General features: G+C 67.8%; 109 protein-coding genes, 1 tRNA gene and 1 pseudogene (2 of these 111 only partly in view). 55 read left to right on the top strand and 56 right to left on the bottom strand.

Features of this window, described 5'->3' with window-relative positions; translation table 11 throughout:
• The 3 genes in view from QZ814_RS11290 to flgC are tightly spaced (at most 18 nt apart) and all read right to left on the bottom strand, a layout consistent with a single transcriptional unit that may run on beyond the window.
• Window positions 1–205, bottom strand: partial view of a flagellar biosynthetic protein FliQ gene (locus QZ814_RS11290; protein ID WP_294332091.1) — the 5' portion only. The gene continues 59 nt to the left of window position 1, outside the view; only the first 205 of its 264 coding nucleotides appear in the window; the start codon lies at window positions 203–205; its stop codon lies off the left edge, out of view.
• Between the two features lie 18 nt (window positions 206–223).
• Window positions 224–547, bottom strand: coding sequence for a flagellar hook-basal body complex protein FliE (locus QZ814_RS11285; protein ID WP_294332088.1), 324 nt, complete (start codon window positions 545–547; stop codon window positions 224–226).
• Between the two features lie 13 nt (window positions 548–560).
• Window positions 561–968, bottom strand: coding sequence for a flagellar basal body rod protein FlgC (gene flgC, locus QZ814_RS11280; RefSeq protein WP_294332086.1), 408 nt, complete (start codon window positions 966–968; stop codon window positions 561–563).
• 118 nt (window positions 969–1,086) lie between these two features.
• Between flgC and QZ814_RS11275 the strand changes: the two genes are divergently transcribed.
• The 3 genes from QZ814_RS11275 to fliP are packed head-to-tail and all read left to right on the top strand — an operon-like array spanning window position 1,087 to window position 2,754.
• Window positions 1,087–1,323 carry a FliM/FliN family flagellar motor switch protein gene (locus QZ814_RS11275; protein WP_010545357.1) on the top strand — a complete coding sequence of 79 codons (237 nt, stop codon included), beginning with the start codon at window positions 1,087–1,089 and terminating at the stop codon, window positions 1,321–1,323.
• Window positions 1,323–1,997 carry a flagellar biosynthetic protein FliO gene (locus tag QZ814_RS11270; protein ID WP_294332080.1) on the top strand — a complete coding sequence of 225 codons (675 nt, stop codon included), beginning with the start codon at window positions 1,323–1,325 and terminating at the stop codon, window positions 1,995–1,997. The genes QZ814_RS11275 and QZ814_RS11270 overlap by 1 nt, the downstream gene beginning before the upstream one ends.
• Window positions 1,990–2,754, top strand: coding sequence for a flagellar type III secretion system pore protein FliP (gene fliP, locus QZ814_RS11265; protein WP_294332077.1), 765 nt, complete (start codon window positions 1,990–1,992; stop codon window positions 2,752–2,754). The genes QZ814_RS11270 and fliP overlap by 8 nt, the downstream gene beginning before the upstream one ends.
• A 142-nt stretch (window positions 2,755–2,896) precedes the next feature.
• Here fliP and trpS read toward each other — a convergent pair whose 3' ends face one another.
• From trpS to secB, 3 genes are all read right to left on the bottom strand, one after another.
• Window positions 2,897–3,901, bottom strand: coding sequence for a tryptophan--tRNA ligase (gene trpS, locus QZ814_RS11260; protein WP_294332075.1), 1,005 nt, complete (start codon window positions 3,899–3,901; stop codon window positions 2,897–2,899).
• 138 nt (window positions 3,902–4,039) lie between these two features.
• Complete coding sequence (gene murJ / locus QZ814_RS11255; protein WP_294332072.1) at window positions 4,040–5,608, bottom strand: murein biosynthesis integral membrane protein MurJ; 1,569 nt, start codon at window positions 5,606–5,608, stop codon at window positions 4,040–4,042.
• Window positions 5,609–5,690: 82 nt separating this feature from the next.
• On the bottom strand, window positions 5,691–6,200 hold the full coding sequence (secB, locus tag QZ814_RS11250; protein ID WP_294332071.1) for a protein-export chaperone SecB: 510 nt from the start codon (window positions 6,198–6,200) through the stop codon (window positions 5,691–5,693).
• Window positions 6,201–6,362: 162 nt separating this feature from the next.
• Here secB and QZ814_RS11245 point away from each other — a divergent pair, with 162 nt between their 5' ends.
• From QZ814_RS11245 to QZ814_RS11230, 4 genes are all read left to right on the top strand, one after another.
• Complete coding sequence (locus QZ814_RS11245; RefSeq protein ID WP_294332070.1) at window positions 6,363–7,007, top strand: Tim44/TimA family putative adaptor protein; 645 nt, start codon at window positions 6,363–6,365, stop codon at window positions 7,005–7,007.
• A gap of 8 nt (window positions 7,008–7,015) precedes the next feature.
• Window positions 7,016–8,353: a murein transglycosylase A gene (locus QZ814_RS11240; RefSeq protein WP_294332067.1), complete on the top strand. Its 1,338-nt coding sequence runs from the start codon at window positions 7,016–7,018 to the stop codon at window positions 8,351–8,353.
• Window positions 8,350–8,952 carry a Smr/MutS family protein gene (locus QZ814_RS11235; protein WP_294332064.1) on the top strand — a complete coding sequence of 201 codons (603 nt, stop codon included), beginning with the start codon at window positions 8,350–8,352 and terminating at the stop codon, window positions 8,950–8,952. The genes QZ814_RS11240 and QZ814_RS11235 overlap by 4 nt, the downstream gene beginning before the upstream one ends.
• A 159-nt stretch (window positions 8,953–9,111) precedes the next feature.
• Window positions 9,112–10,713: an EAL domain-containing protein gene (locus QZ814_RS11230; protein ID WP_294332062.1), complete on the top strand. Its 1,602-nt coding sequence runs from the start codon at window positions 9,112–9,114 to the stop codon at window positions 10,711–10,713.
• A gap of 4 nt (window positions 10,714–10,717) precedes the next feature.
• Here QZ814_RS11230 and dapE read toward each other — a convergent pair whose 3' ends face one another.
• Window positions 10,718–11,830: a succinyl-diaminopimelate desuccinylase gene (dapE, locus tag QZ814_RS11225; protein ID WP_294332059.1), complete on the bottom strand. Its 1,113-nt coding sequence runs from the start codon at window positions 11,828–11,830 to the stop codon at window positions 10,718–10,720.
• 28 nt (window positions 11,831–11,858) lie between these two features.
• Here dapE and QZ814_RS11220 point away from each other — a divergent pair, with 28 nt between their 5' ends.
• Window positions 11,859–12,320: a cupin domain-containing protein gene (locus QZ814_RS11220; protein ID WP_294332057.1), complete on the top strand. Its 462-nt coding sequence runs from the start codon at window positions 11,859–11,861 to the stop codon at window positions 12,318–12,320.
• A gap of 132 nt (window positions 12,321–12,452) precedes the next feature.
• On the opposite strand, the gene QZ814_RS11215 is transcribed toward QZ814_RS11220, so the two are convergent.
• Window positions 12,453–13,115 carry a glutathione S-transferase family protein gene (locus QZ814_RS11215; protein WP_294332055.1) on the bottom strand — a complete coding sequence of 221 codons (663 nt, stop codon included), beginning with the start codon at window positions 13,113–13,115 and terminating at the stop codon, window positions 12,453–12,455.
• A 139-nt stretch (window positions 13,116–13,254) separates the two neighbouring features.
• Here QZ814_RS11215 and QZ814_RS11210 point away from each other — a divergent pair, with 139 nt between their 5' ends.
• A complete protein-coding gene (locus QZ814_RS11210; RefSeq protein WP_294332052.1) occupies window positions 13,255–15,210 on the top strand; it encodes a S9 family peptidase in 1,956 nt (651 codons plus the stop codon).
• 120 nt (window positions 15,211–15,330) lie between these two features.
• Here the strand turns inward: QZ814_RS11210 and QZ814_RS11205 are convergent, their stop codons facing one another.
• The 7 genes from QZ814_RS11205 to QZ814_RS11175 form a co-directional block, all read right to left on the bottom strand.
• On the bottom strand, window positions 15,331–15,657 hold the full coding sequence (locus tag QZ814_RS11205) for a gamma-glutamylcyclotransferase family protein (protein ID WP_294332051.1): 327 nt from the start codon (window positions 15,655–15,657) through the stop codon (window positions 15,331–15,333).
• Window positions 15,658–15,665: 8 nt separating this feature from the next.
• Window positions 15,666–16,301 (bottom strand): ribosome biogenesis GTP-binding protein YihA/YsxC, encoded by a 636-nt coding sequence (yihA, locus tag QZ814_RS11200; protein WP_294332048.1) that lies wholly within the window; start codon window positions 16,299–16,301, stop codon window positions 15,666–15,668.
• A gap of 212 nt (window positions 16,302–16,513) precedes the next feature.
• Window positions 16,514–18,232 (bottom strand): membrane protein insertase YidC, encoded by a 1,719-nt coding sequence (gene yidC / locus QZ814_RS11195; protein WP_294332046.1) that lies wholly within the window; start codon window positions 18,230–18,232, stop codon window positions 16,514–16,516.
• A 22-nt stretch (window positions 18,233–18,254) separates the two neighbouring features.
• Window positions 18,255–18,467, bottom strand: a complete 213-nt coding sequence (gene yidD / locus QZ814_RS11190) for a membrane protein insertion efficiency factor YidD (RefSeq protein ID WP_294332044.1) — start codon at window positions 18,465–18,467, stop codon at window positions 18,255–18,257.
• Window positions 18,464–18,823, bottom strand: a complete 360-nt coding sequence (gene rnpA / locus QZ814_RS11185; protein WP_294332042.1) for a ribonuclease P protein component — start codon at window positions 18,821–18,823, stop codon at window positions 18,464–18,466. Before rnpA ends, yidD begins: the two co-directional genes overlap by 4 nt.
• 14 nt (window positions 18,824–18,837) lie before the next feature.
• A complete protein-coding gene (gene rpmH / locus QZ814_RS11180) occupies window positions 18,838–18,972 on the bottom strand; it encodes a 50S ribosomal protein L34 (protein ID WP_010545931.1) in 135 nt (44 codons plus the stop codon).
• Between the two features lie 369 nt (window positions 18,973–19,341).
• A complete protein-coding gene (locus QZ814_RS11175) occupies window positions 19,342–19,773 on the bottom strand; it encodes a hypothetical protein (RefSeq protein WP_294332039.1) in 432 nt (143 codons plus the stop codon).
• Between the two features lie 403 nt (window positions 19,774–20,176).
• Between QZ814_RS11175 and QZ814_RS11170 the strand changes: the two genes are divergently transcribed.
• The 6 genes from QZ814_RS11170 (at window position 20,177) to QZ814_RS11145 (ending at window position 25,373) form a co-directional block, all read left to right on the top strand.
• Complete coding sequence (locus QZ814_RS11170; RefSeq protein WP_294332036.1) at window positions 20,177–21,685, top strand: YifB family Mg chelatase-like AAA ATPase; 1,509 nt, start codon at window positions 20,177–20,179, stop codon at window positions 21,683–21,685.
• 7 nt (window positions 21,686–21,692) lie between these two features.
• Window positions 21,693–21,821: a hypothetical protein gene (locus QZ814_RS11165; RefSeq protein WP_294332034.1), complete on the top strand. Its 129-nt coding sequence runs from the start codon at window positions 21,693–21,695 to the stop codon at window positions 21,819–21,821.
• 525 nt (window positions 21,822–22,346) lie between these two features.
• Window positions 22,347–23,186, top strand: a complete 840-nt coding sequence (locus tag QZ814_RS11160; protein ID WP_294332031.1) for a formate/nitrite transporter family protein — start codon at window positions 22,347–22,349, stop codon at window positions 23,184–23,186.
• A 50-nt stretch (window positions 23,187–23,236) separates the two neighbouring features.
• A tRNA-Leu gene (locus QZ814_RS11155) sits at window positions 23,237–23,321 on the top strand.
• Between the two features lie 625 nt (window positions 23,322–23,946).
• Window positions 23,947–24,777 carry a HAMP domain-containing sensor histidine kinase gene (locus QZ814_RS11150; protein ID WP_294332028.1) on the top strand — a complete coding sequence of 277 codons (831 nt, stop codon included), beginning with the start codon at window positions 23,947–23,949 and terminating at the stop codon, window positions 24,775–24,777.
• The gene (locus tag QZ814_RS11145; protein ID WP_294332025.1) at window positions 24,774–25,373 is read left to right on the top strand and encodes a response regulator; all 600 of its coding nucleotides are present in this window, start codon (window positions 24,774–24,776) and stop codon (window positions 25,371–25,373) included. The genes QZ814_RS11150 and QZ814_RS11145 overlap by 4 nt, the downstream gene beginning before the upstream one ends.
• Before the next feature lie 853 nt (window positions 25,374–26,226).
• On the opposite strand, the gene QZ814_RS11140 is transcribed toward QZ814_RS11145, so the two are convergent.
• On the bottom strand, window positions 26,227–26,844 hold the full coding sequence (locus QZ814_RS11140; RefSeq protein ID WP_294332022.1) for a tyrosine-type recombinase/integrase: 618 nt from the start codon (window positions 26,842–26,844) through the stop codon (window positions 26,227–26,229).
• A gap of 121 nt (window positions 26,845–26,965) precedes the next feature.
• On the opposite strand from QZ814_RS11140, the gene QZ814_RS11135 reads away from it, so the two are divergent.
• The 4 genes and pseudogenes from QZ814_RS11135 to QZ814_RS19210 form a co-directional block, all read left to right on the top strand.
• Window positions 26,966–28,333 carry an EAL domain-containing protein gene (locus tag QZ814_RS11135; RefSeq protein WP_294332019.1) on the top strand — a complete coding sequence of 456 codons (1,368 nt, stop codon included), beginning with the start codon at window positions 26,966–26,968 and terminating at the stop codon, window positions 28,331–28,333.
• The gene (locus QZ814_RS11130; protein WP_294332017.1) at window positions 28,330–28,485 is read left to right on the top strand and encodes a hypothetical protein; all 156 of its coding nucleotides are present in this window, start codon (window positions 28,330–28,332) and stop codon (window positions 28,483–28,485) included. Before QZ814_RS11135 ends, QZ814_RS11130 begins: the two co-directional genes overlap by 4 nt.
• Before the next feature lie 29 nt (window positions 28,486–28,514).
• Complete coding sequence (locus tag QZ814_RS11125; protein ID WP_365898545.1) at window positions 28,515–29,093, top strand: DUF4019 domain-containing protein; 579 nt, start codon at window positions 28,515–28,517, stop codon at window positions 29,091–29,093.
• Window positions 29,094–29,267: 174 nt separating this feature from the next.
• A pseudogene (locus QZ814_RS19210) lies at window positions 29,268–29,900 on the top strand (hypothetical protein); the annotation flags it as partial.
• On the opposite strand, the gene QZ814_RS11120 reads toward QZ814_RS19210, so the two are convergent.
• Both QZ814_RS11120 and QZ814_RS11115 read right to left on the bottom strand, forming a co-directional pair.
• Window positions 29,834–30,994: a hypothetical protein gene (locus QZ814_RS11120; RefSeq protein ID WP_294332015.1), complete on the bottom strand. Its 1,161-nt coding sequence runs from the start codon at window positions 30,992–30,994 to the stop codon at window positions 29,834–29,836. The pseudogene QZ814_RS19210 and the gene QZ814_RS11120 overlap by 67 nt on opposite strands.
• A gap of 21 nt (window positions 30,995–31,015) precedes the next feature.
• Window positions 31,016–32,002: a hypothetical protein gene (locus tag QZ814_RS11115; protein ID WP_294332012.1), complete on the bottom strand. Its 987-nt coding sequence runs from the start codon at window positions 32,000–32,002 to the stop codon at window positions 31,016–31,018.
• On the opposite strand from QZ814_RS11115, the gene QZ814_RS11110 reads away from it, so the two are divergent.
• The 6 genes from QZ814_RS11110 to QZ814_RS11085 all read left to right on the top strand — a co-directional run bounded on the left by QZ814_RS11110 (window position 31,986) and on the right by QZ814_RS11085 (window position 38,480).
• The gene (locus QZ814_RS11110) at window positions 31,986–33,020 is read left to right on the top strand and encodes a YadA-like family protein (RefSeq protein ID WP_294332008.1); all 1,035 of its coding nucleotides are present in this window, start codon (window positions 31,986–31,988) and stop codon (window positions 33,018–33,020) included. The two genes, QZ814_RS11115 and QZ814_RS11110, sit on opposite strands and share 17 nt — an antisense overlap.
• A gap of 117 nt (window positions 33,021–33,137) precedes the next feature.
• Window positions 33,138–34,259 (top strand): DUF2827 family protein, encoded by a 1,122-nt coding sequence (locus QZ814_RS11105; RefSeq protein ID WP_294332007.1) that lies wholly within the window; start codon window positions 33,138–33,140, stop codon window positions 34,257–34,259.
• Complete coding sequence (locus tag QZ814_RS11100; RefSeq protein WP_294332004.1) at window positions 34,256–35,413, top strand: DUF2827 domain-containing protein; 1,158 nt, start codon at window positions 34,256–34,258, stop codon at window positions 35,411–35,413. The genes QZ814_RS11105 and QZ814_RS11100 overlap by 4 nt, the downstream gene beginning before the upstream one ends.
• Window positions 35,410–35,964, top strand: a complete 555-nt coding sequence (locus tag QZ814_RS11095) for a hypothetical protein (RefSeq protein ID WP_294332001.1) — start codon at window positions 35,410–35,412, stop codon at window positions 35,962–35,964. The genes QZ814_RS11100 and QZ814_RS11095 overlap by 4 nt, the downstream gene beginning before the upstream one ends.
• Before the next feature lie 3 nt (window positions 35,965–35,967).
• Window positions 35,968–37,113 carry a DUF2827 domain-containing protein gene (locus tag QZ814_RS11090; RefSeq protein ID WP_294331998.1) on the top strand — a complete coding sequence of 382 codons (1,146 nt, stop codon included), beginning with the start codon at window positions 35,968–35,970 and terminating at the stop codon, window positions 37,111–37,113.
• Window positions 37,114–37,283: 170 nt separating this feature from the next.
• The gene (locus tag QZ814_RS11085; protein ID WP_294331995.1) at window positions 37,284–38,480 is read left to right on the top strand and encodes a TetR family transcriptional regulator; all 1,197 of its coding nucleotides are present in this window, start codon (window positions 37,284–37,286) and stop codon (window positions 38,478–38,480) included.
• Here the strand turns inward: QZ814_RS11085 and QZ814_RS11080 are convergent.
• From QZ814_RS11080 to QZ814_RS11055, 6 genes are all read right to left on the bottom strand, one after another.
• Window positions 38,457–39,719, bottom strand: coding sequence for an MFS transporter (locus QZ814_RS11080; protein ID WP_294331992.1), 1,263 nt, complete (start codon window positions 39,717–39,719; stop codon window positions 38,457–38,459). The genes QZ814_RS11085 and QZ814_RS11080 overlap by 24 nt on opposite strands.
• Before the next feature lie 43 nt (window positions 39,720–39,762).
• Window positions 39,763–40,917, bottom strand: a complete 1,155-nt coding sequence (locus QZ814_RS11075) for a Ca2+-dependent phosphoinositide-specific phospholipase C (RefSeq protein WP_294331990.1) — start codon at window positions 40,915–40,917, stop codon at window positions 39,763–39,765.
• 71 nt (window positions 40,918–40,988) lie between these two features.
• On the bottom strand, window positions 40,989–43,151 hold the full coding sequence (locus tag QZ814_RS11070) for a TonB-dependent receptor (RefSeq protein WP_294331987.1): 2,163 nt from the start codon (window positions 43,149–43,151) through the stop codon (window positions 40,989–40,991).
• 607 nt (window positions 43,152–43,758) lie between these two features.
• Window positions 43,759–45,105 (bottom strand): Nramp family divalent metal transporter, encoded by a 1,347-nt coding sequence (locus QZ814_RS11065; RefSeq protein ID WP_294331984.1) that lies wholly within the window; start codon window positions 45,103–45,105, stop codon window positions 43,759–43,761.
• The gene (locus QZ814_RS11060; protein WP_294331981.1) at window positions 45,105–46,103 is read right to left on the bottom strand and encodes a ferritin-like domain-containing protein; all 999 of its coding nucleotides are present in this window, start codon (window positions 46,101–46,103) and stop codon (window positions 45,105–45,107) included. Before QZ814_RS11060 ends, QZ814_RS11065 begins: the two co-directional genes overlap by 1 nt.
• Before the next feature lie 27 nt (window positions 46,104–46,130).
• Entirely contained in the window at window positions 46,131–47,081 is a 951-nt protein-coding gene (locus QZ814_RS11055) for a ferritin-like domain-containing protein (protein WP_294331979.1), read from the bottom strand.
• Window positions 47,082–47,173: 92 nt separating this feature from the next.
• Between QZ814_RS11055 and QZ814_RS11050 the strand changes: the two genes are divergently transcribed.
• Window positions 47,174–48,052, top strand: a complete 879-nt coding sequence (locus tag QZ814_RS11050; RefSeq protein ID WP_294331976.1) for a Crp/Fnr family transcriptional regulator — start codon at window positions 47,174–47,176, stop codon at window positions 48,050–48,052.
• 147 nt (window positions 48,053–48,199) lie between these two features.
• On the opposite strand, the gene QZ814_RS11045 is transcribed toward QZ814_RS11050, so the two are convergent.
• Window positions 48,200–48,646, bottom strand: coding sequence for an Rrf2 family transcriptional regulator (locus QZ814_RS11045; RefSeq protein ID WP_294331974.1), 447 nt, complete (start codon window positions 48,644–48,646; stop codon window positions 48,200–48,202).
• A gap of 132 nt (window positions 48,647–48,778) precedes the next feature.
• On the opposite strand from QZ814_RS11045, the gene hcp reads away from it, so the two are divergent.
• Complete coding sequence (hcp, locus tag QZ814_RS11040) at window positions 48,779–50,419, top strand: hydroxylamine reductase (RefSeq protein ID WP_294331972.1); 1,641 nt, start codon at window positions 48,779–48,781, stop codon at window positions 50,417–50,419.
• Window positions 50,420–50,495: 76 nt separating this feature from the next.
• On the opposite strand, the gene QZ814_RS11035 is transcribed toward hcp, so the two are convergent.
• Window positions 50,496–51,398 carry a hypothetical protein gene (locus tag QZ814_RS11035; protein WP_294331971.1) on the bottom strand — a complete coding sequence of 301 codons (903 nt, stop codon included), beginning with the start codon at window positions 51,396–51,398 and terminating at the stop codon, window positions 50,496–50,498.
• Window positions 51,399–51,508: 110 nt separating this feature from the next.
• On the bottom strand, window positions 51,509–52,744 hold the full coding sequence (locus QZ814_RS11030; protein ID WP_294331969.1) for a S8 family serine peptidase: 1,236 nt from the start codon (window positions 52,742–52,744) through the stop codon (window positions 51,509–51,511).
• Between the two features lie 87 nt (window positions 52,745–52,831).
• Here QZ814_RS11030 and QZ814_RS11025 point away from each other — a divergent pair, with 87 nt between their 5' ends.
• Both QZ814_RS11025 and QZ814_RS11020 read left to right on the top strand, forming a co-directional pair.
• Window positions 52,832–53,317, top strand: coding sequence for a sigma-70 family RNA polymerase sigma factor (locus QZ814_RS11025; RefSeq protein ID WP_294331968.1), 486 nt, complete (start codon window positions 52,832–52,834; stop codon window positions 53,315–53,317).
• Window positions 53,314–54,000, top strand: a complete 687-nt coding sequence (locus QZ814_RS11020) for an anti-sigma factor (protein ID WP_294331966.1) — start codon at window positions 53,314–53,316, stop codon at window positions 53,998–54,000. The genes QZ814_RS11025 and QZ814_RS11020 overlap by 4 nt, the downstream gene beginning before the upstream one ends.
• 41 nt (window positions 54,001–54,041) lie before the next feature.
• Here QZ814_RS11020 and QZ814_RS11015 read toward each other — a convergent pair whose 3' ends face one another.
• A complete protein-coding gene (locus QZ814_RS11015; protein ID WP_294331965.1) occupies window positions 54,042–55,244 on the bottom strand; it encodes an MFS transporter in 1,203 nt (400 codons plus the stop codon).
• A gap of 149 nt (window positions 55,245–55,393) precedes the next feature.
• Between QZ814_RS11015 and QZ814_RS11010 the strand changes: the two genes are divergently transcribed.
• Window positions 55,394–56,299 carry a LysR family transcriptional regulator gene (locus QZ814_RS11010; protein ID WP_294331963.1) on the top strand — a complete coding sequence of 302 codons (906 nt, stop codon included), beginning with the start codon at window positions 55,394–55,396 and terminating at the stop codon, window positions 56,297–56,299.
• Window positions 56,300–56,314: 15 nt separating this feature from the next.
• On the opposite strand, the gene QZ814_RS11005 is transcribed toward QZ814_RS11010, so the two are convergent.
• The 12 genes from QZ814_RS11005 to QZ814_RS10950 all read right to left on the bottom strand — a co-directional run bounded on the left by QZ814_RS11005 (window position 56,315) and on the right by QZ814_RS10950 (window position 66,174).
• Complete coding sequence (locus tag QZ814_RS11005) at window positions 56,315–57,226, bottom strand: hypothetical protein (RefSeq protein ID WP_294331961.1); 912 nt, start codon at window positions 57,224–57,226, stop codon at window positions 56,315–56,317.
• A gap of 24 nt (window positions 57,227–57,250) precedes the next feature.
• Entirely contained in the window at window positions 57,251–58,981 is a 1,731-nt protein-coding gene (locus tag QZ814_RS11000; protein ID WP_294331959.1) for a LysM peptidoglycan-binding domain-containing protein, read from the bottom strand.
• An 86-nt stretch (window positions 58,982–59,067) separates the two neighbouring features.
• Entirely contained in the window at window positions 59,068–59,829 is a 762-nt protein-coding gene (locus tag QZ814_RS10995; protein WP_294331958.1) for a DUF6683 family protein, read from the bottom strand.
• 20 nt (window positions 59,830–59,849) lie between these two features.
• Window positions 59,850–60,680: a DUF6683 family protein gene (locus QZ814_RS10990; RefSeq protein ID WP_294331956.1), complete on the bottom strand. Its 831-nt coding sequence runs from the start codon at window positions 60,678–60,680 to the stop codon at window positions 59,850–59,852.
• A gap of 111 nt (window positions 60,681–60,791) precedes the next feature.
• A complete protein-coding gene (locus QZ814_RS10985) occupies window positions 60,792–61,427 on the bottom strand; it encodes a hypothetical protein (protein WP_294331954.1) in 636 nt (211 codons plus the stop codon).
• Between the two features lie 152 nt (window positions 61,428–61,579).
• Window positions 61,580–61,960 carry a helix-turn-helix transcriptional regulator gene (locus tag QZ814_RS10980; RefSeq protein WP_294331951.1) on the bottom strand — a complete coding sequence of 127 codons (381 nt, stop codon included), beginning with the start codon at window positions 61,958–61,960 and terminating at the stop codon, window positions 61,580–61,582.
• The gene (gene sctT, locus QZ814_RS10975) at window positions 61,957–62,784 is read right to left on the bottom strand and encodes a type III secretion system export apparatus subunit SctT (protein ID WP_294331946.1); all 828 of its coding nucleotides are present in this window, start codon (window positions 62,782–62,784) and stop codon (window positions 61,957–61,959) included. Before sctT ends, QZ814_RS10980 begins: the two co-directional genes overlap by 4 nt.
• Window positions 62,781–63,047, bottom strand: a complete 267-nt coding sequence (gene sctS / locus QZ814_RS10970) for a type III secretion system export apparatus subunit SctS (RefSeq protein WP_019368943.1) — start codon at window positions 63,045–63,047, stop codon at window positions 62,781–62,783. Before sctS ends, sctT begins: the two co-directional genes overlap by 4 nt.
• 12 nt (window positions 63,048–63,059) lie before the next feature.
• The gene (sctR, locus tag QZ814_RS10965) at window positions 63,060–63,758 is read right to left on the bottom strand and encodes a type III secretion system export apparatus subunit SctR (RefSeq protein ID WP_294331942.1); all 699 of its coding nucleotides are present in this window, start codon (window positions 63,756–63,758) and stop codon (window positions 63,060–63,062) included.
• A complete protein-coding gene (locus QZ814_RS10960; RefSeq protein WP_294331939.1) occupies window positions 63,755–64,672 on the bottom strand; it encodes a FliM/FliN family flagellar motor switch protein in 918 nt (305 codons plus the stop codon). The genes sctR and QZ814_RS10960 overlap by 4 nt, the downstream gene beginning before the upstream one ends.
• On the bottom strand, window positions 64,672–64,992 hold the full coding sequence (fliO, locus tag QZ814_RS10955; protein ID WP_294331936.1) for a flagellar biosynthetic protein FliO: 321 nt from the start codon (window positions 64,990–64,992) through the stop codon (window positions 64,672–64,674). The genes QZ814_RS10960 and fliO overlap by 1 nt, the downstream gene beginning before the upstream one ends.
• 24 nt (window positions 64,993–65,016) lie before the next feature.
• Window positions 65,017–66,174 (bottom strand): EscU/YscU/HrcU family type III secretion system export apparatus switch protein, encoded by a 1,158-nt coding sequence (locus QZ814_RS10950; protein WP_294331933.1) that lies wholly within the window; start codon window positions 66,172–66,174, stop codon window positions 65,017–65,019.
• A 475-nt stretch (window positions 66,175–66,649) separates the two neighbouring features.
• Between QZ814_RS10950 and QZ814_RS10945 the strand changes: the two genes are divergently transcribed.
• From QZ814_RS10945 to QZ814_RS10890, 12 genes are read left to right on the top strand one after another with little or no spacing between them, the layout of a single operon-like run.
• A complete protein-coding gene (locus tag QZ814_RS10945) occupies window positions 66,650–67,492 on the top strand; it encodes a lytic transglycosylase domain-containing protein (protein ID WP_294331928.1) in 843 nt (280 codons plus the stop codon).
• 2 nt (window positions 67,493–67,494) lie between these two features.
• Window positions 67,495–69,456 carry a flagellar biosynthesis protein FlhA gene (locus tag QZ814_RS10940; protein ID WP_294331924.1) on the top strand — a complete coding sequence of 654 codons (1,962 nt, stop codon included), beginning with the start codon at window positions 67,495–67,497 and terminating at the stop codon, window positions 69,454–69,456.
• Entirely contained in the window at window positions 69,453–71,291 is a 1,839-nt protein-coding gene (gene sctC / locus QZ814_RS10935; protein WP_294331919.1) for a type III secretion system outer membrane ring subunit SctC, read from the top strand. The genes QZ814_RS10940 and sctC overlap by 4 nt, the downstream gene beginning before the upstream one ends.
• Window positions 71,288–72,508: a hypothetical protein gene (locus QZ814_RS10930; RefSeq protein WP_294331916.1), complete on the top strand. Its 1,221-nt coding sequence runs from the start codon at window positions 71,288–71,290 to the stop codon at window positions 72,506–72,508. The genes sctC and QZ814_RS10930 overlap by 4 nt, the downstream gene beginning before the upstream one ends.
• On the top strand, window positions 72,505–72,813 hold the full coding sequence (locus QZ814_RS10925) for a hypothetical protein (RefSeq protein ID WP_294331913.1): 309 nt from the start codon (window positions 72,505–72,507) through the stop codon (window positions 72,811–72,813). The genes QZ814_RS10930 and QZ814_RS10925 overlap by 4 nt, the downstream gene beginning before the upstream one ends.
• A 2-nt stretch (window positions 72,814–72,815) precedes the next feature.
• Window positions 72,816–73,238: a hypothetical protein gene (locus QZ814_RS10920; protein WP_294331910.1), complete on the top strand. Its 423-nt coding sequence runs from the start codon at window positions 72,816–72,818 to the stop codon at window positions 73,236–73,238.
• The gene (gene sctJ, locus QZ814_RS10915) at window positions 73,235–73,999 is read left to right on the top strand and encodes a type III secretion system inner membrane ring lipoprotein SctJ (protein WP_294331908.1); all 765 of its coding nucleotides are present in this window, start codon (window positions 73,235–73,237) and stop codon (window positions 73,997–73,999) included. Before QZ814_RS10920 ends, sctJ begins: the two co-directional genes overlap by 4 nt.
• On the top strand, window positions 73,996–74,472 hold the full coding sequence (locus tag QZ814_RS10910) for a hypothetical protein (RefSeq protein ID WP_294331905.1): 477 nt from the start codon (window positions 73,996–73,998) through the stop codon (window positions 74,470–74,472). The genes sctJ and QZ814_RS10910 overlap by 4 nt, the downstream gene beginning before the upstream one ends.
• Entirely contained in the window at window positions 74,469–75,056 is a 588-nt protein-coding gene (locus QZ814_RS10905; RefSeq protein ID WP_294331903.1) for a FliH/SctL family protein, read from the top strand. The genes QZ814_RS10910 and QZ814_RS10905 overlap by 4 nt, the downstream gene beginning before the upstream one ends.
• A complete protein-coding gene (locus QZ814_RS10900; RefSeq protein WP_294331902.1) occupies window positions 75,053–76,372 on the top strand; it encodes a FliI/YscN family ATPase in 1,320 nt (439 codons plus the stop codon). The genes QZ814_RS10905 and QZ814_RS10900 overlap by 4 nt, the downstream gene beginning before the upstream one ends.
• The gene (locus tag QZ814_RS10895) at window positions 76,362–76,817 is read left to right on the top strand and encodes a hypothetical protein (protein ID WP_294331899.1); all 456 of its coding nucleotides are present in this window, start codon (window positions 76,362–76,364) and stop codon (window positions 76,815–76,817) included. The genes QZ814_RS10900 and QZ814_RS10895 overlap by 11 nt, the downstream gene beginning before the upstream one ends.
• A complete protein-coding gene (locus tag QZ814_RS10890; RefSeq protein ID WP_294331896.1) occupies window positions 76,814–77,368 on the top strand; it encodes a hypothetical protein in 555 nt (184 codons plus the stop codon). Before QZ814_RS10895 ends, QZ814_RS10890 begins: the two co-directional genes overlap by 4 nt.
• Before the next feature lie 11 nt (window positions 77,369–77,379).
• Here QZ814_RS10890 and QZ814_RS10885 read toward each other — a convergent pair whose 3' ends face one another.
• Window positions 77,380–77,835 carry a hypothetical protein gene (locus QZ814_RS10885; RefSeq protein WP_294331894.1) on the bottom strand — a complete coding sequence of 152 codons (456 nt, stop codon included), beginning with the start codon at window positions 77,833–77,835 and terminating at the stop codon, window positions 77,380–77,382.
• 474 nt (window positions 77,836–78,309) lie between these two features.
• Between QZ814_RS10885 and QZ814_RS10880 the strand changes: the two genes are divergently transcribed.
• A complete protein-coding gene (locus QZ814_RS10880) occupies window positions 78,310–78,930 on the top strand; it encodes a GAF domain-containing protein (RefSeq protein ID WP_294331892.1) in 621 nt (206 codons plus the stop codon).
• Between the two features lie 33 nt (window positions 78,931–78,963).
• On the opposite strand, the gene QZ814_RS10875 is transcribed toward QZ814_RS10880, so the two are convergent.
• On the bottom strand, window positions 78,964–79,884 hold the full coding sequence (locus QZ814_RS10875; RefSeq protein ID WP_294331889.1) for a hypothetical protein: 921 nt from the start codon (window positions 79,882–79,884) through the stop codon (window positions 78,964–78,966).
• Window positions 79,885–79,918: 34 nt separating this feature from the next.
• On the bottom strand, window positions 79,919–80,842 hold the full coding sequence (locus QZ814_RS10870; protein WP_294331886.1) for an Mbeg1-like protein: 924 nt from the start codon (window positions 80,840–80,842) through the stop codon (window positions 79,919–79,921).
• A 262-nt stretch (window positions 80,843–81,104) separates the two neighbouring features.
• On the opposite strand from QZ814_RS10870, the gene QZ814_RS10865 reads away from it, so the two are divergent.
• Both QZ814_RS10865 and QZ814_RS10860 read left to right on the top strand, forming a co-directional pair.
• Window positions 81,105–82,166: a DUF47 family protein gene (locus tag QZ814_RS10865; protein ID WP_294332596.1), complete on the top strand. Its 1,062-nt coding sequence runs from the start codon at window positions 81,105–81,107 to the stop codon at window positions 82,164–82,166.
• Window positions 82,167–82,172: 6 nt separating this feature from the next.
• Complete coding sequence (locus QZ814_RS10860) at window positions 82,173–83,186, top strand: inorganic phosphate transporter (RefSeq protein ID WP_294331884.1); 1,014 nt, start codon at window positions 82,173–82,175, stop codon at window positions 83,184–83,186.
• A gap of 212 nt (window positions 83,187–83,398) precedes the next feature.
• Here QZ814_RS10860 and QZ814_RS10855 read toward each other — a convergent pair whose 3' ends face one another.
• The 5 genes from QZ814_RS10855 to QZ814_RS10835 all read right to left on the bottom strand — a co-directional run bounded on the left by QZ814_RS10855 (window position 83,399) and on the right by QZ814_RS10835 (window position 92,543).
• Complete coding sequence (locus tag QZ814_RS10855; RefSeq protein ID WP_294331882.1) at window positions 83,399–85,561, bottom strand: M3 family metallopeptidase; 2,163 nt, start codon at window positions 85,559–85,561, stop codon at window positions 83,399–83,401.
• A gap of 81 nt (window positions 85,562–85,642) precedes the next feature.
• A complete protein-coding gene (locus QZ814_RS10850; protein ID WP_294331880.1) occupies window positions 85,643–88,051 on the bottom strand; it encodes an ABC transporter permease in 2,409 nt (802 codons plus the stop codon).
• Between the two features lie 12 nt (window positions 88,052–88,063).
• Window positions 88,064–90,475, bottom strand: coding sequence for an FtsX-like permease family protein (locus QZ814_RS10845; RefSeq protein WP_294331877.1), 2,412 nt, complete (start codon window positions 90,473–90,475; stop codon window positions 88,064–88,066).
• 94 nt (window positions 90,476–90,569) lie between these two features.
• The gene (locus tag QZ814_RS10840; RefSeq protein ID WP_294331874.1) at window positions 90,570–91,250 is read right to left on the bottom strand and encodes an ABC transporter ATP-binding protein; all 681 of its coding nucleotides are present in this window, start codon (window positions 91,248–91,250) and stop codon (window positions 90,570–90,572) included.
• A gap of 9 nt (window positions 91,251–91,259) precedes the next feature.
• Complete coding sequence (locus QZ814_RS10835; RefSeq protein ID WP_294331871.1) at window positions 91,260–92,543, bottom strand: HlyD family efflux transporter periplasmic adaptor subunit; 1,284 nt, start codon at window positions 92,541–92,543, stop codon at window positions 91,260–91,262.
• A 139-nt stretch (window positions 92,544–92,682) separates the two neighbouring features.
• Between QZ814_RS10835 and QZ814_RS10830 the strand changes: the two genes are divergently transcribed.
• Both QZ814_RS10830 and QZ814_RS10825 read left to right on the top strand, forming a co-directional pair.
• The gene (locus QZ814_RS10830; RefSeq protein ID WP_294331868.1) at window positions 92,683–93,927 is read left to right on the top strand and encodes a response regulator; all 1,245 of its coding nucleotides are present in this window, start codon (window positions 92,683–92,685) and stop codon (window positions 93,925–93,927) included.
• Window positions 93,917–95,095: a PAS domain-containing sensor histidine kinase gene (locus QZ814_RS10825; RefSeq protein WP_294331865.1), complete on the top strand. Its 1,179-nt coding sequence runs from the start codon at window positions 93,917–93,919 to the stop codon at window positions 95,093–95,095. Before QZ814_RS10830 ends, QZ814_RS10825 begins: the two co-directional genes overlap by 11 nt.
• Window positions 95,096–95,268: 173 nt before the next feature.
• On the opposite strand, the gene QZ814_RS10820 is transcribed toward QZ814_RS10825, so the two are convergent.
• The 6 genes from QZ814_RS10820 to QZ814_RS10795 form a co-directional block, all read right to left on the bottom strand.
• Window positions 95,269–96,438 (bottom strand): pyridoxal phosphate-dependent aminotransferase, encoded by a 1,170-nt coding sequence (locus QZ814_RS10820; protein WP_294331862.1) that lies wholly within the window; start codon window positions 96,436–96,438, stop codon window positions 95,269–95,271.
• A gap of 35 nt (window positions 96,439–96,473) precedes the next feature.
• The gene (locus tag QZ814_RS10815) at window positions 96,474–97,289 is read right to left on the bottom strand and encodes a sulfite exporter TauE/SafE family protein (protein WP_294331859.1); all 816 of its coding nucleotides are present in this window, start codon (window positions 97,287–97,289) and stop codon (window positions 96,474–96,476) included.
• Window positions 97,290–97,376: 87 nt separating this feature from the next.
• Window positions 97,377–99,989 (bottom strand): TonB-dependent receptor, encoded by a 2,613-nt coding sequence (locus QZ814_RS10810; RefSeq protein ID WP_294331856.1) that lies wholly within the window; start codon window positions 99,987–99,989, stop codon window positions 97,377–97,379.
• 727 nt (window positions 99,990–100,716) lie between these two features.
• Complete coding sequence (locus tag QZ814_RS10805) at window positions 100,717–102,246, bottom strand: DHA2 family efflux MFS transporter permease subunit (RefSeq protein WP_294331853.1); 1,530 nt, start codon at window positions 102,244–102,246, stop codon at window positions 100,717–100,719.
• 12 nt (window positions 102,247–102,258) lie between these two features.
• Complete coding sequence (locus QZ814_RS10800; RefSeq protein WP_294332595.1) at window positions 102,259–103,329, bottom strand: HlyD family efflux transporter periplasmic adaptor subunit; 1,071 nt, start codon at window positions 103,327–103,329, stop codon at window positions 102,259–102,261.
• 115 nt (window positions 103,330–103,444) lie between these two features.
• On the bottom strand, window positions 103,445–104,911 hold the full coding sequence (locus QZ814_RS10795) for an efflux transporter outer membrane subunit (RefSeq protein WP_294331851.1): 1,467 nt from the start codon (window positions 104,909–104,911) through the stop codon (window positions 103,445–103,447).
• Between the two features lie 90 nt (window positions 104,912–105,001).
• Here QZ814_RS10795 and QZ814_RS10790 point away from each other — a divergent pair, with 90 nt between their 5' ends.
• From QZ814_RS10790 to QZ814_RS10755, 8 genes are all read left to right on the top strand, one after another.
• Window positions 105,002–105,643 carry a TetR/AcrR family transcriptional regulator gene (locus QZ814_RS10790; protein ID WP_294331848.1) on the top strand — a complete coding sequence of 214 codons (642 nt, stop codon included), beginning with the start codon at window positions 105,002–105,004 and terminating at the stop codon, window positions 105,641–105,643.
• A 50-nt stretch (window positions 105,644–105,693) separates the two neighbouring features.
• Window positions 105,694–106,152, top strand: a complete 459-nt coding sequence (locus QZ814_RS10785) for a hypothetical protein (protein ID WP_294331845.1) — start codon at window positions 105,694–105,696, stop codon at window positions 106,150–106,152.
• A 119-nt stretch (window positions 106,153–106,271) separates the two neighbouring features.
• A complete protein-coding gene (locus QZ814_RS10780; RefSeq protein ID WP_294331842.1) occupies window positions 106,272–106,538 on the top strand; it encodes a hypothetical protein in 267 nt (88 codons plus the stop codon).
• 11 nt (window positions 106,539–106,549) lie between these two features.
• Complete coding sequence (locus tag QZ814_RS10775) at window positions 106,550–107,062, top strand: SAM-dependent methyltransferase (RefSeq protein ID WP_294331839.1); 513 nt, start codon at window positions 106,550–106,552, stop codon at window positions 107,060–107,062.
• A complete protein-coding gene (locus QZ814_RS10770) occupies window positions 107,059–107,322 on the top strand; it encodes a hypothetical protein (protein WP_294331836.1) in 264 nt (87 codons plus the stop codon). The genes QZ814_RS10775 and QZ814_RS10770 overlap by 4 nt, the downstream gene beginning before the upstream one ends.
• Window positions 107,323–107,355: 33 nt before the next feature.
• Window positions 107,356–108,651 carry a diaminopimelate decarboxylase gene (lysA, locus tag QZ814_RS10765; protein ID WP_294331833.1) on the top strand — a complete coding sequence of 432 codons (1,296 nt, stop codon included), beginning with the start codon at window positions 107,356–107,358 and terminating at the stop codon, window positions 108,649–108,651.
• A gap of 69 nt (window positions 108,652–108,720) precedes the next feature.
• Window positions 108,721–109,314, top strand: coding sequence for a hypothetical protein (locus QZ814_RS10760; RefSeq protein ID WP_294331831.1), 594 nt, complete (start codon window positions 108,721–108,723; stop codon window positions 109,312–109,314).
• Window positions 109,311–109,634, top strand: a complete 324-nt coding sequence (locus tag QZ814_RS10755; protein ID WP_294331828.1) for a hypothetical protein — start codon at window positions 109,311–109,313, stop codon at window positions 109,632–109,634. The genes QZ814_RS10760 and QZ814_RS10755 overlap by 4 nt, the downstream gene beginning before the upstream one ends.
• Window positions 109,635–109,758: 124 nt before the next feature.
• Here QZ814_RS10755 and QZ814_RS10750 read toward each other — a convergent pair whose 3' ends face one another.
• Window positions 109,759–111,282: a fumarate hydratase gene (locus QZ814_RS10750; RefSeq protein WP_294331827.1), complete on the bottom strand. Its 1,524-nt coding sequence runs from the start codon at window positions 111,280–111,282 to the stop codon at window positions 109,759–109,761.
• 81 nt (window positions 111,283–111,363) lie between these two features.
• Window positions 111,364–111,911: the 3' portion of an EAL domain-containing protein gene (locus QZ814_RS10745; RefSeq protein ID WP_294331824.1), read on the bottom strand. Its footprint extends 211 nt past the window's final position; 548 of the gene's 759 nt are visible here — the last part of the coding sequence; the start codon falls outside the window, past its right edge — the gene reads right to left on this strand; its stop codon occupies window positions 111,364–111,366.

Below are 111,911 nucleotides of genomic sequence, written 5' to 3'. Positions count from 1 at the left end.
TCGTGGGCAGCATCAGCAGGAATACCAGCCCCATCGCGACCAGCTTGGGCACGAAGGTGAGGGTGGTTTCCTGAATCTGGGTAAGCGCCTGAAGCAGACCGATGAAGACGCCCACGATCAGCGAGGTCAGCAGCAGCGGTCCGGCGACGGTAAGAATGAGCATCAACGCGGATTCGGTGAGGCTGATCAGCTGCGCGGGCGTCATGGGGTCAGGCTCCGGCCGTCAGATCTGCATGCGCATGATTTCGCTGTACGCGCCGACGACGCGGTCGCGCACCGCCACCATGGTGTCGAGCGCGGTCTCGGCGGCGCCGATCGCGGTGACGACGTCGATCAGATCGCCCTTGCCGGCGACTTGCTTCGCCGAGGCGGTCTCGGCCGAGCGCAGCTTGTCGGCAGTGCCGCCGACCAGGTTCTCGACCATCGCGCCGAAGCCCGAATTCTCGCCGTCGCCGATTTCGCCGCTGCCGGCAGCCTTGCCCAGCGTGTTGCCGAGCGAGGCGACGCGGCCATAGGCCTTGGTGGCGTCCAATGCTCCGATAGACATGGTTCGCTATCCCTTACTTGAGCAGATCAATGGTGCGCATCGTCAGGCTCTTGGCCGCTTCGATGGCGTTGAGATTGGCTTCGTAGCTGCGCTGCGCCGCTTTCATGTCGGCGCTCTCGATGAGGCCGTTGACGTTGGGCTTGAGCACATAGCCCTGCGCATCGGCTGCCGGATGGCCGGGCTGATAGACCTTGACGAAATCGGTCTGGTCGCCCTGGATCGACTTCACCTTCACGCCGGTAGCGCCGCTCGCGCGGTCGACTGCCGCCTGGAAGCTGACGACCTTGCGCCGATAGGGATTGCCGCCGGGGGTGTCGGCGACCGAATCCTGGTTCGCGAGATTTTCCGCAATCGTCCGCATCCGCAGCGATTGCGCGCGCAGACCCGAGGCGGAAACGCCCAGCGAAGCATCCAAATCCATCGTTGATCCTCCACGGGCCAGACAAGCGGCCCACGCCAACATTGTAGGCAATTTTTGCCGGGCCGGGCGCCGGGGGCGGAAAAAAGGTTCCTATAAGTCTGGAGGGAAAGGGAGACGCATGTCCGTACTCGATGGAATCATGATCGAAATGTCGGTGGTGCTCGGTTCGACCGAAGTGCCCGTCCGGCAGATCCTGCAGATGAGCCGCGGCGCGATGATCCCGCTCGACTGCGGGCAGGACGATCCGAGCATGGTCTATGTCAATGGCGAGCTCGTCGCCCTGGGCCGCATCCTCGTCGACGGCGAGGTGATGTCGCTCGAAATTTCCGAACTCGTGAAGAAGTCGCGTAACTGATGGACCTCTTGTCGATGTTGCGTACGCTGGGCGCGCTGGGCCTGGTGTTGGGGATGCTGGCAACGGCCCTGTGGGTCGTGCGCCGCTATGACCTGAAGCTGCCGGGCCGCGTGACCGGGGGCGGGCGCAAGCGCGTGGAGTTGGTCGAGCGGCTGGCGGTGGACGCCAAGCGCTCGGTGGCGCTGATCCGCCGCGACGGGTGCGAGCATCTGATCCTGATCGGCCCGGAGGGGCACGCGACGATCGAAACCGGCATCACCCCGCCGCCGGCTCCGGTGGCGGAAGCGGCGGCCGAGCCCGACGCACCGGCGAAGATCGAGGACGATCTGGCGGTATTCAAGGCCGGCGTGGCGAAGCTGGCCGGCAAGCTCGATTTCAAGGGGATGGTCGACAAGCTGCGGCCGGACGCCGCAGCCGAGACCAAGGATGTCGTGCCGGAAGCGCCGTTCGCAGCGGCGCTGGTCGAAGCGACGCCGGCGGAGGCCCCTGTCGTCGTTGCCGAAGCGGTGCCGACGCTGCCGCAGGCCGCCAACGATGCCGAGCCTGCCCCGATCGAAGAGGCTGCCAAGCCCGCACCGCGTACCCGCGCCCGCAAGGCGCCCACCCGCACCCGCATCGCTCGCGACACCACGCGCTGGAACAAGCGCGCGGTGCGCGAGGCGCTGAATGCGTAAACTTCTCGCCGCGGCCGCACTGCTGATCGTGCTGCCGGTCGCGGCGCACGCGCAAGCAGTTGCGCCTGCTGCCCAGGCGGCACAGGCGGCCGCCCAGGGCGCGACCATCTCCATCGGCGGCGAAGGCCCGATGTCGGCCAAGGCCATCCAGCTGGTGCTGATGCTTACCGTGCTCAGCCTGGCCCCGGGCCTGCTGATGACGGTGACCAGCTTCACCCGCATGGTGGTCGCGCTCTCGCTGCTGCGCACCGGCATCGGAACGCCCGGCGTGCCGCCCAACCCGGTGATCATCAGCCTCGCGCTGTTCCTCAGCTTCTTCGTGATGGCGCCCACCTTCGAGAAGGCGTGGAACGAGGGCGTGGAGCCCTATACCAAGGGCAAGCTGACCGAAGTCGCGGCGTTCGAGAAGACGACGGAGCCGTTTCGCCAGTTCATGCTCGGCCAGGTGCGTGACAGCGATCTCAAGCTGTTCGCCGACCTTGCCAACAAGAAGATCGCGACGCGCGCGGACACGCCGCTGACCACGCTGGCGCCGGCGTTCATGATCTCCGAACTGCGCCGCGCCTTCGAGATCGGCTTTCTCCTGCTGCTGCCGTTCCTGGTGATCGACCTGGCAGTCTCTGCCGTGCTGATGGCGATGGGCATGATGATGCTGCCGCCACCGACGATCTCGTTGCCGATGAAGATCATCTTCTTCGTGCTGGTCGACGGCTGGGCGCTGGTCGCGGGCTCGCTGGTGAAGAGCTTCACGCATTGACGCGCGGGGCGAAGGGTCGCCCCGACGCCCCGCCAGGCCGTCACCCCAGCGAACGCTGGGGTCTCCAGAAGAAGCGCGATGCGGCCGAACAGCGCTGCTGTGGTAGATCCCAGCGTTCGCTGGGATGACGGCCTATTGTGGCCTAAACCTGCAGCCCAACCGCCGCTTGCGCCGCCTTGAGCGTGGGCGCGGCGAGCGCGCTGGCGCGCGCCGCGCCCGAAGCGAGCTTGGCGCCTACCTCGGCGCGATCGTCCAGCAGCGCGGTCAGCCGCTCGCGGATTGGACCGAGGACAGCTATCGTCAGGTCCGCCAGCGCAGGCTTGAAGGCGCCGAAGCCTTGCCCCGCATATTCCTCGACCACCGATTGCGGCGTGCGATCGGCCAGCGCGGCGAAGATCGTCACCAGATTGCGCGCCTCGGGCCGTTCGGCGAGCGCATCGAACGAATCCGGCAGCGGCTCGGGATCGGTCTTGGCCTTGCGGCACTTGGCGGCGATCGTGTCGTTGTCGTCGATCAGGTTGATGCGGCTCAGATCCGAGGGATCGGACTTGGACATCTTCGCATTGCCGTCGCGCAGGGACATGATCCGCGGCGCCGCCTTGCTGATCAGCGGCTCGGGCAGCGGGAACAGCTCGACGCCGAAGTCCTGGTTGAACTTGGTGGCGATGTCGCGGGTAAGCTCCAGGTGCTGCTTCTGGTCCTCGCCCACCGGCACGTGCGTCGCCTGATAGACGAGAATGTCAGCAGCCTGGAGAACCGGATAGGTGAAAAGGCCGACGCTGGCGCCGTCGCGGTTCTTGCCCGCCTTGTCCTTCCACTGGGTCATGCGGTTGAGCCAGCCCATGCGGGCGGTACCCTGGAGGATCCAGCACAATTCGGCATGGGCGGGGACGCGCGCCTGATTGAACAGGATCGAGCGATCGTCGATGCCGGCGGCGAACAGCGTGGCCGCCATCTCGACCGTCGAGTTGGCGAGCTCCTGCGGGGTCACCGTGCCGGTGAGCGCGTGGAGATCGGCGAGGAAGAACAGGCACTCGCCCCCATTTTCTTCCAGGGAGTCCTGCATCGCGACCCACTGCTTGATGGCGCCCAGATAGTTGCCGAGGTGAAGATTGCCGGTGGTCTGGATGCCCGAGACGACGCGCATGGGATATTCACTCCGCACCCGGTTGACCGTTCGGCCGTTGGACCGGCCGCGGGTCCGTGGCGGCGGGGGTGCATGAGGCCGCGCGAATTGCCAGGACGCCGCGGCTCTAGAGCAGCTTGGGGCGAAGGGGAACCGGGCTCAGCGCGCGGCGCGGCGGCGGACCAGCGCCTTGAGGTCCGAAAGCAGGAAGGCGCGGGTGGCGAAGCAGGCGGCGACATAGATCGCGCAGCCGGCACCGACGAGGATCACCAGCCCGGCATAACGCTCCCAGATCCGGCCGTTGAGCCACGGATCGAGCAGCCCGTCGCCCGCCCAGAGCGCCGCGCCCATCACGATCGCCGCCAGCGCAAGCCGGGGCAGGCGGCGGGCAAGCTGGGCGTCGACCTCGAAATGGCCACGCTTGCGCAGCGTAAGGTACAGCATCGTCACGTTGACGGTGGAGGAGAGCGCGGTGGCAAGCGGCGGCCCGAGATGGGCGATCAGCGGAATCAGCGCGAGATTGGCGGCGATGTTCACCGCGACCGAGATCATTGCCAGCCGCACCGGCGTCTTCGTGTCCTGCCGCGCGTAGAAGCCGGGGGTCAGCACCTTGACGAGGATGTAGGAGGGCAGGCCGATCGAGAAGCCGGCCAGTGCCCAGGCGCACTTCACCGTGTCCTCCGGCGTGAAGTGGCCGTACTGGAACAGCCCGCGGACGATCGGCTCGGCGGCGACGATCAGCGCGACCATCGCGGGCAGGGTGAGGAACAGCGCCAGCTCCATGCCGCGGTTCTGCGTCTCCATCGCCTCGGCTTCCTTGCCGGCGCCGAGCAGGCGGGAGATGGTGGGGAGCAGGATGGTGCCGAGGCCGATGCCGATCATGCCCAGCGGCAGCTGGTTCAGCCGATCGGCATAATAGATGTACGAGATCGAGCCCTCGCCGAGCAGCTTGCCCGATAGCGAGGTGGAAATGACGAGGTTGAGCTGCACCGCGCCCGCACCCACGGCGGCCGGCAGGATCAGCTTCATCAGCCGCCGCACGTCATCGTCGATCCGCGGCAGGCGCGGGCGCAGCGACACGCCCGAGGCGCGGCAGGCGAGCGCCAGCCAGCCGAGCTGGAGAAGCCCGCCCAGCGGCACGCTGATCGCCTGCACCCGCGCGGTCTGCTCGGGTGTGCCGTGGAAGAAGAACAGTCCGGTCACCATGGCGATGTTGAGCAGGATCGGCGCTGCGGCGTTGACCCAGAACTTGTCGAGCGAATTGAGGATGCCACCGAGCAGCGAGGCAAGGCAGATCAGCATCAGATAGGGGAGGGTGATCCGCGACAGCTGTACCGCGAAGGCGAACTGCTCTGGCGTCGGGTGTTGCTTCTCGAAACCGCCGGAGAGCACTGCCGTCAGCGGCCAGGCGGCGGCCAGCGCCACCAGCGTCAATGCCAGCAGGATCGCGAACAGCACGGAAAGCGTGCGCTCGGCGAAATCATAGGCCGGGCCGCGCTCGCCGTTCACGCCCAGCTTCTGGTTGAACATCGGGATGAACGCCGATGCGAACGCACCCTCGGCGAAGAAGGCGCGGAACATGTTGGGCAGGCGGAAGGCGACGAGGAAGGCGTCCGATGCGAAATTCGCGCCGACATAACGCGCCTGGAGCGAATCGCGGACCAGGGCAAGGATACGGCTGGCGAGCGTGAGACCGCCCACCGAACCCAGGCTGCGCACGAGCTTCATCGAGAGATCGCCGTCCTAGAAGGAAAAGGGGGCGCCACCGGCATGCGGCGCGCCCCCGAAATCAAGCTTGTATGCGCCCGGCTCAGGCGTGGCCGGCTTCTTCGAAGCCGATCGCGCCTTCCTGCTGGGCACGCTGCTGCATGTAGATGCCGGCGAAGTCGATCGGCTCGAGCATCAGCGGCGGGAAGCCGCCATCGCGGACCTGGTCGGCCAGCACGCGGCGGGCGAAGGGGAACAGGATGCGCGGCGCTTCGCCGAGCAGGAACGGATCCAGCGCTTCCTGGGGGATGTTGCGGAGCGCGAACAGGCCCGCATAGGTGAGGTCGACGATGAACGCGACCTGCTCGCCGGCCTGGGCGCGGACTTCGATCTTCAGCGCGACTTCGTACACGTCGTCGCCGACCTTGTTCGAGCCGATGTTGAACTGCACGTCGATCGCCGGGGCGTTCTGCTGCTGGTAGATGGCCGGCGCGTTCGGATTCTCGAACGAGAGATCCTTTACGTACTGCGACAGCACGCCCGCCTGGGGCGCATCATCGGCGCCATTGCCAGCGGCGTCGCCGAATTCGGCGAAGGTGTCGTTCTCGGCCATCCAACTTTCCTCTTTAGATCAGGAGATTTTCGCGCTCCAGGCGCGTTACAGGGCAAGCGACTAGCAGGCGTGTGCCGGTGGCGCAATCGCATGCCCCATTGTTCGATTTGAAACCGAGGCCGCGAAGGCCTATGTACGAAAGACGGAGGCTTTGGAGGGCCAGTGTTCTACGTCATTCTGTTCGCGATGGTGGCCGGTTTCCTGGCGCTCCGGCTGTATGCGGTACTCGGCAAGCGTACCGGGCACGAGCAGGCGCTCCCGAAACCCGCCGAGGAGCGCGTCGCCGCGCCGCCCGTGACGCGGACGATCGAGGCGGTGCCGGAAGTGCGCGACTCGATCAACCGCACGATCGAGGTGGGCGCGGAGACGGGCCTGCGCGCCGTGGTCTCGGCCGACCCGAGCTTCGACGTCGCCAAGTTCCTCGAAGGCGCCAAATCCGCCTATCGCATGATACTCGAAGCCTTCTGGAAGGGCGACGAGGACACGCTGCGCTTCCTGGTGGACGAGGACGTGCGCGCCGCGTTCGAACAGGCCATCGCCGATCGCAAGGCGAAGGGCGAGGTGCTCGACAATCGCCTGATCGCGATCGAGCGCGCGACGATTTCCGAAGCAGGTGTCGAGAACAAGGTCGCCCAGGTGACCGTCCGCTTCGATGCGGACATCGTTGCGGTAACGCGCGACGCCGAGGGCAATGTGATTGCCGGTTCGCTCAGCGACGCGGTCATCACGCACGATGTCTGGACCTTCGCCCGCAAGCTGCGCAGCGACGATCCGAACTGGAAGCTGGTCGAGACCGACGAAGCCTGAGGGGCAGCATGCGGATTTTCGGGGGATTGGCGCTCGCTGGGCTGCTTGGCGCGTGTTCGAGCGGCCTCGTTCCCCCAGAGGCGGGTACGCGGCCCGCGCCGACGCGTCCGGCACCAGACCGTCCCGTGCCCGTGGCAGAGCGTCCGCACCCCGGCACGACGCTTCCCGAGACGCCTTCCAATCTTCCTGCGCGCCAGCCTAGTGCTGCGACGCCGTTGCCGGCGATGCCTGCTCCGCCCGCTGCGGCTGGCGCCTCGATGGCCGCCACTGCCGGGCTCGTCGCAGGCCCCGCCATCGAGACGCTGCCGATCACCCCGGACAATGCCGCTCGCGCACTCGCGGCGTTTAAGCTGAGCTGCCCGGGCCTCCAGCGCCGTACCGATGCCTCCGGGCTGACCCGTGGCAGCGACTGGGGGGACGCCTGTGCCGCCGCCGCCAGCTGGAGCGGAGATGCGACGGGCTTTTTCGCGCGGTGGTTCGAAACGGTGCAGGTCGGCAACGGTGCCGCCTTTGCTACCGGCTATTACGAGCCCGAAATTGCCGGCGTGCGCGCGCGCCGGTCCGGCTATGACGTGCCGGTCTACGGCCTTCCCGACAATCTGATCGAGGTCGATCTCGGCCAGTTCTCCGATGCGCTGAAAGGCAAGCGGATCCGCGGCCGCGTCCATGGCCGTCAGTTCGTCCCCTATTACGATCGGACCCAGATCGAGCAGGGCGCGCTGGAAGGCCATGCGCCGGTGGTTGCTTGGGCGGCCGACCCGATCGAGATGTTCTTCCTGCAGGTACAGGGCTCGGGCCGGCTCAAGGGGCCGGACGGGCAGGTGGTCCGCATCGGTTATGCCGGGCAGAACGGCCGCGACTATACCGGCATCGGCAAGCTGATGAAGGATCGCGGGCTGCTCGGCCCCGGCCAGACCTCGATGCAGGGCATCGTCGCCTGGCTGCGCGCGCATCCCGAGGAAGGCCGCGCGATCATGCGCGAGAACAAGAGCTTCGTGTTCTTCAAGGAATTGAGCGGCGCCGGGCCGCTGGGCGCGATGGGCTATCCGGTGGCCGGCTGGACCAGCGTGGCGGCGGACCCGAAGTTCATTCCGCTCGGCGCGCCGCTGTTCCTGTCGATGGACCGCACCGATGCGACCGGGCTGTGGGTGGCGCAGGATACCGGCGGCGCGATCAAGGGACCGAACCGCGTCGACACCTTCTGGGGCGCCGGCGAGGAGGCGCGCGCCATCGCCGGCGGCATGTCGGCGCGCGGCGTCGCCTGGCTGCTGCTGCCCAAGGGCACGCTGGCGCGGCTCAACGCGGCCCAACCTGCGACGGCGCAGCCGCCGATCCCCCAGCCATGAGCGGGCGCGGGCGCCGCACGCTGGCGCCCGAGGAAGCGGCGCTGTGGCAGAAGGTGATCCAGAGCGTCACGCCGCTGCACGTGCGCGCCGTGCCCAAGCCGCTGCCGCCGGAGCCCGAGCCCGCAGCGGCGCCTGTCCCCAAGCCAATGACGCGCCGGCTGGACGTCCCCACCGGCAAGCTGGTGCCCAGCCGCCCGGGGCGGCCCGCCATCACCCTTTCGACGCCGATGCCGGACACGCACGAGCGCCGCACGCTCGATGCGAGCTGGGATCGGCGGCTGTCGCGCGGGCTGGTCGCGCCCGAAAGCTCGATCGATCTGCACGGCCACAACCTGCACGCCGCCTATGACCGGCTGGACGTCGGTCTCGCCCAGGCCATCGCGCATGGCGACCGGGTGCTGCTGCTGATCACCGGCAAGCCGCCGCGCCCCGAATCGGAGCGGCCGCATGCGCGCGGCGCGATCCGGGCGGCGGTGGGGGACTGGCTCGCCGCGTCGCGCCATGCCGATCGCATCGCGGCGGTGCGCCAGGCCCATCCCCGGCACGGCGGATCGGGCGCGCTCTACATCGTCCTGCGCCGTCCGCGTGGGCAGGGCTGACGCGCGAGTTTCTTAACGAATCCGTGGCACGGTTCGCCCGGCGTTCGAGTATATCGATGCGCCGGGGGATTCTTGGAGCAACGAACAGCAATGCGCTGGGGGGAGCGAAGGACGAGCAGGCGAGTTGCCATCGGCGCCATAGTTGGTGCGGCGATGCTGATGCTGATCGCGCGCCTGGCGGGCCTTACTTTCGCACAACTTGGGCTTGCACTGGGTCTGGCGGTGCCGCTGGCGCTGCTGGGGGCACTCGCCTTGGCCATGATCGGGCGCCCGCGTCGTGCGGCGGCGCTGTCGGCGGCGGTCGACCGGCTGCATGCCGCGGCACTCGGCGATCTCGAAAGCCCGCTCCCTTCGGCCTTGCTGCGGGGTGCGCCGCGACTCGCCGAAGCGATCGACGAGCTGTTCCACAAGCTCCACGGCAATCTGGAAAGCGTGCACCGTCTGGCGATGTTCGATACCGTCACCGGACTCGCCAATCGCCCCCATTTTCGCCGCGGGGCAGAGCGGATGCTGGAGGATGCTGCCGAGGACACCAAGGCGGCGCTGTTCTTCATCGACCTCGATCGCTTCAAGGCGGTGAACGATACACTGGGCCATGCCGTGGGCGATGTGCTGCTCGGCATGGTCGCCAACCGGCTGCGCGCGGTGGGCGACCAGTGCGCCGTTTTCACCCGGGGTGAGGCGCCCCTGATCGGCCGGCTTGCCGGCGACGAGTTCACCCTGTTCTTCGCGCATCTGCCCGATCCGGACGCCCGCGTGCTGGTCGGTACCAAGGTGCTGGAGGCGCTGTCGGCGCCGTTCGATCTCGCCGGCCAGATCGTGTCGATCGGGGCGTCGATCGGGCTGGCGCTCTATCCCGACCATGGGCGGACGCTACACGACCTGATGGGTGCCGCCGACGCGGCGATGTACCAGGCGAAGACGCAAGGGCGCGGCCGGGTCGAGACGTTCAGCGACGGCCTTGCCGCGCAGATGATCGCGCGGGTGCGCCTTGAAACCGAGCTGCGCGCGGCAATCGAGCGCGACGAATTTGCGCTGGTCTTCCAGCCGCAGGTTGCGGCGTCCGACGGCACGATCGTCGGCGCCGAGGCGCTGCTGCGCTGGGAGCATCCGGACGGCACCAAGCTGCCCGGCGTCTTCCTGCCGCGCGCCGAGGAAACCGGGCTGATCGTCGAGATTGGCGACTGGGTGGTCGCCAATGTGGCGAACACGATCGCGCGCTGGGCCCGGCTTGGCGTGGAGCAGCGGCTGGCGGTGAATGTCAGCCAGCGCCAGATCGACCACACCACCTTCTTTCGCCATCTGCGCGCCGCGATGCTGGCAGCGAACGCGCCCGCGCGGTTGCTCGAGCTGGAGATCAGCGAGACGCTGGCGATGCATTGTTCGGAGGAGGTGCTGCGCGCGATCGCCGCGCTGCGCGCCGCGGGCGCCACGGTGGCGGTCGATGACTTCGGGACGGGCTATTCGAACCTCGCCCGGCTGCGGCGGCTGCCGATCGACCGGGTGAAGCTGGACCGCAGCCTGATCGAGCAGGTTGCCACCAATCCCGAGGCGCGGGCGATCACCCAGGCGGTGATCGGCCTGGTCCACGGGCTGGGCTGCCAGGCGGTGGCCGAGGGGATCGAGAGCGAGGCGCAGGCCGCCGTGCTGCGCGTGCTCGGCTGCGACGTGCTGCAGGGCTATGCGATCGCCACGCCGATGGGCGAGGCCGATTTCCTTGCCTGGGTGCGGGAAATGGCGCCCCGCCGGGCGACCGCCTGAGCGATCACACCCGCTTCAGGATTTCCGCATAGACGTCCGTCAGCGCGCGCAGGTCGGCGAGCGCGACGGCTTCATCCAGTTTGTGCATCGTTGCGTTGAGCAGGCCGAACTCGACGACGGGGCAGATGCGCGAGAGGAAGCGCGCGTCCGAGGTGCCGCCGGTAGTCGACAGTTCGGCCTCGACGCCGAGGACGTCGCGGATCGCGCCGCTGACCAGGTCCGAGAGGGGCCCCGGCTGGGTGAGGAACGCCTCGCCGAACACGCGCCCCTTCACCTCGGCATGCGGTGCGTGGCGGGCAACGATCGCCTGAATGCGGGCGATCAGTTCTTCCCCGCGCTGCTGATCGTTGAAGCGGATGCTGATCCGTGCCGCGGCCCGGCCCGGGATGACGTTGGTCGCAGGGTTGCCGACCGCCAGATCGATCACCTCGATATTGGACGGCTGGAACCAGGCATTGCCCTGATCGAGCTCGATCCCGTCGATCTCGGCGAGGGCGCGGACGAGGCGGGGGACCGGGTTGTCGGCCAGATGCGGATAGGCGACATGCCCCTGCCGGCCGATCACGGCGATCTCGATCACCGTCGATCCGCGACGCCCGATCTTGATCGTGTCGCCCAGTCGGTGCGCGGAGGTGGGCTCGCCGACCAGGCAGAGGTCGGGCTTGAGGCCGCGTTCGGCCATGCGCTCGATCAGCCTGGGCGTGCCGTAGGTGGCGGGGCCTTCCTCGTCGCCGGTGATGATCAGGCTGGTGATGCCGCGTGCGGGTGCCTGCGCGGCGGCGGCGACGAAGGCGGCGATCGCGCCCTTCATGTCGACCGCGCCGCGGCCGTAGAGCAGCTCGCCGCGAATCTCGGGAGCGAAGGCGCCGCTGGTCCAGCCCTGGCCGGGCGGCACCACGTCGAGATGGCCGGCAAAGGCGAAATGCGGCCCCTCGCTGCCGCGGACGGCGAGCAGGTTTTCGACCGGCCCGTCGGGTGCCTCGCCCTCGACGAAGCGCTCGACCCGGAAGCCCAGCGGGGTGACCGCCGCCTCCAGCACGTCGAACACGCTGCCGCGGGCCGGCGTGACGCTTTCGGCCGCAATCAGGGCCTTGGTGAGTTCGACGACGTCCGGCACACTACCTCCATTCGCAAGGGAGGCGACATTGCCCAAGCTGGACCTGGATACAATCCCGCAGACCAACGCCACCGGCTATCCGGCACCGTTCGACGCAGCGGTGGCAGGGCGCTGGTACCGCCGGCTCGCACCGCCCTCGGGGCTGACCGCGATGGGGGTGAGCCATGTCGTGCTCAAGCCGGGCGCCTGGTCCTCGCAGCGGCACTGGCATGACAGCGAGGACGAGTTCGTCGTGATGCTGGCCGGTGAGGCGGTGCTGGTGGAGGAGGGCGGGGAAACCGTCCTGCGGGCAGGGGACTGCGCGGCCTTCCCGGCCGGGGTGGCGGATGGGCATCATCTGCAGAACCGGTCCCAGGAAGATGCCGTGTTCCTCGCCATCGGTGCGGGCCCGCGCGGCGGCGGGGAATATCCCGATATCGACATGGTATTCACGCCCGAGGGGTATTTCCGGAAGGACGGGACGCCGTACGAGACGGAACGGCTGCGGTGATCCCGCTCTTTAGCCCCTGCCCTTCAGGGGAGGGGGTTGGGGTGGGGCCGTGTCTCACCGAGACCAACCAACGTTCTGGAATCCCTCCACCCCAACCCCTCCTCCAAGGAGGAGGGGCTTAGATAGTGGTACTCACGCCACCGGCAGCTCGAACTTCTCGATCACCCAATCCTCTTCCTGCGCCCCGGCGATCCAGTCCTGCATATACGGGTGCTGGAGCACGGCCAGCATATAGGCCTGGGCGAAGCGCGGCACCGGCAGCGAATAGGTGACGATCCGCGTCACCACCGGCGCGAACATGATGTCGGCGGCGCCGAACGTGCCGAACAGGAACGGCTCCTCGCCGCCATAGCGGGCACGGGCCTGGGCCCAGAGTTCCATGATCCTTGCCAGGTCGGCCGCGACATCCTCGTCCACCGGCGCAGGCGGATAGACCTGGCGGATGTTCATGCTGTGCTTGCGGCGGAGCGCGGCGAAGCTCGAATGCATCTCCGCCGCCATGGATCGTGCCATCGCACGGGCGGCGGGATCCTCCGGCCAGAACCGGGTGTTGCCGATCTTGTCGTTGAGATATTCGACAATCGCCAGGCTGTCCCACACCACCGCCTCGCCGTCCCACAGGATCGGCACCTTGCCCGAGGAGGGGGCGAATTCGTCGCCTTCACGGCGGCGGTCCCAGTCCTGGTCGTAGAGCGGCACCACCGTTTCCTCGAACGGAATCCCCGAAAGCTTGCACGCGAGCCAGCCGCGCAGCGACCAGGACGAATAGGCCTTGTTGCCGATGATGAGCTTCATGGCGCCGGGATAGACGGGGGCGCCGGCAGCGGCAACCGATACCGTTTTGCGCCAGGCCAAAGCCGTTGCGGAACTTCGCGAATATTTCCAGTCTGACGGTCTTGCGGCAGGGGGCCGCGAATCGGGGGACGAAAAGACGATGCGGAGCAAGGGATTCCTGTGCGCGGCGGCGGCAGTCGTGGCGATGGCAGCGGTTTGTCCGCCGGTAGAGGCACAGGAAAAGGCAGCGTCGAGCGCGCCCGCAAGCACGAGCGCGAAGATCGACACGGCGGTGTTCGCCGAACTGCCGGCCGTCCAGCGGCCCGAGCTTTCGCCGGACGGCAAGCATGTCGCGGCGAAGCTGGCGATCGCCGGCGCGCAATATTTCGCGGTGATGGACCTGGATGGTTCGAACCGCCACATCATCGGTGCGGGCGATACCGACATCAATTGGTGGAACTGGGTGAACGACGCCTGGCTGGTGATGGGCGTCGGGCGCGAGGTCGACGTGCAGGGCGACAAGTGGCGGATCAGCCGCGTGTTCGGCGTCGAGGCGGCGACCGCCAAGCTCGTCCCGCTCAACACGCCGGACACCGGCCAGAACGGCGATGACGTACTGTGGACGCCGCACGACGGCTCCACCCGCATCCTGCTTTCGGCGCAGACCTCGATCTATAGCGACGAGCCCGGCTTCTGGCCGCGGGTCGACGAGGTCGATGTGACCAACGGTCGGCACCGCCGGGTGCTGGATGGCCGCGACGAAGTGATGGACTGGTATGCCGATGGCAACGGCACGGTTCGCATGGGCGTGGGCACGTCGATGGACGGCCGCCAGCGCCGGCTGCTTTACCGTCCCTCGGCGCGGGACAGCTTCCGGGTGATCGACAAGGCCAAGGGCGTCAACGAAGGCCTGCTGATGCCCAAGCTGTTCCTGCCCGATCCGGGCAAGGCGCTGGTGGTGCAGGACGATGACGAGGGCTTCTCCGCGTTGTGGGAATATGATCTCACCACCATGCAGCGCGGCAAGAAAGTGTTCGGTGTGGCCGGCTACGACATTGACGGGCCGGTGGTCGATGGCCGCAGCTCGACGCTGCTCGGCGTCGAGGTCACCGAGAAGTTCGCGCGAACCGCCTGGCTCGATCCGGCGATGGCGGCGCTCCAGAAGAAGCTGAGCGACCGCATCCAGGGCGCGCGGGTGCAGATCACCAGCTACAGCGCCGATCGTTCGGTGGTGCTCCTCCATGTCGGCGATGCGAGCGCGCCGGGGGCCTATTTCCTTTACCGGGCGGAAGACGATTCGCTGCAGGCCTTCTCGATGAACAACAAGACGCTGGGGTTGCGGCGCCTGCATCCGGTGAAGACCATCCAGTACAAGGCCCGCGACGGGCTGGAGATCTCGGCCGTGCTGACCCTGCCGCGGAACGGCACGGGCAAGAACCTGCCGCTGATCCTGATGCCGCATGGCGGGCCCGAGGCGCGCGACGACGAAAGCTGGGACTTCATGGTCCAGTTCCTCGCCGATCGCGGCTATGCGGTGATCCAGCCCAATTATCGCGGCTCGACCGGGCTCGGCACCAAGTTCCTGCGCAAGGGCGACGGCCAATGGGGCCTGGCGATGCAGGACGACCTCAACGACGCGGTGAAGGCGCTGGCCGAGCAGGGCATCGCCGATCCCAAGCGGGTCTGCGTGGTCGGCGCCTCCTATGGCGGCTATGCGGCGCTGCGGGCGGCGCAGCGCGACGGGGCGCTGTTCCGCTGCGCGGTTTCCTATGCCGGGGTGTCCGATCTCCAGCGGATGGTCGCCTATGACTCAAAGTTCCTCGGCGGCGAATCGATCAAGGACTTCCTGAAATCCAAGGCGCAGGACTTCAAGAGCGTCTCGCCGCTGTTCCATGCGCAGGATTTCTCGATCCCCGTGCTGATCGTCCACGGCAAGAAGGATCGCCGCGTGCCGTTCACCCAGAGCAAGGTGATGGTCGACGCGCTCAAATCGGCGGGGAAGACCTACGAGTTCCTCGAGCAGCGCGAGGCCGACCATTTCTTCAGCCGCGCCGACGACCGACTGACCTTTCTCAAGGCGATGGAGGCCTTCCTCGCCAAGTACAACCCGGCGTGAAGGTGCCCGTCCAAAGCCGTCACCCCAGCGCAAGCTGGGGTCTCGTCGGGGCGGGGCTGTGATCTAGCAGCGCTACTTCGGGAGATCCCAGCGTTCGCTGGGATGACGGTTCTGGCGGCGTTAGGCCCTTACATAGACCCAGGCGTGGGTGCCCGAGGCGAGGGGCACCCATTGCCGGACATAATTCTCGCTTTCGTAGATGTCGGCGGCTTCCAGCTCCTTGGCGCTGAGCTGGAAGACCTTGCCCGCGATCGGCGGTCCATCGCCGGGGATCAGGGCGAGGTGCGTCTCGATGCCGCTGGCGTCGAGCACGGCCGGGTCGCGGATCTGGATCTCGGTGATCACATAGCCGTGGAGCACGTCGTCGCTGCCGTCGAGCAGCCGGCCGAACTGACTCAATTGTACCTGGTCCAGCTGGAGCGTGCCGTAGGAGAAGAGCGGCTCCATGCCCGCGCTCAGCCGATCGCTTCGAGCACCGCGGCGCGGAGCTCGGGCAGCCCCATGCCCTTGTCGCTGGACGTTGCCAGGATCTCGGGATGGGCGGCGGCGCGCTTGCGGGCCTCTTCCACCGTGCGGGCGGTGACCTCGGCCAGCTCGCTCGCCTTGATCTTGTCCGTCTTGGTGAGCACCAGCCGATAGCTGACCGCGGCGTCGTCGAGCATCTCGAGGATCTCGCGATCGACATCCTTGATGCCGTGGCGCGAATCGATCAACACCAGCGCGCGCTTGAGCTCCTGCCGGCCGCGCAGATAGTCGTTCACCAGATAGCGCCACTTGCGGACCATGTCCTTGGGCGCCTTGGCGAAGCCATAGCCGGGCATGTCGACCAGGCGAAAGCGCAGCGGTTCGCCGACGTCGAAGAAGTTCAATTCCTGCGTGCGCCCGGGCGTGACCGAGGTGCGGGCGAGGCTGTTGCGGTTGGTCAGCGCATTGATCAGCGACGACTTGCCGACGTTCGAGCGGCCGGCGAACGCCACCTCCGGCACGGTCGGCGCGGGCAGATGCTCGAGCGCCGGCGCGGACTTGAGGAACGCGATGGGGCCGGCGAACAGCTTGCGCGCGGATTCGATCTGGTCGGGGTCGAAGGACATTTAGTTCAGCTGCCCCGGCGAGCGGGGCCCTTTCAGCATATCACAGGCGGTGGTGCCTGCGTTCCCCTCCCGCTTGCGGGAGGGGCTAGGGGAGGGGCTGCAACCGCGCAGCACTGCCTCCACGTCAGTCCCTCCCCCGACCCCTCCCGCAAGCGGGAGGGGAGCGAAAGCTCTGACCGCGTGCTGGCTGGAGGGGGTGGGAAGGGGCATTCTCACTTCGCCTTGGCCGCGCCCGGCTTGGCCACGGGCACCTTCATCTCCGGGTGCCGCGCATAGAGCCACTGCTGCTGGAGCACGGTCAGCACGTTCGAGGTGATCCAGTAGAGCTGCAGGCCGACGGCGAAGGGCGCCATCAGGAACATCAGCATCCACGGCATGATCGCGAACATCTGCTTCTGCATCTCGTCCATCGGCGCCGGGTTCATCCGCATCTGGAAGAACATCGACACGCCTAGCAGCACCGGCACCACGCCGATCGCCAGGAAGCTCGGCGGCGTGAAGTGGAGATAGCCGAACAGGTTGAGGATCGTCGCCGGATCCGGCGCCGAAAGGTCGCGGATCCACAGGACGAAGGGCTGGTGGCGCATCTCGATCGTCAGCAGCAGCACCTTGTAGAGCGCGAACATGATCGGGATCTGCAGGATCATCGGTGCGCAGCCCGCGAGCGGATTGACCTTTTCCGCCTTGTAGAGCTGCATGATCTCCTGCTGCTGGCGCGCCTTGTCGTCCTTGTAGCGCTCCTGGATCGCCTTCATCTTCGGCTGCACCTGGCGCATCTTCGCCATCGAGGCGAACTGCTTCTGGGCGATCGGGAAGAGCAGGCCGCGGATGGTGATCGTCAGCAGGATGATCGCCACGCCGAAATTGCCGACCAGCTTGAACAGCCAGCTGAGGTAGGTGAAGATCGGGCGCTCGATGATCTCGAACCAGCCCCAGTCGATCGCGCGCTCGAACTTCGCGATGTCATACTGCTTCTGATAGGCGTCGAGCAGCTTCACTTCCTTGGCGCCGGCGAAGAAGTGGCTGGTATAGGTCGCTTCCTTGCCCGGGCGGACCGCGATCGGCTGGGCAAGGGCGACATCGGCCTGATATTGCTGCGCCGCAGTGCCGCGCTGCTGGATGCTCACGCCGCCGCGCTGGTCGGGGATCGCCGCCGTCAGCCAGTAATGGTCGCTGAAGCCGACCCAGCCGCCGGTGGTGGTGAACTGCTGGGGCGTGCTCTCCACGTCCTTCCAGTTGATATAGTGCGCCGCATCGTTGGTCGCGGCGACCGGGCCGACATGCGCGGCCCACTGGCTGGTATCGGTCGAGCGCTGGCCACGCGAGATCAGCGTGTAGGGGGTGACGGCCACCGGCGCGCCGCCACGGTTCGCGACCGTCTGGCGAACGGTGAACATGAAGTTCGAATCGACGCCGAGCTCGACCGTGAAGGTCTGGCCGGCGCTGTTCGTGGTGGTGAGCCTGACCGGGGTGGCGGGCGTCAGCGTCTGGCCGTCGGCCTTCCACACGGTGTTGGCGTCCGGCGCGCCCGCGCCCTGCCAGCCGAACTGCGCGAAATAGCTGCCCTCCGCGCCGCTCGGCGAGAGCAGGCGGATCGGTGGCGAGTTCTTCGCCACGGTCTGGTCGTACTGGCGCAGGACGAGATCGTCGATGCGCAGGCCCTTTAGGTTGATCGAGCCCTTGAGCGCCGGCGTGTCGATCGCGACGCGCGGGCTGTCGGCCAGCACCGCGTCGCGGTCGCGAATCGTCCTGGGCGCGTTGGTGGCTGCGTCGACGCCGGAGTTCGGCACCGGCTGCAGCTTGCCGTCGACCATCTTGGCGGGTGCGGCCGGCTGCTGCGGGAACAGCCAGTGGCTGATCATCGGCCAGCCGAGCAGCACCAATGCCGCGAACGCCGCGAAGAGGATGAAATTCTTCTGTTCTTCTTTCACCGATAATCCCCGGAAGGAAAGCTCAAGGAACGGGATCTGGGCCGTGCCCGCCCCATGGATGGCAGCGCGCGATGCGCCGTAGCGCAAGCCAGCCGCCTTTCACCGCCCCATAGCGGCGAAGCGCTTCGATTGCATAGGCCGAACAGGAAGGCTGGTAGCGACAGGTGGGCGGCAGGATCAGCGACGGGCCCAGCTGCCAGGCGCGCGCGAGCAGCACCAGCACCCGCGCGATCATGATTCCACCTTGGGTTCGCCCTTGGGGCGCACGCGCCGGAGCGCCTTGGCGAGTTCCGCCTTCAGATCGGCATAGGGGCGCTCGATCCCGCCCATGCGGCCGATCAGCACATGGTCCGCGCCGGCGATTCCCGCCTCCGGCAGGAGTTCGCGCGCGAGCATGCGAAAACGCCGCTTCATCCGGTTGCGGATAACGGCGTTGCCAACTTTCTTGGAAACGGTAATGCCGATCCGCATCGACGGATCGGCATCGTTCCGTTCGCGCACCAGAAGGACGAAACCGGGCATCGGTGCCCGCTTTCCCCCGTTGGCGGCGAGATAGTCCTTGCGCTGCGTGAGCCGGTCGAGGCTCGGCAAGGGCGTGTCGGTGCTTACGCCGACAGCTTCTTGCGGCCGCGGGCGCGGCGGGCGCGGATCACATTGCGACCGCCCGGGGTCGCCATCCGTGCACGGAAGCCGTGCCGGCGCGCACGCACCAGGTTGCTCGGCTGAAAGGTCCGCTTCATCGCTCATCCTCGAGTATCTAGAACGTAAAAGGGCCGCCACAGGGGCGGCCGCGTGTCGAGCGCCATTACGGGCAAGTGGCGCCAGAGTCAACGCGGGATGCGAGTTTTGGGCGGGTGCCTGGCGCATGGGCGTGGAGATGGGTGGGGTGTGTTGGTTGTGCAAGACGCGGGGGCGCGGGGCTGGCGGCTGCGGTGGCGAAGTTTAGGAAGTTTAGGGTGTCGCGATGTTTTCGCGGTGGCCGAAGTTTAGGAAGTTTAGGGTCGCTAGGATTGTCGATGGCCGCCGGACTAAGACGCCGGGGCTACTGAAGAGGCAATTTCAACGGCGCGAGCGAACGGCGGGAGCTGGGTGGGAAACGGACTTAAACGCTAACGCGTTTTCCAAACCGAACGTGCGAAGTCGAGGGCTGATCGCGCGCCCGGGGCCTCAAGCTTGGCCAAGTTGCAAAGCGGATCGAGTGCTTCCCCTCCGGATGGCGATGCAGCCGCATCTGCGGGCGTTCGTTCACCCATTGGGACCTCACCGGCATAGTTCTGGGAGCCCAATATCTGGGCAGTACGCGCCTCACAATCGGCGCGAACATCCATAATCGTATAGGTCAGCACCGGTGCAAGCGGTTGAACCTTGGGCACCAGTAGCATCGCCACTACCACGATTGATCCAGTGCGCTTCGCTTCTCCAACATTTAACGCGGCGACCAGTTGATCCGAGCGCTTGTACTCGCGCCATTCTTCTCGCTGCGCTGCATTGGCACAAGCAAAAGGTAGAATCATGGCGGTCCAGCAAAGCCTGCCATTCATAGATCGCCCCTCCCTTGATCCCGTGATCGTAGGTGCTGTCCCGAATGTCGGCAACTGGGTGATAGCAGACCCGCGCATTTCGATAGTTGGACTGTTCAAAGAGCGGTGGCGTGAGAACAGATAGGGAACTTCTGGGCCAAAGCAAGTTGCTGCGCGATCGGATTCCGTTAGCCCTCGTCATCCCCGCGAAGGCGGGGATCCATTGGCGCTGCGGGTGCGGTTCCTTCCCCCGGCGGTGAGGGCCATGGATTCCCGCCTTCGCGGGAATGACAGGGGGAGGGGCGTGCGGCATCGTTCCAACAGGCACGAACGGGGCATCCGCGCCTCCGCCGCCACCCGCCGATCATATCCCTTCCGTATCGTGCAGAAGTCGCTATGCTCCCATTCTGGGGAGGGGGCTCGCTTGGTCGCCAGCGTCTCGACGGTTGCCTATCTGGGGCTGGAAGCGCGCGCGGTGGAGGTGCAGTGCAACCTCGTCGCCGGGCTGCCCAAGTTCGTCGTCGTCGGGCTGCCCGACAAGGCGGTGGCCGAAAGCCGCGAACGCGTCCGCGCCGCGATGGCGGCGATCGGCCTCGCGCTGCCGCCCAAGCATATCGTGCTCAACCTCTCGCCCGCCGACCTGCCCAAGGAAGGATCGCATTTCGACCTGCCGATCGCGCTGGCGCTGCTCGCGGCGATGGGCGTGGTCGATGCCGAGACGATCGCGGGCTATGTCGTCGTCGGCGAGCTTGCGCTCGACGGGCGGATCGCGCCGTCGCCGGGGGTGCTGCTCGCGGCGATGCACGCGGCGGAGGCGGGCAAGGGGCTGGTCTGCCCGGTCGCGCAGGGGCCGGAGGCGAGCTGGGCGGGGCAGGGAGACGTGCTCGCCGCGCCCGACCTGATCGGCCTGCTCAACCACTTCAAGGGCAACCAGCTGCTCCCCGCGCCGGTGCCGGGCGAGGTCGACCCGCCGGGGGCGGGGCCGGATCTCGCCCAGGTGAAGGGGCAGGAGACGGCCAAGCGCGCGCTCGAGATCGCCGCCGCCGGGGGGCATAATCTGCTGTTCGTCGGGCCGCCCGGTGCCGGCAAGTCGCTGATGGCGGCGTGCCTGCCGGGCATCCTGCCGCCGCTGGAAGCCGCCGAGGCGCTGGAGGTGTCGATGGTCGCCTCGGTCGCCGGCACGCTCCAGGGCGGGCGGCTGACCCGCACCCGGCCATTTCGTGCGCCGCATCACTCGGCCTCGATGGCGGCGCTGACCGGCGGCGGGATCAAGGTCAAGCCGGGCGAGGTGAGCCTCGCCCATCTCGGCGTGCTGTTCCTCGACGAACTGCCCGAGTTCCAGCGTGCCGTGCTCGATTCGCTCCGCCAGCCGCTGGAGGCGGGCGTGGTGAGCGTGGCGCGGGCCAGCGCGCATGTGACCTATCCGGCGCGGGTGCAGCTGATCGCGGCGATGAACCCGTGCCGCTGCGGGCATCTCGGCGACCCGGCGCTCGCCTGTGCCCGCGCACCGCGCTGCGCGGCCGACTATCAGGCGAAGGTGTCCGGCCCGCTGCTCGACCGGATCGACCTGCATGTCGAGGTCCAGCCGGTGACCGCCGCCGATCTCGTCCTGCCGCCGCCCGCCGAAGGATCGGCCGAGGTCGCGGCGCGGGTGGCGGCGGCGCGGGCGCTCCAGACGCGGCGCTATGCGGGCACCAGCATCCGCACCAATGCCGAAGCCGATGGCGAGCCGCTAATGGCCTTCGCCGCGCCCGACGATGCCGGCCGTAAGCTGCTGGCCCAGGCGGCCGAGGCGATGCGGCTGTCGGCGCGGGGGTATACCCGGGTGTTGCGGGTGGCGCGGACGATTGCCGATCTGGCGGGGGCTGAAGGCGTGGGGCGCCTGCATGTCGCCGAGGCGCTGAGCTATCGGCGGCAGGCACCGCGGAGTTGAAGGGCCGATGCTGATCGAGGCGATCCTGGAATATCTCGGGGCAATCGGCGGACCGGATCGCGGGACGTGGAAGCTGTGGGTAGGGATGATCGCTGCGGGCGGTATCGTCTGTGTGCTGCTTGCATACCGCGGGTAGAAAGGCGCTTTTCGCCCCAATTGCAGCCGTTCAATTTGCATGGGGGAGTGCACGGATGAACAACTTGCTCGTCTTACCCATCATGTTCTGCCTCTTGGGCTGCTCTCCGAGATCAGGAGGCAGGGAAGAGGCGATAATGGACAAAATTGAGAAGCAGGTTCAGTTGCCGAGTGGAGCTGCCCCTCTGCATGAGTTTGTGAGGTACTATGCTTTCCGGCGCGACGGAAAAGTGCGAGGCATATATATTGCGGCGGTTGACGCTCCGCCGTCTTGGAAAGGCGGTGAGCGCACATGGGTGCAGGATTCTGAGCAGGTGCCTAGACTTATGGATGCTGGCTGCACCGAAGTTTCTCTGGTCTTCGATCCAGTAGCAGGTAAGGTGGAGGAGGTAGTGTGCGATGGAGCGCCTGTAGTACCTGTCCCTCAAGATCTTCTGAACGGCAGCTAACCACCCGCGTCCAGCCATTCCTTCCGTCTCTGGATCGATCAGGAGCAACCTCGCGTGCGCCTCCGCGTTCCTCCCCCGTGCAACAGCCCCGAAACGAAGCGCCCGATGGCGAGCAGCCCGATCTTCCCCCCGACGAGGAAGAGGACGTCCAGGAACGCGAGGCGGCGTCGTCTCGCGTCATCCATGAGGTTATTCGACGGCAGGGCGACGAGGAACTCGATCGGCCGGCGAGTTCGCTGTTCTTCTCCGGCGTCGTTGCCGGGGTGGCGATGGCCGGGTCGGTGCTCGGGCGCGGGCTGATCGAAAGCCATTTGCCGGATGCCCCCTGGCGGCTGCCGGTGGCGAGCATCGGCTATTGCCTCGGCTTCGTCATCGTCGTGCTCGGGCGCCTGCAGCTGTTCACCGAAAGCACGCTGTCCGCAGTGATCCCCGTCGCCGCGAACCCGTCGCTCCGCAATGTCGCCCGGCTGGGCCGGCTATGGGGGCTGGTCCTTGCGGCCAATCTCGTCGGCACGCTGTTCATCGCCTATCTGGCGACCGAGGGTTGGGTCGGCACGCCGGCGAGCACCAAGGCGATGCTCGATACCTCGCGCAGCCTGCTCGAACTTTCCGGCTGGGGCGCGGTGCGGGCGGCGGTGCCGGCGGGGTTCCTGATGGCAGGGATCGCCTGGTCGCTGCCGGGGGCCAGGCGGCAGGAGTTCCTCGTGCTGGTGTTCTGCACCTATTTCATCTCGCTCGGCGAGTTCGCGCACGTCGTCGCGGGCGCGGTGGAAGCGTGGATACTGTGGCTGGCCGGCGAGGCGAGCCTCGGCTGGGTGCTGGGCGGTTTCCTGGCGCCGGCGCTGCTCGGCAACATCCTCGGCGGATCGGTGCTGTTCGCATTGCTGGCGCATGCGCAGGTACGCGAGGAGACATGAAGCGGGTTGCGGCGCGGCTACGCTTCGTCTAGCCGTGCGCATCCTTCGCTGCCCCTGTGGCGAAATTGGTAGACGCATTCGACTCAAAATCGAACGCCGCAAGGCATGCTGGTTCGAGTCCGGCCAGGGGCACCAATGCACAGTGACAAGATCGCGGAGAGCCGCGGGACACTGCGATAACATCGCGGTGATGGTCCCCTGGTTTTTCCCGTTGTTCCGCTAAGGCCCAGGAAGGCCCGGGCGCGAATCGGTGGACCATGGGCCTCGCAGGAGGCGCGGCCCACCATGCCAGCGTCGTCGAGCTCCGTGCACAGAAGCCGCGCGATCGCCCGATCGGCTGTCGGACGGCGCCGGCCCGTATCTTCATACAGCCCTGCGGGTATTGCGCTGGCGCTTTCGCTACGAGGTTTTCAAGATCGAGCGGAAGCCGTGGGCGGGGCGTTTCCCTCCGCCCTGCCCTGCGGCGTTGGTGCTCGAGATGGGCCATGTGCAGCGCCTGAACCAGGTCGCCAATTCCCAGCGCGACCCCTCCCGCCGAACATCCGTACACCCCCTCCGCCGTACGGCGGTGCGCGACCCTGCACGCGACGCGCGCCTTGCCCCGGCTGAACCGCCTTATGCTACTCGCCCGCTCATTCCCCCAGGCCGACAAAACAGTACAGTCGTACGATTTGTGTGGTATATTATGCTATATAAGGTGGTACATCTGTATTAGACGTGGAAGTGGGAATGAGCGTCGGTTGTGAAGGGGCCCGTCGGAATGCCTGTCGGTCGTGAACGAGGCCAAAGCCGCGGTGCCGGTTGCGAGAAGGGGCGAAACTGTTCGGAGGCTGCGGGCTGCAGCGCCTTCTTCCATCATTCCGCTGCGGAGGCGGGCGCACACGATGGTCCGGGCGCGCGCACGGCAGACCTGCTTGCCGAAATGTGCCACGAGATCCGTTCGCCTGTCGGCAGCTTGATCTTGGCTGCACTCCGTCTCTCGGAGACCGCGAGTCTCGCGGCCGAATGCAGGCGCGACGCGGACCGGGTGCGCATCGCGGCCGAGCACCTGGTCACCCTGCTCGAGGACCTTTTGTTCCTCCATGCTGTAGACGTGCATGACGGGGGGCGGACGGTGGCGCCTGTCGACCTCCGGCTGCTGCTGCAGGAACTGTTCCTGCTGCTCGAGCTCAAGGCGGAGGCGGTATCCGCCCGGCTCCATCTTGCGATCGATCCCGACACGCCGGTGGTCGTGGCGTGTGATCGAGGGTGGATCTCCCGGATCGTCATGAACCTTGTCGACAACGCCATCCGGCACGCAGGATGCAGCAATATCGTCATGGCCGTGACTGCCGCGCGCGACGGATGGTGCCACCTCCGTATCGAGGACGATGGCCGTGGCTTGCACGATCACCGCCGGCAGAGGGTGCCCGGCTCCCAGTTGCGATGGGGCGCGGCGGGCGGCGGTGGCGCAGGCCTCGGGCTTCGCATCTGCGGCAGTCTGGTGGAGCGCCTTGGAGGCGCGCTTTCCTTCGATGATCGTGCGGGTGGAGGGCTGTGCGTCACGGTGGCGCTGCCGGTCGCGATCGCGCGCCATGGAGATGCGTCTTGACCCCGGGGCGCCCGGTCTTCGTCGTCGACGACGATGAGCTCATGTGTGAGGAGCTGACCCAGTTGCTGCTGAAAGTCGGCTATGACGCCCACGCCTATCCGACGGCGGATGCCTTCCTGACGAGCCATCCCGAACCGACGGGCGTGCTGGTCATCGACTTGCGTCTGAAGGGCGTCAGCGGCCTTCGACTCCAGCAGAAGCTGCAGGGCTGCAGCAGCGTGCAGATCATCTTCATGAGCGGGGTCGCCTATGTCGAAGATGCCGTGGCCGCGATGAAGGCGGGGGCGTACGAGTTTCTCGTCAAGCCGTTTCGCCCGCAGGCGTTGATCGATGCCGTGGATGGCGCGTTCGAGCGGCTGTATATCGGGCAACTCGACAAGGTGCAGCTGCAGGCGGCGACGCGCGCCTACCAGAGCCTTACCGAAGCGGAGCGGGAGATTGCGCATCTGCTCGCGAGCGGCTTGCGGAACAAGCAGGTCGCCTATCGTTCGGGCCGGGCCGAGAGCACCGTGAAGGTGCATCGCGCCCGGGTCATGAAGAAGATGGGCGTCACTACCCTGGTGGACCTGTCGCGTCAGCTGCAACGGATTGTCTGAGCTGGGCGACCGCGGCCACGGACGGATCGTGCCCGGCGCCGCCGACACACGAGGTCGGGGAGGGCGGTGTGGCGGAATCGCACGCGGCGACGGACATCGCGTCGGCGCGCGCTGATGTCCTGCCCCCTATTCTCTGAAGGCGTCGCAGGACGTCGCCATCGCGGCTTCCGTACATCGCGGACCGTTCCCGCTGCGATCGGCAGGGGCGTGGTTCGCGACTCTTCCGGTGAAATGTCCGACGTGCCGGACCCGATCATGTTGGCGCGGCGTATTTCGAACGCCATGATGCCTCGAAAACGGCCTGGACGTAGCGTAACCTAATACAATGTCCAGCATCGGTACGCAAAGCGTTACGAATTGCCGCGACGGTTTCGGAGGTGCCGATTGCAGATGACGCGAAACAAAGCAGACATGAAGCTTGGAGATAGCACGCCGCCTGGTCATCAGTACTATCGTATCGCTTGTGATAACTGTTCAATGTTTATAAAATGAGCGATCTAATAAGAATTATCGTATACTAAGCATTGTTCAAAAAACATATTGCTGCGTACAGCTGTTCTTACCATCTGCACTGTTTGTGCATATGGACTTTGGTCTATGTGGACGCATTGGTGGATTGACGCTGGCGATCGTGCCGCTATTCATCATGCGTACACAAAGGGGTTTTGAAAGATCGTTGAAATATCAAAGGTTTACGCATAATTTCTTGAAGCGGAATAACTAGTTTTGTTTCGCGGCGCAAGCGTGGCGCCGTAAAATCCGGGCATATAGCGCGTTCGAAGCGGCTGGAAGGCGCCGGAGGCCCGGCGTTTTGCGCGTTCCCGACGCCAGGTCCAGCCTTGCGAGTGCCCGTTCAGGCGCGTTGCGATAGATCCGGGAAAGTCATGGCACTTGCCCGCCACATGCGTCGCGCGATGCTTCGCTCCTCCGGGCCGGTGGCGCTGGCGTAAATAGCGGTCGTGCGCATGTCGGCGTGCCCGAGCCATCGCTGCACCAGGTTCAGCGGCACTTGCGATTGAATGGCGGCAACGCCGAAGCAGTGGCGGAGACCTTTGGGCATTGCATGCGATCCACTCAATCCTGCAGCAGCCATCACTTTGCGAATTCGGCGATACGCGGTGACCCGCGAAAAGGTCCATAATCGCAAGGCTTCCCGCCCTTGCATGACATGCGCTCGCAAATCATGGGCATCAAGAATGAAGTTGATGAGCTCCAAGGGAACTGGGATGCTTCGGAATACGCCGCGCTTTCGTTTTTTGAGGCATTCTATAACGATCAATCTTGCCTGGATATCGATGCTTTTCGTGGTGAGCGACAAGGCCTCGGAAATACGGCAGCCGGTTGCAGAAATAAGCCAGCAGAGCGTGAAAGTGCTGACATCAAAGTTTTTCGCGGCTTTTAAGAATGCGGTTCTTTCCGAAGTCGTAAGATATTTTCGCTGGCCGTTCGAATCATATATCATGTGCTGCATGTTTTCGACCCATCGTTTGATTTGTACGTAATATCAGAGCGTTGCCGTAAACCGCAATCGTCCAACCATGTAACAGAACTAGTTATTCCGTCTCGCCATGGGGGGGTGTTCCTCCCGTACGGTGGCGGGGACGATGATGCGGGTTGGGAGGTTCTGGCGGCGTTTCGATCGGGGGCTGAGCGCCCGCGCGGACGTCGTTCATGCCGCGCCGCTCGATGCTGCCTACGCACCCAATGCGGCATGGGCGGCATTGGCGGTCGTCGTCCGCATCGACAATCTCGACTTGATCCGTATCGTTTTCGGCAGTGCTGCGGCGATGGAGGCTTCCAGCGCGGTCTGGCATGCGCTGCAAGGCCGGCTGGCCTCGTCTTCTGCGGTTGCCGGCGAGTGCGTCGTGCAATCGCCGGACGAATTCTGCTTCGTGGTGCGTGCGGCCACCGAAGTCGGTGCCGGGTCGCATGATTTCCTGCGCGGGGAGGTTGGTTCCTGGCTCCTCGCGCTGGGGTCCCAGCCGATCTCCGGACCGGGTCCGGACCTGCATGTCGCGCTGTCGTGGAGCGCGGTCGATGCTGGGCCGCGCTGTGACGACAAGGATGTGCTGCATCACTTGATGATCGAGGCGCGCAACCTTCTGCCGCATCCGCGGGACGGAAGCGTGCCCCAATTCTCCCGATCGGAATGGGTGCGGCGCGACATGGCGCTGGCGGCCGGGCACTATGCGGCGCTGGCGTCGGGGGAACTCCAGTTCGCCTGGGAGCCGGTTCGCGCGATCGATGACGACGCGCTGCTGTACATGCGCGCCGTCGCCGCCATTCCGGGCGTGGTCGGCGAGGTCATCGATCGGGAGGCCGGGTATCGCGCCCTGGAGCGCCTGCAACTGGTTGCCGCCTTCGATCAGTTGCTGGTGCGGCTTGCGATGGACCATGTCGCGCGCAGCGGCGGGCGGGCGGTATGCGTATCGGTCTCGGCGATCAGTTTTCGGCGATCCGCATGGTGGGATGGTGTGATGTCCCAATTTGCCATGCAGCGTGCGCGGGCGGAGCGCCTGCTCATCGCGATTGATTGCGGGCAGTTCGCCCTTTCACCCGGCGGCGCGGCCGAACTGGCCGATCAGCTGCGCCGGCTCGGCTGCAAGATCGTGCTGCACGGCTTCGGTGGCGGGCAGGTGGCGTTTGCCGGACTCCTGGCGCTGCGGCCCGATGTCATCATGCTCGATCCGTTCCTGATCCGGCTGGCGGGTCGCGGGGGGCGGGATCTCGCATTGTTTCGTCAGTTTGTCGCGCTTGCCGCCGTACTGGCGCCGATCGTCGCGGCCGAGGGCGTGGATGCGCCGGCCCAGGCGGAGATGGCGCTGGATGCGGGGGTGGCGTGGGGGTGCGGCGCCTATGCCGGTCCGCCGACATGGCGCGGGCCCGAGGCGCATGCGGGCCGCCCGGCACGCATTCCGCCCTTCCAGTGGTCAGACGTCGCAGCGGAGTGGGTCGGATGAGCGAAGACATCGATCCGCAGGGGCTTGGTCCCGATCTTGATGGCGATGGTGCTCGTTTCTGGCGTGGACTTGCCTTTGGCCTGCCTTTGTCTCTGCTCTTGTGGGGGCTGATCATCGGCATCTGTCATCTACTGTTTTCGGTACCGGCATGATTTCTTCAAATACAAATGGGGTGTCTCGCTTGATCGCTGTGCGTCATGGAATGTTGCTCGCGTTGCTTCCGCTGTGCAGTGGGACGGCTGCGGTTGGGCAGGATCTGGCCGGGCAAAAGCCGGGTGCGGAACAGGCTAGGGCGGTTGCTGCGGTGCGTGCGCCGCAGGGGGCGGCGCCGGCACGGCAGGATGCCACGACATCGTTGTCCAATTCGGCGGATCGGTGGCTGTCGCCCAACGCATTTCTGAATGTCGCGAACCAGATTTCGAGTCAGGCGGCCGCCGGCAAGGCCGGCGCGATCTACGACGAGGTCTCGCCGATCCTGAAGGCGCGGTTCACGCGCGACGCATTCGTCGCGGACTTGCAGAAAAAGCTCTCAGGGAAAGTCGTGCAACGGAACTGGCAAAGTATCAGCCAGGTAATGATCGCTGACACCCCCAATGCAAAAGGAACTGCAGCGGGGGAATACGTGATGGTGGGCTTGCTGGTGCTCGCCAAGGGCGAAGATCGGAAAAACGAAGTAAGAACCGAGGTACTTTCATTCTTCCACGAGAAAAGTGGTGCGTGGCTTCTTGCTGATTACCAAATAAATAAAAAAACGATGTGAATATTGTCTGTCGGGCCGGACAGTATGGTTTGATTATGTTGGTGTGCATATTGTTCGGTTTCAAGGGGAATTATTGTGAACGAGAATAGCGTAAATGGAAGGTCGGCATCGAGCCGGCGGCTTGGTGCGAATGTCGGGCGGATCGTCGGAATCGACGGGGCGCTGAGCAAGAACATGCGCCGTCGGGTGATGGCGATCCTGCGGATGTCGTCGATGTATGTCGTCTTCGGCCGCAAGGCGGGGGTCGGTGCTGTCGGGTCCGCTGGAGGTGTTCGCGTTTCGTTTTCGCGACCCACCGTGGGCGAACCGGGGATTGCTGCGGGAACAGTGGCAAGTCTGAGCTCGACCGGCTTTCTGTATATGCTTGCAGCTGCCGGCGCCGTGGCGGTCCCGGGGGAAGCCTTTGCTCAAACTCCTCCATATAGTCTTTTGTGTGTGACGGGTAATGCTAGCACGCAAGGCACGGCAAACACTAATACGGCCACCGTTGATAGTAGAAATCCTTCTGTGGTTTCTGCCAACCAGAATAACTGCTTTACTGACTCGTCGCGGGGTGGGGCGATAGGGGATTCTATAGCTCAGTTATACTCGGATAATGGAAACGGTGCGTTTGCCCTTGTGGAAGTTAATTCGACAAAGCAGGTTATCGACTTCAAGACGGGAAATACTAATTCCTTGATGAAGGAAGGTGCCGACGTCATCACGGGCGTGACCGGAAATACACTCAACAATATCGCCGCTCAGGCGCTCACGGCAAACAGCACATATGCGGTCAATGGTGGGCAGCTGTTCGCGGTACGATCTTCGCTGTCCACCAGCATTGCCAATACCAATACCAGCCTGGCGACGCTGTCGACCTCGACGTCGACGGGGCTGAGCGCGGCGACCAGTGGGATCACCTCGCTGTCGACCTCGACCTCGACGGCCCTGAGTACGACCAACGGCAACGTGACGGCCTTGTCGACCTCGACCTCGACGGCCCTGAGCACGACCAACGGCAACGTGACGTCGCTATCGACCTCGACGTCGACGGGTCTGTCGGGCGCGAACAGTCGGATCACGTCGGTGTCGACGGGTCTGAGCACGACCGACAGCCGGGTGGCAGCCTTGTCGACCTCGACGTCGACGGGGCTGAGTGCAGCGACCAGTGGGATCACGTCGCTGTCGACCTCGACGTCGACGGGGCTGAGCGCGGCGACGAGCGGCATCACGTCGCTGTCGACCTCGACCTCGACCGGTTTGAGCACGACCAACAGCAACGTGACGTCGCTATCGACTTCGACGTCGACGGGTCTGTCGGGTGCGGATAGTCGGATCACGTCGGTGTCGACGGGTCTGAGCACGACCGACAGCCGGGTGGCGGCCTTGTCGACCTCGACGTCGACCGGGCTGAGTGCGGCGACGAGCGGGATCACGTCGCTGTCGACCTCGACCTCGACCGGCCTGAGCACGACCAACAGCAACGTGACGGCCTTGTCGACCTCGACGTCGACGGGGCTGAGTGCAGCGACCAGTGGGATCACGTCTCTGTCGACCTCGACCTCGACGGGGCTGAGCGCGGCGACGAGCGGGATCACGTCGCTGTCGACCTCGACCTCGACCGGATTGAGCGCGGCAAGCAGCGGCATCACGTCGTTGTCGACTTCGACCTCGACTGGCCTGAGCACGACCAACAGCAACGTGACGGCATTGTCGACCTCGACGTCGACGGGGCTGAGCAATGCGACCAGCGGCATCGTGTCGCTGTCGACCGGTCTGAGCACGACCGACAGCAACCTGGCGGCGCTGTCGACCTCGACCTCGACCAAGCTGAGTTCCAACGCAAGCACCTTAGCTAGTAACTCCAGCACTTTACTGAGCCTGTCGACCTCGACCTCGACGCGGTTCAGCCAGCAAAGCAATGTCTTGAATAGTCAGGCAAGCTATATGGTTAGCCTGTCGACCTCGACCTCGACCGGCCTGAGCAATGCGACGAGCGGGATCACGTCGCTGTCGACCGGTCTGAGTACGACGGACAGCAACGTGGCGGCGCTGTCTACCTCGACCTCGACGGGCCTGAGCAACGCGACGAGCGGGATCACGTCGCTGTCGACCGGTCTGAGTACGACGGACAGCAACGTTGCGGCGCTGTCTGCCTCGACCTCGACGGGCCTGAGCAACGCGACGAGCGGGATCACGTCGCTGTCGACCGGGCTGAGCACGACGGACAGCAACGTTGCGGCACTTTCGACCTCGACCTCGACCGGGCTGAGCGCGGCAACCAGCGGGATCACGTCGCTGTCGACCGGTTTGAGCACTACCGACAGCAACGTTGCGGCACTTTCGACCTCGACCTCGACGGGCCTGAGCGCGGCGACGAGTGGCATCACGTCGCTGTCGACCTCGACCTCGACCGGGCTGAGCGCGGCGACCAGCGGCATCGCGTCGTTGTCGACCGGGCTGAGCACGGCGACGAGCGGGATCACGTCGCTGTCGACCGGCCTGAGCACGACGGACAGCAACGTGACGTCGCTGTCGACGTCGACCTCGACCGGGCTGAGCACGGCGACCAGCGGGATCACGTCGCTCTCGACGTCGACCTCGACCGGACTGAGCGCGGCGACCAGCGGCATCACGTCGCTGTCGACGTCGACTTCGACCGGGCTGAGTGCGGCGACCAGCGGGATCACGTCGCTGTCGACGTCGACCTCGACCGGGCTGAGCACGGCGACCAGCGGCATCACGTCGCTGTCGACCGGGCTGAGCACGACGGACAGCAACGTGACGTCGCTGTCGACCTCGACCTCGACCGGGCTGAGTGCGGCAACCAGCGGCATCACGTCGCTCTCGACGTCGACGTCCACCAGCCTCAGCACCGTGGCCAGCGATGTTGCGACCGTTTCCTCGGGTCTCGTGAGCCTCTCGACCACCACGAGCTCCGGCCTGGCGTCGGTATCGACCGGCCTGGTGTCGCTCTCCACGACCACGGCGCAGGATGTGGCTTCCATCAGCACCGCGCTGGCGCCGCTGCTTCCGGTCGTCGGCTCGGGCACGCAGGCGGTCGCCGTCATCGCAGGCGGTGTCCAGAGTTCGAACACCTTCAACACCCGCGGGGCAAGCGGGGATACCATCAAGACGGTGGAAGCCCCGTCCTGTCGCACGGTGCAAGGGATCGATACGACGGCTACCGGGCTTTGCTCCGCTGCACTGGGAGACGGTGCGACGGCCTATGGCTCGAACGCCAGGGCGGAAGCGACGAACGGGACCGCCATCGGGTTCCGCGCGGTTGCCGGCGGCAGCGGTGCGACGGCCGTGGGCTACAACAACAAGGCGACCGGCAACCAGTCCATTGCCATCGGCTATGCCAATGTCGTCAGCGGCGATAGCTCGGGCGCGATCGGCGATCCCAACGTCGTCAGCGGCAACGGAAGCTACGTCGTCGGCAACAACAACACCGTCGCGTCGAACGGGGTCTTCGTGCTGGGCAACAACGTCAACGTCGCGGCGGGCAATGACGGCGCCGTCGTGCTCGGCGACCGCAGCACGGCCAGCGGCCCGAACACGGTCTCGGTGGGGTCGGCGGATCAGACCCGTCGCATCACCAACGTGGCCGACGGCATTGCCGCATCGGATGCGGCGACGGTCGGTCAGCTCGAGCGGTCGAACGCCGCGCTGGGCAACCAGATCGCCGGTGTACAGAACCAGGTCTATGACCTCGCACGGTCGACCTCGTTCGGTATCGCCGGAGCGACGGCCATTGCGATGATCCCGGACATCGATCCGGATCAGCGCGTCTCCATCGGCATGAGTGTCGCCGGGATCGACGGATATCAGGCAGTCGGCCTCGGTATCACGGGTCGGATTGGCGACAATGTCAAAGTGAAAGCGGGTGCGTCTATCTCCGGAGGCAAGTCGGTGTACGGCGCCGGCATCGCCTTCGGTTGGTAAACGCGTCGCTGCTCCGGGGCGAATAGTCCCCCAACGGCTCCGGAGCGGGGAAGTGCGGGATCATGCCCGCCCGCACTTCCCTTTTTATTATTACGTGCGGACCATCACGAGTATTTCATGCGCATCGGGATTTCCATCTTCACCCAGGCTGACCAGAATATCTGGAACAACGGCATCGGGCAGAACGTGTATCACCTTGCCACGCTGTGCCAGCAACTGCCCTTCGTCGAAGCGGTATATCTGCTGAACTGCGGTGATAACGACGCCGTACCGGCAGGTGCAGGCGAAGCGGGTGCGCGCTTTCCGCTGTTGGCGCTGCGCGACGCGATGGATTCGATCGACGTAGCGATCGAGGTGTCCGGCGCGCTGGATTCCGAATGGATCGATCGGTTTCGCGCCCGCGGCGGCCGCATTGCCTATCATATTTGTGGGCAGCCCTACGCCGCGATCGTCGATCATACGACCTTCGGGCGCACTGGCTGCTTCGTCCGCCCGGATCGCTGCGACGAGGTCTGGCTGCTCGAGAAGGACGCGCCGTTCGCGGCGATGGTAGGCAGCATTCACCGCTGCCCGGTCACCATCGTGCCCTATCTGTGGGCACCGAATTTCCTCGTGGAGAGCTTTGCCGGTGATGGGGAAAGCTTCGGCTACCGAAAGGGGGCGTTGTCTTCGGAGCCGGCAACCGTCGCAATTTTCGAGCCCAATCTGTCTCCCATCAAGATGGGGATCATCCCCTTCCTGATCGCGGAGGAAGTCGAGCGGATCGACCCGCAGGCCATCGCTGCCGTCCGGTTCATGAACGCGGCGCATCTGGCCGAGCACGGTACCTTCGCTGCGCTGATGGAAAGCAGTAACTTGTACCGAAATGGCAAAGTCTCGCTGCATCATCGCGACTTTTTCTCCCATGTGATGGGGCGCGGGGCGAATGTCGTCGTCAGCCATCAACTGGAGTGTTCGCAGAACTATCTTTATCTGGACGCAATTGCGGGGGGGTACCCACTGATTCACAATTCTCCTCTGTTTGCGCAGGTGGGATATTATTATCCGGAATCGGACGTGGCCGCCGGTGCGCATCAGTTCTTGCGGGCCTGCCGGGAGCACGATCGGGAGTTGCCGGCCTACAAGGCCGCGGCGGCGACCAAGATCGCAAGCCTCAGCCCGTTCGACCGGCATAATCAGAACGCCTATGCGCGCAGGCTGCTGGACCTGGTCGCGGTTGCGGAAAGGCGTCGCGCATGATCGCGACGAGTGCGCGTGCGGTCGGCCCCCGGCTCAAGGTCGGGGTTACCCTGTTCATCCGCGACGGCAGCCAGTCCCTCTGGGAAAACGGCATTTTCCAGAACTGCTATTTTCTTCTGATGCTGCTGGCGCAATCGCCGGTCGTCGAGCGCTGTTTCATCGTCAACGGGGGGCCGGGCGATCCCGCCGCTGCCGGCGATTTCCTGCAACAGGCGCCGGCGCCGGTGCTCACGCTCACCGAGGCGATGAACGAACTTGACGTGATCATCGAGCTCAGCGCCCAGCTCGATCCCGAGTGGGGCCGGCAGTTTGCGGGGCGGGGCGGGCGCATCATCGGCATGCGGGTCGCAAACGATTTCGTGATCGATGTCGAGCGGATGATCTTCGAATTGCCGCCCGCATTGTTGATGTCGGGCGTGCCGTACGACGAGATCTGGACGCTCCCCGCCTTCGAGAAGACCTGCGCGCCCTATTATCGGAGCGGCTTTCGTGCCCCGGTTCGGGTGATGCAGCACCTGTGGAATCCGACGCTCCTCGAACGCGCGAAGGCGAAGGCAGGCGTCGAGGAGCCGTTCGAATATCGGCCCGGCCGGCGTCGATGGCGCGTGGCCGTGGTCGAACCCAACATCTGTACGGTCAAGACCTGCCACCTGCCGTTGCTGTTGTGCGACGTTGCCCACCGGCAGGATCCGAACGCGATCGAGCTCCTGCAGGTGTACAACGGCATGGCGCTGAAGGAGCAGGCGGATTTCGTTGCCTATGCACGGTCGATGGACCTGGTGAATCAGGGGCTGGCGACCTTCGAGCCGCGATTTCCGATTTTCCACGTCATGGGGCGCGCGGCGGACGCGATCGTCTCGCATCACTGGGAAAATGCCCAGAATTATGTGTATTACGAAGCCCTGTACGGCGGATTTCCGCTGATCCACAACTCGCACCTGCTCAACGACTGCGGCTATCGGTACCGCTCGTTCGATCCGCAGGATGGAGCGCTGGCGCTTCGCCAGGCGCTGGCGGGGCATGATCGCAACCTCGACGCCTATCGCGCGCAGGCGCAATCCTTGTTGCGGCAGCTGGATCCCGATGCGGAAGCGAACATCGCTGCCTATGGCAGCGTGCTGCAGGCGGTCGTCGCGCGGAAGCGGGAGCAATGAGCGGGCGGATCGTGTGGCGCGCCAGGCTGACGGTGGCGGTGCCGATGGCGCTTGGCGGCTTCCTGCTGGGGCAGATGGCGGCCGCAGGGCCGAAGGCTGCGCCGCCGCCGAAGGAGCCACTGGTGGTAGCGGCGGCACGGACGGTCGGCGTGAAACGCTGCCTGCCGATGATCACGGCCATCGCCCAGCGCGGTACCGCAGGGGCGACCCTGCAAGACATCATCATCGACTGGGATCGCAAGGTGCCCGACAGCGCACCGTTCTTCTCGATGACCGGTCTGGGCAACGGCACGCTTCGTGCTGCGCTCACGATCGCGGCGATCCCGTCCCCCGCAGGTTGTGCGGTGCTGGTCGAACGCGTTTCCTACGCGCCTCGGGCATGCTCGGCCGTCGCGGCGGCCGACCTTGGCGGCTTCCCCTCCGGCCAGCTGATCGACGGCATCACGGTGTATCAGAACCCGCGTCAGGCGGGCGAGACCTACAGCCTGATCAGCAGCAACGGCGGCTGCCTCGTCCTTCGGCGCCAGGCTTCCCTCAATTGGACAGGATAGAATATGGCGCGTCGGCCTTTGCGCATCGGTGTCACGATTGGCTTGCGTGCACCGGATGAAAGCCTCTGGAGCAACGGCATCAAGCAGAATGCGCTGTTCCTCGCCAAGCTCTTCCGTACCTCGCCTCTCGGCCATGACGTCGTGCTGCTCAACACGACGGATGTTGCGATCACCCCCGCACTCCCCTGGGACTTGAAGGCCTTTCCCACGGCGTCGTTCGACGAGGCCTGTGACGGGCTGGACGTGGTGATCGAACTGGGCGGGCAGATTTCCCCGGAGCAGACCGCCCGGATCAAGGGGCAGGGGACGCGGCTCGTCAGCTATTGTTGCGGGCCGGAATATGTCCAGAACATCGAGGCCATGATCTTCGGGCGCCCGCTATGGGACTCGATCTTCATCAACCAGCACTATGACGAGCTCTGGGCGATACCGCAGGTCTCGGGCACGACGCTTCCGTTGCTGCAGACGCTGCGCCGATGTCCGGCACGGGAGGTCCCCTTTGTGTGGGATCCGATGGCCATCGAGAGCGTCGCCGCGGCGCTTCCCCATGGAGGCGAGTACCGTCCCCGCGAGGCGCCCCGCCGCGTGGCGGTGATCGAGCCCAACATCGACGTGCTGAAATTCTGCCTCTATCCGATCCTGGCGACAGAGCGCGCCTTCCGGGTCGCGCCAGACCGCTTCGAGATGCTGTACGTCGCCAACAGCAAGGATATGGCGCTGGCGGATCGGGAGTTCGCCGGTCTGATGCGGCATCTCGACATCGTGAAGGCGGGGAAGGCGGTGTTCCTCGACCGCGTCCGCACGCCCGATTTCCTCAGTTCCCACACCGATATCGTGGTGTCGCACCAGTGGGGCCTGCCGCTGAACTATTTCTATCTCGAATGCTGCTGGCAGGGATATCCGTTGATCCACAATGCGCAGATCGTCCGGGATCTTGGCTATTACTATCCGGAAAACGCCGTGGATGTGGCCGAGCGTCACATCCTTGGCGTCTGTGCGCGGCACGATGCCGAATGGCAGCCCTATCGTGATCGCCAACGCCGCCGAATTCAGCGCTTCCTCGCAACCAATCGCGCGTTGGCGGACCAATATGATGATCTTCTATTCGGCCTGCTGAGCCGCGCCAGCACTGTCGCGCGCCATCGCTAGCGCAGAAAAAATCGGTTTCCGCGCAACGACGTGTGTCCGCGAATTCTATCGCCCGCATTTCTGACCATTCAGGAAGAAGTTCAAATGACTGTGTTTGCTAACCGAGGGAGTGTGCCCAGTGCGTATGACGGATTGCCTCGCGGCCGGGACGGCGGCATTGGTGCGCTGACATGACCAATTCACATGTTCGGCAACTGATCGATGCAGCGCGTGCTCGGATTGCTGCCGAAGGAATGCGTGGTCTCAGCCTTCGCACGATCGCGCAGGATGTCGGGATTTCGCTGGGTTCGCTCAGCTATCGGATCGGTGACAAGGCGGCCTTGCTCAAGCAATTGCTGGAGCGGGAACATCTTGACCAGCAGGAGGTGCAGGCAATTTGGCGCCAGCGCGTGAAAGCGTTGAATCTGGCCTCTCCCTCCATTCTCGCAGCGGTCATCACGACGTGGTTCGAAGATGCATGCCAAGGGCGCCGCGTGGCGACGCTGGCGGGTTGCGAGTTGTTGCTCGAAGCCGGGGCCAATCCCAGCACCTATCCGGGGATGGCCGCGGTGCTGGACGCGCAGGATGCGTTCTGGCGGGAGGTGATGCTGGCGCATCTGCCGGCCGAGGAGGCGGGGATCTTCGGATGTGCTATCGCGAATTACATTCGCGACGAACTTCCGTTCTCGCTCGCTGCAGGTAGCAATGCCGAGTACCGGCTGCTCCGCGCGGCCACCGTCGAGCGCCTCGCCGCCCGGCTGGCGGGCGGCGAAGTCGGCCTGTCCGTGCATTTCGCGCAACTGGTGGCGGCGACCGGTAGCGAGAGTGCGGAAGCGCCGCTGCCGGTCGACTTGTCCGCGGGAACCAAGCGCGCGGAAGTGGCGGCGGCGATCGCCTCGCTGATCGCGGAGCAGGGGGTTGCGGCGGTATCGCATCGGGCGGTCGCGGCGCGCGCGGGAGTTTCGAATTCCAGCGTCGCGCATTATTTCCGAACCCGCACCGATCTGCTCGACGCCGGCTTCGGCGCGCTGGTGATGAACATGCGAGACGAATTGCACGAGCCTGCGGGGTCTGCGCGGTACCAATCCTGGGCGGCGTTGATGCGATCGACCCACGCCCTTGCCCTGGCGGCAGCGCGCGATCCGCAGCTCGTGCCGTTCGCGCTGGATATGCGCCGACGGCGCGCCGAGAACGGGCGGGACGCGCTGCGTGCGGCGTTGTCGGCCGACGCGCCGATCGACGACGCAGCCGTCCAGTCCGCGGCGTTGATCATCGTCGGCAACTTCCTGGCGATGCAGGCGCGGGGCGGCTTCGATCGTCCGGGGTGGCTGAAGATCGAGGATATTGCCCGGTTGCGGCGCCCGTCAGGCATCGCGGAATCCGCCTGAACGGGCATGCGCGGGCTCGCGGGCAATGGCGACGCCCGCCAGGCTGCAGGCGAGCATGACGAACAGGCCGAACATCAGGAACTGGTGGGGATCGGCGTGCGTGCTGACACCGATGGAGGACAGCCAGATCCCCACCAGCAACGCGGCCAGGCCGAGCGCGATCTTGGTCGCCATGGTGTAGACACTGAACGCTGCGGTGAAGCGCGCCGCACCGCTTTGGCCGTCGCGCTTGATCGCGTCGGTCAACACGGCCCAGCTCAGGAACGCGACGCCGCCGCTGCCCAGGCCGAACCAGGCAAGCAACAGCGTTACCGCATTTCCCATGCTCTTCGTCCAGGGAAGAAGCAGGGCGGTGATGCCACAGACGACATAGGCCCAGCCGAGCGCCTGCCGGCTGCCGATGCGGCGCGCGACGGGCGACCATAGCCATATCGCACCCAGTCGGGCGACGGTGGCGACCAGCAGCGCCAGCGGGCCGAGTACCCCTTTCACCACATCGATGTGCAGCAACGCCTGCGCCGTCGCGGCGATCGGTGCGATGCCCAGCATGGTCGCAGCGCAGAAGCGCCAAACGGCGGGGGACCATCGCGGCGCGAGGTCCGTTTCCGGTTGCTCGATGTGGAGACTATCGCCGCGCAGAAGAAACGGAAGCGGGGTCATCAAGGCGAGCGCCGTCAATGCCACGCAGCCGACCAGCATCGCCGCGCGGTGGGGATCGCTGCCGGTGCCGGCCTGAATCAGCGCCGCGACGAACGCTATCGCGAGGGTGGCGACCGCCGATCCGATCGCGCGAACCCGCGCCGCCATCAGATCGGCACCGCGCGCGGCAAGATGACGGGTAAGGCCGTTATGCGGCACGTCTGCGACGCTGTAGCCAAGCCGGAAGACCAGCAGGAACAGCATGGCGCTCCAGGGATTGCGCGGCGCCAGCAGGGGCAGCGCGGCAAAGCCCGCCGATGCCACGAGGATCGCCAGACAGGCCAGCCACGGCATTGCCCGGCGCAGCCAGGCGAAACGAATGATCGCGCGGCCGACGAGGCCGTCGCAGACCGCATTTGCCAGCGCGCTGGCCAGAAAAAGTCCCCCTGCAAGGCCGGAGGGCAGCGCGAGAAAGCGGATCATGATGTAGAGGCACAGGAGTTCCTCGCCCGCCCAGAGCAGGCTGATGCCGAGATGTACCGAAGCGTAGCTGATGAGCAAGGGGTGTCGCCCCCAGCGCGAGATCGTGGGTGAGCTCATGCGAGCGCCTTCTTGATGATAGGGGAGCCGTGATGGCGTTCGGTCAGTGGGTGGATGTCACCTGTCGCGCGACCGCGCTGCCGGGAAGCTGCACGACATAGGGCGTGCCATAGCCGTTGCCGCTTTGCTCGAAGTCGGTCGAAACGATCTGGGCGTTCGTGGCGAACGCGGCATCCGCCCGTGTGCGGTCGTTGACCTTGGCCTCGTAGGTGTCGATGTCGGTGCGCGTTCGGACCATATAGCCCTTGGCGACCGCGCTGCGGATTTCGGCACCGCGGGCCAGCGCGTTGTCGTCGAGAATGAACGCGGCATGCGGCTGGCCGGGCTGGGAGTCGAGAAAGGCCAGCCGCCCCTTCAGACCGGGATGCCCCTCGAGATACGCCGCCGCGCCGTCATGCCCGGTCGCGGTGATCAGCTGGAACAGGAACTTTCCGCGCGCCTGCCCCAAGGTCGGCCAGTTGCCGGCCAGCACCGCCTCTTCCAGCGTGGCGTGCGCGCCACGAACGTCGTCGGGCGTGACCAGGCGATCGCGGCCGATCACCTCTGCGATCACCCGGTCGATCTCGTCATAGTCGGTGCGCGTGAACGGCGGGCTGGACGAGGCGCCGGGCAGGATCGGCAGCGACTGCACCTTGGCCTCCACCAGCACGAAGATGGGGATGTGCCGCGGATGCGCGTCGGACCAGCGCTTCAGCTCGGCCAGGCACTGGCGGAACGTCGGGCACGAACTGCGAACGTCGACGTCCGGCAGGTGCAGCACTTTCAACCCCGGCGTCGCAAGCGCGGCGCGATCGAACGGCAGCAGGTCGTCGATCCCCTGGCTGCGCAGGAGGCGATAGGCGGCGGGATCGGCATAGGCGCCGCCCCGGGGATCGGAGTGCACATCCAGCTCGACCGCGCGAACGCCCAGCTCCAGCTGCCGGGTCAGGCTGGGATGCCGGTAGTTCAGCGCTTCGGAAAAGCGCACGTCGTTCGGATGCGCGATCGCGATCTCACGCCGTTGGTCGGGCGGCAGAAGCGCCAGCATCTTGCTCGCCGGCGGCAGGCGCGCATCGAGCATCGCCGCCACGCGCGGGTCGACCCCGAGCGCGTAGCTGTTGTGCGTGCCGAGCACCTGGAGGTGGTTGAGGGGCGTTGACTCGGGAATCTCGCTCGCCTCGGGCGGGGGGGCGTTCTGGCCCCTGCCCGGCGAGGCCATGCCCGTGGCGAGGAGGGCAAGGCCGGCTGTTGCCGCCAGGGTTAAGGAAAACCGGGCTCGCATCGTGCGCATCAGAAGCGGACGTTCATGAAGCCGCCCACCGTGCGGCGGGCGTTGGGCGAGGTATAATGGAGCAATCCGATCGCGCCGTAGATCTGCCAGCCTGTCGAGAAATAGGTGTCGAACAGATTGCGCGCATAGACGCCCATTTCGATACCCGAGCGGGCGTGCAGGACGCTGATGCGCGCGTTGGTCAGGCCGAACCCGGGGACATAGGAATAGCTGGGCTGCCCCACCACGGTCCAGGTTGCGCTCCGATACGCATAGTCGACATGCGCGCGCAGGCGTAGCGGGGACGATAGCGCATGCTCGTAGGTTGCCGCGGCGGTTGCCGAGAATGCGGGCGAATTCGGCAGGCGCGTATTGGTATAGTCGGTCGTCGCGTCGAACCGGTAGTTGGTGAAGTATGCGTCCGTATAGGCCCCCGACGCCGCGAGCGTCAGCGACGGAGTGGGGCGCAGGGCGATGCTGCTCTCGACGCCCTGGCTGCGCAGGCCGCCGGCATTGCCGATCGCCGTCGCGAGAAGCGAGCCGCCCGCGCCGTCCGGTATCCGGGTGAGGATCGTCGCCTGAAAATTGGTGAAGTCGGATCGGAAGAGGTCGATATTGAAGCGGAGGCGGCGCCCGAACCATTCGGATTTGAGGCCCACTTCCCACGCCTTCACTGTCTCAGCCGCAAACGGATCATATTTGTTGCCGACGAAGGCGATGCCCGCCGGTTTGTAGCCTGTCGTGTAGGTGCCGTAGACCATCAGCTCCGGCGCGACCTGGAATGTCGGCGAGATGCGGAAGGAGAAATCGTCGCCGGTCACGCGGCCGAACGGACGCACCGGCGGCGGGCTCGTCGGGATGAACCGGGGGGAGAAGCCGGTCACCGGAACCGGGTCCATCGTCACATAGGTCAGCCCTTGGGCGTTGTTGTCGTGGCTGTAGCGCCCCCCCAGATCGAGATGGAACCACCGCGTCGGTGCGATGCGGACTTCACCGAAGATCGCTGCGGTTTCGTTCACGGCCCGGAATAGCGAGGCGTTGCCGGTGGCGCCGATCGCGCCGGAGACGGCGAAGAGCGTCCGGGCCGGGGTGCCGTTGGTGAAGACCGGGGCTCCCAGCGTCGCCCATTGGAGCTGCGACTGTGTCGCTTCCAGTCGGTTGTAGAAGGCGCCGATCAGGTACTGGATGAGGCCGCCTTCGGGCGAGGCGAGATGGACCTCCTGGCTCACCTTGTCGGTGTGAAGATAGCCGACATTGTACGGGATATAGGCGAACCGATCGACCGGCGTCAGATTTGCGGGCGTGGCGTTGTCGTAGCGGGTGTAGCGATAGGCGCTGATCGACGTGAGGTCATGAGTGCCGATCTTTGCATGCACCCGCACCGAGGCGCCCCATTCCTCGGAATCGAGCTGTCCATAAATGCTGTCGGCGGTATCGGCGTTTCTGGGGCCGGGAGTGACGCCGAGCGATCCCAGGATCGCCGTCACGGCAGCAGGCTGGCCGGAGACCGGCGTGCGGACATTGCTGTCCCAATGATGGCCGTAATCGCCCGACACCAGCAGATCGAAGCGATCGTTGGGCTGGAGCAGCAGGCGGGCGCGGCCGCCATAGTCGTGCGTCGAACCTACCAGCTTGTTCAGGGTCACGTTCCGGCCGAAACCGTCCTGTCCTTGATCGAAGCCGGTGATGCGCAGCGCTGCCCGATCGCCCAGCGGGAGATTGACTGTGGCGTTCAAGATCCGGTCGGCATGCGCGCCGAAGCTCGCGCTCGCCTGCACCGACGTCGTCTTCAGCAGCGGCCTGTTGGTCGTGATCGCAATCACGCCCGAAGTGGAGTTCTTGCCGAACGCCGTGCCCTGCGGCCCCATCAGGACATCGGCATGCGCAATGTCCGCCAGGCCGATCAGTCCGTTGGCGCGCTGGCCGTCCATTACCACGTCGTCGACGACGACGTTGACCGACTTCGCGTTGGAAAAGTCGAACGACGTGGTGCCGACGCCGCGGATTTGGAACGCGGCACCCTGGGTCGGATCGTATTGCAGACCCGGCACGAGATATTGGAGGTCGGTAAGGGTGCTGTAGCCGGCGTCGCGGATGGCCTCCCCGGTGACTGTCTGGATCGCGACGGACACCCGCTGGCCGTTCTCCTCGCGCCGCCGGGCGGTCACGACGAGGTCCGTCAATTCCTCGTTTCTGCTCTGACTGTCATCCGTCCCGACTGCAGCGCCTTGGCTGACCTGCGCAAACGATTGCGGAGCGCAAAACGGGACTGTAACGATTGCAACCAAACCGACAATGCGAAACAATTGTACTGGCTTATCAGATATTTCCAAGAAAGGCGCTCCCAGCGTAAGATACGATTCGCCGTACGTATAACAAAGATTCATTTTGAATCTAATGCACTTGTACTGATGTCTTGGTTCTTTCCCTTTCCCGGCAGCCGTAGGAGGCCTTTCCCGCGTATGTACGCGCGTGAGCCGCCCCGTCTTATGCCGATCGCCCAGGGCCGCGTGCTTCAAGCCCCTGGGCCTGCGGCAACCCCGGGGGGGGGGCGGTTCGGTAGTGCTTGCGACGGGATGACACGGAGGCTCCGTGTTCCTTGGCGCTGCGACCCTCCAGCAGGCCCCCTCCGCCAACGGAGCCACGCCGTCGCAGATCGATATCAGCGCGGCTCCGCGCGCGCGCCGGGTGCGCAGCCACGGGCGGTTCTCCATGTGCGTGTCCGATGTCCCGAACGATGCCAGCCCCTCCGTTCCGGCGTGCAGCGGCGAGACCGACGAACGGGCGACGTCAGCCGATCACCAGCTGGGCGATCAACACGCCGTTCAGTGTGATCACGATCGTGGTGATCAGAAGCGCGGCGATGCGGATCGACCGGCCGTTGGCGAAGCGCCCCATCAGGGTTCGATCGCCGGTGAAGCGCACGAGTGGAACGACCGCAAAGGGCAGTTGCAGGCTCAAGACGACCTGGCTCAGCACGAGCAGCCTGGCGACGCCGCCCTCTCCGTACAAGCCTGCGACAAGCGCAGCGGGCCCGATCGCCAACCCGCGCGTGACCATCCGCCGCAGCCAATGCGGCAGCCGCAGGCCAAGAAAGCCCTCCATCACGATCTGCCCCGCCAGCGTGCCGGTGATCGTGGAATTCTGGCCGGATGCGAGCAGCGCGACCGCAAAGAGCGTGCTCGCCAGGCCCATGCCGAGCGCCGGCGCCAGCAGCGCATAGGCGTCACTGATTTCGGCCACCCTGGTCTTGCCCGATCCGTGGAATGCCGCCGCGGCGAGGATCAGGATCGCGGCATTGACGAACAGCGCGAGCCCCAGTGCGACGGTGCTGTCGATCGTCGCCAGCCGGATGGCTTCGCGCTTGCCGCGGTCGGTGCGGTCAAAGGCGCGCGTCTGCACGAGCGAGGAGTGAAGATAGAGATTGTGCGGCATCACCGTCGCGCCGAGGATGCCGATCGCGACGTACAGCATCATGGGGTTGGTCACGATCTGCGACGAGGGCAGCAGCCCGGCGCCGATCGCCGCGAGGCTCGGCTGCGCCCACACCAGCTCCACCGCGAAGCAGAGCGCGATGACGATCAGCAGTGCGACGATGAAGGCTTCGAGTTGCCGGAACCCGCGCCGCTGCAGCATGAGGATCAACAACACGTCGAGCGACGTGACCACGATGCCGGCGACGAGCGGCAGCCCGAACAGCAGCTTCAGCGCCACGGCCGTGCCGATCACCTCGGCCAGATCGCACGCGATGATCGCGAGTTCGCACAGCAGCCAGAGGCCGATCCGCGGCACGAGCGGATAGCGGGCGCGGCAGGCCTGGGCGAGATCCATGCCGGTAACGATGCCCAGCTTCGCCGAGAGGCTCTGGAGCAGCATCGCCATCAGGTTCGACAGCAGGATGACCGACAGCAGCGAATAGCCGAAGGCGGAGCCGCCGGCGAGGCCGGTCGCCCAGTTGCCGGGGTCCATATAGCCGACTGCAACGAGATAGCCGGGCCCGGCAAAGGCCCCCAGTTTGCGCCAGAACCCCGCGGCGGCTGCCGGCACGGCGACGCTCCGGAACGCGCCGGGCAGGCTCGCCGCGTGGATCGCGGTCGAGCCCCCCGAGGCGGGCATATCCCCCTCGAACGGCGGCATCAGTTGGCGGCGCTGAGCTTGATCGTGCCGTTGACACCGCGCGGGAAGAACCCGCCGCGATCCACCGATGCCTTGTTGAGATAGGCGATGTTGAGCACCTGGCCCGCCGACCGGCTGAACGCGACCCCGTTGGAATCGGTCGGCACGATGTTGGTGGCGTTGCCGATCGGGCGGACGCCCTGGTCGAGATCGCTGGGGCCATCCAGGCTGTCCCGCGCGTTCGAGATGGCCTCGGTCGCGTCGATCAGCGAGGGTGTCGTCAGCCCCTTGCGGTACAAGGTCGTGCGGATCAGCCCCGCGTGATAGGCCTCGGCGGCGAGGATGCCGGCGGCCGCTTCCAGATAGGTCTTGTTGGTGATCAACGGCGAGGCGCCCTTGTACGCGCTGACGCCGACATCCTCGAAGATGAAGGCGGCGAGCAGGAAGTTCTCGTCGCTGGCATAGGGATCGAACGCCTGGTTGGCGCCGACCAGCCCCGCCGCCCGCGCGGCGGTGGAGAAGGCGCCGTTGACGTCGGCCGAGAGATCGAGGTCCGGCTGCGCGACGGCGACGCTGCCCAGGGCACTGCGCAGAAAGGCGACATGCGCCTGCTCGTCGCCTGCGATCTCGCGGGCGTAGCGGGCGACGGCGGCATCCTTGAACTGGACCTGCCGCCCGCCGTTCGGCGCGCCGGCCTGGCCGGTGCCGGAGAGCATGCTCGCCGGCAGCGACGCGCCCGTTGCCGCGAAGGAATAGAATTGCGCCTCGAGATATTCGAGGTTGAGCGCGAAGTTCAGCACGTCCTGGTCGGTAAGGCTGCTGGTCGGCGTGGGCGTGGGCGACGGGGTGGGCGTCGGCGTCGGGGTGATCATCGATCCCGGACCGTCATTGCCGCCGCTGCACGCCGCGAGCATCGACGCACCGGCAGCCGCAAGGCCTGCGTTTTTCATGAAGGCCCGGCGTTCGGCGCGGCGAGCGTCGCACGCGTCCAGGACCTGCAGAACGATATCATGGTTCATGGCTGTAGCCTCCCTGGAGCCGCGCGATCAGTTCGCTGCGCTGGTGACGATGGTGCCGTTGACGCCGTTCGGGAAAAATCCGCCGGCGGTGACCGCGGCCTTGTTCAGGTAGACGATGTTCAGGACCTGGCCGGTCGAGCGGCTATAGGCGAGGCCATTGGCATCGAGCGGGGCGATGTTGCTGGCGGTGCCGATCGCGCGGATGCCCTGATCATCGTCGCTCGGGCCGTCGAGGCTGTCGCGCGCGTTCGAAATCGCCTCGGTCGCGTCGACCAGGCTGGGCGCGGCGATGCCCTTCGCATCGAGCGTCGTGCGGACGAGGGCGGCATGATAGGCCTCGACCGCGAGAATGCCTGCCGCAGCCTCGAGGAACACCTTGTTGGTGATCAGCGGCGAGGCGCCCTTGTAGGCGGTGACCCCGACATCCTCGAAGATGAACGCGCCGAGGAGGAAATTCTCGTCGCTGGCATAGGGATCGAAGGATTCGCCCGCGCCGATCAGTCCCGCGGCGCGGGCGGCGTTGGAAAAGGCGCTGGTGGGGGATACGCCGATGTCGATCTGCGGCTGGCCGACGGCGGTGGCGCCGATCGCACTGCGCAGGAATGCGACATGGGCGCGTTCGTCGGCCGCGATTTCCTGGGCATAGGCGGCAACCGCCGGATCCTTGAAGGTCGCCTGGCGCGCGCCCATCGCGGCACCGATCTTGCCGGGCCCGGTCAGCAGATCGGCGGACAGGCCGACGCCGTTGGCGGCGTAGGAATAGAATTGCGCCTCGAGATATTCGAGGTTCAGCGCGAAGTTGAGCACGTCGCCATCGGTGAGGCTGGCCTGGGCGGCGGCGCGCTGGACGCTGGTCGCCATCGCCAGTCCGCCGCCCGCGACGGCGGTGAGCGCGAAGGCCTTGAAGAATTCCCGACGGTCTTTCCGGCGCTGGGCCTGTTGCTCGAAGGCGTCGAGTAGCTCGGTTTGCTGGTTCACGGCGCGTGCCTCCCTGATGGTAGCGGCCTTCGAACCACGGGTGTTTTCAAGCAGTTCCGGTTCGATGCGGGCTGGGTACGGTGTCGTACAAAATGTCCGCGGACCCGCGTTTTCGTGCATCCGTGGGGCCGAACGTTGCGAAGCTTACAGGCAACGAGGAGAGGGCCGCGCCGATGCCGAAACCGAACGCCCGCTATGCGCCGGACATTCGCGGCAATCTGCTGCTGCGATCCCTCCCGCAAAGCGACGCGTGGCTGCTGATCCCGCATCTTTCCCGCCAGCATTTCGGCGCCCGCGATCGGGTGAGCCGCACGGCCTGCGGATCGGTACAGTTGGTCTTTCCGGAAACGGCCGTCTTCTGCGTTCGACAAGCAATGCTCGGCGATCGTCAGCCTGCTCTGGGCTTGGTCGGCCACGAGGGCATGCTGGGCTGGTCGCTGTTGATGGGGGTGGAGGAGAGCTTCACGCTCGCCACCGTGGAACTGCAGGGCGGTACCGCGCTGTCCATTGCGGCGCGCCCCTTGCTCGAGGCGTGCGCCAGGAGTCCGACGCTACGGGCCAATCTGCTGCGCTATGCGGACAATTTTCTCGAGCAGATGGCCTCGACGCTGGGCTCGAACACGATCGACGCCCTGGAGCGCCGGGTCGCTCGGTGGATCTTGATGCTCCACGATCGCAGCGACGGCGACACGCTGATGGTGACCCACGACGAGGTCGCCCGCGCACTTCACACGCGCCGGGCCAGCGTGACCGAATGCTTCCACGTGCTCGAGGGCGAGAAGATCCTCCGCTGCGAGCGCGCGCGCCTTACCATTCGGGATCGCCACCGCCTCACGATCATGGCCGGATATTCCTATGGCGCTGCCGAGGCGCGCTATGCGGCAGCGATAGCCCCGTGGCCGCGTGAACTGCCGCCCGCGTGCGGGCTGCCGAGCGACGCTTCCGCCCAGCGCCCGGTGCTGATGTCCTGATCGAAACGGCGCACGTCGAAGCGGAGCAGCCGGGCAGGTGGTGAACCTGCTGGACCAGCGCCGGGTATCGTTCATGGGCACGAAGTTCTGATCGCGGCCATCGGCGGTCGTCGCACCGGGTGCGGCGGTCGCTCGCCGCGTTCGGCCTTAGCGCGCCGCGTCTGCGGACAATGCCGCCAGGACGGGGGCGGCGCCCGGCGGGCCGCCGGGCCGGCGCAGCACGTCCGCCAGCGTGTAGCGGCCGATCACGTCCATGAAGGCGCGGCGCGCTTCGTCGAGCACGCCCGGCAGGGTACAGCGGCGCGCCAGCCGGCAGCCGGTGCAATCCACCATCGGGCAGCGCGGTTCGGTCACGTCCAGCACGGCGCCGAGATTGATCTCCGCGGGATCGCGCGCGAGCCGGATCCCGCCGCCACGCCCGCGTATCGCCTGGATGAAGCCGGCATGGGCAAGCGTGTTGGCGATCTTCATCAAATGGGTGGCGGAAATGGCCTGCGCCTCCGCCACCGCGGCAATGGAGACGCGCCCGGACCCGATGCTGCCGAGATGGATCAGCAAGCGCAGCGCATAATCGGAATGGCGGGTCAGATGCATGCCGGACCTTCCTACTTGGCCAGGCATGCACGCGCAGTGGGGGAAAACACGTAGGTTTGACGTTCGTCAAAGTGGCGCGATCGCCGGCCTCATAAGCGGAATGTGCAATTCAGCTTTACGTGGAGACCGGCGATGTACTGCGTCCAGTGCGAACAATCGAACAAGGGCGGTTGCGCCGCCAAGTTGGGATCCTGCGGCAAGACCGCGCAGGTCGCCGATCTGCAGGACGTGCTGCTGCGGGTGCTGCAGGGCGTCTCGGTCTATGCCGACCGTGCTGCGGCCAAGGGCGCGCGGGACGAAGCGGTGGATGCCTTCACGCCGCACGCCTGGTTCACCACCCTGACCAACGTCAATTTCGACGACACGCGTTTCGTGCCGCTGATCGCGCAAGCGCTCGCGATGCGGGAGCGGGCGCGGCTGCTCGCGGAGGCCGCCGGCGCGGATGTCTCGGCGCTTGCCGAGCCGGCCGGCTGGAACCCCGGCACCACGCCGTCCGAGCTCGCCGCGGCGGCGCCGTTCGCGGCGATCCAGCGCTTCCTCGATCGCGACGGGCCGAGCATCGTCGGGTTGCGGAACCTGATCCTCTACGGACTGAAGGGCACCGCCGCGTATGGCGAGCATGCCCGGGTGCTCGGTTTCAAGGACAAGGCGGTCAGCGCCGAGTTCCACCGCATCGCCGCCTTCCTCGCCACCGATCCGGTGGACGTCGACGCGCTGCTCGCCCATGCGCTGGCGATCGGTGCGCTCAACCTGAAGGTGATGGAACTGCTCGACGCGGCCAATACCGGGCGCTTCGGCCATCCCGAGCCGACCGCGGTGCGGATGACGCCGCGCGCGGGCAAGTGCCTGCTCGTCTCCGGCCACGACATGGGCGATCTCGAGGCGATCCTCCAGCAGAGCGAAGGCACCGGCGTGCTGGTCTATACCCATGGCGAGCTGCTGCCGGCCAATGCCTATCCGGGCCTCAAGAAGTTCCCGCATCTCGCCGGCAATTACGGCGGCGCCTGGCAGGACCAGCAGAAGGACTTCGATGCCTTTCCCGGGGCGATCGTGATGACCTCCAACTGCCTGATCAACCCGAACCTCAAGGGCTATGCGGGCCGCATCTTCACCGCCGGGCCGGTGGGCTGGAACGGGCTGCCGCATCTGGCCGACCATGATTTCGCGCCCGCCATCGCCTGCGCCCAGGCGCAACCGGGCTTCGCCGAAGATGCGCCGGCGCAGACCATCACCATCGGCTTCGCCCGCAACACCGTGATGGGCGTTGCCGACACGCTGCTCGGCATGATCGGCAAGGGCGAGGTGACCAATCTGTTCCTGGTCGGTGGCTGCGACGGCGCGCGCCCGGGCCGCAACTATTTCCACGACCTGGCGATGGCGACGCCGCAGGACAGCCTGGTGCTGACGCTCGGCTGCGGCAAGTTCCGCTTCAACCGCGAGGAGCTCGGCAGCATCAACGGCGTGCCGCGCGTGCTCGATATCGGCCAGTGCAACGATGCCTATTCGGCGATCCGCATCGCAACGGCGGTGGCGGAGGCGCTGGGCGTCGGCGTCAACGACCTGCCGCTCCATTATGCGATCAGCTGGTTCGAGCAGAAGGCGACCGCGGTGCTGCTGACGATGCTGCACCTGGGCCTGCGCCGCATCTATCTCGGCCCGACGCTGCCGCAGTTCCTGACGCCCGAGGTGCTCGCCATCCTCGTCGACACGTTCGACATCCGCCCGACCGGCGACGCCCAGGCCGACCTGCAGCAGATGCTCCAGGCCGCCTGAGTTCGCACCAGGGTCGGCAAACGCCAACGGCGCACGCGACGGGATCGCGTGCGCCGCTTGTTGTCCGGGTTCGCGGTCAGTCGGCGGTCTTGCGAACCTCGCCGCGGCCCATGGCGGAGACCAGCGCGTCGCCCGATCCCGTGAAGTTCGCGGCGGGCAGCGTCGCGGTCTTGTCCTTGACGCGGACAAGGACCTGCTGGACCGCCCCGGTGCCCGACGTCCGCACCGACTGCACGGTGCCGATCAGCCGGCCCTTGGCGTCGGTAACGACCATGCCGGGCGAAACCGGGACGGCGCCGGTGCCGCTCGCCGCCGCAGAGCCGGCAAGTGCCAGGGTGCCGGTGCCGGCCCCGGCGGCGCCGTTGGCGGCGTGCGTCGCGGTGGCGGCGACGTCGGCGGGGCTGGGTGCCGCGCTCCGGACGCGGCCCAGCGCCGTCTCCGCACCCGTCCGTGCGCTGCCGACGGCGCCGCGCGTCGTCTCGCCCAGGCGGGTTGCCGTCGCGCTCGCGTTTCCGCGCACGGCCGAGGCGGTGCTGCGGGTGCTGTCCACCGCACTGTCGGCCGCGCCGCGCACCGCGTCGGTGCCGATCAACTGGGCCTCGGCGCTGCCGTTGCCGCTGGCATTGCCGGATGCGGTGCCGCCGATGGCGCGATTGCCGAGGCGGGCGCTGTTCGCGACCGTCGAGTCCAGACTGCTGTCGTTCGAGGCTTTGACATGGCCCTTGCGGGTATCGACGCTGCGCTCGGTGCGGGTCGAGCCGCGCACGCTGCCGGTCGCGTCCCCGGCGATCGGCAGGTCGCGCGACGAGCGATCGATCGTGCTGCCGAGCATGCCCGGGCCGCCCATCGGCGCGCCGAAGCCACCGAGCGTGCCGCCCAGGCTTCCGCCGAGCGCGCCGCGGCCGCCGAGAATCTGTGCCGAGGCGGGCGATGCGACGGCGATGGCGAGAAGCGCGCTGGCACCAAGGATCTTGATCATTTCCGTTCTCCCAAAAGAGCTACTGACATTGGGAGAACGGGGCCCGGCCGCGGTTTAATCCCGACCCGACGAAAAAAATTCGAGGCGGGAATTTGTCTTTTGCGATCAATCTATTGCGCTGGCGTGCGGCAGGGTTCGCAGACGATTCCGCGACCGAATACCGGGTCCGGTCCGCGCGCGCCGGCATCGCGCGCGCCCGCGTCCACCCTGGCGATCGCCGCCGGCAGCTGACCCGGGCTGGCCGCCGGATAGAAGCGCGCGAGCGTGGCGGCCACCAGCGGGGCAGCGAAGGAGGTGCCGCGCACCCGCATCGTCCGCCCGGTCGCCGCCATCGCCAGCATGTCGGCGCCGGGGGCGGCATAATCGAGGTGGCTGGCGCGTCCGGCCTCGATCAGCACCCGGCCCCGCGCGTCAACGCCGGTGACGGCGATGACGCCAGGATAGGAGGCGGGATAGGCGGGCGGCGCGGCGGGCCCGTTATTGCCCACCGCCGCGACGATCGCGGTGCCGCGTGCCTGCGCCGCCGCGATCACCTTGCCGAGCACCGGATTGGCGGGCCCAACCAGGCTGATCGTCACCACGCTTACCCGGTTCTCCACCATCCAGCCGATCGCGCGGGCGATGGCCGTTGCGTTTCCGCCGGCGGGATCGCTGCCATAGACATCGGCCGAGGCGATCCGCGCGCCGGGCAGGCCGCCGCGCACGGCACCCGCGCCGCTGATCAGCGAGGCGACGGCCGTGGCATGGTCGCTGTCGTGCGGGGCGCCGCTGGCGAACCCGGCGCGGAGCGTCGCGCCCGCAACGCCGCCATCGACCACGCCCAGCAGCGTGCCGCTTCCCGCCGCCGGCGGTGCCGGCGCGGCGGGCACGCTGCCGCTCGTCGCGTGGAGCTGATCCGCGGTCACCCCGGTCGCGCCCAGCTTCCGGAGCTCGCGGATCGCCTGGGTCAGCGAGCGACCATGCGGTACGGTGAGGCGAACATAGCGCACCCCCAGCACGTCCTCGCGGGCGAGCACGGCATAGCCCTTGGTCTGCAGGCGCGTAGCCAGCGCGTCGTCCGGATCGTCGATGACGACTTCGCCCGCGCGAGCCGGGAAACCGTCCGGATCCAGCGCGATCCGGTCGGGGTATGCGCGCACCAGCTGGGCGGCAGCGCTGCGCCGGATCGCCTCCAGCCGCTGGGCGACACCGTCGGCGGCCGTCTCCAGCGCTTGATCGAGCCGGCCGAGCACCCGCTCGGGCGTCAGCGGCGCAGGAAGGTGGGGAATGACCGGCACCAGCTGGGCGTGCGCCGGCATCGCCGCGAGGAGCGGAACGAGCCCGATCGAGTGCCATTGCCGTCGCATCACCGGATCTTCCTTGCACAAAATTTAGAAGCTGTGGATGAAACGGCGCAAGCCACCCGTTTCATCCACGAACAAGGGACCATCAGGTTGGCGGCTTTCGAGGACGATCTGCTTGCATTGCTGCCTCGGCTGCGACGGTTCGCGCGTGCGCTCGCCCGCAACCCGGCCGATGCCGACGATCTCTGCCAGGTGGCGGTCGAAAAGGCGTTGCTCGGCAGGGCGTCGTGGCAGCCCGGCACCCGGATGGACAGTTGGATGTATCGGATCATGCGCAACAGCTGGATCGACATGGCGCGGAGCCGGCAGCGGGCCGGGCAGACCTTCGTCGATGCCGAGGCAGGCGCCGATATCGGCGCGGACGGCGGTGCCGAGGCGCGGGTCGCGCTGGGCGAGGTCGATGCCGCGCTGCACGCGCTCCCCGAGGAGCAGCGCGAGGCCGTGGCGCTCGTGCTGATCGAGGGGCTGGCCTATAAGGAGGCGGCCGAGGTGCTCGACGTGCCGATGGGGACGCTCACCTCGCGGCTGGTGCGGGGGCGGCAGGCGCTGATGGCGCGGTTGGGAGAAGACCTGTGAGCATCGATCCCGAACTGCTGATGGCCTATGCCGATGGCGAGCTGGGGCCCCTCGACGCCAAGCGCGTCGAGCAGGCGATTGCCGCCGATCCGGCACTGGGCGCGGAAGTCGCGCGGCACCGGGCGTTGCGGGCCAGGCTCGACGGCCATTTCGCGGCGGTGGCGCAGGAGCCGGTGCCCGATCGGCTGGCAGCCCTGATCCGGACGAATGTCGTCGACCTGCCGGCACGTCGTCGCACCGCCCGCGTGCCGGCCTGGGCGCCGTGGAGCGGGGCGGTCGCGGCGGCGCTGGTGCTTGGGCTTTTGCTCGGCAAGGGACTGCCGGAGCAGGGTGTCGTGCGAACCCGCGACGGCCATCTGTATGCCGCCGGATCGCTGGCTGGCGCGCTCGACCGACAGCTCGCAGCCAATGCGGGGGACGTGCAATTGGTGGTGAGCTTCCGCGATCGCGAGGGCCGCTATTGCCGGGTCTTCCGATCGCAGCCGGCGGACGGCATTGCCTGCCATGAGGCGAAGGGCTGGGCGCTGCGGCAGACGATGGGCGGCAGCCGGGTATCAGCACGCGGCTATGCGCAGGCGGGCTCGGCCGATGCCGCGTTGATGGCGGCGGCGCAGGAACTGATGGCGGGCGACCCGCTCGACGCTGCAGCCGAGGCCAGAGCCCGCGCCGCCGGATGGAAGTAGCGCGCCGGGCTGGGCGGACCGGCGCGGTGCAAAGCGAGGGGCTAGGAGCGGGCGCGGTGCGGGTCGCTCCACCCAGGCGCGCGCTGTGCCTTGCGGCCGCTGGTCGCCGATAGCGCCACCAGTCCGATCAGCGACGTCGCCGCGCCTGCGAGTGCCACCGCCGGATAGCCGAGCCCGGCGGCGATCACGCCGCCGCCCAGTGCCGCGCCGAACGCATTGCCGAGATTGAACGCGCCGATATTGACCGCCGAGGCGAGGTTGGGCGCGTCCGCCGCCGCCGTCATCACCCGCACCTGCAGCGGCGGCACCAGCGCGAAGCTTGCGACTCCCCACAGGAAGATCAGTACCGCGCTCGGACCTGCCTGCGCCATCGACAGGGCAAAGGCCACCAGGATCGCCGAGAGCGCCGCCAGCGTGATCAGCAAGGTACGGTCGACCGACCGGTCGGCGAAGCGGCCACCCAGCCAGTTGCCTGCGGTGAGCCCGAGCCCATAGAGCACCAGCATCGCGGTGATGAACCCCAGCGAGGCATGGGTCGCATCGCGCAGGATCGGCGTGATGTAGGTGAACACGGTAAACATCGCGCTCGATCCGATCACGGTCAGCGCCAGCGCGCCCAGCACCTGCTTGCGGGTGAGCACCCGGAGCTCTGCAAGCACGTCGCCGCCCCTGGGTGCGGGGAGGGCAGGCAGGGTCGCGCGCAGCGCCACCATCGTCAGCACGCCCAGGCCGGCGATGCCCCAGAAGGAGGCGCGCCAGCCGAGATGCTCGCCCGCCCAGGTGGCGAGCGGCACGCCCACGACATTGGCGATGGTCAGCCCCATGAACATCGCGGCGACGGCGCTGGCCCGGCGCTCTGGGGCCACCAGCCCGGCCGCGACCACCGAGCCGACCCCGAAAAAGGCGCCGTGGTTGAACGAGGTGAGCACGCGCGCGACGAGCAGCATCGCGTAGCTGCCGGACACCGCCGCCAGCAGGTTGCCCGCGGTGAAGATCCCGGCCAGGCCGATCAGCAGCATCCGCCGCGGCACCCGGCCGGTGGTCAGCGTCATCAGCGGCGCGCCGAGCATCACGCCCAGCGCATAGGCGCTGATCAACAGCCCCGCCGCGGGGATCGAGACCTGCAGATCGCGGGCGATGACGGGCAGCAGCCCCATCGGCGCGAATTCGGTCACGCCGATGCCGAACGCGCCCACGGCGAGGGCCAGCAGGCCGAGCCGGTTCGTTCTCCGCGCGGCCGCCACTCGGGCCTCCCCGGGGCGCGGGAGCACGTGGCCCCCCGATGCTTGCACTTGCCGAACGTCCATGGTCACCTTCCCGTTGCTTGTTCGGAGCACAGATGGACGGCGCGTGTGCGAGAGAGTAGCAGGCGGAAACGCGAAGGATTTGTGCGATGGACGCAAAGCTGAGCGGCAGCAGCGACCGGGCGCATGCGCTGGCGCTGTTCGCCGCAGTGATCGAGCAAGGCAGCTTTTCCGCCGCGGGCCGGCAACTGGGCATGAGCCCCTCGGCCGTGGCGCGTGCGGTCGACCGGATCGAGGCGCGGCTGGGCGTGCGGCTGCTGCTGCGCTCGACGCGGGCGCTCACCCTCACGGCCGAGGGCCGCGCCTATCTGCAGGCGGCGCGGCGGATCCTCGCCGATCTGGACGACGCCGAGCAGCAGATTGCCGACCAGGGCAACCCGCGGGGGAGGCTGCGGGTCAGCGCGGCGCTGTCGCATGGCCGGCTCTGCGTCGTGCCGCTGCTCGGCAGGTTCGCGGCGCGCTACCCGGACATCCTGATCGACATCGCGCTGACCGATACGCTGGTCGACATTGCCGGCGGCGAGGCGGATGTCGCGGTGCGGTTCGGGCCGTTGCCGGACAGCAGCCTCACCGCCCGCCGGCTCGGCGAAAGCCGCCGGGTGATCGTCGCATCCCCGGACTATCTCGCGCGCCACGGCACGCCCCAGGTGCCCGAGGATCTGTTCGACCATAAGTGCCTGAACTTCAGCTTCCGCCGATCCGAACCCGTGTGGCCGTTCCGCCGCGACGGTCACGACTTCGCCCTGTCGGTGCGCGGTGGGGTGGAGGCGAACAATGGCGAGACGCTGGGGCAGCTTGCGGCGATCGGGGTCGGCGTGGCGCGAGTGGGCGCGTTCAGCGTGGCCCGGGAGATCGCGAACGGCACGCTCGTGCCGATCCTCGAGGCGTTCAACCCCGGCGACATCGAGCAGATCCACGCGGTCTTCGTCGGCGGTCAGAACGTGCCGGCGCGGGTGCGGGTGTTCGTCGACTTCCTCGCCGCCAACCTTAGCTGAGCCGGAGCCGGGCGGTCAGCCTGGGCCGTGCAGATAGCCGGTGATCTGCGCATCGAAGCGCCGCGCCGCGCCCGCCGCCGGATCGGTGCTGCGTGCGAGCGTGGACAGGGCATGGCGGGCCGCGGCGCCGTGGCGCTTGCTGGCGAACAGGGCGAGGCCGTTTTCCGCGACCGCGGGGTCATAGTCGGTCGCGCCCGCCACGCAGACGAGATAGCGCACGACATTGTCGAGCGCGGCAGGATCGAGCGCCACCTGTTCGACGCTGGCCTCCCCCGCCAGCGCCTTGGGATAGCGGGCGTAGAAGGCATCGGCGAGGGCGCCGCCGATCTTGCCGCCGGCCTTGAGCGCGTCGCAGGTGGGAAGCGGAAGGCCTTCTGCCGGAGCGGCACGGGCCATGGCCGGGTCCTTCGCGGGTGGGGGCATCAGCTGCGCCAGCAGCGCGTCATAGCGGGCGGCACAATGCGATACCGGATGCGCGCGACAGCTGAGGGTACGGCTGGTGGCCCAGGCCTCGCTCGCGGCGGCCGGCACCGCCGACGGGGCGGCCGCCGACGCTGCGCCGGACAGGAGGGCGGCGCGTTCCTGCGCCACGTGGACCGCGGCGCGGGCGAAGGTCACCCGCGCCGCCGCGCCGCCGCCCTCGGCAGCCGCGTCGCCCAATTGCTGGAGCGCGGCGCGGAAGGCGGCAGCGGCGTCGGGGCTGTCGATCCCGGTCCCGGCGGCTTCGATGGCGGCATCGGCGCAGGCGGTCAGCGCCGATGCATCGCCGTTCGCGCGCGACTGGCAGTCGGCATAGGCCTCGGCCTCGACAGCGGCGGGCGCGGTGGCGGCCGCCTGGCGGGAAGCATTTGCGGGGGCTTCCGGTGCGGTCCCGCCGCACGCGGCAAGTGCGAGGGCCAGAACGCTGGCGTGTCTGGAGAAACGCATGCCGATCCTCTACCCCGCAGCGCCTCAGCGGTAAAGCGAACGGACCGCCGGCACGTCGATGCCCTGGGCGTTGCCCATGAACCGGGTCACGTCGATGTTGCGGTCGATATAGTCGGAGATCCAGCCCCGATAGGCCGCGCCCTCGTTGCCGCCGGCGGCGTCGAGATAGGCGCCGCGCTGCTTGCTCGGCACATTCGCCTCGAAGGTGCCGTCGCGCAGATACCCCATCTCGCCGTCGATCAGGCCGCGGGCGCCGCCCAGACCTTCGTGATGCGCGATATAGGCATATTTGGCGATGGCGGCCGGTGAGGCGTCGGCGGGCACATGGCCGCTGTCGCGCAGCGCCGCGACATTGTGCCGGGCATAGTCGGCACCGGCGAGGATCGACAGGCGCGGATCATTGCGCGCCGCGAGCAATCCCGCCCGATCGACCACGCGATTGTCGGCGCCGACCAGACCGAGCGCCTTGGCTTCCTGGTTGAGCACGCTGCCGGGGCGGGTGGCCTCGCCGATCCAGGAGCCGGTCAGAAACTGGGTAAGGCCCGTCGCCGAAGAGGTGCCGGCCCTGGAGTTGGCCTGCCACACGCCCCGCGATTTCGCCGCCTCGGCATCGATGATCGCGGCGACCGTCTGCGGGGCCATGCCGGTGCGGTTCGACGCCTCGAGGATCGCGCCGCGATACTGCGCATTGGCGCCCAGCGACAGGTTCTCGGGGGCATAGGCGCCCTGCGGGGCATGCGCGCCCGAGGCCTGTGGGGAAGCGGGAGCGGCCGCCTCTGTCGGAACGTCGGGCTTCACATACACGCCGATCAGCGTGCGGCCCCGGCCGCTCAGACCATTGGCCGCGCTGCCGGTACGGGCATAGGCGGAGGCATAGTCGCTCGCGAACCCGGTGTCGGTGCGGATCTCGATATGGCCGTATTTGGCGTTGCGGTCGGTGGCGCCGGGCGCGGCACCATAGACCAGCACCGCACCCTTGGGGGCGTCATAGGGCGAGCGGATGGTGGCGCCCGGCTCGCGGAGCAGGTTGACGAAGCCGCGTTGTTCCAGCGCGGCACCGGCGCCCTTGGCGGCCACGCCGGGCAGATAGTCGCGCACCGCGCCGGACTGCTGCAGCGCCGTCTTCACCCAGGCATAGCAGCGGCCGATCGACACATGACCGGCGGCGCGACGCTGCGCCAGGTCGGCGGCCTTGACCGACGCCGCCCCCGGCTTCGGGATGCCTTCGGCCGGGCTGGCGACGGGCGATGCCGGTGCGCTGCCCCGGATCCGCGCCTGCTGCGACCCGGCAGCGCTGCTCGCCGCGCCCAGCGTCAGGCGCTGGCCGGGGTGGATGCGATCGGGATGGGAAATGCCGTTGCGCGCGGCGAGACCGGCGACGGTCGTGCCGTGCGCGGCGGCGATGCCGCGCAGCGTGTCGCCGGGCTTGACCGTGTAGGTTGCAGGGGCGGGGCTCGGCAGGCGGATCTGCTGGCCGATCTGGAGCAGCGCCGGATTGGTGATGCCGTTGATCTCGGCGAGGCGCTGCCAGCTGGTGCCGTTCGCCGCCGCGATCTCGCTCAGCGTCTCTCCCTTGCGGACTTCGTGAACGTTCGCGCCCTGCCCGAGATGGGCCAGGCCATCGGGCGAGGAGAGCAGCCGGTTCAGCGCCGAACCGCCGGTCGCGCCGTCCATCGCCAGGCCCGCGCCTGCAAGCGGATCGTAGGGGATGCCGTTTCGCGAACCGGACGAGAGGAGGCTTGCCAGCTGGGTCATCGGTCATACTCCTTGGACTTCGCCGTTCGGTGTAGCGGCCGCTGCCGGAAGCGTCTCTCAACGGATCGATTAGGCAGCGGGCGGCTCTAGCCGGCCGGGGCCAGGACGAACCCCGTGGGCGTGAGGTCGAGCCGGTCGAGATCGAGCCCCATGCCGCGTGCGCCCTTGCGGACGGCATCGCCCACTGCCCGCAATTGGGCCGGGTCGTGCTTGGCCTGTTCGACGGATGCGTCGATCAGCGCGCTCTGCACCCACAGCGCCTCGGCAAGTTCCTGTTTCTTCGCGTCGGACGCGCCGGCGATGTCGCCGATGGCCGCGACGGCGCTGGCCGCCTGCCGGCGAACGGCGGTGAGCGTGGCCGGATCGGGCGTGTCGTTGTTGCCATGGGCCGCTTCCCAGGCGGTGAGCCACCACAGGGCATAGGCGTCGGCGACATTGTCGATGTGCAGCCCATGCGGCGCGACAAGTGTGCCGATCCGCTCGATGAAGTCGCCCTGGGCGAACAGCTTCTGCAGATCGGCGGCGCCCACAGGATCCGCGGCCCGGGTTTTCTGGACGAAGGCGGCGAGGTTGGCGCTGCGGCGCGCCTTGGAGGGAAGGTAGCGCAGTGCGGCGGCATCCGCGGGCGTGCCGCGCGGGGAAGGGGGCTCCGCAGCGCGCGGTTTGCCCGCCGAACGCGCCCGCGCTGCGTCCTGTGCCATGCGGTCGTCGAGCATCATGCTCAGCGGATCGGAGTGGGTGACGGTGGAGGTGATCATCACCCAGCCCTGGGGGTCGATCTGTGCCTGGGCAGTCTTCGCCCAGGGGATCGCCGCGACCAGGACGAGCGCTGCGCCGAAGTTTTTCACGCGAAGCGATCCCTTCGCCGTCACCCGCGGCGCTGGCGCAGCAGGAGGAAACCGCCAACGCCCATCCCGCCTGCCGCAAGGGCCAGCACACCATAGCTGCCGGCGTTCCCCGGCGTGGAGGGGCTGGCCGGCACATCGTTCCGGCTGACCCTGGACGGGACGAAGCCTTCCGCCGTCAGTTCGAACCGGTCGAGATCGATGCCCATCTGCTCGGCGCCCTTGCGTGCCGCGTCGCCGATCGCGCGGAGGCGCTCCGGCTTCTGCTTGGCCTGTTCCACCGCGCCGTCGATCAGCGCGCTTTGCACCCACAGCGACTCCGCCAGTTCCTGCTTCTGCGCATCCGACGCCCCGGCAATCTGTCCCGTGGCGGCGATGGCACCGGCCGCCTGCCGACGAACGGCGGCAAGCACGGCGCGGCTGGGGGTGTCGTTGCTCCCGCGGGATGCCTGCCAGGCGGTGATCCACCACAGGGCATAGGCATCGGCGATATTGTCGATCTGGAGCCCCTGCGGCGCGACGAGCGCCCGGATCTTCTCGATGAAGTCGCCCTGGGCGAACAGCTTCTGGAGGTCCTCGGCACCGCGCGGATCGGCTGCGCGGGTCTTGCTGACGAAGCGGGCGAGATTGGCCGTGCGGCGCGCCTTGGACGGCGTGTAGTGCAGCATCGCCGGATTGGCGGCGGGCCGCGCGCGCGTCAGTGGAGCAGCGGCGTCGTGCGAGAACCGGTCGGCATGGTCCTGCAACGCGATCCGTGGGCCTTCGTACAGCATCGGGCTGATCATCTGGGCCTGCGCCATGCCGGGCACCGCGACGCATGCCAGGCCGAGGGAAAGGAGCAACCGCGACGCCATCGATACCTCCGGAACAGGTCGGGCGGGTCGTTCCCGACACCGACGGAATAAAAATCGAGCCGGGCGAAGTCGATGCTTCGCCCGGCCCTTTGCGGTGAACCGCAGCGTTTCTTAGCCCTTGCGAGCCATGGTCGACAGACCTTCGCCGATCGTCTTGATCATGTTGGTGGTCGACTGCATCAGGTAGCTGAATTCCTGGGTCGCGACCTGCAGGTCGGTCATCGTCTTGGTCGACTTGTTGTTCTTCGACTGCGAGTCGTAGGTCTGCGCCAGCGACTGCATCTCGTCGATCTTGGCATCCATCGACTGTGCCATCACCTCGGCGATGGCGCGCAGCCAGTTGCCGCTGCCGGCGCGGCCCTCGCGCGAACCCTCGGTCTTGGCGCGGTCGCTGCCCTCGCGCGAGGCCGCGAAGAGGTTCTCGGCGATGTTCTCGGCCTGCTGGCTCATCTCGCGGGTCATCGCGCCCTGCTCCGAGGGGGACAGGAGGCCATAGCCGACCGTGCTGACCGCGTCGGCGATGCTGCTCGGCGTCCCGCCGATGGAGGCGCTGAAGCTGCTCTTGGCGATGTCGATCATGCCCTGCGGCAGGCCGAGCTTCTCGCCGAGTTGCTGGAGCACCTGCTGGCCGATCGCCGCACCCAGCGTGCGGACCGCGAGCGATGCCCAGCCCGCCGGACCCATTGCAAGGGACGCCAGGCTGATCGGATTGACCAGGGACCGCGTAAGACCACCCAGGAGACTCATGGCTCGTTCCTTCCCATTTAGCTGTCGCGCTCCCCTCGGGAGCCAGGCCGCCGACACCGCGCCGCCGGTACGAGGGCAAACTGCCCCGGATCGGGCCGCCACGCGCTCCACGATTCGTTTAGCCGGGCTCAACGAATCGTCGAGGAGGGCGCTCATTCGAGGGGCAGGAAGAGCAGTCCTGCCAGGCTGTTGAGTTCGCGCACGCCGTCGAGCTCCAGTTTGCGGATCGCGTTGTTCATGTGCGTGCGCACGGTGTTCTCGGTCATGTTGAGCAAGGTGCCGATATCGCCGTTCGCGCGGCCCCAGCCGAGGAAGCGGAGCACCGCCGCCTCGTTGCGGGTCAGCGTCTGCAGCCCCGCCAAATGGAGCAGCGGCACCCGCCAGCCGGGCACGGTGAACTCGCCGATGCGGATCTCGCGGGTGGCGGCGCCGCGGCGTTCCTCCGCCGCGCGCAGCTCGGCGATCAGTTGGGCGAGCTGCTCGGCATCGCTTGGCGGCGGCGAGGGCGCGCGGAGGGCGGTGGCGCTGGTCATTGCGGCTTGGCCGTTCGCTGGAGGACGCCGCCCGCAATCTCCTCGCGCGTGCCGAGATCGGCGAGGATCGCCTGGGCGAGCAGCGGGAGCGTGAGAATGACGACGAAGGTGGCGGCGGCCGCCTTGATCGGCATCGCCATCGAGAAGACGTTGAACGACTGGGCGAAGCGGTTGAGGAACCCCATCGCCAGGTCGATCACGTAGAGCACGGTCAGCACCGGTGCCGCGAACAGGAAGGCGAGGGCGAACAGGCGCCCGTACTCGCCCTCGAAGAACATCAGCGCGCGCGCATCGAGCTGCAGCCCGCCGGGGCCGAGCGGCCAGATCAGATAGCTGCCCATCACCGTGCCGACGAGCAGGGTGAGCCCGCCGGCGGTTACGAACACCACCTCGGCGAAGCGGCTGAGCAGGATGCCGGTGAGCGAGCTGGTGTTGCCGCTCAAGGGATCGACCAGCTGGCCGATCGTCGCGCCCACCTTGGTGTCGATGATCTCGCCCGCCGCGCCCAGCGCCCAGAGCACGGTGCCGAAGAAGAACCCGATCGCCCCGCCGGCGGCGGCTTCCTTCAGCAGCATCTTGAGCCAGCCCAGCGCGGAGAGGGCGTTCGGGTGGAAATCCGGCTGCATCTGCAGCGCGACCAGCCCGAAGGTGACGATGATGCTGTTGCGCACCGTCCCCGGCATCACCTCGCGCGAGAACACCGGCACGAACACGAAGGCGAAGGCGAAGCGCGCCGAGGCGACCGCGACGACCAGCAATTGGTCGAGCCAGGGCATCGCCGCGAACAGCGGCACGCCGACGCCGGGGGGCACCGCCTCGATCATCGCCCCACCGCCGCGAGGCCGGAGAAGATCGAATCTGCATAGCTGTACAGCGTGCCCGCCATCAGGCTGGCGGTGACGAAGATGCTGATCACGATCGCGAAGAACTTGAGCGTGTATTGCAGCGTCTGTTCCTGCAGCTGGGTCGCCGCCTGCACGATCGCGACGAGCAGCCCCACCACCGACGCCGCGATGATCGGCGGCGCCGAGAGCAGCAGCACCAGCCACAGCCCCTGCGTGGTGACGGCGACGAGATCGTCGCTCATGCGCGCGCCTCCTCAGGCATAGGAGAGCACCAGCCCGTGGCTCAGCTTCACCCAGCCGTCGACCAGCACGAACAGGAGGATCTTGAACGGCAGCGAGATGGTGACCGGCGAGAGCATCATCATGCCCATCGCCAGCAGGATGTTGGCGATCACCATGTCGATGACGAGGAAGGGGAGGAAGATCAGGAAGCCGATCTGGAAAGCCAGCTTGAGCTCCTTCACCACGAACGCCGGGATGACGATCACGAAGTCCGTGTCGCGCAGGGTGCTGACCTTGGCCGGATCGCCGATGCGCTGCTGGGTGCGCAGGAAGAAGGCGCGCTCGCGCGGGTCGCTGTGCTTGACCAGGAATTCGCGCAAGGGCTCCTTGGCGCGGTCGGCAGTGGCGAAGATGTCGCCGGTACTTTCGATCGGGTTCTCGGCCTGCGCCGGGGGATCGCCGGGCATGGTGGGGGTGGCCGGGCCCTGGACCGCGGCGGCGGCCTGCATCTTCTCCAGCGTCGGGTACATCACGAACACGCTGAGGATCAGCGCCAGCCCGTTGAGCACCAGGTTGGGCGGCACCTGCTGCAGGCCGAGCGCGTTGCGCACCAGGCTCAGCACCACGGCGATCTTGGTGAAGCTGGTCACCATCACCGCGAAGAAGGGGGCGAGCGCGATCAGGACGACCGTGATCAGCGCCGAGCCGGGGGTGAACTGGGCGAGGTTCACGCGTCCACCTCCACCGGCTGCCGGACCGCGCCGTCGGCGAGATCGACGCGGGACTCGATCAGCACCGCGAAACGGTCGCCGAGCTGGACCAGTTCGCCGCGGGCGAGGGGGGTACCGGCGACCAGCAGCTCCACCGCAATCCCTTCGGAGACGGGGCCGAGCGGCAGCGCCACGCCGGGGCGCAGATCGGCGAGCGCCGCGGCGCTGACCCGCTGCTCGGGCAGGCGAAGGGTGAGGGGCACGGCAAAATCTCGCGGGGAGGGGGCAGCGTCGCTGGAATCCATGGGCGCTCCGTCGGGATGCGGGGTGAAACTGCCGGCGGCGAGGTCGAACTGACCGGCCTGGCGGAAATGCGGGGCTTCGAGCGTGGCGCGGGGGCGGGCGCCGATCAGCACGAGGTCGCCGGGGGCAAGGTCGCCCGCTTCGGCGATGCCGAGCCGGGGCCCCTGCACCAGCAGGTGCGCGAGGACCGGCAGGCGCGCGGCCAGCGGGGTGAGTGCGTCCGCCTCGGCGCGCCAGTTTGCCGCGTGCGGATGGTCGCATGGTAACAGCAGCGCGGCATCCTGATCTTCGCGGCGCAGGACGAAATGGAGCGCGGCATCGTCCGATGCGTTGCCGAGATCCTCGGGTTCGAGCTGGAGTCCCAGCACTTGTTCGAGCGCGAGCAGCAGCGGCTCGGCATCGTCCAGCGCGGTGGCGGCTTCGGCGATCCGCTCGGGATGGAGCACGGCCCCGCCGGGGCGGAACTGGCTGCCATCGGCGCAGCGGAACCAACTGCCGCGCGGGGGCGCCGCGATGATCTCGACCGCGAAGCCGGCATCTTCGAGCAGTCGCGCAACCGCGCTCGACAGTGCATCGCGCGTCGGATCGACCCGGGGCAGGTCGAGCGCATCGAGGCGGAGCATCGTCGCCATCAGAAGCGCACCGGCGAAGGCATCGGCTTGGCCGGCGCCTGCCCCTCGGGCCAGCGCGCGAGCAGCGTCACCGATCCGGCGGTGACGCCGACCAGCATCGTCTCGCCGCGCGCCTCGATCAGCACCACCCGCTCGCGCTGGCCGAGCGGCATCGAGCGGAGGAAGCGGATCGGCGCTTCGCCCTCGCCATTGGCGGCGACGCCCAGCTGGCGATCCTGCAGCTTCTTCAGCAGCCAGATCACCCCCCAGGCCATGCCCAATACCAGGGCAAGCGCCACGACGATGGCGAGGATCGAGGATAGGACGGCTCCGATTCCCATGATGCGGTTCGTTCTCCGGTCTGGTCAGCGTTGGCGCGCGGCGCGGCGCGGGGCGGCGGTATCCATGTCGTGCTGCATCGGGCCGTCGCCGCTTTTCGCCTTGGCGGCCCAGAGGATCACGGCGGCGATCGCGTCGAACATGTCCTCGGGCACGATCTCGCCGATCTCGCCGCGCGCCCACAGGCTGCGGGCGGCGGCGACGTTGCGGACGATCGGCACGCGGGCCTCCTCGGCCTCGGCGCGCATCGCGGCGGCGAGTTCGCCCATGCCCTTGGCGGCGATCACCGGCACCGGGCAGCTGGTCTCGTCATAGTTGAGCGCGATGGCGATATGGGTGGGGTTCACCAGCAGCGCGGCAGCACCGCGGGTGGCGCCAAGATGATTCTGGTTCGCCCATTCCTGGTGCATGTCCCGCCGCAGCGCGCGCACCTGCGGATCGCCTTCGCTCTCCTTGTGCTCCTGCTTGATGTCGCGGCGGCTCATCTTCATCTTCTTGATGAAGCTGTGCTTGGCATAGATCCGGTCGGCGACGGCGACGAACAGGAATACCGCGACGACCATCGCCAGCATCTGCAGCGTCAGCGAATAGGTGAGGCCGATCGTGCGCAGCGCGGCACCTTCGCGCGACTCGTCGATGGGGGAGGTCGCCGCGAGTCGAATCAGCTGGCCGGAACTGGCGAGGGCGCTCCGGTAGACCAGATACCCGATCAAGCAGATCAGCGCGGCTTTCACCAGCGTCTTGGCGAGTTCGAACAGGCCGTCCTTGCCGAACATCCGCTTCAGGCCTTCGATCGGATTCAGCTTCTCCATCCCGAACTTCATCTTCTCGGTCGTCATCATCGGCCCGACCTGGAGAAATTCGGCGAGGGTGCCGATCAGCGCGGCGGGGACCAGCGTGGCGAAGCTGAGGCGCAGCAGCGTCCAGGCCGCGTCCCAGGCGATGGCGGGCGCGGTCTGCTCGAACGCTCCGGTCGCGGCCTTCGCCACCACGTCGCCGGCGAGGCGCGCCAGTTCGCTGGCGGCATAGCCCGAGACGGTGACGAACAGCAGCAGCCAGGCGAGCGTGAGAAGGCCCGTGGCCAGATCCTTGGATTTGGCAACGTCCCCCTTCTTGCGCGCGTCCTGCAGCCGCTTCGGCGTCGGGAGCTCGCTCTTGTCGGCGCTGTCCTTGCCTTGGCTCATGAAGATAAACTCTTGCCGCCGGGCGCATTCCGCGAAGTTGCGGAGGGTCCGGGCAGGTCAAGCAGGTCGACACATCGGCTGCCCGTGGGGCGGGGCAACGACGTACGTAAAATCCCGTAACCGGTTCCCCGGCGCAACAGGCAAAATGCATGCCGATTAGTAACGCCTGCGAAGAAACCCTAGGGAATCCGAGACTTTTTATGATTCGCCGCGCGACAAGTCGTTGCGTACAGCCGTCCGGTCGTGCTGACAGATCTGTCAACAATCGGCGATTCAGAAAAGGTTCCTCCACCCGTCGACGAAAAAGCTCCTTTCGCCTCGTCGCAACATGGTGAAATATTTCTGAAGAACGACTTGAAACTGAAAGAAAAACGCGACAGCCTATAGGTGTTCCCGGACGAGCAGGCCGGGAATTGTGGGGCATCGTGCTGAACAACTGTTGGCCATAAGGGCTATCGGCTGGGGAGCGATGCAAATGCGTAGCGTAGTTCTTAGCGTATCATGGCCGGTGCTGATCGGTGCCGTGCTGATTATTCCGGATGCGGCATGGTCGCGGGACAAGACTCCGCCGCCGCCGCCCTGTCCGCTGACCGCCACGTTGCGGGTCGCGGACCAGGCGTCGCTGGCGGGTATCCAGTCCCTCCAGCAATGCAGCCGTTCCATCGTCGTCGCGCCGGGGTCCCCGACCGAGATGCCGAAGGACGTGCGCATCGCACCGGAGGCCGAGGAAGGGTCCGGGGCCGATCGTGCGGCCTCGTTCCAGCGCGTTTCGGCGGGCACGCGGCGCCGGCCCGAGTCGGCGCCCACCGCGACGCTGCGCGTTGCGGCGATCGCGCCGGCCCGGCAGGAACCTGCCGCCGTCGTCGCCGCGGCGTCCGACGATGCGATCCTGGCGATGCGACCGATCTCCTACACCACCCGCTATGACGCGATGATCCAGCGGGTGGCGGCGCGGCGACGGGTGGACCCGCTGCTGCTCCACGCGGTAATCGACCAGGAATCGCGCTATCGTGCGGACGCGACCAGCCCGGTCGGCGCCCACGGCCTGATGCAGCTGATGCCGGGAACGGCGCGGATGCTCAACGTGTCTGCCGCCAACGCAGAGGCCAATGTCGATGGCGGCGCGCGGCTGCTGCGCCAGCTCCACGGGCGGTTCAACGATTTCAACCTGACGCTCGCTGCCTACAATGCCGGCGAGGGCGCGGTGCGGCGCTACGGCAACCGCATCCCGCCCTATCGCGAAACCCAGGCCTATGTCGCCGGGGTGATGGGCCGGTACAGCCGGCTCGTCGCCGAACAGGCCAGCCGGAGCCGTTGACCATGGCCCCAGCCCTGATCCTGCGCGGTCTGCGCCGCATGCCCCTGCGCGTGGCCGACATGCTGCTGGTCGGCAGCGTCGTCACGGTCGTGCTGCTGATGATCGTGCCGATGCCGCCGCTGGCGCTCGACGCGTTCATCGCCACCAACATGACCGTGGGCATCCTGCTGCTGCTCAGCTGCATGTACGTCACTAAGCCGCTGGATTTCTCGACCTTCCCGACGGTGCTGCTGCTCTCCACGCTGTTCCGCCTGGCGATCAGCATCTCGACGACGCGGATGATCCTCACCCATGTCGATGGCGGCGAGATCATCCAGCAGTTCGGCCAGATGGTCGCGGGCGGCAACCTCGTGGTCGGGCTGGTGGTGTTCCTGATCATCACGATCGTCCAGTTCATCGTCATCTCGAAGGGCGCCGAGCGAGTCGCCGAGGTCGCCGCGCGGTTCAGCCTCGATGCGATGCCCGGCAAGCAGCTGTCGATCGACAGCGACCTGCGCTCGGGCATCCTCTCCAAGGACGAGGCGCGCGAGAAGCGGCGGACGCTGGAGATGGAGAGTAAGCTCCACGGCAGCCTCGACGGCGCTATGAAGTTCGTGAAAGGCGATGCCATCGCCTCGGTGATCATCGTGCTGGTCAACCTGCTCGGCGGGCTGGCGGTGGGGATGCTCTACCACGGCATGTCGGCGGGCGAGGCGGCGACGACCTTCTCGATCCTGACGATCGGCGACGGGCTGGTCGCGCAGGTGCCGGCGCTGTTCTCGGCAATGGCGGCGGGCCTGCTGGTCACGCGCACCACCGACGAGGAGCGCGACGGCGATCTCGGTCCGGCGATCGCGCGGCAGATCACCGGCAAGCCGCATGTGCTGATGATCGCCGGCGGCCTGGCGATGCTGCTCGGGCTGGTGCCGGGTTTCCCGACGCTGATCTTCTTCGCGCTGGCGAGCGCGTTGCTGCTGGGCGGGGCGTTCCTCCATCCGACCTCCGGTGCCTGGCTGCGCGCGCGGATGGGGCTGGCGACGGGCGAGACCGCGGTCGCGACCGGCGAGACGCTGATCGCCGCGCAGGCGCTGCCGGTGGTGGACCCGCTGCGGCTCGCCGTCGGCCTGCCGCCGCAGCACCCCGCCTTCGCCGCCCTGGCGGACCGGCTGCGCGAGGGCGCCGCCGCGCTCCAGACGCGGACCGGCATCGCCATCCCCGACCTGCGCGTCGTCCCCGATGCGCGGCTGGGTGAGGGCGAATGGCTGCTCAGCGCGCATGACGCACCCCTCGGCGGCGGCCTGACCGATGCGGCCACGCTGCCGGACGTGGCGGCGGATCGGGTGGCGCAGCTGCTCGAACGCAATCTCGGCCTGTTTCTCGGGCTGCAGGAGGTGACCGATCACCTCAACCGGCTCGGCGAGACGCATCCGGAAGTCGTCAAGGAAGCGGTGCGCGCGGTGCCCACCGGCCGGATCGGCGAAGTGCTGCGCCTGCTCGCCGAGGAGAGCGTGCCGCTGCGCAACTTCCGCGACGCGATCGAGGCGATCGGCGAGGTCGGCCAGTATGAACGCGAAGCCGTGCCGATGGCGGAGCGGGTGCGCGTAGCGATGCGCCGGCACCTGATCGCGCCGCTCTGCGAGGCGGGCCGCCTGCGCGTGCTGATCGTCGGCGCCGATCTGGAGGAGACCATCCGCCAGACCGTCACCCCGGTCGACGGCCAGATGCGTCTCGCGATCAACCCGCATCAGATGCGCGCGCTGATCGCGCTGCTGTCCACCCAGGTCGCCAGCAGCGGCGCCCGGGCGATCCTCACCGCACAGGATCTCCGCCGGCCGCTCCGCCTGCTGGTCGCGGGCGATCTGTTCGAGGTGCCGGTGATCAGCTTCAACGAGCTCAACCCGGCCGTGCCGCTCGACATCGTCGGCGAGATCAACGCCGCCCCGGAGAGCCTGACCAACCAGATGTCGGACGAGGTTTCCCTATGATCCGCGCCCAGCGCTTCCTTGCCCTGCTTGCCTGCACCGCGTTGCTGCCCGTCGCCGCCTCCGCCGAGACGCCGCCCATGGGGCAGAAGCGGATCACGCTCACCGCGCGCAACCAGCGCGTCGATGTCGCGGTGGTCGATCTGTTCGGCCAGGCCGGGGTCAAGGCGAAGGTGAGCTCGGCGGTGACCGGCAAGGTCAACGGCGTGTTCGTCGGCACGCCGCGACAGGTGTGGACCCAGCTCGCCAAGGCCTTCAACCTTGTCGCTTATTACGACGGCGCGGTGGTGCGGGTCTATTCGGCGGCCGAGGTCACCTCGCGCAGCTTCAACGCTGCCGATCCCGAGGCAGTGGTACGCGACGCGCAGAAGCTGCGGATCCTCGACGATGCCAACCGCGTCTCGGCCGCGAGCAACTCGGTGAGCGCGACCGGCGTGCCGGCGTTCCTCGACCGCGTGGCGCAGCTGGCGGGCACCGCGGGCAACCCGGCGGTGATCCAAGCTTCGGCCACGTCCTCGAACGCGCCGATCGTCTCGCCGCTGCTCGGGCCTGCCGCGATGGAGACGGTGGCGAGTTCGCCGCTCCGCTCCAAGGTGCTGAGCGGGGCCACGACCCGCTCGCCCTATGAGGTGCGGATCTTCTACCTCCGCTATGCCCGCGCCGACGATACGATCCAGAAGAGCTTCGACCGCACCATCACCATTCCCGGCGTCGGTTCGATCCTGCGCGGCATGATGGGCGACGGGCGGCCGAGTGCGACTGTCTCGACCAGCGGCAATTTCGATGTCCAGCGCCAGTCGCTCCCGCGGCTCGGCGGGCGCGGCCTCAATGCCGTGCCGCCCGACGAGGCGCAGCGCAGCTTCGACCAGCAGGGCACGCCCGGGCTCGATACGGTGGTGGTGCGCGAAGCCGCCGTGCGCGACATCAACGGCCCGCGCGTCGAGGTCGACCCCAGCAACAACGCCGTGCTGATCCGCGATCGGCCGGAATCGATGACGGTCTACGAGGACATCGTCCGCGCGCTCGACGTCGAGCCGCGCGGGGTGGAGATCGAGGCGACGATCCTCGAGCTCGACACCAGCAAGCTCAAGGAACTGGGGCTCGACTTCGGCTTCAAGACCGGCGGCCTCGGCGCGTTGTTCGGCGGCAATGCGACCAACCCGACCGACAATTTCTCCGCCGGCAATGTTGGTGCTGCCTACCTCACCGGCGGGCTGGACCTGTTCGCCGCGCGCATCACCGCGCTGGAGAAGACCGGGGCGCTACGGGTGATCTCGCGGCCGCGGCTGAGCACGCTCAACAACATCCCTGCGGTGTTCAACAACCAGGTCCAATATTACGTTCGCGTCGCCGGCGACCGGCAGGTGGACCTGTTCCCGGTGACCGCGGGCATGGTGATGCGGGTCAATCCGTCGATCCTCTATGACGGCGGCGAGCTGCGCACCCGCATGGCGATCGAGATCCTCGACGGCTCGCCCACCGGGCTGGTCGTCGACGGCATCCCGGCGGTGAAGCAGAGCAGCATCAACACCAGCGCGGTGGTGAAGCAGGGCGAGAGCCTGCTGATCGGCGGCATGACGGTCGAGACCTCCTATGACTACAAGTCGAAGGTGCCGGTCGCGGGCGACGTGCCGATCCTCGGCCAGGCGTTCCGCAAGCGCAAGAAGGGCGACCAGCATTTCGAGCGCATCTTCCTGATCACCCCGCGCGTCGTCTCGCGCCGCGAGCAGCAGGCAGCGGCGGTGCAGCCGACCTCGGCCACCAACCCGATCCCGATCGAGCAGATCCAGGCGGCGGCCGATCAGCATCAGAAGCGCCGCCGGGGAGCGCGCCGGTGAACGCGCCCTTCGCGCCGGTAAAGCCCGGCATGATGGTGCTGCGGGTGCTGAGCGGCCGCCTGTCGGGCGCCGAGCACCGACTCCACCGGGGCAAGTTCGTCCGCGTCGGGCATGGGTTCGAGCACGATATCGTGCTGCGGGATCCTTCGGCGCGCGGCGTCTCGCTAGAACTCGACCTTGGAGAAGGTGTGGCTTGCGTGCGGGTGGCAGCGGGGCAGGTGACCCTGCTCGGCCGGCCGGTCTCGGCGGGCGAACAGGCCTCGTTGCCGCCCTTCGTGCCGATGCTGGTCGGATCGGTTGCCGTCGCAATCGGCGAGCCCGAGGACCCGCGTTGGGACGACGCCATCCGACTGGCTCCCATGGTCGCGCCAGCCGCCGCCGATGCGCCCATGCTCTCACCGCAACGCGCGGCGATCCCCGAGCGGGTGGCGACGCGGCTCTACCCGATGCGCGGGGCGCTGGCGCTCGACCGATATTGGCCCGCCTATGCCGCCGCCGTGGCCGCGCTGCTGCTGCTCCTGCTGTTCGCGCCGCCCGCGATCCGCTGGGCGACGCGCCAGCTGCACGACACGGCGGGCGAGCAGGCGATGCTCGCCGCCGCGGATTTCCGCGACCTCAAGGTCGAGGAGACCCGCAACGGCACGATCGTGCGCGGGATCGTCAAGGACGACGCCGCGCTCGCCCGGCTGCGCCAGGTTGTCGCCGAGCAGATCGGCCCGGCCACGCTCGATGTCGAGACGATGGACGGCCTTGCCGCCGCCGCCACCGATCTGCTGCGCGCACAAGGCGTCGATGCCGAGGCCATTCCCCGCCGCGGCAACACGCTGATGGTGAAGGCCGAGTTCCTCCCCGCCGATCGCCAGGCCGATCTCGCCCGGCTGATCAAGGAGGACGTGCCCGGCATCACCCGCGTCGACTTCGCCACCGACAGCAAGCGCGGCGACCGCGACCTCCAATATTTCTTCTCGGGCTCGGAATACGGCCTCGCGACCTTCGTCGACGGCGACCCCGGCTACCTCACCACCGCCGACGGCACCCGCTGGTTCGCCGGCGCCACGGTGCCCACCGGCCACCGCATCGTCGCCATCGGCAACGGCCGCGCCAGCTTCGAGCGCGACGGCCGGATCGAAGAACTCGTCCTGGGACCCAGCACGCCGCCGTCCCCGGCACCTTCCACCACCCCTGGCGGCGACACCAACGGAGCGACCATCCAATGACCAACCCGATCAACAGCGCCGTCCTCGGCACGATCGCCTCGCTTGGCACCATGGGCACTACCGAGAGCCGCACCGGCAAGGGCAACTGGTTCGAGGCGTTCGGCGAAGCCTGGGGCAAGGCGCTCGACACCCAGGCCGACAATATCACCGCCCAGTCCGACGTGGTGAGCCAGGGCGGCGACAAGCCTTCCGACATCACCCAGCTGACCACCGAATCGATGCGGATGAGCTTCATGGCGAACAGCTCGCACAGCTCGATCGACAGCGTCTCCAAGGCGCTCGAGACCATGGCGCGGAAGAGCTGACGATGAGCATCGATGCAATCGGCGCGCTGGTCGCGCCGGCCGGGGGGCAGGGCGCGAGCGGCGTGTCGCGCGCCTTCGAGCTGCTCGCCCCCGGCGGCCATGGCGGCGGCGCCACCACGCCGCAGTTCGACGCGCGCTTCCAGGCCGCGCTGGAGAAGATGGGCGGGGTGCAGGGCACCGTCGCCGCGGGGCCCATACCGCCGGCGATGAAGGGCATGTTCGACGCGCTCGACCAGGTCAACGTCCAAGCCCGCGCCGTCTCGCGCTATGCCGAGACCGCCGAGGCCAGCGGCGGGCAGCTGACGCCGGGCGAGATGGTCCAGCTCAACATGAAATGCTCCGAATTCATGTTCCAGGCGCAGCTTACCTCCAACATCGCCAACCGGAGCTCGGACGGCGTGCAGCAACTGTTCAAGCAGCAATGAGCGGCCTTGCCTCCGCGCGCCGCTGGCAGGCGCGGATCGCCGCGCCGCTGCTGGTGATCGCCGCCTTCGGGCTTGCCGGCTGCAGCCGGCAGGAAGTCTATGGCAAGCTCACCGAACCGGCCGCCAACGAGATGATCGCGGTGCTCAATCAGGCCGGCATCACCGCGACCAAGGTAGCGGGAGAGAAGGACCAGTGGAGCATCGCCGTCGACCAGGCCGATTTCGCCCGCGCGGTGGAGACGCTGCGCGCGCATGGCCTGCCGCACGAGGACTATGACTCGCTCGGCTCGGTGTTCAAGAAGGAGGGCTTCACCTCCACGCCGCTCGAGGAGCGGGCGCGGCTGATCTACGGCCTCTCGCAGGAGCTGAGCCGGACGATCAGCGGAATCGACGGCGTGGTGCAGGCGCGCGTGCACCTGACGATGCCCGAGGCCGATCCGCTGTCGCGCGAGGCCAAGCCCTCGGCGGCATCGGTGTTCGTGAAGTATCGGACCGGCTTCGACCTGCGCAGCCAGACCGGCGCGATCAAGTCGCTGGTTACCAACTCGATCGACGGGCTCACCTACGATCGCGTCTCGGTGGTGATGGTGCCGGCCCAGGCGGCGCCCGTTCTGCCGGAGAGCGAGGGGATGGTCTCCATCGCCACGTTGATGCGCGGGGCGATCGGCGTGGTCGCGCTGATCGTGCTGGCGATCGCAGGGCGTGGGCTGTGGCGGATGCGGAAACCCCGGACCAGCCTGCCGGATACGGTGCAGCGGTGAACCGGGAAGTGCGGACGGCCAAGCTGGCGCTGCTCGCCCGGCATTGCGGGCAGGGGCGCGGTGCGCGCTTCGCCCGCCGGGCGAGCGGCCAGCCAGCGGTGGGATTCGGCGACCTCGCCAAGCTGCCGGACTGGCTGGACGCGCCCGACGAGCAGCGGGCGCGGATCGCCGCCGCGGCCGGGTTGCTGCGCCACCGCCGTGCGATCGACGCCGAGATTTCGGGGCCGCGCCTGGCGGCGCTGGCGGCGGCAGTGGGCGAGCCGCTATTCGATGCGGTCTGCGAAGCCGAGGTGCCGGAAACGGCCGGGGCGGAGAAGCTGCCGCCGCCGGAACGCGTACTCGCCGCCGGCGCGCAATTGCTGGAAGCGGCGCTGCCGCTCGCCTTGCAGGACCGCTTCCCCGGCGCGCGGGACGATGCCGTGGCGCGCGACCTGCTGGCGCGGGCCCATGCCATTGCGGAGAGCCTTGCATGACCTATCATCTCGTCCACGCCGATGACGCGACGCTGCTGTTCAGCGAACGCGCGGTGATCAAGCGCGACGAGCGACGATCGTTCAGCGATGCGGTGGCGCTGCTCGGCGCGGTGCGCGAGGCGCAGGCGCGTGCGGTCCAGGCCGCGGACGCTGCGCGGGAGGAGGCCTACTGCACCGCCCTCGCGGGCGCGCGGACGGAGATCGACGACCTGCTCGCCCGCGAGATTGCGCAGTTCGCCGCCGCGATCGAGGCACAGGAACAGGCGCGGCGCAACGAGATCGCCGAGGCGGCGCTGGCGGCGGTGCACGCCGTGCTCGGCGAACTGGACGACGCGACGCTGGTGCCCGCGCTGGTCGCGCGCGCGCTCGATCGTCTGCAGCCGCAGGGCGCGGTGATCGTTGCCGTCGCGCCGGACATGGCCGAGAAGGTTGCGGCCCAGCTCGCCGCGCTGACCGAAGTCAGCATCCTGCCCGATCCCGCGCTGGGCGTGCACGACTGCGCGATCCGCACCGAGCAGGGGCAGGTGATCGCCAGCCTCTCGGTCCAGCTCGAAACCCTCGCCAAGCGCTGGGGGGTGGCATGAGCGACCCGCTGGCGCTGCTGCGTGCGCTCGATGTGGCGCCGATGTTCGAGCAGCATGGCCGCATCGTCGGCGCGCTCGGCACCACGCTGCGTGTCACCGGCGTGCGCGCGCGGATCGGCGAGAATTGCGAGATTGTCGATGCCGAGACCGGCTTCTCGCTCTGGGCCGAGGTGATCGGCCTCGCCGAGGGCGGCGCGATCCTGACCCCGCTCGGTGACCTGCGCGGCCTGTCGATGCACAGCGACGTGATCCTGCGGAGCGGCGAGGATCGGGTGCCCTATGGCGCAGACATGCTCGGCCGCGTGCTCGATGCCCGGCTCCAGCCGCTCGACGGCCTCGGCAGCGTGCGGCGGGGGGCAGACCGGCCGATCCAAGGCGAGGCGCCCAACCCGATGCATCGCCGCCCGATCGACGCGGCGATGGAGACCGGCATCCGTGCGATCGACGGGTTGATGCCGATCGGCATCGGCCAGCGCGTCGGTATTTTCGCCAGCGCCGGCGTCGGCAAGTCGACCCTGCTCGCCAACCTCGCGCGCAACGCCCAGTGCGACGCGATCGTCATCGCGCTGATCGGAGAGCGCGGCCGCGAAGTCCGCGAGTTCATCGAGGAGACGCTCGGCGCCGAGGGCCTTGCCCGATCGGTGGTGATCGTCGCCACCTCGGATCGCCCGGCGATGGAGCGGGTCCGCGCGGCGCTTGTCGCTACCGCCATCGCCGAGGGCCTGCGCGACGAAGGCCGCCACGTCCTGCTGCTGATGGACAGCGTCACCCGCTTCGCCCGCGCGCTGCGCGAGATCGGGTTGGCGGCGGGCGAACCGGCGGTGCGGCGCGGCTTCCCGCCTTCGGTCTTTGCCGAGCTGCCGCGGCTGTTCGAGCGCAGCGGCACCGCCGCCGAGGGCGCGATCACCGCGCTCTACACCGTGCTGCTCGAGGACGAGGAGGGCGACCCGATCGGCGAGGAAGTCCGCTCGCTGCTCGACGGCCATATCGTCCTCTCGCGCAAGCTCGCCTCGCGCGGCCATTATCCGGCGATCGACGTACTGGGCAGCCTGTCGCGCCTGTTCCCCCGCCTCGCCAGCGCGGCGCAGCTGCGCGCGGCGCACGGCCTGCGGGCGATGCTGGCCAAGCTCGACGAGATCGAGCTGCTCGTCCAGATCGGCGAATATCAGCCCGGCCGCGATCCGCTGGCCGATCGCGCGCTGGCCGAGCGCAGCGCCATCGCTGCCTATCTGCGCCAGTCCGGCAATGAACGAACCACGCTCGGCGAAAGCGTCGCCCGGCTGCGCACCTTCGAGGAGATGGACCATGCCCGCTGACAATCGCGCGCCCGTGCTGGCGCGCATCGCCCAGATGCGCGAGCAGCGCCTGACCCACGCCTTGATCGAGGCGCGCGAGGCGGCGGATCGTGCCGAGGCCGCGGCGCGCGCTGCGGACTCCGCCCGCTCGGCAGCGGCGCGCGCGCGCGGCAATGCGCGACACTTGTTTCAAGCGAACCCGGCCTGCCCGCAGACGCGGCTGTGGCTCGACCAGCGTATCGCCGAGGAGATCGACGCGGTCGCCCGCGCGGGCGATCAGTGGACGCTGCATGACCGCGCCGTCGATGTGCAGGGTGCGGCCGGGCGCGTGCTCGATCAGCACCGCGTCCGCAGCGACAGCGTCGCCGCCCACCACCGGTCGCTCCGTCGCGCCGAGCAGCGCCGCGCCGAGGATCGCGTCGACGCCGACGCTACGAGCTTTCTCCTGTCGCGAGGCCGGGCATGAGCGGCGCATCGACCAGCACGTCGGTGCAGAGCAAGTCCGCGCCGGCGCCGCGCGAGGTGCCGGTCAAAGGCGCGCCTGAAGCGGCGCCGAAGCAGCGCAAGGCCTTTGCCGATGCCCTGTTGCGGCACGCCGGCAAAAAGCTCGCCAAGGAGCCCGGTACGGACAAGGCCGATGGTCTGGCCGCCATGCTCGCACCGCGCGACGCTGCCACATTCGCCATCGCGGCCCGGCCCTCTGCTGCAGGGGCGGTCGATCCCGCCCAGCAGGCCCAGCTCGACCGGATTGCGGCGGCGATCGCCGAGGTCAGCAAGACCGCCCGGCCAGAGGTGTATCTGTCGCTGCCGCTCGCCAGCTACAAGGTGGAAGGGGCGGTGCTCGGCCAGGATCTTGCGGGGCGGGTCACCGTGTTGCTGGTCCCGTCGTCGGCCGTGCCGCCCGCGGTCGCCGCGCAGTGGAGCGAGCAACTGCACGAGCGGCTGCTGCGGCGCGAGGTGCGGGTCGGCAAGGTCGCGGTGCAGGGAAATGCGGTGCCGAACGCGGCGCGGCGCTGACGCTGCGGCGCCTAGCGGGGGCCGCGCAGTTGCGCGATGGCGGTATCGATCGTGGCCAGCGCGTGCGCTGCATCCGTCCAGCCGGGCCGCCGTTCGGGCGCCGGCGGTCCGTCACCGAGCCGGGACAGCCGATCCAGCGCATCGCTGGTCGGGCTTGCCGCCACCAGCGCCGCCACCTCGCCGGTGAAGTCGTTCAGCGCCCGCGACAGCTGCCCGGCATCGGCAGGACCGGCGTTGAGCGCCGCGGCAAGCTCCCGCGCCATGGTCTCGACGCCGTACGGGTCCACGGCCGCTAGCGGTGTGGCAGTGCCTTGCACCAGCCCCAGCGCCTGGGTGAGCGTGCCGGCGACGCGGGTCGCCAGAATGGCCATGGTCCGGTGTGCGAGCGTGCCACCGGCGGGGCCGATGGCGCACACGGCACCGACCCCCGCGGCGCGCGCGCTGCCGATTCCGATGGGCTGGGTCATGGCCGACTCCTGTCCGGTGAGGGGATCATGCTGCCGGGATAGCCGCTTGTGCAGCGGCGCGCGCTCCACGAATCGCTTAGTCGATGGTCCGGGCATGGAGGCTGCTGTGCAGGTGCAGCGCGCCAGTGTTGGCATGGAAGGATCCGGTAGACGAAACGTCGCCTCCATCATGTATTTTTTCATTGATACAATTTATAACTTTCACGGTGGCATCAGTATAGAAGAAAGCGGCCGTGCAACGAACCATCAGCCTCCGGTCGTAGGATTCCCATAATCCTGATCTTTCGTCTACCCGCGGTGCAATCGAATGCACAAGTCGGGCGGAAAAGTGTTGCGAAGGCTTCGCTTTAGGCGCTATTTCTATCACCGTAATCAAGGGTGCGGTGCATGAACGGTGCGGGGTGCGGCAACGAGGTGCCGCGATCGTCAGAACTTCGGCGTCAGGCGCGGGTACTCAGTAGCGGCGTGTTTGGCATGCGCGGCGACGAAGAACTTTCCGAAATCGTGAAGCAGGCCGCTACCGATACGCGGTTCCCATTTGCCGCCGTCTCGATCGTCGATCGAACACGGCTGTGGCTCGCCGTCGCCTATGGCTTCGATCCGCGAGAATTTACGCGGCCGGACAGTTTTTGCGACGCCGCGATCCGGATGCCCGACTTCGCGCCGCTGTGCGTTGCGGACGCATGGCAGGAGCAGCGTTTCAAGTTCGCGCCCGCCGTCATCGAGATGAGCGTGCGGGCCTATTACGCCGCACCCCTGGTCACGCGCGACGGGCTCGCGCTGGGCACGCTGTGCCTGCTGGATCAGAAGCCGCGCCGGGTGGATGCCGATGCGCTGGACAGGTTGTCCGCGCTTGCCCGCGACGCATCGGCGGTCATCGGTCGGGAGGCCAACATGGTCGCCCATGCCGAATTCGCCATTGCGGAGCTTTCCTCGCGTATCCGCTTCGCCATGGCCCAGCGGGACGAGGAGGCCGTCGCGATCCTCGACGCCGAGCTTCGGCAGCTGGAAGCCAGGCTGGAGCCGCATTGGGAAGACCGAGCATCGCCGGCGGCCGAGCGCGGCGGCAATGCCCGAACGGAGGCAAGCAACTGAGCCTGGCCCCGCGCGGCGGCGGGGCAGGGTCGCCTAGTTCCCGGCCGCGCGCATCCGCTCCAGGACGGCCGGCGCGACGGTCATGCCCGCCTTCGTCATGGCGGGGGTAGGCCAGGCGCCGCTCGCCACTTGGCGCCTTACCGTCGCGCGATCGGGCGGAGGCCAGCCCAGGCCGGCACTGCGGGCGCGCTCGACCAGGCGGGCGCGGGCGGCCTGCAGGTCCGGGCTGGTGAAGACGACCGGCGTCTCCAGCAACCCATGGGCGGCCATGCTGCCGTCGTCGGCGACGCTCCACAGCGTGCCGCCCTTCTCGATCAGCAACTCTGCGATGGTCGTCTGCTCGGCATCCATCGCCATGCGGACATGATCAATGCCGAAGCGGTCGGTCCAGCGCGGATCGGCACCGTGGCGGAGCAGGGTCATCACTCCGCCGACATGGCCGAAGCTGATCGCGCTGCGCATCGGATCCTCACCACCCTGGGCCTGCGGATCGGGCGAGGCACCGGCCTGGAGCAGACGCTCGGCCATCGCCGGGCTGTCCGCCAGGATCGCCAGCGCGAGCGCATTGCCGCGCCGGATGCCGTCCCGGGGCATGCCGGCGGCGAACAGCATCGTCGCGGCGTCGGCATCGCAGCGGGACGCCGCGAAGGTGAGCAGATCGCCATATTGCCCCGCCGGCGGTTGCGGTACCTTGGGATCGTCGACCACGGCCGTGGTGATCAGCCGCGGATCGCGCGCGAGCATCGCGCGGGCGTCCTCGAGGCGGCCGTCGAGAATGGCCTCGGCCAGCGCGCGGCCGGCGGCGCCGTTGTTCAGATGCGCGAGCACGCGGGTGCGATCCGGCAGCACCACCGAGGCGCGCTTGGTGTAGCAGGAAGGCGCGGCGGCCATGCATCCTCCGATCGGGGCGGCGGCCAGCATCAGCGCGGCGAAAAGGCGGATGCGGCGGTTCACCGGCGCATGCTGTAGGGAGGGAGGCGGGCCGCGGTCAAGGCGCGCCCAGGCTGGCCTGGACCCAGTCCATCCCGTGCCGGGCAAGCGGCGTATCCTGGTACCAATGCTGCCCCGCCGGCTGCTTCGCGTCGAGCGGGATGCGGGTGCCATAGGCTTCCGGCGCATCGGCGAGGATCGCCCCGGGAATGCCGCCCAGGATCGCGCCGGCGACGCGGTCGCCGCCGTCCTGGATCGCGGAGAGGATTTCGCCGCGCACATAGACGGCGGAGATCTTCGGAGCCGGCGTGTCGCCGCGGATCGACTGCGCCTGGCGGATCGTCGCGTCGCTGAGTCCTGCGGCGTTGAAGGTCTGCGCGTCGCGACCGCTGGCCAGCGCCGCGGCGGAGGCGAGGCCGCCGCCCAGCGAATGGCCGGTGATCGTCACCTGCGCCTCCGGGTGGCGGCCGATGGCCTTCGCGAGAAGCAGGGCGCGGCTATACTGGTCCGAGGGCAATCCCACGCCTTGCTGGGCATTGGCCTTCCAGTCGCTGCCGTCGGTGGTGCCGCGGAAGCTGACGACATAATCGGGGCCGCCATCGCCCTCCGCCACATAGACGCGGGCGCGGAAGCTGCTCTGGGGAGAGCTGAGGTCCTCGCCGCGCAGGCCGATCTGCGCGAGGTCGTCGCTGCTGGCGACGCGGTAGCCGGCCGGCGGGGCGGGGGCGTCGTTGTAGACGTCCGCTGCCATCGCCGCGAGGTCGACGGTGGAAGGTCCGCTTGCCCGTTCGGCCGCCTGCGGCGGGGAGTCGCAGCGCGCGAACGGGGCCGGCGCCACGGGCTGTTGCCAGGCAAGCAGCTCGCGCGCGGGCAGGTGGCGCGCCTGGAAGTCGTCGTTCGCGGCGCGCGATCGCGATGCCGCCGGCGCAGAAGCGGAGTCGATGCCGGTGGTTCGCGAGCGCGGGTCAGCTGCCGACATCATGTCCTGGTTCCTCGCCAAAGGCCGTCCGGTCGTGCATGCCATTGCCCTCCCGCGCTGTCGCTCGACGATTCGTTTAGGCGGCCGTCGCACGTCGGCGGTGCCGGCGGGAGGCGTGTGCCATCCCAGCCTCGTTCGGCGCAGGCGATGCTTGCGGTGTGGCGATAAGGTTGTACCACGCGCGTAGTTTCAACCGGAGCCGCTCGCCATTCGCCAGATCGCCGCCTTGCCGTACCGAACCCTCGGCCCCGGGGCCGATGCGCCGATGCAGATCCTGCTCGTCACCTCGCGGGAGAGTGGGCGCTGGGTGATCCCCAAGGGCAATCCCGGTTCGGGTCTCAGCAGCCACGCCGCCGCCATGCAGGAGGCGGAGGAGGAAGCCGGGGTGTGCGGCGCGATCTGCCCGACGCCGCTCGGCTCCTATCGCTATCGCAAGAAGCGCCGCAACGGCGCGTCGCTGATGGTCGATGTCGAGGTGTTCCCGCTCGCGGTCACCCGCGAGCTCGACGCCTGGAAGGAACAGGCGCAGCGCACGCGCCGCTGGTTCAGCCTTGCCGATGCCGCCGAGGCGGTGGAGGAGCCGGACCTGCGCGAGCTCATCCGGTCCTTCGCCCCTGCAGAATTCCGAGCGGCGACGCGGCGCAGCGGCATGCTCGGCACCGTCGTCCAGAAATCAAAGGTCTCCCATATGTTCGCGTGGTTCCAACGGCTGCTGCCCAGGACGGGCAATTTCTTCGAGATGTTCGAGGCGCATGCCGCAACCGTGGTGGCCGGCGCCGATGCGCTGGCACGGCTGCTCCAGGACGGCAACCGCGACCATATCCGCGAGGTGATCGAGCGCGAGCATGATGCCGACGAGATCACCCGCGAGGTGCTGCAGACGGTGCGCGTCACCTTCCTCACCCCCTTCGATCGCGGCGCGATCACCGCGCTGATCGGCTCGATGGACGATGCCATCGACGAGATGCAGGCGACGGTGCGGGCGATCGACCTGTATGACATCGCCGGCTTCGAGCCCGAGATGAAGGACATGGCGGGCATCATCGTCGACGCCGCACGCGTCACCGTCGAGGCGATGCCGCTGCTGCGTGACGTCGCCCGCAACGGCCGCCGCCTGCACGAGCTGACCGAGCGGCTGGTCCGCATGGAAAGCCATGCCGACGACCTGCACGCCGCCGGTCTCAAGCGCGCCTACAAGGAGCTGGGCCCGCAGGATCCGCTCAAATTCGCGGTGGTGCGCGAGCTGTACAAGCATCTCGAGCGGATCGTCGACGCGTTCGAGGATGTCGCGAACGAGATCGACGGCATCGTCATCGATCACGCCTGATCCACCATGTACGAACTCGCCCTGCCGCTGCTGATCGGGCTCATCCTCGTCGCACTCGCGTTCGACTTCCTGAACGGCCTGCACGATGCTGCCAACGCGATCGCCACCGTGGTCGCGACGCGGCTGCTCAAGCCCGTCCATGCGGTCGCGTTCGCCGCCTTCTTCAACTTCGCCGCCTATTTCCTGACGATCGCCTTTCCCAGCCTGCACAAGGTGGCGGAGACGATCGGGCAGGGGCTGATCGACAAGAACCTGATCACGCCGGGCGTGGTGTTCGGCGCGCTGGTCGGCGCGATGTTCTGGAACGTCGTCACCTGGCTGAAGGGCATCCCGTCCTCGTCCAGCCATGCGCTGGTCGGCGGGATGATCGGCTCGGGCGTGGCGCATGCCGGCATCACCGGCATCAAATGGGCCGGGCTCAACAAGACGCTGATCGCCATCGTCCTCTCGCCGACGCTCGGCATGATCCTGGCGATGGCGATCATGCTGGTGACCAGCTGGCTGTTCCGCCGCGCGACCGCGAGCGGGGCGGAACGCTCGTTCCGGGTGCTCCACCTCATTTCCTCGGGCGCCTATTCGCTGAGCCACGGCCTCAACGATGCGCAGAAGACCATGGGGATCATCACCGTGCTGCTCTATTCCACGGGCTATCTGCACGGAAAGTTCGCGGTGCCGCACTGGGTGGCGATCAGCTGCTATGTCGCGATCGCGCTGGGCACGCTGAGCGGCGGCTGGAAGATCATCGAGACGATGGGCTCGCGCATCACCAAGCTGTCGCAGCACCAGGGGTTCAGCGCCTCGTTCAGCGGCTCGATCATCCTGTTCGGCGCGTCGTGGCTGGGCATTCCGGTTTCGACCACCCACACCATCACCGGCGCGGTGGTCGGCGCCGGCACCGCCCGGCGCGCCTCGGCGGTGCGCTGGGGCGTGGCGAGCAACGTCGTCGTCGCCTGGGTGATCACCATCCCCGCCTCGGCGGCGGTGGGCGCGCTGTTCTATGCGCTGACGCTGTTGTTCTGAAACGACAACGCCCGCCGCGTCGCCAGGGGCGACGGGCGGGCGCGGAAAAGGGCGAGGGTCGTGAACGAGGACTCATCCAACCGCACCCCCGTCATCCCGGCGAAAGCCGGGATCCAGTCGCCTCTCCGTATCTGGAAGAGCCGGTAGCGAGACCCCAATGGACCCCGGCTTTCGCCGGGGTGACAACGGGGGCGGCGACAGGTTGCAGCCTATTACTTGCCCGTCTTCGCCTCCGGCTCCTCTGCGATACGCGAGCCATCGGCGTTCAGCCCGAGGTCCTTGAGCAGCGGTGCGACCTGCGGATCGGCGCCGTTGAAGGCGCGGAACATCGGGGCATAGTCCTCGGTATGGCCCTTCGACAGGATCATCTCGCGGAAGCGCTGGCCGTTGGCACGGGTCATGCCGCCATGTTGCTGGAACCAGTTGAACGCGTTCGCGCTCAGCATCTTGGTCCAGCTATAGGCGTAATAGCCCGCCGAATAGCCATTGCCCCAGATGTGGAGGAAATAGCTGGAGCGATAGCGCGGCGGCACGTCGGTGACGTCCAACCCAGTCGCCGCCAGCGCCTTCTTCTCGAACGCGTCGGCATCCTGCTTGCCCTCGGCGGCGGTGAGCGAGTGCCAGCTCATGTCCATCTCGGCGGCGGCGAGCGCCTCGCCGAACGCATAGCCCGAGTTGAACGTGCCGGCGCGCTTGATCTTGTCGACCAGCGCCTGCGGGATGACCGTGCCGTCCTTGTAGTTCACCGCATAGTGCGGCAGCACCTTGGGATCGAGTGCCCAATGCTCGTTGAACTGCGAGGGGAACTCGACAAAGTCGCGCGCGGTGTTGGTGCCCGAGACGCTGGGATAGGTCTGGTTCGCGAACAGGCCGTGCAGCGCATGGCCGAATTCGTGGAACATCGTCGTCACGTCGTCGAAACTGATCAGCGCCGGCTGGCCGGGCGCGGGCTTGGTGAAGTTGCCGATATTGAAGATCACCGGCTTGGTGCCGAGCAGCTTCGCCTGGTTGACGAAGTTCGACATCCACGCGCCGCCATTCTTGTTGTCGCGCTTCCAGTAATCGAAATACATCAGGCCGACGGGCGTGCCGTTCTCCTCGCGCACCTCATAGACCATCACGTCCGGCTGATAGACCGGAATGTCGGTGCGGCGGGTGAAGGTGAGGCCGTAGAGCTGGTTGGCGGCATAGAACACGCCGTCGGTCAGCACCTTGTTGATCTCGAAATAGGGCTTCAGCTCGTCCTGGTTGAGGTCGTACTTGGCCTTGCGGACCTGCTCCGAATAATATTCCCAGTCCCAGGGCTTGAGCTGGAAATTGCCGCCGGTGGCGTTGATCTGCGCCTGCAGCTCGCCCGCCTCGCGGCGCTGCTCGGCCGCCACCGGCGTGCCCAGCTGCTGCATGAAGCCGAGCGCGGTCTTCGGCGTCTTGGCCATCTGGTCCTGCAGCACATAGTCCGCCCAGGTGGCGAAGCCGAGCAGCTTGGCCTTCTGCGCGCGGAGCAGCGCGATCTGCGCGATCGTATCGCGGGTGTCGTTGGCGTCGCCCTTCGCCGCACGGGTCCAGCTGGCGTTGAACAGCGCCTCGCGGGTCGCGCGGTCCTTCAGCGTGGCGAGCAGCGGCTGCTGGGTCGTGTTCTGGAGCGGCAGGACGTACTTGCCGGCCAGCCCGCGGGCCTTGGCGGCCTCGGCGGCAGCGGCGATCTCGGCATCGGAGAGGCCGGCGAGCTTCGCCTTGTCGTCCACCACCAGCGCACCGGCCTTGGCGGCGGCGAGCAGCTTCTGCTGGAACGCGGTTTCCAGCGTCGAGAGCTGGCCGTTGAGCTTGGTCAGCGTCGCCTTGTCGGCGGGCGAGAGCAAGGCGCCGGCGCGGACCATGTTCTCATAGGTGAGGGTGAGCACCTGGAGCTGCTCGGCGTTCAGCCCCAGCGACTGGCGCTTGTCGTACAGCGTCTTCACCCGGGCGAACAGCGCGGGGTCGAGCGCGATCGCATCCTGGTGAGCCGCGAAAGCGGGGGCGAGATCGGCCTGGGTCTTCAGCAGCGTGTCGTCGCTGTTCGCGCCGACCACGCCGTCAAAGGCGAGGTTGGCGCGTTCGAGCAGCCGGCCCGAGCGCTCGAGCGCGGCGATCGTGTTTTCGAAGGTCGGCGCGCTGCGCACGCGGGTGATCGCGTTGATCTCGGCGCGCTGCTCGGCCATGCCGGCGAGCAGGGCAGGCGCATAGTCGGCGCTGGTGATGCGATCGAAGGGCGGGGCCTCAAACGGCAGCGTGCTCGCCTTGGCGAAGGGATTGGAGGCCGGCAGCGGCGCCGCGGTCTGGGCGAGCGCGGTGGTGGACATCAGCAGGATCGTGGCCGTCGTGGCGAACAGGCGCATGGATGCTCCTCAAGCAAGATTATGTCGCGTTCGATGCGCCTGCAGGCCGGCAAGGTCAATAATCTCCCGCTTTTGCGGCGCTCATTCGTAGCGCAGCGCGCGGGCGGGCTCCGCGCGGGCGACGCGCCAGGACTGGCCGATCACCGTGGCGACCGCGATCAGCACGGCGAGGCCCGAGGCGAGCAGGAAATAGGCCGGGCTCAGCGCGATGCGATCGTCGAACGTCGAGAGCCACCGTTGCATCGCCACCCAGGCGAGCGGCCAGGCGATCAGGTTGGCGAGCAGCACCGGGCGCAGGAATTTCGTCACCAGCAGCTGGAGCACGTCGCGCGTCGAGGCGCCCAGCGCCTTGCGGATGCCGATCTCCTTGATCCGCCGCTCGGTATCGAACGCGGCGAGCCCGTACAGGCCGATGCAGCCGATCAGTATCGCCAGCGCGGCGCCGGCGGTGAACAGCCGGGTGCGCTGGGCATCGGCGCGCTGGAACTGCTCGTAGAGCTGTTGATCGACGGTGAGCGCCTGAAACGGAACGTTCGGGGCAATACGCCGCCAGACCTGCTCGAACCGGTCGAGGACCGGCCGGGCGTTCTCGCCGGCATAGCGCGCGGCGAGCACGGGGGCGAACAGGTCGCGGGAGCGCAGCGTGTACGCCTGCGCGTCCACCGGCGAGCGCGGGCCCATGAACCGCATGTCCTCGATCACGCCGACCACGGTTACCTCGTGACCGCCATTGAGCACCGTCCGGCCGATCGCCGCCGCGGGGCTGGCGAAGCCCAGGCGCTGGACGGCGGTGCGGTTGAGCAGGATGTTGGTCATGGCCGAACGGTCGGCCGGTCGGGCGGCGTCGTCGATGCGGAAGCGCGCGGGATCGAGCCAGCGGCCGGCCAGCAGCCGGGCGCCATACAGCTGGAAGAAGCCCGGCCCCACATCGTCCTGCACCACGTTGGGGTCGGTGCCGGTCGCGCCGGGGCGGTGCATCGTCGCGATGCCATAGCTGCCGCCGCCCGCCGCGATCGAGGATTGGGTGACGGCGGTCACCCCCGGTATCGTCGCCAGCGCGGCGGCGAGATCGTGGCGCTGGGCATTGTCCAGGCCCTGGTCGCCGAAGGCGGGTACCATCACCAGCCCGTCGCGGCGGAAGCCGAGGTCGGTGGTCTGCAGGTGGCGGTCCTGCGCCAGCAATATGGTGGTGCCGATCATCAGTGCGGTGGCGACGGCGAATTGCAGCAGCACCAGGGTCGCGCGAAGCCGGCGGCCGGCACGCCCGCCGCCGGTCGCTCCGGCCGCGGCGAACACCGTGGCGGGCTGGAAGCGCGAGAGCACGAAGGCGGGGTAGAGGCCCGCCGCCAGGCCGACGCCCACCACGAGCAGCAGCAATGCCGGCAGGATCGACGCATCGCCCCAATAGGCGAGCCGGAGGGTGGTGCCGCCGATCGCATTGACCATCGGCAGCGCGAGTTCGGCCAGCGCGAGCCCGAACAACGTCGCCAGCGCCACGGTTGCGATCGATTCCATCAGGAACTGGCCGATCAGCGCCGCGCGGCTGGCGCCCATCACCTTGCGCAGCGCCACCTCGCGGGCGCGCAGGCCGGCGCGGGCGGTGGCAAGGTTCACATAATTGCCGATCGCCACCAGCAGGGCGAGCAGGCCGACCAGCCCCAGCGCCGCGACCACCGCCTGGTCGCGCGGCTCCTTCAGGTGCAGCCCGCCGAGGGGAAAGATGCGGCTGGTCAGCCGCAACAGTTTTGGCGGGCCGCTGAAATCCGGGTCCGGGTGGCGCAGGTCGAAATCGGCGATCTGCGGCCGCAACCGCGCGGCTTCCGCTTCGTCCCTCGGGCGGAGAAAGGTGGTGAGCGCGGTGGTCTTCAGGCCGAAGACCTCGGTCTTCTCGGGCAGCCGGACATAGATGGGGAAGGAATAGGTAAGGCCGGCGGGCAGGTCGCGGAGCACCGCACCGACCCGCACCGGCTGCGGCTTGCCACCGCGGATCAGCAGCAAGGTGCGGCCGACCGCGTCGCCACCGGGCAGATAGGTCCGCGCGATCCGCTCGGTGATGACCACGCCGTCCGGGGTGCGCAGCGTCGCCACCGGATCGCCGGCAAGGACCGGCAGCGGGAACAGGCGGAAATAGCCGGGATCGACCATCGCGATCTTTTCCGCGACGCTGCCGGCGCCCAGGCGCAGCGCCACCTCGTCGCCGACCAGCCGGGCGCCCTGCAGGCCGGGATTGTCGGCCTGGAGCACCGCCAGCATCTCCCGTCGATTGGGAATGCCGACCTCGGGCGCGCCGGGGAACTGCAGGGTCCGCTGCACCACCCAGGTCCGGTCCCAGCCGGGCAGGGCATGGTCGAAGCCGGTTTCGTTGCGCACGAACAGCGCGAGGATCAGGAACACCGCCACGCCCAGCGCCAGCCCGCCCACATTGACGAGCGTGAACAGCTTGTGCCGGGTGAACGAGCGATACAGGGCCAGCCAGGCGAGGCGGTGCATGAGGTGCCGATCCTATTCGTAGCGCAGCGCGCGGGCGGGTTCGGCGCGGGCGACGCGCCAGGACTGGCCGATCACCGTGGCGATGGCGATCAGCACGGCGATGGCCGAGGCGAGCAGGAAATAGGCCGGCGACAGGGCGATCCGGTCGTCGAAGGTCGACAGCCAGCGCTGCATCGCCACCCAGGCAATCGGCCAGGCGATCAGGTTGGCCAGCAGCACCGGGCGCAGGAACTTCGCGACCAGCAGCTGCAGGACGTCGCGGGTGGAGGCGCCGAGCGCCTTGCGGATGCCGATCTCCTTGATCCGCCGGGTCGTATCGAAGGCGGCGAGGCCATAGAGCCCGATGCAGCCGATCCCGATCGCCAGCACCGCACCCATGGTGAACAGGCGACCCCGCCGCGTGTCCTCCTCATAATAGGCCTTGTAGAGATTTTCCTCGATCGTACGGCCCTCGAAAGGTTCGGTAGGCACGACGCGCTTCCAGCTGGCCTCCACCGCATCGGCCATCTTCTGCGGATCGCCGCTGTAGCGCATCGTGATGAAGGCGTCGTTGAGCGGGCGGGTGTCGTAGAGATAGAGGGTCCCGGCAATCGCCTGGCGCGGGCCGCGGAAGCGGAGATCGTCGACCACGCCGACGATGATATCGGTACCGTCGCCCTCGATCGATTTGCCGATCGCTGCCTGCGGACTGGTGAAGCCGAGCAGGCCGACGGCCTTGCGATTGAGCACGACGTTGACCGGCGTGGTGCTGCCTTTTTCGCGGAGCGCGCGATCGTCGGCCGGCCGGGCGGGATCGAACAAGCGGCCCGCAACCAGGTGAGCGCCGAAGGTGTCGAAATACCGATTGCCGATGCGCACGTGCATCAGCGAGGGCGCGCGGATGCCCTGCATGCCCGGCTGGTACATCGACGAGAAGTTGGTGAGGCTCTGATCGCCGGGGGCATTCTCCGCCATCGTGACGTTGCTGACGCCGGGCAGCGCGGCGAAGGCGCGCATCAGCGCGGTCTTCTGCTCGGGCAGGATCGAGCCGCTGTTGAGCGAGCGCACGACATAGAGGCCGTCGCGGCGGAAGCCGAGGTCGGCGTTGCGGACATGGTTCGCCTGGGCGAGCATCACGGTGGTCCCGATCGCGAAGGCGATGGCGACGGCGAACTGGACGACCACCAGCGCGGCGCGAACCCGGGCCCCGGCCCGCCCGCCGCCGGGCGCGCGGGCGGCGGCGAGTACCGCAGCGGGGCGGAAGCCGGCCAGCACCGCCGCCGGATACAGCCCGGCAATCAGGCCGACCAGCAGGACGAGCGGCACCAGGAGGAGCAGGACGCTGTCCGGGCCCCAATAGGTGAGGTGCAGCGACATGCCCCCGGCGGCGTTGACCAGCGGCAGCGCGATTTCGGTGAGCGCCAGACCGATCACGGCGGACAGGGCGACGGTCAGCATCGCCTCGGCCATGAACTGGCGGATCAGCGAGTGCCGCGTCCCGCCCAGCACCTTGCGCACTGCCACTTCCCGCGCCCGCAATCCGGCGCGCGCGGTGGCGAGGTTGATATAGTTCACGATCGCGATCAGCAGGGTGAGCACCCCCACTGCGCCCAGCGTGGTGACGACGGCGCGATCGGACGCCTCGTATAGGTGGTTGTCGACCAGCGGCCGCAGCGACTGTTCCCATTGGCCCTTCTTGATGTCTTCGCCAAACACATGGCGATCGGCGAAGCGGGCGAGTTCGCCTTCGAACCGCGTGGCAGCGGCACGATCGGGAAAGCGCAGCAACGTTACCAGCGAGGTGCTGCCCCAATGATCGAACCATTCGTTGGCGAAGCGCGAGGCGACCAGCGGCACGAACAGTTCGGCGGTGTAGCTCTGGTCCTTGCGCATGTCGGCGATCACGGCGCCCACGCGGTAGGTATAGGTCGTGCCGTTGGCGATCACGGTAAGCGTTCGGCCGATCGGTGACTTCAGCCCGAAATAGCTGGTCGCGGCGCGCTGGGTGATGACGAGCCCGTCCGGATCGGCCAGCGTGCGGGTGGGGTCGCCGGCGACGACTGGCACGGGCATCAGGGTGAAGAAGCTGGGATCCACGGCCGCCATGGTCTCGCGCGTGTTCGAGGTGCCCTGGCGCACCGTCGCATCCATCTGTGCGATGCGGGTGCCCTGCAGCTGCGGATAGTCCGCGCGCAGCTGGAGCAGCTCGTTCCCCATGGTGTTGGGGTTCGGCGTCTCCGGATAGCCCGGCATGTGGTAGGTTTCCTGGATGATGTAGAGCCGGTCGGCGCCCGGGATCCACCGGTCGAACCCGGTTTCGAAGCGCACGAACAGATACAGCACCAGGAACACCGCGATGCCGAGCGCGAGCCCGCCGATGTTGAGGGCTGCGAACAATTTGTGGCAGGTCAGCGAGCGATAGAAGCTGGTAAGGGCGGACGTCATGGCGTCACTCCCGGTTCACGGGTCTGGGACAAATGGCGGAGCAGGGCGACGGCGAGGAGCAGCAGCACCAGCACCGTCAGCGCGCGATCGAGTTTCACGCCGCCCGCCGCACCGCAGAGAGGATCCGCCCGTCGAGCATGTGCACCGTGCGCTTGGCGATATCGGCATGGGCCGGCGAGTGGGTGACCATCACGATCGTCGCGCCGTCGGCGTTGAGGCGGGTGAGGATGTCCATCACCTGCGCGCCGTTCTCGGTATCGAGGTTGCCGGTCGGTTCGTCCGCGAGGATCAGCCTGGGCTCGCTGACGATCGCGCGGGCGATCGCGGCGCGCTGCTGCTGGCCGCCGGAGAGCTGGTGCGGATGGTGGTTGCGGCGATGCGCAATGCCGACCCGGTCCATCGCGGCATCCACCCGCTCGCGCTTCTCGCGCGCGGGCATCGTGCGATAGGCGAGCGCCAGCGCGACATTCTCCGCGATGGTCAGCTCGTCGATCAGGTTGAAGCTCTGGAACACGAAGCCCAGCCGATCGCGGCGGAGCTTGGCCAGCTGCGCCTCGGGCACCTTGGCGATGTCCTCGCCCTCGAACAGATAGGCGCCGCTGGTCGGGCGATCGATCGTGCCGAGGATATTGAGCAGGGTCGACTTGCCGCAGCCCGAAGGGCCCATGATGGCGAGGAATTCGCCCGCCTCGACGGTGAGGTCGATCGCGGCGAGCGCGGTGGTCTCGACCTCGTCGGAGCGGTAGGCGCGGTGGATGGCGTTGAGTTCGATCATGGCGGGTTCCTATCGGAGGAGCAGGGTCTGGTAGGCGGCGTAGGTGGTCAGCGGCGTGGTCACGATGCGGTCGCCGGGGGCGAGGCCGCTGGTGACTTCGACCTGATCGGGATTGCGGCGGCCGGTGGTGATCGCCCGGCGCACGGCGCGGCTGTCGCTGGTCAGCACGAAGGCGGTGGTGCCGCCGGCATCGAGCCAGCCGCCCGCGGGGGCCACCACCGCGGGCTGGTCGGCGCCGAGGGTGAGGCGCACGTCGAGCGTCTGGCCGCGATTGAGGCCCGCGGGCGGCGTGGCCTTGAAGCCGAGCTCGACGCGAAATCGCCCTTCGGTGACTTGTGGCAGCACCTTGATCACGGTGAGCGGGAAACTGCGGCCATCGAGATCGGCGACGGCGGTGAGGCCGGTATGGACGCGGCCGAGATAGAATTGGTCGACATCTGCCGTCAGTTTCCAGGCGCGTTCGGAATCGACCTGGCCCACCGTGTCGCCGGGCTTGATCATCTGCCCGGGCTGGAGGGTGAAGGCGGTCAGCCGCCCGGCGACGGGGGCCCGCACCATCAGCGCGGACAGGCCGGCGCGGGTCATGGCGAGGCTCTCGCGCAGTTCGCCGGCGGTGGCATCGACGCCCGAGGACTGGTCGGCGAGCATCTTGCCGGCTTCGGCGGCGCTGCGGGTGAGCGCAGTGAGGCGCGCGCGCTGATACGCCACTTCGTCGCGCAGCGGCGTGACGGCGGCGGCGGTGACGATCTGCTTGTCGAACAGGATCTGCTTCTGGCGGAGCAGCGCCTCGGCCTTGGCGAGTTCGTTGCGGGCCGAGGCGATGTCGCGCTCGGTCTGCTCGCGGCTCTGCTGGATCGACAGGCGCTGGCCGCTGATCGAGCTGAGCTGCCCGGCGATATTGGCCGAGCGGCTGGCGACGTCGAGCGCCAGCGTCGGGTTGGCGAGCCGGGCGAGCGGCGTGCCGGCGGCGACCGACTGGCCGTCGCTGGCGAGCAGCGCCTCGACCTGGCCGCCGCTGACGGCGGTGACGTATACGGTCTGGAGCGGGGCGACCTGCGCGCGCAGCGGCACGTAATCGGCGAAGGCAGCGCGGGTGACCGGGGCGATGCGGATCGTCGCGGCGTCTACGGCGAGGCTGCCCGAACTGGGCAGGAACCACCAGAGCGCGAGCGCGGCGGCGGCCACCGCGATGCCGAGCGCGATGCGCACCAGCAGCTTGCGGCGGCGCGCATGGGGGCGCTCGATCCGCCGGTCCATCGCCGCGCCATTGGTGGAAGGAAGGGGTGTGTCCATGTCCGGCAGTGTACGGCACCGCGTTGGTTGCGCCTAAGGCGCTGACGTAGAACAGCTATTTGGAAAGCGCTGGTGTTCGCCGCGAACAGTGTGCACGCTAGTGTCCGATTCCGAACACTTCCCAGGAGCCGTCAAGCGCGTGCCACCCGAATCACCGACCATCCTGGTCATCGACGACGACCCCGACATCGTTCGCGCGGCGACCTTGCTGCTGGAGCGGCAGGGGATGCGGGTGCTCGGCGCCCCCGATCCGGATGCCGCCTGGGTGCGGCTGGCCGAAGGTCCGGTCGACGCGATCCTGCTCGACCTCAATTTCGCGCGCGGGCGGACGAGCGGGGAGGAGGGGTTCCGGATGCTCGACCGGCTGATCGCCGCCGATCGCAACGCGGTGGTGGTCGTCGTCACCGGCCATAGCGGCATCGCGGTGGCGGTGCAGGCGATGCGCGGCGGGGCCAGCGACTTCGTGATCAAGCCGTGGAGCAACGAGCGGTTGCTCGCGACGGTGGAACGCGCGGTTGCGCTGCGACGGGCGAAGCTGAGCGCGGCGCCGGCGCTGGCAGGGGAAGAGGCGCTGCTGCTGCTCGGCGAAGCGCCCGCGATCGAGGCAGCGCGCGGGCTGATCGCGCGAGTGGGGCCGACCGAGGCGGCGGTACTGCTCACCGGTCCGGCAGGAAGCGGCAAGACGCTGGCGGCGCAGATGCTCCACCGCGCCTCACCGCGCGCCGAGCGACCGCTGGTGGTGCTCGACGCTGCGGTGGCCGATCTGGCGACGATCGAGGCGCGGGTGGCGGCGGCCGAGGGCGCGACCTTGCTGATCGAGGCGGTGGACCAGCTTGCCCCTGCGCTCCAGCCCGAACTGGCGCGGCGACTGGGCGGCCTGCGGGTGCTCGCCACCAGCCGGCGAGACCGGGCGGGGACGCGCGCGGCGCTGACCGACGATCTGCGCTTCCGGCTCAACACCGTGGAGATCGACCTGCCGCCGCTCGCCGGGCGGGGCGGGGACTCGCTGCAGCTCGCGCGCCATTTCTGCGCGCTGTTCGCCGGCCGCCATGGCCAGCCGCTACGTCCGCTGAGCGACGAGGCCGCGCGGGCCATCGCCGCCGATCCCTGGCCGGACGGGGTGCACGGCCTGCGCCAGGCAATCGAGCGGGCGGTACTGCTCGGCGGTGGCGAGGCGATCGACGTCGCCGCGCTTGGATTAGCCTTGCCCGAGGATGCGCTGGAACCGCGCGCGATCCGGGCCGACCTCAACCTCAATCGCAGCGAGGCGGCGCTGGTCGCGGCGGCGCTCAAGCGGCACGCGTTCAATGTCAGCCGGGCCGCGGCCGAGCTGGGGCTGACCCGCGCGGCACTCTATCGGCGGATGGCGAAATATGGGCTCTAGGGGATGGGCGGCGCTGCTGCGCGGGATACTGCTGCTGCTCGCCGGCGCGGCGTTTGCCGTTGCCTGGGGCGCGGGGCTCTATGCGAGTGCGCTGGTCTCGGCGCTGGCGGCGCTCTGGGGGGTGGTCACCGGCATCGTCGAGGCGCGACGACCGCAACTGGTGCCGGTGGCAGCGCCCATGCCCGCACCCGATCCCGCCCATCGCGAGCGGCGGCTGACCGCGCTGCTCGATCTCTCGCCCGCGCCGATCGTCACGCTCGACGGCGAAGGGCGGCTCCATGCGATCAACCGCGCGGCGCGGCGGTTGTTCGGCGCGGCCGACCTGATCGCCGAGCCGCCCGCGCCGCTGCTCGATGCGATCGGCGGCGATGCGTCGAGCCGCGCGGCAACGGTGGTGATCGACGGGCGGAGCTATGCGCTCACCACCAGCGATCTGGCACTGGGTGGCGGCGAAACGCGGCTGGCGGCGCTGATCGACATCGACGCCGAGCTCAAGGCGGCCGAGGCGGCGACGCTGCGCGATCTGGTGCAGGTGCTGAGCCACGAGATCGTCAATGCCCTCACCCCGATCGCCTCACTCAGCCGGACGGCAGCGGACATGCTGGAGGACGAAGCGCCCGCTTTGCCGGCGCTGCGCGACGCGGTGGGCACGGTCGCGCGGCGGGCGGCGGGGTTGCAGCGCTTCGGCGAGGCCTATCGCTCGCTGGCCCGGCTGCCGGCGCCGGTCTTCGCACCGATGGATCTGCGCGAGGTGGCAGGCGATCTCGCTCGGCTGTTCGCCACGCGCTGGCCGGACCTGCCGCTGGCCTTCGCGGACGGCCCGCCGGTGCGCCTGCACGGCGATGCCGACCAACTGAGCGCGGCGCTCTGGGCACTGCTCCAGAATGCGGCCGAGGCAGTGGCAGGGCAGGTCGGAGAGGTGGGGCTGGCGCTCGGCCGCGATGCCGATACCGCCTGGTGGCAGGTGTGGGACAATGGCCCCGGCGTGGCTGCGGCGGATCGGGCGGCGATCTTCCGCCCATTCTTCACCACCAAGGCACAGGGGACCGGCGTAGGCCTGGCGCTCGCCCGGCAGATCCTGCTCGCCCATGGCGGCGATCTGGTGCTGGGGGAGGGCGGCGAGGGCGCGCGCTTCGAGGCGACGCTGCCGATCGTCGCGCGGGGGTGATGCGGCGTCCGCGCCAGTCTTGAAAACGCCAGTCCAAAATACGCCGTCATTCCCGCGAAGGCGGGAATCCATTGCCCTCTACGCTGGAGAAAAGAACCGACGCTACAGCGCGAATGGGATCCCCGCCTACGCGGGGATGACGACCTCTGCGGCAGGCCGCCATCCCTTCGATGTTACGCCATCAGGATCTTGTCGAGCGCGATCCGGAACTTCTCCATGTCCTCGGCCGAGCCGACGGTCACCCGCGACATGGTGGGATAGGCTGACCAGGAACGGCCGATCTGGACGTTCTGGGCGAGCAGGGCCTCCATCATCTGCTTGGGCGTCTTGGTCTTCCAGTCGACCATGAACATGTTGGCATGGCTGCCCGGCAGCACCTTGAGGCCGCGGCTCTGGATATGCGCGATGGTCTTTTCGCGCACCGCGATCATCTCCTCGCGCCGGGCCTTGATGTCCGCGGCGAGCGGCAGCGAGGCGGTGCCGCAGGCGACTGCCGTCATCGGCAGCATGTTGCTCACCTGGAAGCCGTCATAGCGCATCATCTTCTCGTGCAGCGACGGCGCCGCGAAAGTGAGGCCCAGCCGCATGCCCGCCATGCCGAACAGCTTGGAGAAGGTGCGCATCACCAGCACGTCGTCGCGGGTCGCCACCAGCTTGGCGGCGTTGGGCGTGCCGGCAAAGTGGATATAGGCTTCGTCGACGACGAGCACGGCGTCCTTGGGCTTGTTCTCGGCGAGCCAGACGATGTCCTCGATCGGCGTCAGCGTGCCGGTCGGGTTGTTGGGCGAGCAGACATAATACAGCCCCGCCTTGGGGTCGGCGGCGAGCATCGCCTTGACGTCGTGCTGATAGTCGGGGCCGAGCGGCGCCTTGGTGACCTTGGCGCCGAGCCAGGCGCCGGTGCGCCAGATCTGCTCATAGGTGGGATCGGCGGTGACGATGCCGCGGCTGGGCGAGGCGAAGGTGACGGCGACGCGGTTGAGCGGGTCGCTCGAACCCGGCCAGGCGCGGATATGGCTGGCGGGCAGCCCCTCCACCGCCGAGACGGCTGCAAACAGCTTCTCATGCTCGTTGTCAGGCTCGTAGCGATTGCCCTCGGTGACGATCTTCATCGCCGCCGCGGCGCCGGCCGGCAGCGGCCCCGTCCAGCATTCGTTCGATCCGATGCGCACCGCGCCGACGACTGCCTTGGCCGATTGCTGGGCGAGCGCGGGCGCGGCGCGGCCGAGCGCCACGGTGCCGCCCAGCAGCGCGGCGATGCGACCCATGTCGCGGCGCGAATAGCCGCGGCCGCGCAGGTCCTCGGTTACTTCGGGCGTCTTGAGGGCTTCGAGGATGGTCATGTCGAGGGTCTCCCTGTTTTGGTCGAAGACGCGCATCAGAACTTCAGCGCGTTATGGAACATCACGAGTGCGATGACGATGAGGTAAATGCCGAATACCCGCTTCAGCATGGCCGGTTGTAGGGAGTGGGCGGCTGCGACCCCGAGCGGCGCGGTGAGCATCGACATCGAGGCGATGGCCACCGTCGCCGGCAGGTTGACGAAGCCGAGCGAGCCCCAGGGCAGCCCCGGCTCGCGCAAGCCGATGATCGCGAAGCCGATCGCGCTGGGCACGGCGATCAGCGTCCCGATGCCGCTGGCGGTGCCCACCGCGCGGTGGATCGAGCGGCCGCACAGCGTCATCACCATGATCGCGATCGTGCCGCCGCCGATGCCGAGCAGCGAGGAGAAGGTGCCCAGCCCCCCGGCGATGGCGACGCGGGTGACGCCCATCGGCATCTGGTCGCTGATCACCTTGTTGCCGAGGCGCGGCACCAGGAAGTTGATCGACATCAGCAGCACGCCGCTGGCGAACACCAGGGTGAGGACGCGGCCATCGACATGGCTGGCGAGCAGCACGCCGACGCCGTCGCCCAGCACCACCCAGGGCGCCCAGGTCTTGAGGATCTCGAAATCGACCGATCCGCGCTTGTGATGGCTCATCACCGCGCGGATCGAGGTGATGATGATCGTCGCGGCGGAGGTGCCGATCGCGACATGGGCATATTGGCTATGCTCGCCGCCGAGCAGCGGCAGCATGACGAGCAGGGCGGGGACCACGACGAAGCCGCCGCCTATGCCAAACACGCCGCCGGCAAAACCGGCGGCGAGCCCAGCGGCCAGCAGCCCCACGAGCGGGATCAGCCAGTCCATCGATGATGAAAGCAAGTGCATCACTCCCGAGCTTATGTTCTTGCAAGAACAGGCCGGCCGGAGAATGTCCCCCGGCCGGCAGGTGGATTAGAATTTCAGACTGATCCGGCCGTAATAATAGCCGCCGTTGATCCCGTACGGAGAGATCGACGGATAGACGTTCGACGAATAGCCGCGCGATCCGGAAGCGAGCTGGGCCGAGCGGATATAGTCGTAGGATCGCTGGGTCGGATAATGGTTGAACAGGTTGTTCGCGCCGACCGAAAGCTTCAGGCCACCGGTGATCTTCGCGCCGACTTCCAGATCGGTGATGAAGGCGGCGTTGACCGGCACCTGCAGGTCCGCGCCCTTCAGGCTGCTGTTGCCCGGGGTGGATTCCAGCGCATAGACCTTCGAGTAATAGCTTTCGCGCAGGTTCACGCTGAACCGGCCCGATTGCCAGAAGGCGCCCAGCGTCGCCCGGAACTTGGGCGTGCTGTTCTCCAGCTCGACAACGCTGTAGTTGTTGATCAGCGCCGAAACCGCCGGATTGGCCTTGTTGACGTACAGCGCCGCCGGCAGCGCCGCGATGCTCTTGACCTTGTTGTCGTTGTAGTTGGCCGAGAGCGTCCAGTTCACCTTCCCGATCGGGCTCAGCATGTCGTAGCTGGCAACGAAATCGACGCCGCGGGTGCGCATCTTGGCGCCGTTGACGAAGGTCTGCACCGCCACCGTGCCGTCGATGTTGCGCTCGCCATTGACGTCGGTGAGCACATAGCTCGGGATCGTGCCGCCCAGCGCGGTCGCCACCGAATTGTAGACCGCCTGCTGGTTGTAGGTGTTGTAGGTATCGGCGTTGTAGGCGACGCAGTTTGCCTTGTTCGAGCCGGCATAGCCCTGCGGGCAGTATTTGCCGTTGAAGCCGTAGAAGGAGCTCGAGATCAGGATGCGGTCGCGGATCTCGATCCAATAGGCGTCCAGCGTCACGTTGATGTGCGGGCTGGGCGTGAACACGAAGCCGGCGCTGAAGTTGGTCGACTTTTCCGGCTTGAGGCCGCCGAAGCCGAGCGCCTTGGCACCCGCCGAGTTGGCCGGCAGCACGCCCGACACGCTGTTCGGCGCGACGTTGATGCCCGAATAGAAGCCTTCGGCCAGGGTCGGCGCGCGGAAGCCGGTCGAAACGGTGCCGCGGATCGCGAAGGCCTTGGAGATGTCGTAGCGGCTGGTCAGCTTGACGACGGTGGTATCGCCGAAATCGCTGTAATGCTCGTGGCGGACCGCGCCGTCGACCAGCCAGGACGCGACCGGCTTCACGCTGATGTCGAGATATTGCGAGAAGTTGGTCCGCGAATGGTTGCCGGCGTCGTTCGGGCTGTAGCCGAAGAAGGACTGCGCGCCGCTGCCGTAATAGGAAGCCGGGTCGCCCGAGACGATGCCGTAGGTCTCGCGGCGATATTCGAGGCCCGCCGCGACGTTCAGCGGATCGCCGAGGCCGATGTCGAAGGCGTGGGTGAGGTCCAGCGTGTTGCTCCACTGGGTGGCCTTGAAGTCGCCATTGTGGAAGTTGGTCGGCGTGAAGCCGGTGTCCTTGTAGAGCGAGGCGTTGCCCGAATTCTGGACGTAGACGCCGACGAAATCGTCCCCATAGGTGGATGCGATGTCGAAGGTCGTGCCGCTCACCGTACCGCGGAAACCGCCGGTGACCGCATAGTCGGTCTCGCTGATCGCCTCGAGCGGCTGGAAGCCCGAGGGGTAGAAGGGCACGCCCGCCTTGCTGACGATCACGTCCGGCGTGCGGACATTCTCATAGGCGCGGGCATTCTTGTGACCATAGCTGCCGAAGGTGTAGAATTCGAATCCGCCGCCGAAGTCATAGCCGGCATTGACCATCACCGAGCTCTGGTCGACCTCCGGGTCACCCTCGATCCGGTTGGTATAGGGGTAATAGGGCAGGTTCTTGATTGCCGGATACAGCGTCAGATATTTGGTGGCGTTGGCGCTGGTGCCGTAGACTTGCGGATTGATGTCGCCGCGGAAGCTGAAGCCCTTGTGCTTCTTCTCGGCGGTGATGTTGACATAGGCGCCCTCGATCGGGGCGAAGCCGACATTCCCCGAGATCGCGTAGGTCTTGCCGCCCTGGTCGTAATATTGGCCACCGGTCACGTCGACGATGCCGCCGTGGTCGGCCTTTTTCTGGATGATGTTGATCACGCCGGCGATCGCGTCGGTGCCGTACTGGGCGGCGGCGCCGTCCTGCAGCACTTCGATATGGTCGATCGAATCCGGCAGGATGAAGCTGATGTCGGGCGCGGCGCTACCGCCATAGGGGCCGCCGGCGACCGAGACGTTGGCGGTGCCGTGGCGGCGCTTGCCGTTGACCAGGATCAGCGTGTGGTTGGGGCTGAGACCGCGCAGCTTCATCTGCAGGTTGTGCGCCTGCAGGTCGCTGCCAAAGGCCTGGGCCTGCACGCTCGGCAGATTCTGCGCCAGCGCCTGGATCAGGTCCGGCTGGCCGGTGCGCGACAGGTCGTCGGCACTCAGCAGCTGGATCGGCGCCGGGCTGTCGGCGGCGCGCAGGCCCGTCACGCGGGTGCCGGTGACGATGATGTCGCCGCCGCTTTCCTGGGCGGGTGCGACGCTGTCCTGCGCGAAGGCCGGCGCGGCGGCGAGCGCCAGCGTGAGGGCCAGGGTCGTGAACGATACGGTCTCGCGAAATTGCATTCGGTGATGCCCCCTCAAGGCTGGTGGGTTGAATGGGTCCGGTTTCCGGACGCGCTTGTTCTTCGCCTTGTGCTTCTGGTTTCTTGGTGCCGTCCGCGCCGGGCATGGAGACCCGGCCCCGCAAGCGCAGGCGCTCGCGGGTTTGCCGTCGACACTGGGGTACGCGGGTGCGCGGCGCCGGATGTCAGGCGGCCGCATTACTCGGGTCCACGCCCGATGTCGGGCGCAGGGGGTGCGCGGTTACGATCGATTTCGAACTAGACCGCCATCGGGCCGCGATGCGGCAGATATCTCGCGTGCATCCTGCGAGGCGGCCGAGGGAGGGTCAGGGCAACGCCCGGTGGTCGTGCGGCCATAGGCGCTGGCGGGCGCGAAACAGCCTCCTTGCCCGCTCAGGCGGGCTGGACGTCACCATGCGTTGCCAAAGGTCTGTGTCGTCCGGATCGTTGCCTGGAGGCAACGCGCGCCGGCGCGCCGCGAAGCACGTGTTGGTCGGCCATTGATCACCCCGTTTCTGATCAAAGTGCCGGTTCGGACATCCAACCCCTAATTTTCTGTTATTTCTCGATGCTATCGAGCAACAAAACACTGTCAATGGTCAAATGACGTATAGGGCCTGCCCGGCGGCGCTGCGCCAGGGGCTGCCAGAGGCGCGGGGCGCGCATACAGCAACGCCACGCCCCGTCGGGTGACGGGGCGTGGCGCTTGGGGAACGCGGTACGGCGGATCAATGCGCCGCGCTGGTATCCACATTGCCGCGGGGGCGGGGCGTGAACCAGATGATGCCGGCCGCGAAGACGAAGACGATCGCGGACAGCAGGAACACATGGGTGGTCGCGAGCGTAAGACTTTCCTGATCGACCAGCCGGGCGACGGCGCTGCGCACCTGCCCGATCGAAAAGCCCTGTGCGGTAAGGGCGTTCATCGTCGGATCGGTATTCAGACGCGACACGATCTCGCTGCGGGCGACGCGCGAGCTGTCGTCCCAGATGCTGGTCGAGATCGAGGTGCCGATTGCGCCGGCCATGGTGCGCAGGAAGCTCATCACGCCCGCGGCCGAGGCGGTTTCCTCCGGCAGCACCGATCCCAGCGCCAGCGTGGTCAGCGGGATGAAGAAGAACGGCATGCCGAAGCCCTGGAGGAACTGCGGGAAGGCGAAGGTCCAGAACCCGGCCTGGCTGTTCCAGTAGACGCGGATGAACGCCGACAGTCCCAGCCAGAGGATGCCGAACGACACCAGCAGGCGCGGGTCGACCTTCTTCGACAGCTTGGCGACGACCGGTGACATGAACACGGCGGCCACGCCCGAGAAGGCGGTGGCATAGCCCGCATAGGTCGCGGTGTAGCCCTGGCTCGACTGCAGCCATTGCGGGATGATCACGGCCGAGGCGAAGAAGGTCGCGAAGGCAAAGCTGAGCGAGATCACCGAAACGGTGAATCCCCGATGGCGGAACACCCGCAGATCGACCACCGGATCCTTCTCGGTAATCTCCCAGGCGAGGAAGACGAGGAAGCCGATCGCGGCGACCACGCCGAGCCACACGATCGTGCTGTCGTTGAACCAGTCATGCTCGCGGCCGAGATCGAGCATGATCTGCAGCGCGGCGATCCACAGGACGAGCAGCGCAAGGCCGCCCTTGTCGATCGGCAGCTTCTGGGTGGGCGTCTCGGCGCGGCTGAGCAGGCGTACCGCGCCGAACACGCAGAGCGCGCAGACCGGCACGTTGATGAAGAAGATCCAGTGCCAGGACCAGTTGTCGCTGATCGTGCCGCCGGCGATCGGGCCGAGGATCGGCGCGACGACGGTGGTCATCGCCCACAGGCCCATGGCCTGGGCGTGCTGTTCGGGCTTGAAGATGCGCAGCAGCAGCGTCTGGGTGAGCGGCATCAGCGGACCGCCGCACAGCCCCTGCCCGATGCGGCAGGCGACCAGCATGCCGAGCGTCGTCGACATGCCGCACAGCACCGAGAAGACGCCGAAGCCGATCATGCCGATGATGAACACCCGCACCACGCCGAACCGGCCGGCGAGCCAGCCGGTCAGCGGCACGCAGATCGCCTCGGCGACGGCGTAGGAGGTGATGATCCAGGTACCCTGGCTCGCCGAAATGCCCAGGCTGCCGGCGATATGCGGCACCGAGACATTGGCGATGGTGGTGTCGAGCACCACCATGAAGTTGGTCAACGCCAGCACCACGCCGGCGAGGATCAGCGAGGGCCCCTCCAGGAAGCCCCCGCGCTGCATCTGGCCGCTCATGGCAGGCAATCCTTACTTGGTGGCCGAGGTATCGATCTCGGCATCCATCGACAGGCCGACGCGCAGCGGGTGCGCCTGCAGCTCCTTCGGATCGAGCGCGACGCGCACCGGCAGGCGCTGGACCACCTTGATCCAGTTGCCGGTCGCGTTCTGCGCCGGAATCAGTGCGAAGGACGAGCCGGTGCCGCCCGAGAAGCCGACGACGCGGCCGTGATACTCGACCTTGCCGCCATAGAGGTCGGAGGTGAGCGTCACCGGCTGGCCGACCTTCACCTTGGTCAGCTGGCCTTCCTTGAAGTTGGCGTCGACGTACAGCTGGTTGAGTGGCACGATCAGCATCAGTTGCGCGCCCGGCGCGACGCGCTGGCCGACCTGCACCGCGCGGCGGGTGACGACGCCGTCGAACGGCGCGCGGATCACCGTGCGGGCAAGGTCCAGCTTGGCCTGCTCCACCTTGGCGCGGGCGGCGAGCACTTCCGGCGCGGTATTGGCATTGGTGCCGCGCACCAGCGCCTCGTTCGCCGCCAGCTGGCCGCTGGCCGCAACCCGGGTCGAGCTCGCCTGGGCGAGACCCGCCTTGGCGAGGTCGAGATTGGCGCGCGCTGCCTGGAAGGCATTGGTTGCCGAGGTCAGTTCTTCGCCCGAGACCGCGCCGTTGGGCGCGAGCTTCTGGCGGCGGGCGAGATCGATGCGGGCCTTTTCGAAATCGGCCTGCGCCGCGGTCACCTGCGCGCGGGCGCGGGCGATGTCCGCCTCGCGCGCCTGCACCTGCGCCGCCAGTGCGTCGCTGGTCGCCGCGGTCTGGCCGAACTGGCGGGTGGCGCGGGCGAGATCGGCCTCGGCCTGGGCAAGCGCGATGCGGGCATCGCTGTCGTCGATCTGGACGAGCACGTCGCCCTTCTTCACGGCCTGGGTGTCGGCCACCAAAACGCTGAGCACCTGGCCGCCGGTCATCGGGGTGATGCTGGCGCTGTCGGCGCCGACATAGGCATTGTCGGTGCTCACATAATGGCTGCCGACGGCCACGTAATAACCGCCATAGCCGAGGCCGGCGAGCATCACGAGGCCGCCGACGCCGAGCATCAGCCGCTTGCGCAGCGACTTACGGTGCCCCTCGTCGGCATCGACCGGGGCGGGGGTGGGGGCGGGCTCGGCGCGATCGGCGGTGCCTCGGGCGGAGTGGATGGCGGGTTCTGCGTCAGCCATGGGTCGGGACCTCGGAAGCGGCAACCGCCGCGTTGTTGGTGGAAAAGCCGCCGCCGAGCGCGCGGACGAGCTGGATATCCAGTGCGAACGCACGGGCCTCCAGTTCGGCAACGATCTGGCGGTTCTGCAACACCCTCTCCTCGGCGGTCAGAACGTCGAGGAACCGCGACAGCCCGCCTTCATAGCGTTGCCGGGCGATCCCGTAGGCTTGTTCGGAATCGGCGAGGGCCTTGCGGCTGAGATCCAGCCGCGAGACCAGCGCCTTCTGGCTCGTCACCGCATCCGCTACGTCATGATAGGCGGTGGTGACGCTGTTGTCGTAATTGGCGACCGCTTCGTCATAGGCGGCGCGGGCGCCGGCATATTGGCCGCGCAGTTCGCCGCCATGGAAGATCGGCAGGCTGATCGCCGGGCCGGCCTGGAAGACCGCGGCGCCATTGCCTTTGACAAGGTTGTCAAGGCCAAGTGCGCCATAGCCGGCGAGCGCGCTGAGCCGGATCGACGGATAGAAGGCGGCGCGCGCCACCTTGATCTTGCTGGCCGCCGCCTCGACGCGGGCACGCGCGGCGGCAATGTCCGGGCGACGGCCGATCAGGTCGGTCGTCACGTCGGCAGGGATGCCGCGCGCCTCGGTCGGTGCGCTGGGCAAGGTGATGCTGAGGCCACGATCCGGGCCCTGGCCGAGCAGCGCCGCGATGCGGTTGCGGGTCAGGCCGATCTGCTCGTCGATTCCGGCGAGCTGCGCGCGTGCGGCGGGCACGGCGGAGGCCGCCTGCTTTTCCTCGGCGCGGGTCTCGAGGCCGTTGGTCACGCGATCGACGACCAGCTTCTGCGTCTCGATGCGCACCTGCAGCGCGCGCTCCTGCACCGCGCGGTCGGCGGCGAGGCGGGCGAGATCGGCATAGGCGGCCGCGATGTTGGTCGAAAGCGCGAGCCGGGCCTGTTCCAGTTCCAGCCGTGCCGCTTCCGCCTGCGAGGTGGCGGCGGCGAGCTGGGCGCGGTTCTTGCCCCACAGGTCGAGATCGAAGGACAGGTTCAGCGTGCCATAGCCGATCGTCTGCACGTTCGACGGGATGTTGATCGGCAGGCCGTCGCCCGTGTTGATCTGGTTGGCAGCCACCGAGCCGCTGGCGTCGACGCGCGGCAGGCTCGCCGCACCCGCCTGTACCGCATAGGCCTGGGCCGAGCGGAGGCGCGCGGCAGCGGCCGCCAGATCGGGTGCGCCGCGAAAGGCTTCGTCCATCAATGCGTTGAGCTGCGGATCGTTATAGGCGGTCCACCAGTTGTTGACCGGCCAGGCCGCCTGCTGTGTGCCGGCGAAGGACTGGCTGGCGGCGTAGCTGTTCGCCGCACGCACTTCGGGGCGGGCGCCCAGATTGGGGACGGGCGCACAGGCTGCCAGTGCCGACGCGGCAGCCGCAGTCAACAACAAGGGCCTTGTCGGGAAACGACTCATCATGGGGTGGTAAAACCGTACTAGAGGGTACGAGTTCCAAATGGAGAGCGGGTCTGCTCTTGTCAATAGAAAATCGTACCCTATAGTACGGTTATGGAGAGCGTACCCCCCAAATGTCTCGGCAAGCGCGAAGCGCGGAAGCAGGATCGCCGCGCCGCGATCCTCGCTATCGCCAAGCGTCACTTCATGGAACAGGGCTATGCGGCCGTATCCATGTCTGCGATCGCCTCGGAACTCGGCGGCTCGAAGGGGACGTTGTGGAGCTATTTCGCGTCCAAGGAAGAACTGTTCGACGCGTGCGTGGATGAGGCGACGCGGGACTATCGCGAGCAGGTCCTCAAGTTGCTGATACCTTCGGACAATCTGCACGCGACGCTGTGCGCCTTCATCCGCAGCCTGTTGCGCAAGGTCACCTCGAAAGAGGCCATCCAGCTGCACCGCGTGATCCATGCCGAGGTCGAGCGTTCGCCCGAAATGGGCCAGATTTTTTTCCGGCGGGGCCCGCAGCGCACTCGCGAGATGCTGGCAGCCTATCTGCAGGACGCGATGCACAAGGGGCAGCTGCGTAGCTCCGATCCGTTGCGCGCGGCCTTTGCGCTCACCAGCCTTTGCATGGGCGCCCAGCAGCGCGCGATGCTCGGCCACTTGTTCAGCGAGGCCGAGATCGAGGAAGATACCGACTATATCGTCGATCTCTTCCTGCGGGCATTTGCACCGGAGCCCGTGCCCGCCTAGGTTCTCCCGAGGGAGAAGCCGTGCGAGCGATGTGGAAATTCAATGCCATCTTGTTGTCGTCTGCCGCGATTGCGCTTGCCGCCTGCAGCGGCGAACCGACGGCACCGCCGCCAAAGACCCTGATCTATGCGGGGCTGCCGGTGCGCGGCAGCCTTGCCGATGCCAAGCGAGCCGGTTTCGATAACTGCATCGAGATGGATGGCGGCCATCTGCGCTGCCGCCGCTCGGGCGTGATGCTGCTCGGCGAAGGCCCCTATGAGGCTGCGCTCGACCTGATCGGCGGCGACGGCCGCGGCGGCTTTCTGCAAATCACCTTGTGGCACGATCGCGATCAGTCGGCAGTGCTCAAGGTGGGCGACGCGCTGAAGAAGCGCGGCTGGACCGCCAGCTATACCGGCGAAGGCGGGCGCGGGGACCAGATGATCCTGGTCCACCAAGGCGCGCCGGCGCATTTCTCGATCGACCTCAGCTATTGGGGCAAGCGCCGCGTGCGGATCCTGCCCGAATAACGCCCGACTATATGCAAATCTAACGCGCGCGGCTTGCCTTCGCTCTCGAAGCTTAATGCACCGGCTGGCTAGCTTGCGGTCCTCGGCCTGCGTGGCCGGTGGTTGCAAGGAGCGTATCGATGTTGTCGGGCGTAGCGACGGAACCCGATCCGGGTGCCACCATCCTCTGGGTGGGGCAGGACCGCGAGGGGCACTGGCTGGTCCAGGAAAATCATGGGCGGATGGAGGGGCGGTTCGTGTCGCGCGCGGCGGCGTGGCAGTTCGCGCGCGCCGAGCGGCACGCCTTTCCCGGCGCGGAACTGGTCGAAGCGGACCAGCCGCTGGTCGCCAGCGTCTCCTTCGATCCCGTCGGGCCGGACGAATGCGCCCGGCGCCGGGCGGCGTGAGGGAGGGGGTGATGGAACTTGCCCATGCCTTCGCGCTCCCGGCCGCACCTGCCGAGCCGCCGCTCGCGGCGCGATTGCGCCACGCCCTGTGCGACGCCGCCGAACGGGTCGCGATGCAGGACCTGCGCTGGCCGATGGTCGCCGCTCGCCTGGAAGCGATGCGCGAAGAAGGGCGGCGCAGCATCCGCATCGTCGACGCCGCGTGCGGGGATGCCAGCCTGTTGCTGCTGGCCGTCCGCACCGCCCGCGCGCTGGGGTTCGTCGCGATCGAGGCGCGCGGCGTGGATCTCGACGGGGCGCTGCTCGCCCAGGCGCGGCGTGTTGCCGCGACGATCCGGGATGCCGCCATCGATCTGCGCTTCTATGTCGGCACCGCGGACGCGGCGATGCGCGACGAACTCGCCTTTCCCGCAGACATTCTCCTCTATGCGGCGGCGCCACAGGAGAGGGCGTCCTTGGTCTGGCTGGCGCGGAAGGCGGGCCGGCTCGCCCTGGCGGGGCTGCGTCCGGGAGCCCGCGCATGACTCGCCCCGGCGACCGATGGTGGCGCGCCGCCGGTGTCGCCCTGCTGATCGCGGGCGTGCTGGCGGGCGCGGCGAGCGACTTGGCCGCGGCGGACGGCACCGGCGTGCTGCTGCTTGGCTTCCCGATCGCCATGCTCGGCCTCGTGCTGGTGGTGCAGGGGCGGCGGGCGTCGCTGGCGATCCGCATCGAGTGCAGCCGGCACCGCCTGTTGCCCGAACGCCTCCAGGCGCGTCGTGCCGCGCGTCGTCGCGACCGTTGAGACGGCGCTTCCCCTCGCTTGAAAGAAATTACCATGGTCTTCGATCTGCGCGGCGGCCAACTGCATGCCGAGGCGGTGCCGCTGGCGGCGATCGCCGACGCGGTCGGCACGCCGACCTATGTCTATTCGGAAACCGCGCTGCGGACCGCGGCGGAGGCGTTCGCCGCCGCGCTGACGGATGTGCCCGCCAAGCAACTGATGTTCGCCATGAAGGCCAATCCCAATGCCATGGTCCTGCGGACGCTGGCCGGACTCGGCTTCGGTGCGGACATCGTCTCCGGCGGCGAACTGGCGCTGGCGCGTCGGGCAGGCCTCGCCCCCCAGGACATCGTCTATTCGGGCGTGGGCAAGACGCCCGCCGAACTCGCCGCGGCGCTGGGGGCGGGCATCGGCCGCTTCAACCTGGAACTGGAGCGCGAGGGGGAGGTGCTTTCCGCGCTTGCGCGCGCGCGGGGGCGGCGCGCGCCGGCACTGCTGCGCGTCAACCCGCATATCGATGCCCATACCCATGCCAAGATCAGCACGGCGCTGGCGGACAGCAAGTTCGGCATCGGCTATGGCGAAGCCGCCGCGATGTACGGCCGGCTGGCCGCCTTGCCGGGGCTCGATATGCACGGCATCGCCGTGCATATCGGCAGCCAGATTACCGATCTCGCGCCGCTGCGGGCCAGCTATCGTCGGATCGGCCAGCTGCTCGCGCGGCTCCGCGCCGAGGGGCACCGGATCACCCATGTCGACCTGGGCGGCGGGCTCGGCGTTTCCTACCGGGCGGGCGAGCCGGGGGCGGACGTCGCTGCCTATGGCACCATGGTGGCGCAGGAGACGCGCGACTGGGGCGTTACCCTGCTGTTCGAACCCGGCCGCTTCATCGCCGCGCGGGCGGGCGTGCTGCTGACCCGCGTGCTGTGGGTCAAGCCGGGCCAGCCCTATCCCTTCGTCGTCGTCGACGCGGCGATGAACGATCTCGCGCGGCCGGCGCTCTACGATGCCTGGCACGATTTCGCCGCAGTACAGCCGCGGCGCGACCGCTTCGTCGCCAATATCGTCGGGCCGGTGTGCGAAAGCGGGGATAGCTTCGCCCGTGCCCGGGTCGTCGACCGGGTGGAGGAAGGCGACCTTGCCGTATTCCACACCGCCGGTGCCTATGGTGCGGCGATGGCATCCACCTACAATGCGCGTGCGCTGGTGCCGGAGGTATGGGTCGAAGGCGATCGCTTCGCGGTGATCGCCGATCGCGTGCCGGCGGCCGACCTGCGGCCCCAGCGCCTGCCCGAATGGATCGCGTCGCGGGATCCGGCTGGTCCATCGCTTCCGGCGCTGATCCCGTGAACCGTGGGCGGCAAACGCCTCGGCGCGAACCATTTGCGCGGCCGGCAGCCAGGCAATAGGTGCAGCGGCATGAAGCGATCCCGCCTCGGCCTCGGCCTGCTTGCCGCCCTGCTCCCTGCGTCCCTGCCGGCCGCGCCGGTGCAGGACGAGGTCGACCCCGGCACGATCGATGTGCGCGATGCGATCGAGTGTCGCCTGGATGCGCCCAGCTATACCGCCTTCGCCATGGCGTTGAACGGCGAGGAGAAGCTTGCCGCCAAGCGGGGCTGGAAGCCGGTCAAATCGGCGAATTTCCTGCTTGCCGAATATGACCTGCCCGCGCCGATCGTGGTTGCCGGCGGATACAGCACGCGCCGCATCGCCTTCTCGGCGAGCGGCGTGGTGGCGGTGCTGGACCTGCCCGATCCGGCGGTCGTGGCGCGGCAGGTACAGGTCGAAAACGCGATGGCCGCCGAAGGGCTGCCGGAAGGCGCGGTGACGTTCCGCAAGTTCCTGGGCGAACGGGTGATCCGCGACGTCACCGATCCGGTGGACGGCGATCACTACCGGGCGCGGACGGTGATCGCGCGCAGCGTCTCGAACGCCACCACCCATCCCGGCAAGACGCTCTACGGCTGCTCGTATCGGATCGAGATGCTCGACAAGGACGGGAACCCGCTATGATCCTGCCGCTGATCGCGCTGCTGGCGGCGACACCGCAGGCCGAGCCGAGCACCGACATTTTCATCGGCACCATCGAGCGCGACGGCGACGCCATCGTCCTGCGCCGCTGCGATCTGGCCGAGAACCGCTACACGCTGGTCGACGCGGGGGGCGTGCAGGCAATGGCCAAGCTCCGCAAGGCCAAGCTTCCGGCCTATGGCGAGGTCGTCGCGCATGCGGTGGAGCAGGGCGACGGCGTGATCCTGCAGGTCGAACGTGTCGACAAGCTGACGCCGGGCAAGTCCTGTCATCTCGCGGACGTGCTGGGCAAGGCTGGCTAGCGCCGGGGCGTATCGTCTTCGCCTCCCGTCGCGCAAGGCGAACGGGCGTGGCACCACGCGCGGAAAAGGGGGGCAAGCCCGCAGACACGCGAACGGCCGCGTGTCTGCGGGCTCGGCCATGGCCTCACGCCTGCTGGAGCAGCCGTTCCTTGGCGATCTTCTCGCGCCACACCAGCGGGCCGGTGTGGTGGACGCTCTCGCCGGTCGCATCGACGGCGACCGTGACCGGCATGTCCTTCACGTCGAACTCGTAGATCGCTTCCATGCCGAGATCGGCGAAGCCGACAACCCGCGCGCCCTTGATCGCGCGGGCGACGAGATAGGCCGCGCCGCCCACCGCCATCAGATAGGCGGCCTTGTGGTTGCGGATCGCCTCGATCGCCACCGGACCACGCTCCGCCTTGCCGACCATCGCGATCAGGCCGGTCTGGGCCAGCATCATCTCGGTGAACTTGTCCATGCGGGTCGCGGTGGTGGGGCCGGCGGGGCCGACCACCTCGTCACGCACCGGATCGACCGGGCCGACATAATAGATCACCCGGCCCTTGAAATCGACCGGCAGTTCCTCGCCCTTGGCGAGCATGTCCTGGATGCGCTTGTGCGCGGCGTCGCGGCCGGTGAGCATCTTGCCGTTGAGCAGCAGGCGGTCGCCCGGCTTCCAGCTTGCCACCACCTCGGGGGTGAGCGTGTCGAGATCGACGCGGATCGATTCCTTCGACGGCGTCCATTCCACCTTCGGCCATTCGTCGAGGCTCGGCGGGTCGAGATAGACCGGGCCGCTGCCGTCGAGGCTGAAATGCGCGTGGCGGGTGGCGGCGCAGTTGGGGATCATCGCGATCGGCTTCGACGCCGCATGCGTAGGATAGTCGAGGATCTTCACGTCGAGGATCGTCGAGAGGCCGCCCAGGCCCTGCGCGCCGATGCCGAGCGCGTTGACCTTGTCGAAAATCTCGATGCGGAGCCGCTCGATATCGTTCTGGGGCCCCCGCTTCTTGAGCTGGGCCATGTCGATGTCCCCCATCAGCGACTGCTTGGCGAGCGTCACCGCCTTCTCGGCGGTGCCGCCGATGCCGATGCCGAGCATGCCCGGCGGGCACCATCCGGCGCCCATTTTCGGGACCATCTCGAGCACCCAGTCGACGATCGAGTCGCTCGGGTTGAGCATCGCGAACTTGGACTTGTTCTCCGAGCCGCCGCCCTTGGCCGCCAGCTCGACATGGACATGGTCGCCGGGCACCATCTCGACGTTGAGCACGCAAGGGGTATTGTCCTTGGTGTTGACGCGGCTGAACGCCGGATCGCGCAGGATCGAGGCACGCAGGCGGTTCTCCGGATGGAGATAGGCGCGGCGGACGCCTTCATCGACCACGTCCTGCAGCGAGCGCTCGCTGTTCAGCACGCACTTCTGGCCCCATTTGATGAAGACCGTGACGATGCCGGTGTCCTGGCAGATCGGGCGATGCCCCTCCGCGCACATGCGGCTGTTGGTCAGGATCTGCGCGATGGCGTCCTTGGCGGCGGGGGACTGCTCGGCTTCATAGGCGTCGCCCAGCGCGCGGATATAATCCATCGGGTGGTAATAGGAGATGTACTGGAGCGCGTCGGCGACGCTCTCGATCAGATCGGCTTCCTGGATGAGGACGGTCATGGATAGTGCCTGCGATGCTGTGTCGCCCAGGGCGGGCTCAAGGGGGCCTGTATCGCCCGAGGCGCCGCAGGACTAGTCGGGTCAGAAACGAAGCGCCTCGGCGGCGATGGCGGGCAGGGTGCCGAGCGCGGGGCGGGCATACCAATAGCCCTGGTGGTAGCGCACCCCCAGCGCGCGCAGCGTCGCCGCCTCGGCGGCGGTCTCGATTCCCTCGGCGATCAGCAGCGTGTCGAGCTCTGCACACATGCTCGCCACCGCGCGCACGATCGCCTGGCGGCGCGGATCGCTGTCGATCCCGCGGACCAGTTCCATGTCGAGCTTCACCTCGTCCGGCGCGAAGCGGGCGAAGCGATCGAGCCCCGAATGGCCGGCGCCGAAATCGTCGATCGCGACCTTGAAGCCGATCTGCTTGTAGGAATCGATGATCGTCGCGACGTGATCGGGCGAAGCCATCTGCTCGTTCTCGGTGAACTCGAAGATCAGCCGGTCGAGCGGCACGCCCTCGCGGCGGGCGGTCTGCAGCGTCAGCTGGATGCAGGCGACGGGCGAGTACACGGCGTTGGGCAGGAAGTTGATCGAGAGGCAGGCATCGGTTGCCATCAGCCCGGCGGCCATCGCGCTTTCGATGG

Origin of the sequence: uncultured Sphingomonas sp., from assembly GCF_913777625.1 — a bacterium.
Taxonomy (GTDB): domain Bacteria; phylum Pseudomonadota; class Alphaproteobacteria; order Sphingomonadales; family Sphingomonadaceae; genus Sphingomonas.
The sequence above is the reverse complement of the archived record's forward strand: the minus strand, read 5'-3'. Positions and strand labels throughout refer to the sequence as shown.

Excerpts from the sequence above, each read along its gene's own strand:
- QZ814_RS10980 (WP_294331951.1), bottom strand. The coding sequence starts at position 61,960 with ATGACCAGCGCCACCGCCCTCCGCGCGCCCTCGCCGCCGCCAAGCGAT.
- QZ814_RS11150 (WP_294332028.1), top strand. The coding sequence starts at position 23,947 with ATGCCTGTCGGTCGTGAACGAGGCCAAAGCCGCGGTGCCGGTTGCGAG.
- QZ814_RS11005 (WP_294331961.1), bottom strand. The coding sequence starts at position 57,226 with ATGCGTTTCTCCAGACACGCCAGCGTTCTGGCCCTCGCACTTGCCGCG.
- QZ814_RS10990 (WP_294331956.1), bottom strand. The coding sequence starts at position 60,680 with ATGGCGTCGCGGTTGCTCCTTTCCCTCGGCCTGGCATGCGTCGCGGTG.
- QZ814_RS11065 (WP_294331984.1), bottom strand. The coding sequence starts at position 45,105 with ATGCCGCCGTTCGAGGGGGATATGCCCGCCTCGGGGGGCTCGACCGCG.
- QZ814_RS11095 (WP_294332001.1), top strand. The coding sequence starts at position 35,410 with ATGAGCGGGCGGATCGTGTGGCGCGCCAGGCTGACGGTGGCGGTGCCG.
- QZ814_RS10950 (WP_294331933.1), bottom strand. The coding sequence starts at position 66,174 with ATGAGCCAAGGCAAGGACAGCGCCGACAAGAGCGAGCTCCCGACGCCG.
- QZ814_RS10780 (WP_294331842.1), top strand. The coding sequence starts at position 106,272 with ATGTTGTCGGGCGTAGCGACGGAACCCGATCCGGGTGCCACCATCCTC.
- QZ814_RS10755 (WP_294331828.1), top strand. The coding sequence starts at position 109,311 with ATGATCCTGCCGCTGATCGCGCTGCTGGCGGCGACACCGCAGGCCGAG.
- QZ814_RS10825 (WP_294331865.1), top strand. The coding sequence starts at position 93,917 with ATGGGCTCTAGGGGATGGGCGGCGCTGCTGCGCGGGATACTGCTGCTG.
- sctS (WP_019368943.1), bottom strand. The coding sequence starts at position 63,047 with ATGAGCGACGATCTCGTCGCCGTCACCACGCAGGGGCTGTGGCTGGTG.
- QZ814_RS11105 (WP_294332007.1), top strand. The coding sequence starts at position 33,138 with ATGCGCATCGGGATTTCCATCTTCACCCAGGCTGACCAGAATATCTGG.
- QZ814_RS10865 (WP_294332596.1), top strand. The coding sequence starts at position 81,105 with ATGCAGATCCTGCTCGTCACCTCGCGGGAGAGTGGGCGCTGGGTGATC.
- QZ814_RS11205 (WP_294332051.1), bottom strand. The coding sequence starts at position 15,657 with ATGGAGCCGCTCTTCTCCTACGGCACGCTCCAGCTGGACCAGGTACAA.
- QZ814_RS11235 (WP_294332064.1), top strand. The coding sequence starts at position 8,350 with ATGAGCGGGCGCGGGCGCCGCACGCTGGCGCCCGAGGAAGCGGCGCTG.
- lysA (WP_294331833.1), top strand. The coding sequence starts at position 107,356 with ATGGTCTTCGATCTGCGCGGCGGCCAACTGCATGCCGAGGCGGTGCCG.
- hcp (WP_294331972.1), top strand. The coding sequence starts at position 48,779 with ATGTACTGCGTCCAGTGCGAACAATCGAACAAGGGCGGTTGCGCCGCC.
- secB (WP_294332071.1), bottom strand. The coding sequence starts at position 6,200 with ATGGCCGAGAACGACACCTTCGCCGAATTCGGCGACGCCGCTGGCAAT.
- QZ814_RS11030 (WP_294331969.1), bottom strand. The coding sequence starts at position 52,744 with ATGCGACGGCAATGGCACTCGATCGGGCTCGTTCCGCTCCTCGCGGCG.
- QZ814_RS10870 (WP_294331886.1), bottom strand. The coding sequence starts at position 80,842 with ATGATGTCGGCAGCTGACCCGCGCTCGCGAACCACCGGCATCGACTCC.
- QZ814_RS10985 (WP_294331954.1), bottom strand. The coding sequence starts at position 61,427 with ATGAGTCTCCTGGGTGGTCTTACGCGGTCCCTGGTCAATCCGATCAGC.
- QZ814_RS10900 (WP_294331902.1), top strand. The coding sequence starts at position 75,053 with ATGAGCGACCCGCTGGCGCTGCTGCGTGCGCTCGATGTGGCGCCGATG.
- QZ814_RS10855 (WP_294331882.1), bottom strand. The coding sequence starts at position 85,561 with ATGCGCCTGTTCGCCACGACGGCCACGATCCTGCTGATGTCCACCACC.
- QZ814_RS10890 (WP_294331896.1), top strand. The coding sequence starts at position 76,814 with ATGAGCGGCGCATCGACCAGCACGTCGGTGCAGAGCAAGTCCGCGCCG.
- QZ814_RS11270 (WP_294332080.1), top strand. The coding sequence starts at position 1,323 with ATGGACCTCTTGTCGATGTTGCGTACGCTGGGCGCGCTGGGCCTGGTG.
- sctC (WP_294331919.1), top strand. The coding sequence starts at position 69,453 with ATGATCCGCGCCCAGCGCTTCCTTGCCCTGCTTGCCTGCACCGCGTTG.
- QZ814_RS10905 (WP_294331903.1), top strand. The coding sequence starts at position 74,469 with ATGACCTATCATCTCGTCCACGCCGATGACGCGACGCTGCTGTTCAGC.
- QZ814_RS11085 (WP_294331995.1), top strand. The coding sequence starts at position 37,284 with ATGACCAATTCACATGTTCGGCAACTGATCGATGCAGCGCGTGCTCGG.
- QZ814_RS11240 (WP_294332067.1), top strand. The coding sequence starts at position 7,016 with ATGCGGATTTTCGGGGGATTGGCGCTCGCTGGGCTGCTTGGCGCGTGT.
- QZ814_RS10920 (WP_294331910.1), top strand. The coding sequence starts at position 72,816 with ATGAGCATCGATGCAATCGGCGCGCTGGTCGCGCCGGCCGGGGGGCAG.
- QZ814_RS11140 (WP_294332022.1), bottom strand. The coding sequence starts at position 26,844 with ATGCAGCACATGATATATGATTCGAACGGCCAGCGAAAATATCTTACG.
- QZ814_RS10800 (WP_294332595.1), bottom strand. The coding sequence starts at position 103,329 with ATGCTCGGCGTCGGCGGCCTCGTGATGCTCGCCGGCCTCGGCTATGGC.
- QZ814_RS11060 (WP_294331981.1), bottom strand. The coding sequence starts at position 46,103 with ATGAACCATGATATCGTTCTGCAGGTCCTGGACGCGTGCGACGCTCGC.
- QZ814_RS10840 (WP_294331874.1), bottom strand. The coding sequence starts at position 91,250 with ATGATCGAACTCAACGCCATCCACCGCGCCTACCGCTCCGACGAGGTC.
- trpS (WP_294332075.1), bottom strand. The coding sequence starts at position 3,901 with ATGCGCGTCGTCTCGGGCATCCAGACCACCGGCAATCTTCACCTCGGC.
- QZ814_RS10845 (WP_294331877.1), bottom strand. The coding sequence starts at position 90,475 with ATGACGTCCGCCCTTACCAGCTTCTATCGCTCGCTGACCTGCCACAAA.
- QZ814_RS11100 (WP_294332004.1), top strand. The coding sequence starts at position 34,256 with ATGATCGCGACGAGTGCGCGTGCGGTCGGCCCCCGGCTCAAGGTCGGG.
- QZ814_RS11230 (WP_294332062.1), top strand. The coding sequence starts at position 9,112 with ATGCTGATCGCGCGCCTGGCGGGCCTTACTTTCGCACAACTTGGGCTT.
- rpmH (WP_010545931.1), bottom strand. The coding sequence starts at position 18,972 with ATGAAGCGGACCTTTCAGCCGAGCAACCTGGTGCGTGCGCGCCGGCAC.
- QZ814_RS11210 (WP_294332052.1), top strand. The coding sequence starts at position 13,255 with ATGCGGAGCAAGGGATTCCTGTGCGCGGCGGCGGCAGTCGTGGCGATG.
- QZ814_RS11165 (WP_294332034.1), top strand. The coding sequence starts at position 21,693 with ATGCTGATCGAGGCGATCCTGGAATATCTCGGGGCAATCGGCGGACCG.
- QZ814_RS11275 (WP_010545357.1), top strand. The coding sequence starts at position 1,087 with ATGTCCGTACTCGATGGAATCATGATCGAAATGTCGGTGGTGCTCGGT.
- sctJ (WP_294331908.1), top strand. The coding sequence starts at position 73,235 with ATGAGCGGCCTTGCCTCCGCGCGCCGCTGGCAGGCGCGGATCGCCGCG.
- QZ814_RS10835 (WP_294331871.1), bottom strand. The coding sequence starts at position 92,543 with ATGGACACACCCCTTCCTTCCACCAATGGCGCGGCGATGGACCGGCGG.
- QZ814_RS10775 (WP_294331839.1), top strand. The coding sequence starts at position 106,550 with ATGGAACTTGCCCATGCCTTCGCGCTCCCGGCCGCACCTGCCGAGCCG.
- QZ814_RS11285 (WP_294332088.1), bottom strand. The coding sequence starts at position 547 with ATGTCTATCGGAGCATTGGACGCCACCAAGGCCTATGGCCGCGTCGCC.
- QZ814_RS10860 (WP_294331884.1), top strand. The coding sequence starts at position 82,173 with ATGTACGAACTCGCCCTGCCGCTGCTGATCGGGCTCATCCTCGTCGCA.
- QZ814_RS10850 (WP_294331880.1), bottom strand. The coding sequence starts at position 88,051 with ATGCACCGCCTCGCCTGGCTGGCCCTGTATCGCTCGTTCACCCGGCAC.
- QZ814_RS10960 (WP_294331939.1), bottom strand. The coding sequence starts at position 64,672 with ATGGCGACGATGCTCCGCCTCGATGCGCTCGACCTGCCCCGGGTCGAT.
- QZ814_RS10895 (WP_294331899.1), top strand. The coding sequence starts at position 76,362 with ATGCCCGCTGACAATCGCGCGCCCGTGCTGGCGCGCATCGCCCAGATG.
- QZ814_RS11050 (WP_294331976.1), top strand. The coding sequence starts at position 47,174 with ATGTCCGCGGACCCGCGTTTTCGTGCATCCGTGGGGCCGAACGTTGCG.
- QZ814_RS10770 (WP_294331836.1), top strand. The coding sequence starts at position 107,059 with ATGACTCGCCCCGGCGACCGATGGTGGCGCGCCGCCGGTGTCGCCCTG.
- QZ814_RS10815 (WP_294331859.1), bottom strand. The coding sequence starts at position 97,289 with ATGGACTGGCTGATCCCGCTCGTGGGGCTGCTGGCCGCTGGGCTCGCC.
- QZ814_RS10940 (WP_294331924.1), top strand. The coding sequence starts at position 67,495 with ATGGCCCCAGCCCTGATCCTGCGCGGTCTGCGCCGCATGCCCCTGCGC.
- QZ814_RS11035 (WP_294331971.1), bottom strand. The coding sequence starts at position 51,398 with ATGATCAAGATCCTTGGTGCCAGCGCGCTTCTCGCCATCGCCGTCGCA.
- QZ814_RS10880 (WP_294331892.1), top strand. The coding sequence starts at position 78,310 with ATGCGCGGCGACGAAGAACTTTCCGAAATCGTGAAGCAGGCCGCTACC.
- QZ814_RS11045 (WP_294331974.1), bottom strand. The coding sequence starts at position 48,646 with ATGCATCTGACCCGCCATTCCGATTATGCGCTGCGCTTGCTGATCCAT.
- QZ814_RS10790 (WP_294331848.1), top strand. The coding sequence starts at position 105,002 with ATGGAGAGCGTACCCCCCAAATGTCTCGGCAAGCGCGAAGCGCGGAAG.
- yihA (WP_294332048.1), bottom strand. The coding sequence starts at position 16,301 with ATGTCCTTCGACCCCGACCAGATCGAATCCGCGCGCAAGCTGTTCGCC.
- QZ814_RS10925 (WP_294331913.1), top strand. The coding sequence starts at position 72,505 with ATGACCAACCCGATCAACAGCGCCGTCCTCGGCACGATCGCCTCGCTT.
- flgC (WP_294332086.1), bottom strand. The coding sequence starts at position 968 with ATGGATTTGGATGCTTCGCTGGGCGTTTCCGCCTCGGGTCTGCGCGCG.
- QZ814_RS11130 (WP_294332017.1), top strand. The coding sequence starts at position 28,330 with ATGAGCGAAGACATCGATCCGCAGGGGCTTGGTCCCGATCTTGATGGC.
- QZ814_RS10820 (WP_294331862.1), bottom strand. The coding sequence starts at position 96,438 with ATGACCATCCTCGAAGCCCTCAAGACGCCCGAAGTAACCGAGGACCTG.
- QZ814_RS11090 (WP_294331998.1), top strand. The coding sequence starts at position 35,968 with ATGGCGCGTCGGCCTTTGCGCATCGGTGTCACGATTGGCTTGCGTGCA.
- sctT (WP_294331946.1), bottom strand. The coding sequence starts at position 62,784 with ATGATCGAGGCGGTGCCCCCCGGCGTCGGCGTGCCGCTGTTCGCGGCG.
- QZ814_RS10810 (WP_294331856.1), bottom strand. The coding sequence starts at position 99,989 with ATGCAATTTCGCGAGACCGTATCGTTCACGACCCTGGCCCTCACGCTG.
- QZ814_RS10885 (WP_294331894.1), bottom strand. The coding sequence starts at position 77,835 with ATGACCCAGCCCATCGGAATCGGCAGCGCGCGCGCCGCGGGGGTCGGT.
- QZ814_RS10795 (WP_294331851.1), bottom strand. The coding sequence starts at position 104,911 with ATGATGAGTCGTTTCCCGACAAGGCCCTTGTTGTTGACTGCGGCTGCC.
- QZ814_RS11010 (WP_294331963.1), top strand. The coding sequence starts at position 55,394 with ATGGACGCAAAGCTGAGCGGCAGCAGCGACCGGGCGCATGCGCTGGCG.
- fliO (WP_294331936.1), bottom strand. The coding sequence starts at position 64,992 with ATGGGAATCGGAGCCGTCCTATCCTCGATCCTCGCCATCGTCGTGGCG.
- QZ814_RS11080 (WP_294331992.1), bottom strand. The coding sequence starts at position 39,719 with ATGAGCTCACCCACGATCTCGCGCTGGGGGCGACACCCCTTGCTCATC.
- QZ814_RS11215 (WP_294332055.1), bottom strand. The coding sequence starts at position 13,115 with ATGAAGCTCATCATCGGCAACAAGGCCTATTCGTCCTGGTCGCTGCGC.
- yidD (WP_294332044.1), bottom strand. The coding sequence starts at position 18,467 with ATGATCGCGCGGGTGCTGGTGCTGCTCGCGCGCGCCTGGCAGCTGGGC.
- QZ814_RS11000 (WP_294331959.1), bottom strand. The coding sequence starts at position 58,981 with ATGACCCAGCTGGCAAGCCTCCTCTCGTCCGGTTCGCGAAACGGCATC.
- QZ814_RS10805 (WP_294331853.1), bottom strand. The coding sequence starts at position 102,246 with ATGAGCGGCCAGATGCAGCGCGGGGGCTTCCTGGAGGGGCCCTCGCTG.
- murJ (WP_294332072.1), bottom strand. The coding sequence starts at position 5,608 with ATGAAGCTCGTGCGCAGCCTGGGTTCGGTGGGCGGTCTCACGCTCGCC.
- fliP (WP_294332077.1), top strand. The coding sequence starts at position 1,990 with ATGCGTAAACTTCTCGCCGCGGCCGCACTGCTGATCGTGCTGCCGGTC.
- QZ814_RS10750 (WP_294331827.1), bottom strand. The coding sequence starts at position 111,282 with ATGACCGTCCTCATCCAGGAAGCCGATCTGATCGAGAGCGTCGCCGAC.
- QZ814_RS10760 (WP_294331831.1), top strand. The coding sequence starts at position 108,721 with ATGAAGCGATCCCGCCTCGGCCTCGGCCTGCTTGCCGCCCTGCTCCCT.
- QZ814_RS11075 (WP_294331990.1), bottom strand. The coding sequence starts at position 40,917 with ATGGCCTCGCCGGGCAGGGGCCAGAACGCCCCCCCGCCCGAGGCGAGC.
- QZ814_RS10945 (WP_294331928.1), top strand. The coding sequence starts at position 66,650 with ATGCGTAGCGTAGTTCTTAGCGTATCATGGCCGGTGCTGATCGGTGCC.
- QZ814_RS11175 (WP_294332039.1), bottom strand. The coding sequence starts at position 19,773 with ATGAATGGCAGGCTTTGCTGGACCGCCATGATTCTACCTTTTGCTTGT.